Source organism: Pseudomonas sp. PVC-3-1, assembly GCF_057444315.1.
In genome coordinates, this window is sequence record NZ_CM172023.1 from 168343 (window position 1) to 280568 (window position 112226).

Sequence of the window (112226 nt, forward strand, 5' to 3'; positions counted from 1 at the left end):
AGCTGGCCGAGATCGGCGATCAATCCGACCTTGCCGAAGCCCGCGGCGAAGCGCGCCGTGCCGCCACACACCAGGCTGTCGCAGGCCAGCGCCACCGATAGCCCGGCGCCCACCGCCCAGCCTTCGATGGCAGCGATGATCGGCTTGCCCATGCGCAGCATCTGGCGGATCAGGTCGGCGTTCTTCTGCATGCGTACGCGACCGGCGTTCAGATCGGTGACGTGCATGTCACTGAGGTCGCCGCCGGCACTGAAGACTTCCGCCGAACCGGTGAGCACCACACTGCGCACGGCGGGATCGGCGTCCGCCTCACGCAGTGCGTCGAGCAACTCGGCGCGCAATGCGGGGGACAGCGCATTGCGCCGCGCCGGATTGTTGAAGCGCAGCAAACGCACCGAGCCATGGCTTTCCTGCAGCAGCATCTCGCTCATCACGCCACCTCCGCATGCAGCAGGGCGATGTAGCGCGCCCGGTGGAAGGCCAGCGAACCCAGGCTGTTGAGCAGCACCATGGCGCGGCGCAGGAACAGGCCGATGTCCGCTTCGTCGGTGTAGCCGATGCCGCCGTGCAACTGGATCGCCTGGCGGGTCACCAGCATGGCCGCTTCGGCGGCACGCACCTTGGCGGTGGACACCAGTCGCTGTACCTGTGCGGCCGGCGCGCCGGCGTCCAGGGCGGTGGCCGCTTCGCCGACGATGGCGCGGGCCAGTTCGATCTGCAGCTTCAGGTCGACCATGCGGTGCTGCAGCGACTGGAAGCTGCCAATCTCGCGGCCGAACTGGCGGCGCACGCCGAGGTAGTCGCGAGTCTGTTCGAAGGCCGCATCCATCAGCCCCACCAGGTAGGCGGCGCAGGCCAGTGCCGACTCATCGAGCGCTGCGGGCGCAGCTTCGACGAGTTGCGCCGGCGTACCATCGAAGCGCAGGCGCGCCAGGTGGCCGCCGTCCTGCGTCGGTTCCTGATGAATACTCAGTCCCTCGGCATTGCGCTGCACCAGTGCAAGGCCGACGTTGCAGGCGACCAGCCAGGCATCGGCCGCAGCGCCCAAGGCCACATGGGCGATCTCGCCGCGCAACTGGCCATCGCGCAGCACCGGCAAGGCGGCACCTGCCTCGTAGCCGATTCCAGCGGGCAGGATCAAGCGCTCGCCGGCCAGCAGGGCGTCGCGCTCGTCAGCCGGCAGCAAGGGAGCGACCAGGCTCGCCTCGATCAGCGGCTCGGGCAGCAGGCCGCGCCCGAGTTCTTCCAGCAGCGCGGTGTACTCGGCCATGCCCAGGCCGCTGCCGCCCAGCTCTTCAGCGAGGCGCAGACCCGGCCAGCCCATGGCGCAGACTTCGCCCCAGGCGTCACGGTCAACGCTCGCCTGCTGGAAGCGCAGGCGGCGCACCCGGCCCAGGTCGCCGCCGCGCGGGACCAGGGAGGCGGCACTGTCTCGGATCAGCCGCAGGCGCTCTTCGCGCTCCTCGGCCATCGCGGTGTGGTCGGTCATTTCGTCATTCCCGTGTCGGTTGAACAGCTCCGGCCGCCGCGGGCCGGTACTTGAAACTGCCGGTGGCGCTGGCGATCAACTCGCCGGCCTCGTCGTAGATATCCGCCGCGCAGAAGCACAGGGTGCGGGTGCGCTTGAGTACCCGGCCGACAGCGTTGATCTCGCCGCGCGTGCTGCCCATGAAGTGCGTGGCCATGTCGATGGTGACCATCGAGCAGCCCGGCATCTGCGCGCGGATTGCCCCGGCCATGGCGGCATCGAGCACGCTCATCAGCACGCCGCCGTGGAAGCTGTCGATGTAGTTCATCAGCTCCGGGCGGTGGCGCAGGCGGACCCGCACCACCTCGCCATCGACCCAGCGCTCCAGGCCGAGGAACTCCTGGAAGGTGTATCGATCGCGCGGGAACATGTCCGGCCCGGGCGCATTGGCAGCGCGGGTGAGATCGGTCATCGCAGGCTTTCCTCCGTGACGGGTTGGCCCAGCGGGCGGGCAGTGCTGTGGGCCGGTGTACGCGCGGGAGAGCTGGCCTGCGTCGAACGCGCTTCGCGGTTCGGGTCATACAGCCGGTTGGGGATCATCAGCGCGGGGATCAGGCCGGTGATGACATAGGTGATGCCCATCACCAGGAAGCCCGCGCCGATGGACACGTGGGAGGCCAGCAGGCCAATGGCCGCCGGGGCCACTGCCGCGCCGATGCGGCCGAGGTTGTAGGAAGTGCCCACGGCAGCGCCGCGCACCTGGGTGGAGAAGCTCTCGGTCATGTAGGTGGCCAGCACGCCCACCGGTACGCCGTAGATGAAACCGAACAGCGCGAGAATCCAGACGATGTTGTCAGGCGTGTGCCAGAACACGATCACCGGCATGAAGATGGCAGTGCCGATGGCGCCGGCAGCGAAGGTGGCGCGGCGGCCGAAGCGGTCCGAGGCGATCCCGGCGAGCACCTTGCCGAGGATCATCGCGGTGTAGGTGCCGACCATGTAGCCGGTCATGGATTTGAAGTTCATACCCAGCTCGCTTTCCAGGTACGAGGGCATCCAGTTGTTGGTGCCGTAGTAGCCGAACAGCAGGAAGCACGAGGTGAGGCTCCACAGCAGGAACATGCGTCGGGTGGACGGATCGACCAGCAGTTGGCGCATGCCGCCGCTGGCAACCGCTTGCTGGCGCCCGCTGCTGGCCTGCTGCACGCGTTGTGCACGAGCCGCCAGCCACGACGGCGACTCCGGCACCCAGGGCCGCAGCGCGAGGCAGATCAGCGCCGCACCGATTGCGGTGAAGAACAGTGCACGCCAGCCGTAGTCGGGGATGATCTGCCCGGCGAGGACGGTCGCCACCAGGTAGCCGACGGTCCAGCCGGCCTGCATGGTCGCCAGGATGGTGGTGCGGTACTTCGCGGTGACGAACTCGGACATCAGGATGTTGCAGGCCACGAACAGCGAGCCCAGGCCCAGCGAGGAGACGAAGCGGATCAGCGCGAAGGCCCAGTAGTTGTGCGCCAGGCCCAGCAATGCGGTGCCGACGGAGAACACCAGGATGGTCCAGGTCACCACGCGCACCCGACCGAAGCGGTCGCACGCCCAGCCGCCATAGATGCCGCCGATGGCCATGCCGGCCAGGGTGATGCTGCCCAGCGAACCCGCCTCGAAGTTGGACAGGCCGAATTCGGCCTTGAGGCTGTTAAGGCTGTAGGCGAGGAACATCAGGTCTGCGCCGTCGGCAAGCAGACCCAGGAAGCAGAAGAGGAAGGCGATCACCAGAGTCCGCCGCGGAATCGCGGCGCTCTGGGCCAAGCTGTCGGGTGCGTTCATTGTTGTTGTTCTCGCAGGTTGGTTGAGGTCGTCGTCGCGCTATGCCCGCCCGGCGTGTTCTCCCATCTCCGGGGTGAGGCGCACGCGGCCGTTGTCCAGCACCACCACGTCGCGTTCGACGACGCGGGTGCGGAAGGAGCCGTCATTCCAGATTTCGGTACGCAGGGTTTCGCCGGGGAACACCGGTGCGGAGAAGCGCACCTGCAGGTGCGCGAAGCGCTCCGCGCGGTAGTCGGCGAAGCCGCGCAGCAGTGCGTGGAAAGCCACGCCGAGGGTGCACAGGCCATGCAGGATCGGCCTGGGGAAACCACCGCGGGCGGCCGCCGCCGGGCTGGCGTGGATCGGGTTGTCGTCGCCGTTGAGGCGGTAATGCAGCGCCTGTTCGGGGCGTGTCGGAAGGTCGATGACCAGGTCCGGCGCCTGCTCGGGCAAGCGGTGCGGCTGGCTCAGCGACTGGCTGTCGCCGCCAAAACCGCCGTCACCGCGCAGGAAGGTGGTGCCACGGGCAATAGCCAGCACCTCACCGCTCTGCGCATCGCTGACGACCTTCTCGCTGTAGAGCAGCGCGCCCTTGCCGGCGCCCTTGTCCACAAGCCCCGTGACACGGGTGCGGCCAATCACTTCACCTTCCACCGGCAGCGGCTTGCGCCATTCGATGCTCTGCTCGCCGTGGACCAGGCGCAGTGCATCGACGCCGGTATCCGGGTTACCCAGCCAGAAGCCGGGGTGGCCGAGCACCACGGCCATGCAGGGCAGCGCCTGGAGGTCGCGATTGGCGTCGACGAAGGTCAGCTGGTGCTCGTCCATCGGGTCCGCGCCGAGCCCCACGGACAGCGCATAGAAAGCACTGTCGTGGCGGCTGAAACGCTGCCGCACCTCAGGGATCGGGTAGTTCAGCAGGTGCTCAGGATTCAGCGCCATGGGCCACCTCCTTCACTTCCAGTACCGCATCGGCGGCCCAGGCGCCCTGCCCTTCGGGCATGGCAAAGACCGGGTTGAGGTCCACCGAACGCAGGCGCGGACCAGCCTCGGCAGCGAACTGCGAGAGCTGCGCGAGCACCCGCGACAGCGCCTTGATGTCGGTCACCGGGCGACCGCGGGCACCCTGCAGCAGCGGCGCGCCCTTGATACTGCGGATCATCTGCTCGGCCTCGTCGACGCCGAACGGGCAGCGGCGGAACACCACGTCCTTGAGCACCTCGACGAAGATGCCGCCGAGGCCGAATACCGCCACCGGACCGAACTGCGGGTCGCGCTGGATGCCCATGAAGCACTCGACGCCGCCCTGCAGCTGACGAGCCACCAGCACGCCATCGAGGCGAGCGTTCGGTGCATGCTCGGCGGCGCGTTCGAGCAGCAGTGCATAGCCCTCGCGCACGGCCTGGGCGCTGTTCACATTGAGCAGCACACCGCCGATTTCCGATTTGTGCAGGATGTCCGCCGAGGCGATTTTCAGCACCACCGGGAAGCCGATCTGCTCGGCGAATGCGGCGGCTTCCGCAGCACTTTTCAGCACCCGTTCGGGCGCCGATTCGATGCCCGCGCGGGCCAGCAGTTGCTTGGCTTCGGCCTCACCGGGCGTGCTGGCCGGCAGCTCCACGCCACCGGGCGCGGGAATGCTGCGCAGCGGTCGGGCGAAGGCCTCGCCCAACTGCCCCATGGCCTGGATGGCGCGCACGGCGCGGGTCGGGTCCTCGAACAGGGCGAAGCCGGCCTTCTGGTACGGCGCCAGCTCCTCGCCCTCGCCCATCACCGAGACCACGAACAGGCGATCCGGGTGGTCGGCCTTGATCCGCGCGAACTGCTCGGCCAGACGCGGCCCGATGGAGGCGGCGGTACCGGCCTGGGTGAAGAAGGCGATCAGCGAGCGGTAGCCACCGTCCACCACCATGGATTCGGTGAAGTCGTGCACCAGGCTCAGGTCGTTGAGCGCCTGGGCGGTGCAGTCCACCGGGTTGAGCGGTGAGGCATAGTGCAGACGCTGTTTCAGGCGCGCCTGGGCCGCTTCCGGCATCGGTGGCATGGGCAGGCCGAAATCCTCGGCGGCGTCGCTGACGATGATCCCGGCGCCACCGCTGACGGTGATCATCCCCAGGCTGTTGTTCACCGGGTAGATGCGCTGCGTGGCGAGGTAGGCGATGTCCACCAGTTCCTCGGTGGTGCGCGCACGAACCACTGCGTAGTCGGCCAACACCGCATCGAGCACCTTGTCGTCGCCAGCCAGGGAGGCGGTGTGGGACATGGCCGCGCGGCCGCCCAGCTCGCTGCGCCCGACCTTGTGCAGGATCACCGGCTTGCCGGCGCGATGGGCCGCTTCGAGGGCGGCGAGGAAGCTGTCGACGTTGCGGATGGATTCGGCGTAGGCCATCACTACGTCGACCTCCGGCGATTCCACCAGCCAGCCGATGGCATCGCCCAGGGTGACGTCGGCCTCGTTGCCGGTGGCGACGCAGATCGGCGTACCCAGCCCGCGCTGCCGCGACAGGCCCAGCAGGTGCGCGCCGTAGGCGCCGGACTGGGTGGCGATGCCGACCCGACCGGCCAGCGGAATACCGCGCTCCAGGCTGGTGGAGAAGAAGGCGTAGTAGCCCAGGTTGGCGTTGAACACGCCCAGCGCATTCGGCCCCAGCAGGCGCATGTTGGCCGCGCGGGCGGCTTCGACGATGGCGTTCTGCATGGCCACGCCTTCCTCACCGACTTCGCTGAAGCCGGAGGAAAACACGATGGCGCTGCGCGCGCCCTTGCGCCCCAGTGCCTGGACGGTCTCCAGCACCTGCGGCGCGGGCACCGCGATGATCGCCACGTCCGGCGCCTCGGGCAGCGCGTCGACGCTGGCATAGGCCGGCAGGCCCTGGATCTCGGTGCGATTGGGGTTGACCGGCAGGATGCGGCCGGTGAAGCCATTGCGCAGCATGTAGGCAATGGGGCGGCCACCAATGCGGTGCGGGTCGCTGGAGGCGCCAACCACGGCGACCGAGCGCGGCTGGATCAGCGGGGTAAGGCTGGCGAAGGCTGTGTGTTGCAAGTGACTCACTGACATGACGTTCCACCTGAACAGATAACGGGTGCCGGACGAGGCCATCCCGGCGCGAGGGCGAGCGCGTCCACGGCGGGCCGCCCGCTTATCGCAGGTAGCCACCGGGAGGGCGTCTTGCCCGAATTTCAGAGCACGTTCTGGGTGCCGAGCAGCGCGGTGACCTGGCTGGACAGCGTGCCGCCGTTGCCATGCAGCAGCGCCACGTCGGCTTTCTTCAACTGGCGCTCACCGGCCTGGCGACGCAACTGGGTGACCGCCTCGATGATCAGGAACATGCCGTACATGCCCGGATGCACACAGGACAGCCCGCCACCATTGGTGTTCACCGCCAGCTCCCCGCCAGGAGCGATGCGCCCACCCTGGACGAAGCGGCCGCCTTCACCTTTCGGGCAGAAGCCGAGGTCTTCGAGGAACAGGATGGTATTGATGGTGAAGGCGTCATAGACCATGACCAGGTCGATGTCCGAGTGCTTCACACCGGCCATCTGCATGGCGCGCGGGCCGCTCTCGGAAGCAGCGGTGACGGTGAGGTCGGGCATGGCGACGATGGAACGGTGCCACTGCGCGCCGGCCGCGCCGAGGAAGTAGATCGGAGCCCTGGGGAGGTCCCGTGCACGGTCGGCGCGCACCATTACGCAGGCGCCGCCGCCATCGGTGACCAGGCAGCAATCGGCCTTGCTCAGCGGATCGCTGACCATCCGCGCGGCGAGCACCTGATCGATGCTCAGCGGACCACGGGCGAAAGCCTCGGGATTGAGGTTGGCCCAGCCACGGGCGGCCACGGCCACTTCGGCCAGGTGCTCGCGGGTGGTGCCGTATTGATGCATGTGCCGGCTGGCGGCCAGCGCATAGGCGGTGATCGGGTGGCGCGGCTGGTAGGGTGTTTCGTGCCACTGCGGCTCGCTCATCGATACCAGCTTGCCGCCGGCGGTGCGCTGGTTGGAGCCGTAGCAGATCAGCGCCGCGTCACACAGCCCGGCCTCCAGGGCCAGGGTCGCCTGCAGCAGGTGCAACTCGAAGCTGGAGCCGCCGACGTTGGTGCCATCGACGAATTTCGGTTTGATGCCAAGGTATTCACAGACCGAGAGGGTCGGGAAGGCGTGGGAGCTGGTGGCGGAGAACACCGCGTCGATGTCCGAGAGCACAAGCCCCGCATCGGCGATGGCCTTCATCGAGGCCTGGCCGAGCAGTTCCATGGCGCTGTAGCCGTGGGCTTCGCCGATACCGGCGCTGCCGATGCCAACGATTGCGGTCTTGCCGCGCAGGACCTGGCTCATGGCTGCACCTCCGCCAGGGGCTCGAAGACGACGACAGCGCCGCTCTCCTGCTGGGCGATGCGCGCCTTCACGCGGGTGCCGATGGGCAGGCTGAGGTGTCCTTCGATTCGGGACATCATGCGCACGCCTTCATCCAGGTCGATCAGGGCGACGTTGTAGTCACCACTGCGGGCGCGATTGACGGTCAGGGCATAAAGGGTACCCAGGCCACTGGCGGGGACCCATTCCAGGTCCGTTTCGCCGCTGCCGGGCACCTGAGTGCGGGGGTAGAACACGTGCCGGCCGGTGGAGGCGCTGCGCTGCAACATGAAGCGACCCTGGGCGAGGAAGGCGAGGTACTGCGCCTCCGGCCCTGGCATGTTGCGGTCGGGGAAATCCACCATTGAGGTTTCTCCTTTGTTCTTGTTCTGCCTTTGTTGCAAAGTGCGTTACCGCCCATGCCAAGCCAGCTTCACGGAAGCCGTTGCAGGCGTCGCAGGGTCAGAATACATTCACAATACTGAATGTCAATCAGAATACAGAATATGACCACTGAAAAAACCGTCGAAGAAGCCAGCAGCAAACGCACCGGCGGCGCCAAGGATGTCGGCGCCGTGGTGAATGCCATCCAGATCCTGCGCCACCTGGCCAATGCCGAAGGCCCCGAGGGTGCTACCGCCATCGCCCGCGCCACCGGCATCAGCCCGAGCACCACCTTCAACATCCTGCGCACACTGAGTAACGAGGCGCTGACCTCGTTCGACAACGAAACCAAGACCTATCGCCTGGGCCTGGGCCTGTCGGAATTGGCGGTAAGCTTCATCGGCCGCAGCTACGCCGACCTGATCCAGCCGGAACTGGAGCGCCTGAGCACCAGCCACAACATCCTGATCACCCTGTGGCAGGTCACCGACGATGCGCACATCCGCGTGATCGCCGTCTCCGCCCCGACCGTGGCGCACGTCAACGTCGCCGTCGGCTCGCGCCTGCCGGAACTGGTGGGCGCCGCCGGACGCTGTATCGCCGGCCTGCGCAATCTTCCCGAGGATGAACTGCGCCGCCGCCTGACTCGGGTGCGCTGGGAAGCCCCACCCAGCTTCGAGGAGTACCAGCGCGACGCTCGCGACACACTGGAGCAGGGCTGGGCCATCGACCAGGACCACCTGTACCGCGGCGTCAGCATGGTCGCCAGCGCGATCACCGATCACGACCGGCAGCCACGCTTCGTGATCTCCGGCATCGGCATCAGCGCCCAGCACGACCGCGAGAAACTGGAGCAGATCGGCGCCAGCCTGCACGAGACAGCCCGCTTCATCAGTCGCTCGCTATTCCCGCAGAGTGGCCCAGCGGAATAAGTCGATAGATATTCACCATATGAAATGGCATTCACAAATATGGATGCCATTTCAACGCAACCAGCGGATCTGGCGCGAAACCGCACCGCGAGCCGCCGCGCGCCAGCACACCCGTCGCTACATCGCCGATGCGACTGATGGCATCGATATTCGCCGCCAGGGGCCCACAGCCGCGATTATCGCCGGTATCATGGCAGGTCTTGATGGAGTCCTGGCAGTGACCATCCCGCGGAGAACACCGTTCCCGCCGCCCGCCCGAATCCCCGCGCGATCCGGGCAGCCCGCCGCCAGAGCCCGCCAAACCCTCTGCCCGGATGTTCGCCAGCCCCGCATGGCTCGCGACCGCCGCAGGTAATCCCATTGAATGAGGCAACCATGGAACAGAAAGACATCGATTGGGGCACGCTCGGATTCGATTACATCAAGACCGACTTTCGCTACATCTCCCACTGGCGCGATGGTCTGTGGGACGACGGCAAGCTGACCGAAGACAACACCCTGCACATCAGTGAAGGCTCCTCCGCCCTGCACTACGGCCAGCAGTGCTTCGAAGGCCTGAAGGCCTACCGCTGCAAGGATGGCTCGATCAACCTGTTCCGCCCGGACCAGAACGCCGCACGCATGGCCCGCAGCTGCGCCCGCGTACTGATGCCGCAAGTGTCCGAAGCGCAATTCATCGAGGCCTGCAAACAGGTCGTGCGCGCCAACGAGCGCTTCATTCCCCCTTACGGTTCCGGCGGTGCGCTGTACCTGCGCCCGTTCGTGATCGGTGTTGGCGACAACATCGGCGTGCGCCCGGCTCCGGAATTCATCTTCTCGGTGTTCTGCATCCCGGTCGGCGCCTACTTCAAGGGCGGCATGAAGCCCCATGACTTCGTGATCTCCACCTACGACCGCGCCGCCCCCAACGGCACCGGCGCCGCCAAGGTCGGCGGCAACTACGCCGCCAGTCTGATGCCCGGCGCCCAGGCCAAGAAAGACGGTTTCGCCGACTGCATCTACCTCGATCCGGCCACCCACAGCCGCATCGAGGAAGTGGGCTCGGCCAACTTCTTCGCCATCACCCACGACAATGAGTTCGTCACCCCGCGCTCCAGCTCGGTACTGCCGGGCATCACCCGTCTGTCGCTGATGCAACTGGCCGAACAGCGCCTGGGCCTGAAAGTGGTCGAAGGCGACGTGCAGATCGACGACCTGGCCCGCTTCAAGGAAGCCGGCGCCTGCGGTACCGCGGCGGTGATCACCCCGATCGGCGGCATCCAGTACAAGGACAACCTGCATGTGTTCTTCAGCCGCGAAGACGTCGGCCCGGTGACCCGTCGCCTCTACGAAGAGCTGACCGGCATCCAGAAGGGCGACGTGGAAGGCCCGAAAGGCTGGGTCGTGAAGGTCTGAGCCTGACAGCTCGCAGAAACAGAAACGCCGCGATACCGAAAGGGATCGCGGCGTTTTTCATTGGATTGTCAGAGGGCCCGTCATTGCGTAGGAGCGGACTCTGTCCGCGATGCTATCCTGCGCGATGCGAACCTATCGCGGACGAAGTCCGCTCCTACGCATAGTCCAGCCTCAGGCGTGGCTCGGCAGCGCCGGCTGGCACAGCAGCCAGTCGTGCAGCAACGCTTGCAGTTCCTCGAACTTCACCGGCTTGGCCATGTAGTCACTCATGCCGGCAGCCAGACAGCGCTCGCGGTCGCCGCTATGACTGTGGGCGGTGATCGCCAGCACCGGCAGGTCGGCGCAACGCGGCAGCGTACGGATCGCCCGACACGTGGCGAAGCCGTCCATCACCGGCATCTGGCAATCCAGCAGCACGGTGTCGATAGCCTCCCGACGCAGCAGCTCGATAGCTTCGGCGCCGTTGTCGGCGGTGCGCACGCGGTAACCGAGCTTGAGCAGCATGCCGCGGATCACCAACTGGTTGATGGCGTTGTCTTCCACCACCAGCACGGTGCACTGGTCCGGGCTACGCAGCACCTGGCCACCCGCGCGGCGCGGCGGCGGAGCGATGCTTTGCACCGGCTGACCAACCTGCAGCTCCAGGGCGAAGCGGCTGCCCTGCCCCGGCATGGAGTCGTGGGCCAGCGTGCCACCCAGCAGCGCGACCAATTTGCGACACAGCGCCAGGCCGATGCCCAGGCCACCGTACTCGCGGGTCAGCGACCCGTCGAGCTGGAAGAAGCGCTGGTACAGCGCGCCATCCGGCGGGGTGGAGAAGCCAATGCCGCTGTCCTGGACCTCGATGCGCAGCGCCAGCCCCTCAGTGTTGGGCACACCGCCAACCCGCAGGTGCACGCCACCCTGGTGGGTGAACTTGATGGCATTGTCGATCAGGTAGCCCAGCGCCTGGGTCAGCTTGCCGGCGTCACCCTCGAGGGTGTCGGGCAGGCTCTCGTCCAGTTGCAGGACGAAGCGCAGTCCGCGCTCTTCGGCACGCGGTGCGTACTGCGCACGCAAGCCGTCGCACAGGCCGCGCAGGCTGAACGGCTCGCGGCGCGGGTATAGCTTGCCGGCCTGCAGCTCGATCAGCGCAAGGATATCGTTGACCATGCGCATCATGTCGCGCGCCGATCCGGTGGCGGTCTTGTGGTACTGGGTCAGCTCGATGTCCATGGGCACCGTCTGCATCAGCTCCAGTGAACCGATCACCCCACTCATGGGCGTACGCAGCTCATGGGTGACGGTGGCGAGGAACTCATCCTTCAGACGGTTGCTGCTGGCCAGCTCAAGGTTCAGCTGCTCCAGCTTGCGGCTGGTTTCCTGGAGGATGCGCGTGCGCTCCTCCTTCATGGCGTTGATGCGGTCCGCCAGCGCCAGGGACAGCAGGCCGACCTCCAGCGCCGAACCGATCTGACTGGCGTACATGGTGAGGAACACGTTGGGCAGGAAGCCCAGCACCATCAGCGTGTTGATCACCCCGCCGAGCAGGAAGGCGCTCCAGGCGAAGATGAAGTAGCGCGCCACGCGCATGCCGCGCAGCCAGGCGAGGATGCCGGCGGTGAAGATCACCACGGTAAAGGCCAAGGCCAGGTAGGTGGCCAGGCGCAGGGCGATGGCGTAACTGACGGTCAGCGCCAGCACCATCACCAGCGCACCAACGCCCATCAATACGCGCAGGATGCGATCGATCCACAGGCTGTGCTCGCGGGTGTGCAGGAAGCTGCGAGCGAACTGGCAGCCGAACAGCCCGGCCGAACCGATCAGGAAGGGCGTGGAGGCATTGGCCCACCAGGGGTTGTTCGGCCAGAAATACTCGATGCCGGCGCCGTTGACCGAGATCTGGTAGAAGCCGAACGAGGCTATATAAAGGATGTAATACAGGTAGCTGGTGTCGCGCACGCTGAGGAAGATGAACAGGTTGTAGATCAGCATCACCAGCAGCACACCGTAGATGATGCCCAACACGTAGATACGCTGCGGCTGTTCCTCCAGGTAGGCCTTGGGCGACCAGAGCGTCAGCGGCGCCTGGATCGAGCCCTGGCTTTCCAGCCGCAGGTAGACGCGCAGCGGTTTGCCGGGCTCCAGCTTCAGATCGAACAGGTAGTTGTTCTGACGGATCGGCCGGCTGTCGAACGGCAGCGTATCGCCAGTGCGCTGGGCGAGCTTGAAGCCGCCCTGGCCGTCGGGGAGATAGAGGTCGAGCTTGTCCAGCGGCGGGTAGGCCAACTCCAGCAGCCAATTGGCAGGATCTTTCGAGGCTTGCGGCTGGTAGTCCAGGTCCAGGCGCAGCCAGAACACCGAACGCGAATAGCCGGCGTTGAGCACGTCGCGCTCATGGTGGCGGAAGCTGGCGGCCAGCGCCGGCGAGCTGATCTCGGCGATATCGGCCGTGCCGCGGACGTCCTCGAAGACATCCATCGCCCGCCCCAGGGGCAGTTGCCCGACGTGCTCGTCGAAGCTGATGGCGCTCGCCACTGGCGAGAGGATGAGAAGGATCAGGAAGATCAGCCAGTGCCGCATGGTGCCCCGCAGTGCCACCGACAGCCGCGCCGGAGATCCCCATCTCCCGCTTTGGCGCGCCGTGGAGGCGTTGTGTTGGAATCGGCGAACTCTAGCACAGGCCTTGTGCCCCGTGGCATTCGACCATCCGGGCAGGGCGCGGCCGGGTGACGCGCATTGGACCGTTCGGTCAGCTCAGCGGCGCATTTTGGTGATAAGCTCCCGCGCCATGAAAACACCTGCCTCCCGTCCCGTAGTGCTCTGCCTGTCCGGCCACGACCCCAGTGGCGGCGCCGGTCTGCAGGCCGATATCGAAGCCCTGATCGCCCAAGGCTGCCACGCGGCGCCCACCGTCACCGCGCTGACCGTTCAGGATACCGTCAACGTTTCCGACTTCCGCGTGCTCGACCGCGAGTGGGTGCTGGCACAGGCCAACGCCGTGATCGCCGACCTGCCGGTGGCCGCGGTCAAGCTGGGCATGCTCGGCTCGGTGCAGATGGTCGACACGGTCGTCGAGATCATGCAGTCCCTGCCGGGCATCCCGCTGGTCTGCGATCCGGTGCTGCGCGCCGGCGGCGGAGGTTCGCTGGGCAAGGACGACGTCGGCTACGCCATGCGCGAGCGCCTGCTGCCGATCGCCGCAGTCGCCACGCCCAACCTGCCCGAAGCGCGCATCCTCGCCGAACTGCCCGAGGGCACCGCCGACGAGTGCGCCGACAAGCTGCTGCCTTATATCCAGACCCTGCTGATCACCGGCGGCCATGGCGACGAATCCGAGGTGCACAATCGCCTGTACACCCGCGACGGCCAACGCCACACCTTCACCTGCCAGCGCCTGCCCGGCAGCTACCACGGCTCGGGCTGCACCCTGGCGAGTACCCTCGCCGGCCGCCTGGCCCTGGGTGAGGAACTGGTCAGCGCGGTGCGCAGCGCCCTGGACTACACCTGGCGCACCCTGCGTGACGCGGAAGCGCCCGGCCACGGCCAGTACGTGCCGCGCCGCCTGCCGCTGGACTATTGCAACTGATTCACTGATCAACCGTACGAAGATCGAGGCACCGATGAAACTGCGCGGACTCTACGCCATCACCGACAGCCAGCTGCTCGACGGCGGCCGCCTGCTGCCCTACGTCGAAGCCGCCCTCAAGGGCGGCGCCAAGCTGCTGCAGTACCGCGACAAGTCCGACGACGCCTCGCGCCGCTTGCGCGAAGCCGAGGCACTGCGCGATCTCTGCGCGCGCTACGGCGCCACGCTACTGATCAATGACGACGCCGAGCTGGCCGCGCGCCTGGGCGTCAGCGTGCACCTGGGGCAGACCGACGGCTCGCTGGCCGCGGCCCGCGCCCTCCTTGGCCGCAATGCCGTCATCGGCGGCACCTGCCACGCCAGCCTCGACCTGGCCGAGAAAGCCATCGCCGAAGGCGCCAGCTACGTCGCCTTCGGTCGCTTCTTCGCCTCCCAGACCAAACCCGGCGCCTCCGCCGCCAGCCTCGAACTGCTGGAACAGGCCAAGGCGCGCTTCAACGTGCCGCTGGTGGCCATCGGCGGCGTGACCCTGGATAACGCGCCCGAGCTGATCGCCCGCGGCGCCGACATGATCGCCGTGATCCACGCACTGTTCGCCGCCGACTCCCCGGCCGAAGTCGAACAACGCGCGCGCGCCTTCAGTCAACTCTTCGAAACCCGCTGAGCGCCCACGCGCCCGGCCCTTCACAGCTTCGCGAGGTACACCATGTCCCGTTCCGAAACGCTTTTCGCCAATGCCCAGAAACACATCCCCGGTGGCGTGAACTCGCCGGTGCGCGCGTTCAAGAGCGTCGGCGGCACCCCGCTGTTCTTCAAGCATGCCGAAGGCGCCTACGTAGTGGACGAAGATGACAAGCGCTACGTCGACTATGTCGGCTCCTGGGGCCCGATGATCCTCGGCCACAGCCATCCGGACGTCCTCGACGCCGTACGCAAGCAGCTCGACCACGGCCTGTCCTACGGCGCACCGACCGCGCTGGAAGTGGAAATGGCCGACCTGGTCTGCTCCCTGGTTCCATCCATGGACATGGTGCGCATGGTCAGCTCCGGCACCGAAGCCACCATGAGCGCCATCCGCCTGGCCCGTGGCTACACCGGCCGCGACAGCATCATCAAGTTCGAAGGCTGCTACCACGGCCACTCCGACAGCCTGCTGGTGAAAGCCGGCTCCGGCGCCCTGACCTTCGGCGTCCCGAACTCCCCGGGCGTGCCGGCGGCCTTCGCCAAGCACACCCTGACCCTGCCGTTCAACAACATCGCCGCAGTCGAGAAGACCCTGGGCGAAGTCGGCAAGGAAGTGGCGTGCATCATCGTCGAGCCGGTCGCCGGCAACATGAACTGCGTGCCGCCGGCGCCGGGCTTCCTGGAAGGCTTGCGCCGCCTGTGCGACCAGCACGGCGTGGTGCTGATCTTCGACGAAGTGATGACCGGTTTCCGCGTCGCCCTCGGCGGCGCCCAGGCGCACTACGGCATTACCCCGGACCTTTCCACCTTCGGCAAGATCATCGGCGGCGGCATGCCGGTGGGCGCCTTCGGCGGCAAGCGCGAGATCATGGAGCAGATTTCTCCGCTCGGCCCGGTCTACCAGGCCGGCACCCTGTCGGGTAACCCGCTGGCCATGGCCGCCGGCCTGACCACCCTGCGCCTGATCAGCCGCCCCGGCTTCCACGACGAGTTGACCACCTACACCACCCGCATGCTGCAAGGCCTGCAGGAGCGAGCCGACGCCGCCGGCATCCCCTTCGTGACCACCCAGGCGGGTGCCGCGATGTTCGGCCTGTACTTCACCGGCGCCGATGACATCGTGACCTTCGACGACGTGATGACCAGCGATGCGGAACGCTTCAAGCGCTTCTTCCACCTGATGCTCGACGCCGGCATCTACCTGGCTCCGAGCGCCTTCGAGGCCGGTTTCACCTCCATCGCCCACGGCGAAACCGAGCTGAAACTGACCCTGGACGCCGCCGAGCGCGCCTTCGCCGCTCTCAAGTAACACCCTTCGCGAAGGCGCCCATCCGGGCGCCTTCCGCTCTGCCCCGAGGCTCTCGGGGCTTTATAACCGCGTTACACCCCCCCCCGCCGTACCAGTCGTTTCCAGCAAAAAAACAGAAAAGAAGGTAAAGACTTTGTAAGGAAGCGCCCGCTTATTTCATAATGTGAAGGCTGGCGCATTTCGCTGGCCGGGTTTTACCCGCCCCGATCCTGGAGGCCGTTTCTCCCCATGTACCGTTCCGGTCGCACCCTGCTGGGTTGCCTGTTGCTCGCACTGCCCCTGTTCACTCAGGCGGGCGGCAACTCGCTGCTGATTCCAGCCACCGGACGCTGCACCCTGAACACCGTGCCCGAGCAGCTGCAACAGGCCCTGGCCAGCTGCCAGCAGGCCGCCAACGCCGGCGATGCCCAGGCACAGTTCGAATTGGGGGAATTCTTCTACACCGGCGAACGCGCCCCGCGCGATTTCCAGGCCGCCCTGCACTGGTACGAGAAGGCTTCGCTGCAAGGCCACGCCGACGCACAACTGCGCCTGGGCACCATGTTCTTCCGCGGTGAAGGCGTGAAGGCCAACAACGTGCAGGCCTACATCGTGCTGAAGATGGCCGCGGTCAACGGCGCCGAAGACGCCATGGACAGCGCCGACCTGGTCGCCGAGCAGATGAACAAGGACGAGCTGGACATCGCCACCAAGGTGCTCGGGCAGATCTTCCGCAACTACCTGATCGAACTGCAGACCGCCGGCAATTCGCCGTTCTCGCCGCTACCCTGAGCCGCACGCCAGGCCCCCATGCCCTGTAGGAGCGAGCGTGCTCGCGAACAGGGCTATACGGCTGACTTCGGTGCTGAACGGTTCGCGAGCAAGCTCGCTCCTACAAACTTCAGCTGTCCTTAAACGTCAGCTGTCCTTGCCGGGCATCGGCATGGGGAACGGCATCACGTTGCCGGTGATCTTGGCCTCGCTGATCTTCGCAGTGCCCAGGCGCTCCACCTCATCGATGCGGATGATCGAATGCAGCGGCACGAAGCTGCGGATGACGCCATCGAACTGCGCCTTGAGCTTCTCCTCGCTGGGGTCGACCACTACCTGGGTGCGCTCGCCGAAGACGAACTCCTCGATCTCCAGGAAGCCCCACAGATCGCTCTGGTAGATCTGTTTGGCGTACATCTCGTACACCTGGCCCTGGTTGAGGAAGACCACCTTGTAGATCGGGTTCTCGCGCTTGCTCATGAACGAAGGATGACAGCTTTGCAAAAAGGGCACGAAGCATAGCACAGACAGCCGCCCCTCAAGCCCGCCGCTGGTAGATGCCCGTCTCGGGGCTTATAATGCGCGGTCATTTTTTAACCAGCCCAAGACAGATTCCATGGCCAAGAAGCTTTTCATCCAGACCCACGGTTGCCAGATGAACGAGTACGACAGCTCGCGCATGGCCGATCTGCTGGGTGAACACCAGGCCATGGAGATCACCGAGAAGGCCGAAGAAGCCGACGTCATCCTGCTCAATACCTGCTCGATCCGCGAGAAGGCTCAGGAGAAGGTGTTCTCCGAGCTGGGCGCCTGGCGCACGCTGAAGCAGCAGAACCCCAATCTGGTGATCGGCGTCGGCGGCTGCGTAGCCAGCCAGGAAGGCGCGGCGATCCGCGAGCGCGCGCCTTACGTCGACGTGGTGTTCGGCCCGCAGACCCTGCACCGCCTGCCGGAAATGATCGACGCCGCTCGCGCCACCCGCAAACCGCAGGTGGACGTGTCCTTCCCGGAAATCGAGAAGTTCGACCGCCTCCCTGAGCCCCGCGTCGACGGTCCCACCGCTTTCGTCTCGGTGATGGAAGGCTGCAGCAAGTACTGCACCTTCTGCGTGGTGCCCTACACCCGCGGCGAGGAAGTCAGCCGCCCGTTCGACGACGTGCTCGCCGAGGTGATCCATCTGGCCGAGAACGGCGTGAAGGAAGTCACCCTGCTGGGCCAGAACGTCAACGGCTACCGCGGCCCGACCCATGACGGGCGCATCGCCGACTTCGCCGAGCTGATCCGCGTGGTCGCCGAGGTCGATGGCATCGAGCGCATCCGCTACACCACCTCGCACCCACTGGAATTCTCCGACTCGCTGATCGCCGCCCACGCCGAAGTGCCGCAGTTGGTGAAGTTCGTCCACCTGCCGGTGCAGGCCGGCTCCGATCGCATCCTCGCGGCGATGAAGCGCAACCACACGGCGCTGGAATTCAAGTCGCGCATCCGCAAGCTGAAGGCTGCGGTGCCGGACATTTGCATCAGCTCGGACTTCATCATCGGTTTCCCCGGCGAAACCGAAAAAGACTTCGAGCAGACCATGAGGCTGGTGGAAGACGTCGGCTTCGACTTCTCCTTCTCCTTCATTTACAGCTCGCGCCCGGGCACCCCGGCCGCCGACCTGGTCGACGACACCCCGGACGAAGTGAAGAAGCAGCGCCTGCTGATCCTCAACAGCCGCCTCAACCAGCAGGGCTTCGAGATCAGCCGACGGATGGTTGGCACCATCCAGCGCATCCTCGTCACCGACTACGCCAAGCGCGACCCGGGCCAGTTGCAGGGGCGCACCGAGAACAACCGCGTGGTCAACTTCCGCTGCGACAATCCGCGCCTGATCGGCCAGTTCGTCGACGTGGAAATCTACGAGGCGCTGCCCAACTCCCTGCGCGCGACCCTCGTGGAAGCACGCCACTGACGACCGACCGCCGAACGACCGAACTTTCGTACTCGGTCGCGCGGGGTTATTCTTCGACCATCTCCCTTTGAAGCACGGCGACTTAGACAACACCTTGAACGCCCCCCTGGATATTCATCGTTTCATGCTCGAGCCCTTCGAGGCCCGCAGCTTCGCCAACCTGTGCGGCCAGTTCGACGAACACCTGCACCAGATCGAGAAGCGCCTCGGCATCGAGATCCGCAACCGCGGCAACCAGTTCGAACTGGTCGGTGACCCCGAGCGCACCCAAGCGGCCGAAAACCTCCTGCAGCGCCTCTACCGCGAAGTGCAGAACGGCACCGAGATGACGCCCGACCTGGTTCACCTGTTCCTGCAGGAGTCCGGCCTGGAAGAGCTCGCCGTCGAGCCCGTCGCCCCACTGGTCACGCTCAAGACCCGCCAGGCGCACATCCGCCCGCGCGGCGCGAACCAGCAGCGCTACGTAAAAGCCATCCTCGACCACGACATCAACTTCGGCATCGGCCCGGCCGGCACCGGCAAGACCTACCTCGCCGTGGCCTGCGCCGTGGACGCCCTGGAGCGCGAACAGATCCGCCGCATCCTGCTGGTGCGCCCGGCGGTCGAAGCCGGCGAGAAGCTCGGCTTCCTGCCCGGCGACCTGTCGCAGAAGATCGACCCCTACCTGCGCCCGCTGTACGACGCGCTGTACGAGATGCTCGGCTTCGAGACCGTGGCCAAGCTGATCGAACGCCAGGTGATCGAGGTCGCGCCGCTGGCCTATATGCGCGGCCGTACGCTGAGCAACAGCTTCATCATCCTCGACGAAAGCCAGAACACGACGATGGAACAGATGAAGATGTTCCTCACCCGGATCGGCTTCGGCTCCACCGCGGTGATCACCGGCGACGTCACCCAGGTCGACCTGCCCAAAGGCACTCGCTCGGGCCTCAAGCACGTGATGGAAGTGCTGCGCGACGTCCCCGGCATCAGCTTCACCCACTTCAAGTCCAAGGACGTGGTGCGCCACCCGCTGGTGCAGCGCATCGTCGATGCCTACGACGCCTACGAGAACCGTCTGACCGGTGTAGAAGGCCAGGGCAACAAGCATGCTTGAACTGGACCTGCAGATCGCATCCGAAGCGGCCGGCCTGCCGAGCGAAGCTGACTTCAGAATCTGGTGCGAACTGGCCTTGCGCCAGCGCCAGAATGATTCTGAACTCACCATCCGCCTGGTGGACGAACCCGAAGGGCGCGAACTGAACAAGACCTGGCGACACAAGGACTACGCCACCAACGTACTGTCCTTCCCCGCCGATGTTCCCGACGAGTTGCTGGACATCCCGCTGCTCGGCGACCTGGTGATCTGCGCCCCGGTAGTCACCCGCGAGGCCGCCGAACAGGGCAAGTCCGCGCAGGCCCACTGGGCCCACCTCGTCATCCATGGCTGCCTCCACCTGCTCGGCTACGATCACATCGAAGACGAAGAAGCCGAGGAAATGGAAGCACTGGAACGGGAATTGCTGGCCGAACTGGGTCACCCGGACCCGTACGCGGCCGATGAAGAATAAAAGCCACCGAGCAAGGAAAAGATGAGCGAAGACCGATCGAGCAATGGGCACAAGTCGTGGTTGGACAAGATCACCCAGGCTTTTGCCCATGAGCCGAGAAACCGCCAGGAGCTGCTTGAGCTGCTGCGCGAAGCCCACGACAACAAGCTGCTGGACAGCGAAGCGCTGTCCATTGTCGAGGGGGCGATCCAGGTCGCCGACCTGCAGGTACGCGACATCATGGTGCCGCGCTCGCAGATGATCAGCATCAAGGCCACCCAGACGCCGCGCGAATTCCTGCCGGCGATTATCGAGGCAGCACACTCGCGTTACCCGGTTGTGGGCGAGAGCCTCGACGACGTCATGGGCGTCCTGCTAGCCAAGGACCTGCTGCCGCTGATCCTTCACGACAACACGCATTCGTTCAACATCAAGGACCTGCTGCGGCCGGCCACCTTCGTGCCGGAGTCCAAGCGCCTGAACGTGTTGCTGCGCGAGTTCCGCGCCAACCACAACCACATGGCCATCGTCATCGACGAGTACGGCGGCGTAGCCGGGCTGGTGACCATCGAGGACGTGCTCGAACAGATCGTCGGCGACATCGAGGACGAGCACGATGTCGAGGAAGACAGCTACATCAAGCCGTTGCCCAGCGGTGACTTCATCGTCAAGGCGCTGACCCCGGTGGAAGCCTTCAACGATTTCTTCGGCGCGGAATTCTCCGACGAAGAATTCGACACCATCGGCGGCGTGGTGATGAGCGCCTTCGGCCACCTGCCCAAGCGCAACGAAACCACCGAACTGGGCGGCTTCCGTTTCCGCGTGCTCAACGCGGACAGCCGTCGCCTGCATCTGCTGCGCCTCACCCCGCTGCATGACTGAGCGTAGGGCGTACAACCGTTCGCGGTTGTACGCCGATGCTCGCGGATGCCAAGGCCGAACCCGCTGCGCGGGGCAAACAGCTGTAGGAGCGAACTTGCTCGCGAACATGTCCCGCAGCGGGGCTGGTTCGCGAGCAAGCTCGCCCCTACAAATAACTCCGACCTTTCCTGCAACACCCTGCCGCAGTCAGCTCATGGCTTTTGGCTTTCATCCCCATAGCCTACCGTTCGTCTCTCCATTACTCTTGCGCATCGCTTAACCGCAACAAGGATTCCCGATGCGCTGGATCACCCGCCCCGGCCTGCCAGGCCACCTGCTCGCCCTGGCCGCTGGCGCGCTCACCCCGCTGACCCTGGCTCCGTTCGGCTACTGGCCGCTGGCAGTGCTTTCGCTGGCCCTGTTCTACCTGGGCCTGCGCGGCACCCCCGCGGGCTCGGCGCTCTGGCGCGGCTGGTGGTACGGCTTCGGCGCCTTCATCGCCGGCACCAGCTGGATCTACTTCAGCATCCACAACTTCGGCGGCGCCTCGGGGCCGCTGGCAGGCTTCCTGGTCGGCGGCTTCAGTGCTGGCGTGGCCTTCTTCTTCGCCCTGCCTGCCTGGGTCTGGGCGAAATTCTTCCGCCGCAACAATGCTCCGATCAGCGACGCACTGGCCTTCGCCGCGCTGTGGGTGGTGCTGGAGCTGTTCCGCAGCTGGTTCCTCACTGGCTTCCCCTGGCTCTATGCCGGCTACAGCCAGCTGGAAGGCCCGCTGGCTGGCCTCGCCCCGCTGGGCGGCGTATGGCTGGTGTCGTTCGGCATCGCCCTCACCGCCGCGCTGATCATCAACATCCCGGCCCTGACCCAGCGCCCGACGCGCCTGGTCACCGGCCTGATCCTGCTGATCGCGCCCTGGGCCGTGGGCCTGGGCTACAAGGGCCACGCCTGGACCACCCCGGCGGGTGCCCCGCTGAAGGTCGCCGCGCTGCAGGGCAACATCGCCCAGGAAATGAAGTGGGACCCGAAGGCCATCACTCACCAGCTGGAGCTGTACCGCGACCTGACCGCCGAGCAGAACGGCGTCGACCTGATCGTCTGGCCGGAAACCGCCGTGCCGGTGCTCAAGGACCAGGCCACCGGCTATCTGGAGATGATCAACGGCGTCGCCACCGCCAAGAAAGCCGCGCTCATCACTGGCGTGCCGGTGCGCGAGAAGACGGCCGAGGGCATCCGTTACTACAACGGCATCACCGTGGTCGGCGAAGGCAGCGGCAATTACCTCAAGCAGAAGCTGGTGCCGTTCGGCGAGTACGTGCCGCTGCAGGACCTGCTGCGTGGCCTGATCGCCTTCTTCGACCTGCCCATGTCCGACTTCGCCCGCGGCCCGGCCGACCAGCCGCTGCTCAAGGCCAAGGGCTACTCCGTGGCCCCGTACATCTGCTACGAAGTGGTCTACCCGGAATTCGCCGCCGAGCTCGCGGCGCAAAGCCAGTTGCTGCTGACCATCAGCAACGACGCCTGGTTCGGCACCTCCATCGGCCCGCTGCAGCACCTGCAGATGGCGCAGATGCGTGCCCTGGAAGCCGGCCGCTGGATGGTGCGCGGCACCAACAACGGCGTCACCGCGCTGATCGACCCGTTCGGCAAGCTGGCGGTGCAGATCCCGCAGTTCCAGCAAGGCGTGCTGCGCGGCGAAGTGGTGCCGATGCAAGGCTTGACCCCCTACCTGCAATGGCGCGTCTGGCCGCTGGCGATTCTCAGCGCTGTGCTGCTGGTCTGGGCGCTGGTGCGCCGCCGTACGCACCCGGAAGAGCGTCGACTGTTCGGTTGATACCGACGAAAAGGGCCTCATTGCGAGGCCCTTTTTCATTCTGGGAGCCGGGTTCGCGAGCAAGCTCGCTCCTACAGGCGCGAATCAGTCCTTGTAGGAGCGGGCTTGCTCGCGAACCGCATCATGCCGGTACCATCAATAGAACAACCGATACCCCACCAGCCCGATCGCCTCGTTCAGCAGTTGCCCGCTCTGCCAGATCGCCCGGCTTTCCGGCAGCCAGCCGCCACCGGGCACGGCATCGTCCATACCGATATAGCCCGAAGGTGCCGGCACGACTTCCAGCCCGGCCTTCTCAAAGCTCCAGATCGAACGCGGCATGTGAATGGCACTCGTGACCAGCACCACTCGCTTGATACCCGCCTCGCGCAGCATCTCGGCGCTGAATTGCGCATTCTCCCAGGTCGTCCTGCTGCGGCCCTCCTCCCAGCGCACCGGCACGCCGTAATCGTCCAAGAGGCTCTGCGCCATGATCCGCGCTTCGGAGGGCGGCGTGCCGTAATGCAGGCCGCCGGAAGTCAGCACCGGCAGGCCGCTGGCCTTGGCCAGGCGCGCCGCATAGCGAATGCGCTCGCGCGCCATCAGACCGGGCTGATCCTCTTCCCAGGCACGATCCCCGCGCACCCGCCCGGCGCCCAGCACCACGATGGCGTCACCGCGCTGCGCCAGTCCCGCCCATTCCGCCTGCTTGAGCGGCTCCTGCTGCTCCAGTTGGCGCGCGCCCCACTCCACCGTCGCCGGCAGGCTCATCACCAGCAGGCCGAGGAAGCCGGAAAAGAAGCAGAACACCGACAAACGCGGATAGCGCCGACGCAGTACGAACCCCAGGAGCAGCAACAGAAGCAGCAGCCCCGGCGGCATGAATATCTGTTTGAGGATGAAGCGGATAGGCATTGGCGACTCCTTGTCGAGGCGCCAAGCCTAACGGAAAGGGGAAATATCAGCGTGCTTTCGCGTTGCGGAACAGCTGCGAACCGCAGGACGTGCAAGGCAGCACGCCCTGGTTACGACTCCAGGCCACGGGAGAGCCGCACAGAGCGCACTGCAACTGCTGTGGGCGCGCCACCAGACGCGGACGGCTGGGCGGCGTGGGTGGCCGCACATGACGTGGCACGCGGGCTGGCGCGCGCTCCAACAGTGCAAGCTCCTCCGCCGCGGCATGCCAGCCGCGCAGCCAGTTCACATCCTGGTCCAGATACGCCCTGATCAACTCCATTTCGGCACTGCTCAAACCGCGCAACTCCAGTTCCACGGGGCATTCGTCACGTAGTCGCTCTGCGGTGTCGGCCTCATCCAGGGCCAGCGCGAGCCGTTGCAACAACCGTTCATACAGACCGGAACCCGAAGCACTTGCGCGATGCAGCTCAGCCATCAGTCACCTCAAGACAGGCGGAAACCTCCCGCCCTCAGGCAAAGCTTAGCGGCCCACCCCACGCCACACCGAGCGTGCGACAAACGGCGCGGGCTACCGGCTCGGGTGGGGGTCATGTATGCTACGAGGCTTTCTGTAGCCGCCCGGCCCGTGTCTTCTCAGGGGCCGCTAGAGCGGAGGGCCACTCGACCTCCCCGGCTGCACAATTCTTTTCCGTACAGGTTCAAATCGCGCCATGCACGAGCAATATCAGCCCCTCGAGATCGAATCCCAGGCCCAGAACTTCTGGAATGAACACAACTCCTTCCGCGTCGACGAAGTCGCCGGCAAGGAGAAGTTCTATTGCCTGTCGATGTTCCCGTATCCGAGCGGCAAGCTACACATGGGGCACGTGCGCAACTACACCATCGGTGACGTGATCAGCCGCTACCACCGCATGCAGGGCAAGAACGTCCTGCAGCCGATGGGCTGGGACGCGTTCGGCATGCCGGCGGAAAACGCCGCAATGAAGAACAACGTCGCGCCGGCGGCCTGGACCTACGACAACATCGCCTACATGAAGTCCCAGCTCAACAGCCTGGGCCTGGCGATCGACTGGTCCCGCGAAGTCACCACCTGCAAGCCGGACTACTACCGCTGGGAACAGTGGCTGTTCACCCGCCTGTTCGAGAAAGGCGTGATCTACCGCAAGAACGGTACCGTGAACTGGGACCCGGCAGACCAGACCGTACTGGCCAACGAGCAGGTCATCGACGGCCGTGGCTGGCGTTCGGGCGCGCTGATCGAGAAGCGCGAAATCCCGATGTACTACTTCAAGATCACCGCCTACGCCGAAGAGCTGCTGTCCAGCCTCGACGACCTGCCGGGCTGGCCGGAACAGGTCAAGACCATGCAGCGCAACTGGATCGGCAAGTCCCGCGGCATGGAGATCGCCTTCCCCTATGACCAGGCTTCCATCGGCGATGCCGGACAACTGAAGGTCTTCACCACCCGTCCGGACACCCTGATGGGCGCCACCTACGTCGCCGTGGCCGCCGAGCACCCGCTGGCCACCCTGGCCGCCGAGCGCGATCCGTCGCTGCAGGCCTTCATCGAAGAGTGCAAGCGCGGCGGCGTCGCCGAAGCCGACATCGCCACCCAGGAGAAGAAAGGCGTCGCCACTTCCCTGTTCGTCGAACACCCGCTGACCGGCGACAAGCTGCCGGTGTGGATCGCCAACTACGTCCTGATGACCTACGGCGAAGGCGCCGTGATGGCCGTGCCGGGTCACGACGAGCGCGACTTCGAGTTCTCCAACAAGTACGGCCTGCCCATCGTCCAGGTCATTGCCAAGGTAGAAGGCGACAACGACTTCGAAGCCGGCACCTGGAAAGAGTGGTACGGCCTGAAGGACGAGAGCGTCATCACCGTCAATTCCGGCAAGTACGATGGCCTGGGCTACCAGGCTGCGTTCGACGCCATCGGTGCCGACCTCGCCGCCAGGAATCTCGGCCAGCAGCGCACCCAGTTCCGCCTGCGCGACTGGGGCATCAGCCGCCAGCGCTACTGGGGCTGCCCGATCCCGATCATCCATTGCGACAGCTGTGGCGACGTGCCGGTGCCGGCCGAGCAACTGCCGGTGGTCCTGCCCGAAGACGTGGTGCCGGACGGCGCCGGTTCGCCGCTGGCCAAACTGCCGTCGTTCTACGAGTGCAGCTGCCCGAAATGCGGCCAGCCGGCCAAGCGCGAAACCGACACCATGGACACCTTCGTCGAGTCGTCCTGGTACTTCGCCCGTTATGCCTGCCCGCAGTTCGAAGACGGCATGCTGGACAAGAAGGCCGCCAACTACTGGCTGCCGGTCGACCAGTACATCGGCGGCATCGAGCACGCCATTCTCCACCTGCTCTACGCGCGCTTCTTCCACAAGCTGATGCGCGACGAAGGCCTGATCGACTCCGATGAGCCGTTCAAGAACCTGCTGACCCAGGGCATGGTCGTCGCCGAGACCTACTACCGCGTCGCCGCCAACGGTGGCAAGGAATGGTTCAACCCCGCGGACGTGGAAGTCGAGCGTGATGCCAAGGCCAAGGTCATCGGCGCACGCCTGAAGACCGACGGCTTGCCGGTGGAAATCGGCGGCACCGAGAAGATGTCCAAGTCCAAGAACAACGGCGTAGACCCGCAGGCCATGATCGACGCCTACGGCGCCGATACCTGCCGCCTGTTCATGATGTTCGCCTCGCCGCCGGACATGAGCTGCGAGTGGTCCGACTCCGGCATCGAAGGCGCCAACCGCTTCCTGCGCCGCGTCTGGCGTCTGGCCCAGGCCCACGTCAATGCAGGCCCTGCCGGCACCGTGGACAAGTCCGCGCTGGATGACGCGCAGAAGGCCATTCACCGCGCCATCCACCTGGCCATCCGCCAGGCCAGCCAGGACGTAGGCCAGCACCACAAGTTCAACACCGCCATCGCCGCCGTGATGACCCTGATGAACGTGCTGGAGAAAGCCCCGACTGAATCCGCCACCGACCGCACCCTGCTGCAGGAAGGCCTGGAAACCGTCACCCTGCTGCTCGCCCCGATCACTCCGCACATCTGCCACGTGATCTGGCAGGAGCTGGGCAAGGACGGCGCCGTCATCGACGCCAGCTGGCCGCAGGTCGACGAAGCCGCCCTGGTGCAGGACAGCCTGCAACTGGTGGTACAGGTCAACGGCAAGCTGCGCGGTCACATCGAAATGCCCGCCACTGCCAGCCGCGAAGAAGTCGAAGCGGCTGCCCGTGGAAATGAAAACGTCCTGCGCTTCACCGATGGCCTGACCATTCGCAAGGTCATCGTGGTGCCGGGCAAGCTGGTCAACATCGTCGCCAACTGATCCAACGCTGGAAATAAAGCAAACGCCCGTGGCACCTTCGTGCCACGGACCAACAGGAATGAGGGAAGCTTGATGAAACGTATCCTGACCAGCCTCGCGCTGATCGGCCTGGCCAGCGTTCTGACCGCGTGCGGTTTCCACCTGCGCGGCATGGGCGATACGAACTTTGCGCTCAAGGAGATCGATCTGAGCGCACGCAATGCCTACGGCGACACCGTCAAGCAACTCCAGCAGGTGCTCGAAGGCAGTGGAGTCAAGGTCGTATCCCGTGCTCCCTACCACCTCATCCTCGCCCGCGAGGACGTGACCAGCCGTACCGTCAGCTACACCAGCTCTGCGCGCAGTGCGGAGAACCAGCTGACCAACACCCTGGATTACGAAATCCGCGGTAGCGATAACCTGTTGCTGCTCAATGGCCAGGTCCAGGTGCGCAAGGTTTACGTGCAGGACGAGAACAACCTGATCGGTTCCGACCAGGAAGCCACGCAGATCCGCAACGAAATGCGCCGCGACCTGGTCCAGCAGATGTCCATGCGCCTGCAGATGATCACCCCGGCCCAGCTGGAAGACCTGCAAGCCAAGGCAGAAGCCAAGGCCAAGGCCGAAGCTGATGCGATGAAGGCCGCGGACGAGGCCCGCAAGGCCGAGCCGCAGCAGTCGCCGATCGAATTCCCGAAAGCGCAGTAAGAGACAGGGGCCGGCCAAACCGGCCCCTGCTTCATCATGAAGCTAAATCCCGGACAACTCGCCAAGCACCTGCAAGGCAAGCTCGCGCCCGTCTATGTGGTCAGCGGCGACGAACCGCTACTCTGCCAGGAAGCGTGCGACGCCATCCGTGCCGCCTGCCGCCAGCAAGACTTCGGCGAGCGCCAGGTATTCAACGCCGAGGCCAACTTCGACTGGGGCCAACTGCTGGAAGCCGGCGCCAGCCTCTCGCTGTTTGCCGAGAAGCGCCTGATCGAGCTGCGCCTGCCCTCCGGCAAGCCCGGTGATAAAGGCGCGGCGATCCTCCAGGAATACCTGCAGCGCCCGCCGGAAGACACCGTCCTGCTGGTCAGCCTGCCCAAGCTCGATGGCAGCACACAGAAGACCAAATGGGCCAAGGCCCTGATCGACGGTGATGTCGCCCAGTTCATCCAGATCTGGCCCATCGATGTTCACCAGTTGCCGCAATGGATTCGCCAGCGCCTTTCCCAGGCCGGCCTCGCCGCCAGCCAGGAAGCAGTGGATCTGATCGCCGCCCGCGTCGAAGGGAACCTGCTGGCCGCCGCCCAGGAAATCGAAAAGCTCAAGTTGCTCGCCGATGGCCAGCAGATCGACGCCGATACCGTTCAGGCGGCGGTGGCTGACAGCGCCCGCTTCGATGTCTTCGGCCTGATCGATGCTGCCCTGAACGGCGAAGCCGCCCATTGCCTGCGCATGCTCGAGGGCCTGCGCGGCGAAGGCGTAGAGCCGCCGGTGATCCTCTGGGCCCTGGCCCGGGAAATCCGTGTACTTGCCAGCCTCGCCCAGCAGTTCAGCCAGGGTGTTCCACTGGACAAGGCATTCAGCCAGGCCCGCCCGCCCATTTGGGATAAGCGCCGCCCGCTGATGAGCAAGGCACTGCAGCGCCACACTGCGCAGCGCTGGAACCAGATGCTGCAGGACGCCCAACTGATCGACGCGCAAATCAAGGGCCAGGCCCCCGGTAACGTCTGGAACAGCCTCGCTCGCCTCGCCTTGCTGGTTGCCGGCCAGCGGATCAGTCTGCCTTCGGCCTGATTTCGGTTTCCACCGTGTCGCTGTGAGGCCAACCGGTGAGTCATCGCGGACGGGGTCCGCTCCTACGCAACGATCAAGCCGGCGCTCACACCAACAAGCCTCGCTCCGTCCTCGAACCTCGGGTAGGAGCGGACTCCGTCCGCGATGCTCCCCACCCAGTCAGGCCTTCGCCCTAACACACCAGACTCGGAACCTGCACCCGTCGGAGCGAGCTTGCTCGCGAACCTGCACAGCGCCCGGAGCTTCAGGACCGCGCCGGCACTGCCCGGCGCGCCTGCCCCTCCGCCCGATCCAAGGCCACACCGCGGGTATCGCGACCGGTACTGATCAGCAGGCAGATGAGCACCGCCACCACGCCGGCGACCATGGCCATCGCCGTGCCATAGCTGTAGCTCTTGGCTATCTCCGCCTGTAGCGGTGCATTCACTGACGCGACCAGGTTGCCCAGCTGGTAGACAAATCCCGGCAATACCGCCCGCGTACCCACCGGCGCCAGTTCATTGAGGTACGCCGGAATCACACCCCAGGCGCCCTGCACCATGAACTGCATGAGGAAGGCCCCTATGCCCAGCGCCACCGCACCATGACTGAAGGCCCACAACGGCAGCACCGGTAGCGCCAGCAACGAACCGCAGATGATCGCCCTCTTCCGCCCGATGCGCTCGGAAAGGCTACCGAACAGAATCCCGCCCAGGATCGCCGCGATGTTGTAGGCCACTGCGATCAGGCTGACCGTGTGCGTATCGAACCCCTGCTGCACCTTGAGGAAGGTCGGGTACAGGTCCTGCGTGCCATGGCTGAAGAAGTTGAAGCAGGCCATCAGCAACACCGCATACAGGCACAGCTTCCACTGGCTGCGCAGCACCGGCCACAACGGCGTCGATTCCTTGCGCTCACGCGCCGCCTGCCAGATCGGCGACTCCGGCACCTTGAACCAGATGAACACCACCAGCACTACCGGCAGGCATCCGACGATGAACATCCCGCGCCAGCCCAGCACCTCGAAGAACAGGCCGTAGATGATCGACGCGATCAGGTAGCCCGCCGGATAGCCGGCCTGGAACAACCCCGACACCATGCCCCGCGAGCGCTCGGGAATGGTCTCCATCGCCAGCGACGAAGCCACGCCCCAGATGCCGCCCATGGCCACGCCGTACACCACCCGCAGGATCAGGAAGGTCGTCAGGTTCGGCGAAAAAGCCGAGGCGAGTTCGAGCAACGAGTAGATCAGGATATTGATCATCAACACCGGTCGCCGCCCGTAGCGTTCGGCCGCGCGCCCGAACAGCAACGCGCCGATGGGCCGCACCGCCAGGGTCAGCAGGATCGCCAGCGACACCTGCGGCAGGTCGACGTGGAAGGTCTGGGCGATATCGGTGAGGACGAAGACCAGCAGGAAGAAATCGAAGGCATCCAGCGTCCAGGCGAGCACCGAGGCGATCACCACATTGCGCTGGGTAGGGGACCATTGCTGCATGACACATCTCCAGCCATGGCGTCGCCGTCCCTGCTCACCGAGGCAATAGTTAGTCAGCTACCAAACTAACCGAGCCCGAAAGCAAGCCACAGTGGCGCACCTGAAAAGATCTGTTACAGAAATAGCGACAATCCGCCGCAGGCCGGGTTCGATGAATCCCTGGCGCAGTTACTCCAGGCAGCCAAGCATCAACACGCACCGCACGGCCAGCCAATGCAGCGCCCACATCAGCGGGAGGAAGTGCCTGAATAGATGCCGGGTCGCGGAGTTGAGCGTGACAAACGGAATATGGCGAGCGCGCACGAAGGTTCTCAAGGCTGAGAGAAGTCAGGAGAATTCATTGCTCCGAAGACTCAAACTCGCACGCTTCGCCTCGTAACGTGGCCTCTGCTACCCAGCGCCCTATTCTCCATCGCGTAGGAGCCACTGTTTTTTTCTGGGGGAGTCCGTACCCATTCATCCCCCTCACCCCAGCCCTCTCTCTCAGGGAGAGGGCTGGGGGGAGGGCCAACCGAGCGCAGAACTTTCACGTAGGAGCGGACTTTGTCCGCGATGACTAACCGGCGCTATGCGGGTCCATCGCGGCCGGAGTCCGCTCCTACACCACCGGCACAGTGTGGGAGCAGGCCTGTTCGCGAACCACACGCCCCGGACGCACGAGCCAAATCACTCCCACTCCCGCACCTGGCGAACTTCCACGCAGCCCAGCCGCCCCGGCGGGATCTTCGCGGCAATCCGCTCGGCTTCCTCGAGGCTTTGCGCCTCAATCAGGTAGAAGCCGCCCAACTGTTCCCGCGTCTCAGCAAAAGGACCGTCGGTCACCGCGAGCTTTTCGCCTTGCCCACGTAACGTCCGCCCGGTTGACGTCGGCAGCAACGCGTTGGCCGCGATGTAATTGCCGCTGCGCCGCAACTGCTCGCTATAGGTCATACACTCATCGACGATGCCTCGCAGCTCGGCCTCTGGCAGCTCTGCCGCCTTGCGCTCATCGAAATAAATCATGCAGAGAAACTTCATCGCCCTTTTCCTCGTTCTTGTCCGCAATGTCAGAAAGGTCCGTCGTCCAGCGTAGCCCTGAACGACAGCCACCGACCTTGGCCCGCCCGCCGGTTGATCAGCGGCATGGACAAGCGTCCCAGTTAGGCGGAAGATGCGCGCGCCGGCACAGGGCCGGCCCCACGAGGCAAGCCAGACGAGGAAAGACAGATGGCGAAGAAATCCAAACGGCCAAACAAGGCCAAGTCACTGGTCGCACAACCACTGTTCCGCAGCCGCCAGGAACAGCCGCTCAAAGGCAAAGGCAGCTACCGCCGCGAAGCCTCCCGAAATTGGGAGGCTTCTTCGCTTCTGGCGGCCTGAAACGTCAGAAAACCTGAACCACCCCCGCCCTTTCGCTTTCAACCGGACAGCCAAGCCCTGGAGGTCCCACCATGAAAGCCCCCCTGATCGTTGCCATCCTCGCCCTCCCCTTCAGCCTCTCAGCCCATGCGTTCTGCTCCGACCAGGAAGCCGAAGCCAAGGGCAAGCAAGTCGCCGCCAAAGTCACCGAAGTGACTCGCAGCGATCCCCAGCGCGCACAGAAGCTCAATGAAAAGCTCGCGGAAATGAAAAAGTCCCGCTCCAGCGAACAGCGTCCCGACGACTGCGCCGCCTACGACGACATGCTCAAGGAGCTCGACCAGAGCGCACCAAAGGTCGACCAGGAAACCGGCGGCGAATCCAGGCAATAACCGACGTTATCCTGTGCACAGGCACTCCCAGGCGCGCCGTTCGACGGGGATCCATCCGCAGCGGGAATTTTCCCGCATCCACGCCATCGAATCTGCACACCCGGCGCTTCTGCCCATCGCAGACGCGTCACGGAGGCCATGCTAAGGTGGCCCCTCACCTGCCAGTACTTGAGGAGAGCAATGCGCACGCCTGTTTCATCTGTTGTCGGCCAACGCTGCCTGCTCGCCGTCACCCTCTCCGTGATCTCCTTCGGTCTGCTGACCTCCTGCACAGAGCCGCCCCCCAAAGGCGCGACCGTCGCTCAGGTACAGCCGACACAAAGCTTCGAACAATGGCGTGACGGCTTCCGCGCGCAGGCGCTGGCCGCAGGCATCAGCGCACAAACCTTCGACGCCGCGTTCGAAGGCATCGAGCCGGATGACTCAGTTGTCACCGCCGACCGTAGCCAGCCCGAATTCACTCGCCCCGTGTGGCAGTATCTGGAGAGCGCCGTTTCCGCCGCGCGAGTGCATAACGGCCAGGCCCGCTCGCTGGAAAACGCCGAGGTGCTGCAACGTATCGAGACCACCTACGGCGTCGACCGCGCAACGGTGGTAGCGATCTGGGGCATGGAAAGCAACTTCGGCCAGCAGATGGGTAGCAAGAACGTCATACGCTCACTCGCCACCTTGGCCTATGAGGGACGTCGTCCTGACTTCGGCCGGGATCAACTGATTGCCGCCCTGCAGATCCTGCAGCATGGCGATGTGCCGGCGCGCAACATGATCGGCTCCTGGGCAGGCGCCATGGGGCAGACCCAGTTCATTCCCACCACCTACAACCGGTATGCGGTGGATTTTGATGGCGACGGTCGCCGTGATATCTGGGGCTCATCAGAAGACGCCCTGGCCTCGACGGCCAATTACCTGCACGTGTCGGGCTGGCAGCCCGGTCGCACCTGGGGATTCGAGGTCCGGCTACCCGAAGGTTTCGACTACGCTCAAGCCGACATGAGCATCCGCAAACCCATCGCGCAATGGCGACGCCTGGGGGTACAGCCCGTGAACGGCAATCTCCCCATCGACCCAGCAGGCGACGCCTCGCTGCTGATTCCGGCAGGTTATCGCGGCCCTGCATTCCTGGTGACGGATAACTTCCGAGCCATCCTCACCTACAACAACTCCACCTCTTATGCCCTGGCAGTCGGCCTCTTGGCCGACAGTTTCAAGGGCGGTGGCCAGTTAATCGGGCAATGGCCGGTGGATGAGCGCCCGCTCAGCCGGAGCGAACGTATCGAACTCCAGCAGAAACTGATGGAACACGGGTACGCCCTAGGCACCCTGGACGGCATCATCGGTGCCAACACGCGGCAAGCGATTCGCGCCTATCAGGCAGCCATCCATTGGCCTGCCGACGGTTATCCGACCCAGGCACTGCTGGAGCGTCTGCGCAATTGAAAAGCGCAAAAAAAGGGCCCTTGAAAGGGCCCTTTTTCACCTGGCTTATCGACGCGCACCAATAGGTCAATTGTACGTGAGGTACAGGTAGGTAAATGTCGAGAGATCTCCGCCAGTCACCGGCAGCGCCTTGGCATAGTACTTGGCCACATAGGTGAACGTCTGGCTGGTGGTGGTGAAGCTGACGCCCGGATCGGTCGCCAGGTTGACGGCAGTAGTGCCATCACTCTTGAACAACTGAATCTGCGCGCTGGTGCCGCTCGTATTGGTGTTCTTCAGCGTACCGGCAGCCGCATCGACATTCACGGCCGCGTCCCACTTCATCGTGGTGGTGGCCGTCGGGCAGTTGGTCAATACGATATTGAACGACTTCTGGTTCTTGCTCAGCGCGCCCGTCGCCGCAAAATCACTGCTCATGACCGAGCTCAGCGGTACGTTGATCTGAGTCGGGGCACTTCCGGTGCCTGCAATAGTGCAAGTTCCGTCGATAACCTTACCAGTAATATTGATTTGCGCATCCGGTGTTGCCGCGTATACGTTAGCGGCGCAGCAAAGCACCCCAGCAGTAGCAAGAATTTTATTCATATCAACCTCACCTTTCTTGAATTCTTCGTATTAAAGATAAAGCATCGTCAACTGGACAAGTCCGACCACTTTCCCAGGTGTTACTTGCGCCGCAGTGCCAGTTCTGTAATAAGCCACATTCAGGTTGATCGGCAACATGGAGTTCCCACTGGTCGGACTGTAGCCCGCCAACGTATAGCTGGAGTCTGCAAACTTAATCGGGTTGGTGCCGGTACTATCGGTGATCCGAATCCCCACCCCACCAGCCATTCCTGAACCGGATTGGTTGTTGAAAGTACCGTTTGTAGAACTGATGATGTTCGCGCCAATGGGGTCCAGTTCGTAGCGAATAACATTCATGCCCGATGGGCAATTCTTGACCTGGATCTGTAGCGGCTTCTTCTTCACCTCGGTCGTCGAGGCGTAGTCCCACACATACGAGTCGGCCAATTGCAGATCCACAGAGTCCACTTGGCACATCAGTACGTTGAACTGTACCGATGATGTCAGAAATTGTTTGGGGCCGCCTTGAGTTCCATAGCCACCATTGATATAGGTGAGCGCGCGAGTCAATTCCCCCCCGCCAAAATTCCCGCAGTAATCTGCCCATACTGAACGAGACGAATTTGAGCCTGCCCGCCATTTGTAACCGACCCATTCGCGTTACAACTTCTATACATGTAGGTTGTACTACCTATCAAAGGGAACCAACCGCTCCATCCACAACCATTTGCATAAACATTATACTTTAATATAAACCCAACACCGTCCTTATCAGTCTTAAAAACCTTGTATGTAGTCCCCCCATCCACATAGGTCGTACCTGTGTCTGTCGGCTGATAGAATGCCACACCGGTTGGAGTAGAACTCGAAACATTGCAACTCCACCAATTAGTAGATGATGGTCCTGCAACCCAACCTGTGAGGGCCGTCACTTGTGTACTATCACGAGGCACGGAGATTACCGGTGGGAAATTGAACGTATCCGCTGCTGGATTACCACTACAGGTTGCCGCAGCCATTGCTTTGCCCGACATGAGAACTACAATCGAACAGACAAGGACTACCAACAGCAGCGTATCGCTGAACCACCACTTCTTCCCATATAGCTCATGCAAACCCATTAAACACCCACTTCCGAATTAATAATTCAGACAATTACGATCAGTAATTAGCGCCCGGCAACTTTAGGTGCATCCAGAATCGCCTGGCAGGTCGAACTCACCTTCATGAAGGGGAGCTTTTCATCGCTCTGAGCTGGCAGCGAGTAATCGATCTGGCAACGTTGCCCCGAGCCATCCCCCCACTTGACGAACAATTGGCCCTTCGGCTCCAGACCCCGCAGGAATATCCTGCCGCCTTGACCCACCATGGAAAGATTGTTGCCTTTCGCATCCAATACTTCGGCGCCCATGGGAATGGCCTCCCCACTATCGCGCACCACCTGCATGAGGACGGGCGCACCGGTGATAGTGGAATACTTCAACATGACCACCGAGCCATAGCGCGGAGCTGTCTGTTGAGAGGTAACTTCCAGTTCGACATCCTTGGAAGTCCCTTTCGGATCCAGGTCAATGTCGTTACGCCGGTACGGTGTCAGCCCGCCTACGACGGCATACCCGTTGCTGGCAACCTTGGCGCCGACGTTGGTGCTGATGGATGCGCCTTCGGCACCTTTGGCCTCGACGACCGCCATGGTTTCGCTCTGGTTCTGCGAGAAGTTGATGCCGCCGGGATGCGCGACCACCGACCCGCGAGCGCCCAAGCCAACTTGCTTGTATCCGTCCCCCGTACTGAAGTTGGCGTTGTAAATGGCTTCCGGCGCGCTGTAGGAAAGGTTTGCGCCACTGTTGTAGGTACGGTCACCGTCATACTTGTTACCGGACCCATAAATACCGTAGGCAATCTGGTTGTCGTCACCTGCCGAGCCATTCAGGCTGGTCTGGATGCTGTTGTTCTTGCCGTCGGTAAAGTTGACGTTACTGGTCAACGACATTGGGTGACGGTTACCCAACCCAATGGGAACGGTCACACTGAGCATATAGGTATTGTCGTATTCGCCGTCCTGGTTGCTGGTACGCGAGGCCGACAGCGACATCGACCCCCAATTGAAGCCGGTATTGACGCCGCCCTGGAAGCTGGTGTCACTGCTGCCCTTGTTCCAGTAATTCTGCTTCGAACCACTGAAGTACAAGGAACTGCGATCCGTGAGCGGCTGGTTGATACCCAGCTGATAACGGTTGCGCTGGCGATACAGGTTGTAGTTGTTCGCGCGATCGGTACCCCAAGCCTGGGCAAAATCCTGGAAGCTCAGGTAGTTCTCGCTGTTGAATCGATAGGCCGCGATGGTGAAGTTGGTATTCGTCGGCTCGAGCAGCTTGCTGTAGGTCACGCGGTAGCTCTGGCCGCTCATGTCCTTTTTCAGGCCGTACTGGCTATCGTTCAGATCTTTGGCCTTGGACTGGGTCACGTCGGCCGCCAGGGCACCTACCGATGTGCTCAACGCCAAGCCGCCCTGCGCGGCCGCGTAATCCTCAGCGATAATGCCGCCCGTATAGGCAGTCAGGTAGTTGTTGATGCCGTACTGGTAGGTGCCTTGGGCGAAGTTGGGTTCACGATCGAGGTTGTCGTCCCGGTACTTGCCTGCCGTCACGCTGTAACGGGAAATGCCCGGACGCACCAGTTGGTTGATCGAGGCGAACGGGACCAGGAACGACTTCACCCGGCCATCCGCTTCGGTGATCTCCACTGTCAGGTCACCCGAGTAACCCGTGTTGTAGAGGTCGTTGATCTCGAACGGACCGGGTGCGACGCTGGTTTCGTAAATGACATTGTCGCCCTGCTTCACCCGCACCCGCGCGTTGGTGTCCGCCACCCCGCGGATATTGGGCGCGAAGCCCCGCTGCGAATCGGGCAGCATGCGGTCGTCACTGGCCAGTTGCACGCCGGTATACGGCACGGAATCGAACACCGCACTGTCGGTGTAGTACTGGCCGGCGGTGAATTGCGACTTCAGGCTGGTGACATCGCGCTGTGCGTAGGTGCTGATGGAGTTGTAGTTGCTGGTGGACTTGCTGTTGTCCGTCTCATTGCGGCTGTAGCTGCCGTTGTAACGCAACCGCCATTCGCCCAGGTTTGCGCCAGCGTTGATGCCCGCGTAATAGTTCGTGGAGTCAGTGCCGTGGCTATCACTCTTGTAGACGTTGGTGTCATACATGAGGAAGCCGGCAGTCACGCCGCTGTCCCACTCCGACGGGTCGACATAACCATGCACCTGCCGGCCCAGGTACAGTTGCGGCACGGAGATGCTGGCGGATAGCTCGGAGAGGTCGATATCCAGCTTGCCAGAGGGCACTACCGCGTTGAAATCCACGCAGTCGCCGGTAATCAGCTTCTGCTTTTCCGGCGGCAGCTTGCTGACATCGACACCCAGCTCCGCGAATTGGGAGCTTTTGATGCAGTAGGTGGACACAGCACTCTTGCCACTGCCCTCCGATACCGCCCTGATGGGCATTCGGCCAACCCACGACTGATTGACGTACACGTCGAGGCGATACACGCCCGGCTCGATGGGGGTTCCGTTTTCGAAACGCGATACATCCACGCTCGGCACGCTGCCGCCGTGATCGAAGAAGCTGGGGTTGAACTCAGCGACCTCCAGCGAATTGGAATTTCTCTTTCCCGATGGCTCGTCATCCGCCAGGACGGATGGCGCGCCGAACGTAAGCAAGACCCCGTACAGCAGGCAGCATCCCATGACGACGGGAAGCCAAGTCGAACCCATGGCGACGGCGGACGCCAACGGGGTGCGTTGCTGGGTGAAGGTGCCTTGCATGATGTCCATAATCGTTTTCTCTGTTGATCCGTCTTCTTGCGGACGAGCTGATCCACACCCTGACTAGAGCGGGTGTGCCGGGTGGAAACGTATTTGGTTCTCTTACGGCACCAGCCCCGGCGCTTACCGTGGGCTGGCGAAATCAAATGCTCAGAGCTTGGCTTCAAGCTTTTGTGGAGAGCCCCAGTCGTTTACCCACTGGTAGTCGACCTGGGTTCCAGGACCAGGGGCTGCGCTCAGGTCGTGGAGCGGAAATACTTCGCTGGCTCCAGGGGCGACCATCTTCACGTCTTCCGGCTTGACTTGATAAGCCTTGCCATTGGTCTGGACGGTGATGGTGGAGAGCGAGACGTGGAAGGCACCACCGTTCGTAGCCTTCACACCGTAACCGGCGCCGCTCTGCACAACCGACCACTTCAGCCCTTGAGCAGACTCGGCGGGAGAGCCCGGCAAATCATCAGGGCGGTAGAAAATCTTGAGGCGCGAACGCACTGCCACCTGGAGGAAGTTGGCTTCCTTGTTCTTGGGCATGGGCGGCACGTCGAGTACGTTCAGCCAGAACACAGACTCCTGTTTCTTGGAGGCTGCCTCGTCACCGGTGTAAACCAGACGCAATGCCTGGCCCTTTTTCGGTTCCACTCGGGTAATGGGAGGAGTGATCAGGAATGGGCCATCGGCCTTGTCGGGCGTCAATTTGGAATCGCCCCTGTCGACCCAGGCCTGAACCAGCGAAGGCTCTTCCGCGTTGTTGGTCATCTTGACCGTCACTTCTCTGTCCTTGGCGGGATAAACGACGCGGGATCCGGTGATGACGATGCCAGCACTGGCCATGCTGGACCACAGGACAGCTGCACTCATGCAGCCGGCGAACCACAGAGATTTGGAAGAGAGCTTGACCATCACACACCAACCTTAGAGAAGGAACGTCGGGAGCAAAGCGCTCCCGACGGGTATTGCAGCCACCCGATGCGGCGCAATGGCCGCACGACCTTAGTAGGTCAGGGTGATGTAGCCGTAGGTGTTGACCAGGCCCGAAGTGGCCGGCAGCACGTTGGCGTAGTACTGGCCGTAGTAGCTCACGGTGGCGCTGTTGGCAGCGTCCAGAGTCACGGCGTAGCCAGCGTCGTTGTTCAGGTCGATCACCTGCTGGTTCTGGTTCAGGACCTGGACCTGGACGTTGGAGCCGCCAGCGATCAGGTTCTTCAGGTTGCCGGAGGTCAGGTCAACGTTCGGCAGCGGCTCCCAACGCAGGGTCGGCGCGGCGGTGCAGTCGGTCAGGGAGAGGTCGAACTTCTTCGCACCGGAGACGCGGGAGTTGGCGCTGAAGGAAGTCGCACCAACCTTCGGCAGGCTGACAGCGACGTCGACCATCGGGTCGGAACCGTTGATCTTGCAGGTCTGGTCAACCACTTCACCGTCGAAGGTGACTTTGACGTCAGCAGCGTATGCGCTGATGGAGGCAGCGGAGACCAGGGCAGCTACGAGCAGCTTTTTCATTTGAATTTCTCAGCAGTGTTCTGGGAGGGTGGGGAACACCTTCCAGGGATCGAGCCACATCGTTGTTCCCCCGTGGCACATGTCGCCCCCCAGCGTGGGAGAACGACGCTGGCCATTCTCCGGACTGACAAACGCGGGCGCTGTCGGGGGCGTCTCTCGCGGCCGTCAGAAACTTCTTGTTCGAAATCCATCGAGGCCTTTCCCAGGCCTTTCGCGGCATTTTCGTAACCATTGCCGGACTGGCCCGTGCAGCAGATGCCGTGCAGCGTCCCGGGGAGGCTGCAAGCCGCAGAGGTGCAACACTGGAGAAACAAAAAAGGCCGCCTCCCTGGCGGGAGGCGGCCTCATGTGGAGCGAGGGGGCGATCAGCCGATCTTGTGGCCGTGTGCCTGCTGGTCAGCGTGGTAGGAAGATCGCACCAGCGGGCCGGAAGCGACGTTCTTGAAGCCCATCTTCGCGCCTTCCTCGGCAAACCAGGCGAAGGTGTCCGGGTGGACGAAGCGCTGTACCGGCAGGTGGTTGCGCGAAGGCTGCAGGTACTGGCCGAGGGTCAGCATGTCGATGTCGTGCTCGCGCATGCGATGCATGACTTCGATGACTTCCTCGTCGGTCTCGCCCAGGCCGAGCATCAGGCCGGACTTGGTCGGCACGTGCGGCACCATCTGCTTGAACTTCTGCAGCAGGTCGAGCGACCACTCGAAGTCGGAACCCGGACGAGACGACTTGTACAGCCGCGGGACGGTTTCCAGGTTGTGGTTGAACACGTCCGGCGGCTCGTTGGCGGTGATTTCCAGGGCGATGTCCATACGGCCGCGGTAGTCCGGGACCAGGGTTTCCAGCTGCACGCCGGGGGACAGCTTGCGGATTTCGCGCAGGCAATCGGCGAAGTGCTGGGCACCGCCGTCACGCAGGTCGTCGCGGTCTACCGAGGTGATCACCACGTACTTCAGGCGCAGGTCGGCGATGGCGATGGCGAGGTTGGTCGGCTCATCGACATCCAGCGGCTTCGGACGGCCATGGCCGACGTCGCAGAACGGGCAGCGACGGGTGCAGATGTCACCCATGATCATGAAGGTCGCGGTGCCGCCAGAGAAGCACTCGCCCAGGTTCGGGCAGGAGGCCTCCTCACAGACGCTGTGCAGCTTGTGCTTGCGCAGCAGTTGCTTGATGCGGTCGACCTCGGGGGAAACGGGGATGCGCACGCGAATCCAGTCGGGCTTCTTCGGCAGTTCGTCGGTGGGGATGATCTTCACCGGAATGCGCGCGACCTTTTCTGCGCCGCGCAGCTTGACGCCGACTTCCACCTTGCCCGGCTTGGTGGCCGGGGCGGCCTGGCCGGAATTCTCCACAACAGTGCTCATCTAGGTTAGATCCCGCCCGTTAGGGTCTTCTGTGCCGCGTAGCCAAGGCGTTCGACGAGTTCGCCACGTAGGCGCTCGCGCACATCGGCCAATGCGATGGGGCCGGCCAGCTGACTCAGCTGGGTCATGGCCATGCCTGCGTATCCGCAGGGATTGATGCGTCGAAAGGGTTCCAGGTCCATGTCCACGTTGAGGGCCAGGCCATGGAAGGAGCGGCCATTGCGGATGCGCAGGCCGAGGGATGCGATCTTCGCGCCGTCCACATAGACGCCCGGAGCGTCGGGTTTGGACACAGCGGTGACGCCGTAGCTGTCCAGCAGACCGATGAGGCTCTGCTCGATGCGCGAGACGAGGTCACGCACGCCGATACCGGAGCGGCGCACGTCGAGCATCAGGTAGGCCACCAACTGGCCGGGGCCGTGGTAGGTCACCTGGCCGCCGCGATCTACCTGGACCACCGGGATGTCGCCGGGGAACAGCACGTGCTCGGCCTTGCCCGCCTGGCCCTGGGTGAATACCCGCTCGTGCTCGAGCAGCCAGACTTCATCGGGCGTGACGGCTTCGCGCTCGGCGGTGAAGCGCTGCATGGCGTGCCAGGTCGGCTCGTAAGGAAGGATACCCAGCTCACGAAAGCCCAGCGTTTCGCCCATCAGAGCACCATGTGGACGCGGCCGGTGGCGCGCAGGTCTTTATGGATGTTCTGCAGTTGGTCGACGCCAGTGGCGGTGATCAGCACCTGCACGGACAGGAAGCGGCCGTTGCGGCTGTCACGGGTGACCAGGGTAGTGATGTCGAGATCCGGCGCGTGGCGCTGGATGACTTCGATGACCAGATCGGGGAAGCCTTCGCCGGCGTCGCCGATAACCTTGATCGGATAGCGTTCGCAGGGGAACTCGATCTTCGGCGCGGGTTGCTCAGTCGTATCGACGGTATCAGGGGTATCAGTCATGGCAATCGCGGGCGGGTGGCCCGCCTCCGCATGAGCGTCCTGGATGGGGGCGCTCCGGGTGGATCGGACGACGGCTGCCGGACCACAGGGGGACCGGGCAGTCGCAGGCGGGCATTTTACCCGAGTTTGCGACTGCGCGGGCGGGTCAATCCCGGCCTTGTATACAAAAGTGCAAGGCCGGGACGAGCGGTCAGTTGAACAGACCGTAGAAGAACATGCGCAGGCTGTCCCAGATGCGACGGAAGAAACCACCCTCTTCCACGGCATTCAGGGCCACCAGGTCGGAGGTGCGGACAACTTTGTCACCCAGCTTGACCTCGACCTTGCCGATGACCTGGCCCTGCTGGATCGGCGCCACCAGGTTGGGCTCGACGACCATGTTGGCCTGCAGCTGCTTGAGCTGACCGCGCGGTACGGTCATGGTCAGGTCTTCGGACAGGCCGGCTTTGACTTCGTGATCGGAGCCTTTCCAGACCATGGCCTTGGTCAGCTCGGCGCCCTTCTTGTAGAAGGTCTGCGATTCGAAGAAGCGGAAGCCATAGGTCAGCAGCTTCTGGGTCTCGGCAGCGCGAGCCTGTTCGCTGTTGGTGCCGAACACGACGGCGATCATGCGCTGACCGTCGCGCACGGCGGAGGCCACCAGGCAGTAGCCGGCTTCGTCGGTGTGGCCGGTCTTCAAGCCGTCGACGGTCTTGTCGCGCCACAGCAGCAGGTTGCGGTTGGGCTGCTTGATGTTGTTCCAGAAGAACTCTTTCTGGGCGTAGATGGCGTAGTGGGTCGGCTCGCCGTAGATGATGGCGCGGGCCAGGACGGCCATGTCCTTGGCGGACGAGTAGTGGTCCGGGTTGGGCAGGCCAGTGGCATCCATGAAGTGGGAGTTGGTCATGCCCAGCTTCTGCGCGGTGGTGTTCATCATGTCGGCGAAGGCGTCTTCGCTGCCGGCGATGTGCTCGGCCAAGGCGACCGAGGCGTCGTTGCCGGACTGGATGATGATGCCGTGCAGCAGATCGCTCACCGAGACCTGGGAGCCGACCTTGATGAACATGCGCGAGCCGCCGGTACGCCAGGCGTGTTCGCTGACGGTGACCAGGTCGGATTCGGCGATGCGGCCGCCTTCGATTTCCTTGGTGGCGATGTAGGCGGTCATCAGCTTGGTCAGGCTGGCGGGCGGCAGGCGCTCGTCACCGGCGTTCTCGACCAGGATGTTGCCGCTGGCGCCGTCCATCAGCACCCAGGCCTTGGCCGCGAGCTGCGGGGCGGCGGGAACGACTTCTGCTGCCCAGCTGGCCACGGGGGCGCTGAACAGCACGAGCAAGGACAGGCGTTTGGCGAAGTTGAAGATGTTCATCCGTCTCTCTGGGGTTCACTAATGGTCAAACAATCCCCCGCGGGGGAACTCGTGAGGCGGCCTCTAACGTGCCGCTATCGCACGTGCGGTGGAATCTCAGTCCAGGCGCACGAGCTTGGGTTGGCCAAGGTTGGCCACGCGGATGCTGTCCTGCATCCTGCTTGCTTCATCCTGCGTTCCGATCGGCCCCAGGCGCACCCGGTACAAGGTCTGCTGGTTGACCACGACCGAGCTGATAAAGGATTTCGCCCCCGTCAGGCCGCCGACCTTCTCCTTGAGAAGCTCCGCAGCGTCCGGGTTGGCGAAGGCACCCACCTGGAGATACAGGCCATCGGCTGGTAATGAAGCGTTTTTTTTTGAGTCGATCTGGACCGGCGCCACAGGCGCGGCGTGCTGCGCCGGTGGCGGGGTATAGGTTTCGATGGGCTGCGCCATGGCGACCGCTTGCGGCTGCGCGGAGGCAGGCTGCGAGGCCATCTTCGGCAGGGCCATGATCATCGGCGGCTGCTTGCCCTGGGAGGCCCACCAGCGGTCAGGGTCGATGCCTTCGACCTTGACGTGGGCGGTGCCGGTCTCGGCATAGCCAAGCTTCTTGGCGGCGGCGAAGGACAGGTCGATCACCCGGTCGGAATAGAATGGGCCGCGGTCGTTGACGCGGACGATGACGCTCTTGCCGTTGTCCAGGTTGGTCACGCGGACGTAGCTGGGCAGCGGCAGGGTCTTGTGCGCGGCGGTCATGCCGTACAGGTCGTATTGCTCGCCGTTGGCGGTGGCCTGGCCATGGAACTTGGTGCCATACCAGGACGCCGTGCCGGTCACGCTGTAGGCACTGGCGTTATTGAGCGGGTAGTAGGTCTTGCCCAGCACGGTGTAGGGGTTGTTCTTGAACGGCCCGTTGTGCGGCATCGGCACGGCATCGGGGATGCGCGAGACATCGACATCCCACCAGGGCGCCCCGTCGCGGTGCGGACGGTTGTAGTCGTAGGGGCCGGAAATACCGCTGCTCACCTGCGGCTGCGGTTGCGGCGCGCGGTTACCGGTGCAACTGGCGAGGAACACGGTGCTCAGGCCAACGCAGGCGGCCAGCGACCAGAGGCCGGGACTTGCGATTCGCTTGCTCAATGGACACCTCGTGCCTTGGCGATCTCGCCGGCCAGCTGATGGACCGCCATGGCGTACATGGCGCTGCGGTTGTAACGGGTGATCACGTAGAAGTTCGGCAGGCCGACCCAGTATTCGGTGCCCTGCGCGCCTTCCAGGCGCATGGCGGTCACCATCAGGTCGTCGCGGATCACGTCATGGGTTCGCCAGCCCTGGGAGCGTAGCTGACCGAGGTTCATCTGCGGTTCCAGGCCCTGGGTGAGCGCGTCTTCGGCGGTGGAGGTACCGATTTCCGCCTGCGACACCACCGGCTCGCCGGTATGCCAGCCGTGCTGCTTGAAGTAGTTGGCGACGCTGCCGATGGCATCGGTGGGGTCGCTCCAGATATTGATGTGGCCGTCGCCGTCGAAGTCCACGGCATAGGCGCGGAAGCTGCTCGGCATGAACTGTGGCAGGCCCATGGCGCCGGCGTAGGAGCCGTTCAGGGTGAGCGGGTCGACCTGCTGTTCGCGGGCCAGCAGCAGGAACTGCTTGAGCTCCTTGCGGAAGAATTCAGCACGCGGCGGGTAATCGAAGCCCAGGGTGGACAGCGCGTCCATCACCCTGAAGTTGCCGGTGTTGCGACCGAAGAAGGTTTCGACGCCGATGATGGCGACGATGTACTGGGCCGGCACGCCGTATTCCTGCTCGGCGCGGGCCAGTGCCTCGGCATTCTGGTTCCAGAAGTCCACGCCGCGGTTGATGCGCGCGTCGGTGACGAAGATCGGGCGGTATTCCTTCCAGGTCTTCACTCGCTCGGCCGGGCGGGAGATGGCGTCGAGGATGGACTGCTTGCGCTCCACGTCGTGGAAGACGCCCATGAGCTGCTCGCCGGCGAAGCCGTAGTCACGGGTCATCTCGCTGACGAACTCGGCGACCTGGGGTGAACCATCGTAGTCGCCCGCGTGGGCTGCGCCGGACATGCCGATCGCCCCCGCGATTCCGACCCAATGCACCCCCCTGGCAGCCCAGGCGCGCAGTACTTGCATTCCTTTCTTCACTCTTGTCATCAAACCTGGGCGATCCACTTCCGGTGGGTGTGAATCGACATCAAAACGCCGAACCCTGACATCAGGGTCACCAGCGAAGTTCCGCCATAACTAATGAAGGGCAGCGGTACCCCCACCACTGGCAACAATCCGCTGACCATACCAATGTTGACGAAGACATACACGAAGAAGGTCATGGTGATACTGCCGGCGAGCAACTTGCCGAACAGCGTCTGCGCCTGCGCCGTGATCACCAGCCCCCGGTAGATCACCAGCAGGTACAGCACCAGCAGGAGGCACACCCCGACCAGTCCGAACTCTTCGCCGAGCACAGCAATGATAAAGTCCGTGTGGCTTTCGGGCAAAAAATCCAGATGGGACTGCGTCCCCAGCAGCCAGCCCTTGCCGAACACACCGCCCGAACCGATGGCCGCTTTTGACTGGATGATGTTCCAGCCGGTACCCAGCGGATCGCTCTCCGGGTCGAGGAAGGTCAGCACGCGCTGCTTCTGGTAGTCGTGCATGACGAAGTACCACATGCCCACCGCGACCGGCACTGCGGCCGATACCGCCATGATGATCCAGCGCCAGCGCAGGCCACCGACGAACAGCACGAAGGAGCCGGACGCCAGCACCAGCATGGCGGTGCCCAGGTCCGGCTGCTTGAGGATCAGTACGAACGGCACCACGATCAGCGCAAGCCCCACCACGCTGTGCTTGAAGCCAGGCGGCAGGGCGCGCTTGGACAGGTACCAGGCGATGGTCATGGGCATCAGCAGCTTCATGAATTCCGCCGGCTGGAAGCGGATCACGCCGGGAATGTTGATCCAGCGGGTAGCGCCCATGGCGTTGTGGCCCATCACGTCCACGACCACCAGCAAGGCCACGCCGATCAGGTAGCCCAGCGGCACCCAGCGGGCGAGGAAACGCGGCTCGATCTGCGCCAGTACGAACATCGCCCCCAGGCCCAGGCCGAACGACGACGCCTGCTTGATCAGCAGATCCCAGCTCTTGCCGCTGGCGGAATACAGGACGAACAGGCCGACCGAGCCGAGGGTTACCAGCAGCAGAAGCAGCAGGCCGTCGATATGCAGGCGCTGCAGCAGGCTGGAGCGCCGCTTCATGACATCTTCGCTGGACAGCGTGCGGTCGAAATTACTGTTCATGGTCATGGTTTGGGCGCCTCCGCCGTGGCCTGCGGTGCGTATTCGGGTTTGAGCTTGCCGGTCTCATCGAGCAGCCAGGCGTCGGTCACCGCCTTGAGCACCGGCGCGGCGACGCCGGAGCCGGACTCGCCGTTCTCCACCATTACCGCCACGGCGATCTGCGGGTTGTCCGCAGGAGCGAAGCCAACGAACAGGGCGTGGTCGCGGTGACGCTCGAGCAGCTTGGAACGGTTGTACTTCTCGCCCTGCTTGATCGCTACCACCTGCGCAGTACCCGACTTGCCGGCGATGCGGTAGACCGACGTGGCGCCGACCTTGTGGGCGGTCCCGCGGGCACCGTGGACCACCTGCTGCATGCCGTAGTCAACCAGGTTCCAGTTGTTCGGGTCCTTGAGCTGGATATCCGGCATCGGGTCCTCGTCCACCGGAGGCTTACCGTCGATGGTCTTGGCCAGGTGCGGGCGAATCCACTTGCCCTTGTTGGCCAGCAGCGCGGTCATCTGCGCCAGTTGCAGCGGCGTGGACTGCATATAGCCCTGGCCGATGCCGAGAATCAGGGTTTCGCCGGGGAACCAGGCCTGCCGGCGCAGGGCGCGCTTCCACTGGCGCGACGGCATCAGGCCGTCGGCTTCACCATACATGTCCAGGGCGACGCGCTGGCCGAAGCCGAACTTGCTCATGTAATCGTGCAGGCGATCGATACCCAGCTTGTGGGCAAGATCGTAGAAGTAGGTGTCGTTGGAACGCATGATCGCGGTTTCCAGGGTTACCCAGCCGTCGCCCATGCGGTTCCAGTTGCGGTACTTGTGGTCGTAGTTCGGCAATTGGTAGTAGCCGGGGTCGAACACGCGACTCGCCGGAGTCACCACGCCAGCATCGAGGCCGGCGATAGCCACTGCGGGTTTCACCGTCGAGCCCGGCGGGTACAGGCCGCGCAGTACGCGGTTGTACAGCGGGCGGTCTTCGGAATCGCGCAGCGCTGCGTAATCCTTGAAGCTGATGCCGGTGACGAACAGGTTGGGGTCGTAGGCTGGCTGGCTGACCATCGCCAGTACTTCGCCAGTAGACGGCTGGATCGCCACGATGGCGCCGCGCCGGCCAGCCAGCGCGGCCTCGGCGGCAGCCTGCAACTTGCTGTCGATGCTCAGTACGATATCGCGCCCAGACACCGGTTCGGTGCGCTTGAGCACGCGCAACACGCGGCCACGGGCGTTGGTCTCGACTTCCTCGTAACCCACCGTGCCGTGCAGCGCATCCTCGTAGAATTTCTCCACGCCGGTCTTGCCGATGTGGTGGGTGCCGGAATAGGCCACCGGGTCGAGCTTCTTCAGCTCCGCCTCGTTGATCCGCCCGACATAGCCGACCGAGTGGGCAAAGTGCTCACCCAACGGGTAATGGCGGACGAACTGCGCGGCCACGTCGACGCCGTTCAGGCGGTACTGGTTCACCGCGATACGGGCAATCTGCTCCTCGGACAGCTCGAACATGATCGGTACCGGCTCGAACGGCCGGCGCCCCTGCTTCATGCGCTTCTCGAAGATGGCCTTGTCTTCCTCGGTGAGGCCGAGGATGTCCACCAGGGTCTTGAGCGTGTCCTGCAGGTTCTCGGTGCGCTCGCGGGTGATGGTCAGGCTGAAACTGGGACGGTTGTCGGCGATGATCACCCCGTTGCGGTCGAAGATCAGCCCGCGATTGGGCGGAATCGGCTGCACGTGGACGCGGTTGTTCTCCGACAGCGTCGAGTGGTAGTCGTACTGCGTCACCTGCAGGTGATACATGCGCGCCACCAGCACCAGGGCGAGCAGGAAGATCGCCACGCCGCCAACGATGACGCGGGCGCGGACCAGTCGGGCGTCCTTCTCGTGGTCCTTGAGCTGTATCGGCTGCGGCATCGAAAACGGCTACGACTACTTGTGGTAGGGGTGCCCGGACAGAACCGTCCAGGCGCGGTAGATCTGCTCGCCGACCAGGATCCGCACCAGCGGGTGCGGCAGGGTCAGCGGCGACAGCGACCAGCGCTGCTCACTGCGCGCGCAGACCTCCGGCGCCAGGCCTTCCGGCCCGCCGACCATGAGGTTGACGGTGCGCGCGTCCAGGCGCCAGCGGTCGAGTTCCTGCGCCAACTGGGGGGTGCTCCAGGGCTTGCCTTCGACTTCCAGGGTGACGATGCGTTCCCCAGGCTGGACCTTGCTCAGCATGGCCTCGCCTTCCTGGCGGATCAGCCGCGCCACGTCGGCATTCTTGCCGCGCGTGTTCAGCGGGATTTCCACCAGTTCCAGGGACAGCTCCGAGGGCAGGCGCTTGACGTACTCCGCCCAGCCCTCTTCCACCCAGCGCGGCATGCGCGAGCCGACCGCGATCAGACGCAGACGCACGACAGGCTTACTCGGCGCTGTGGGACGCGCGGCTCTGCTCGGCGCCCTGCCACAGACGCTCCAGGTCGTAGAACTGGCGGGTGGCCGGCTGCATGACGTGGACCACGACGTTGGCGAGGTCGATCAGGACCCACTCGCCGCCTTCCTGGCCTTCGCTGCCGATCGGGCGAACGCCCTGTTCCTTGACCTTTTCCAGCACGTTGTCGGCCAGCGACTTGACCTGACGGCTGGAGGCGCCGGTGGCGATGACCATGACGTCGGTGATGCTGGTTTTCTCGCGCACGTCGATGACGGTGATGTCCTGCGCCTTGAGATCTTCCAGGGCGGCGATGGTCAGTTCGACCAGTTGTTCGGTTTGCATGTATGACTCTCTAGCTTGATCAGTGGGGCGCCTGGTACAGGCCGTGCGCCTCGATATAGTTCAATACCGCATCCGGCACCAGGTAGCGCACCGAGCGCCCCTGCGACAGGAGTTGGCGGATCTGGGTGGCGGATACTGCAAGCGGCGTCTGCCAGACGAAGGTGATCTGCCCGGCGGGGCCGGTCATTGCCTTCGGGTCGGCAACACTGCGCGCCGCCAGCAGGTCGCGCAGGTCTTCCGGCGGCTCGCTGTCGGCATCCGGGCGCTGCAGCACGACGATATGACAGTGCTCCAGCAACTCTTCCCAGCGATGCCAGGTCGGCAGGCCGCAGAATGCGTCCCAGCCGACCAGCAGGAACAACTGGTCCTGCTCATCCAGCTCCCCACGCAGCGACTCCAGGGTGTCGATGGTGTAGGAGGGTTTGTCACGTTTCAGCTCGCGGTCGTCGACCACCAGCGGGTCGACGCCGGCTACTGCCAGCTCGACCATCGCCAGCCGCTGCTCCGGTTTCACCTGGGGGGTGTCGCGGTGCGGCGGACGGAAATTGGGGATCAGGCGCAACTCGTCGAACTCGAACTGTTCGGCCATCTCCAGCGCGCTGCGCAGGTGACCGATGTGCACCGGGTCGAAGGTGCCACCGAACAGACCGACCCGCCGGGAAAGCGCCTTGTTCATCAGGTCCGCACGTGTCCGTCACCGAACACCACGTATTTCTCGCTGGTCAGGCCTTCCAGGCCGACCGGGCCGCGGGCGTGCAGCTTGTCGGTGGAAATGCCGATCTCAGCGCCCAGGCCGTACTCGAAACCATCGGCGAAGCGAGTCGAGGCGTTGACCATGACCGAGGCCGAGTCCACTTCGGTGAGGAAGCGGCGGGCATCGGTGAAGTTCTCGGTGATGATTGCGTCGGTGTGCTGCGAGCCGTAGGTATTGATGTGCTCGATGGCCGAGTCGAGGCCATCGACGATGCGGATCGACAGGATCGGCGCGTTGTACTCGGTGCGCCAGTCTTCCTCGGTGGCTTCGAGCACATCGGCGCCCAGCAGCGCACGGGTGGCGGCGTCGCCACGCAGTTCCACGCCCTTGTCACGGTAGATGGCAGCCAGCGGCGGCAGCACGCGGTCGGCGATGCCGGCGTGCACCAGCAGCGTCTCCATGGTGTTGCACGGTGCGTAGCGCTGGGTCTTGGCGTTGTCGGCAACGCGGATCGCCTTGTCCAGATCGGCGGCGACGTCGATGTAGACATGGCAGATACCGTCCAGGTGCTTGATCACCGGCACCTTGGCATCGCGGCTGATACGCTCGATCAGGCCCTTGCCGCCGCGCGGAACGATGACGTCCACGTACTCGGGCATGGTGATCAGCGCACCGACAGCGGCACGGTCGGTGGTTTCCACGACCTGCACGACGCTGGCGGGCAGGCCGGCGTCGGCCAGGCCCTTCTGGATGCACGCGGCAATCGCCTGGTTGGAGTGGATCGCCTCGGACCCACCACGCAGGATGGTGGCGTTGCCCGACTTCAGGCACAGGCTGGCGGCGTCAATGGTCACGTTCGGACGGGATTCATAGATGATCCCCACCACGCCCAGCGGCACACGCATCTTGCCCAGCTGGATGCCGGACGGCACGTAGCGCATGTCGCGGATCTCGCCGATCGGGTCCGGCAGCGTGGCGACCTGGCGCAGGCCTTCGATCATGTCGTCGATGCGCGCCGGGGTCAGGGCCAGGCGGTCGAGCATGGCTGGCTCCAGACCGTTGGCACGGCCATTGGCCAGATCCTGTTCGTTGGCTTCGGTCAGCTGGGCGCGGGCGGCGTCCAGGGCATCGGCTGCGGCCAGCAGGGCTTTGTTCTTCTGCGCGGTCGTGGCGCGCGCGACAACGCGCGACGCTTCACGGGCGGCGCGGCCCAGGCGGCTCATATAGTCGAGAACGGACTCGGTCATGATCTAACGCGTCTGCGTGAGGGAAATGATCGAGTATAGCTGGAGCATACCCTTAACGACCAGACGCAGCAGCCAGCCGGCACAGCATAAGCCAGAGCACCTAACCGTCTCCGATTCCAGTGCTCCAGGCGGAGCCGTCGGGCAAGTCCCATCGTCCCGACAAAACTTCAGCAAATATTAAGCGTCATTGGTAATCGAAAGTGTATACCATCGCACCATTTACCGTACCAGGAGCGGGCCTGGCGGCAAGACTGTAATATCTAAGAGCATATTCATAGTTCTGTGTTGTATTCGCCTGAATGCTGCCAAGCGCATTTCTGACCTGTAGCGGAACCGGTGTATTGGCACCTTGACTAACAAGTTGAACGCCAATCCCCTGTGCAGCATCGACTCCTGACTGAACGCCAACAACCCCCTGCGCGGCGGAACTAACAGGAACACCAACCCCATCAAAAGTCACGCCAACCACAGCCGGACTGTCACAGTTCAGCTTGATGGTAAAAGGCACTGGCTTTCCTACCGTCCCCACCCCTACCAAAGTGGAGGCCTGCACAACTCCCAGATCGATAGTCAGGGGAGAAACCGTACTACATGTAATTGAACGAACAGAAACATCGCCGACAAATCCGATATAATTACTAGAACCGCCCAAACCTACTGCCGATTGGTACACTCCGAAACCAAAGCGAGTTTGTGTCTCACTTAAGGCCCCACCCGTTATCTGACCTATTTTGACAAACTCGATTGAAACCGTAACAGAATAAGACAGATCGCTATTCAGGGTCCCCAGCAATGCACTGCGCGTATCACAATGGATTCCCGCGGCATTTTGCATGGGCTGGCCGCTGGAATTACGCAATCGAATACCAAGACCAGCCACCCCTGTTGAATAAACTCCAGGGAGAACTTCCGTGCCAGACCCGTAGTAGCAGGACACTATAGGAGCTCCGGCATATATACTTTGGTTACCATCCGGATTCTGGCAAAGCCCACTAAATGTAAACATCCGCACTGTACCTGGGACAGTACTCCCGTCCGCCAATCCGAATGGAACGGCAATATTATTAGCGGCCTGCAGATAAGGCATGGATGGCATCGAGGTACAACTTGCGGCCTGAGCGGTGCAGGAAAGGCCCAGTACAATCATAGAAAAAATCGCAACCAGAACTTTTCCCACCAGGCAAGAGCAACACATTTTTTTACCCATAGATAACTCCAGCAACCTGAGCCAGGCGAGAAATAGAGCGCTCAGCACTCTCACAGGAAAAGATCGAATAAAAATGTTTAATTAATTTACTTACGAAAAACAAACACGCAAGCCAGATCCCCCCTCAGTCTCTGTAAGATTTCTCCCGAATCGCCGGAGACAGCCAAATACAGCGAACTTGTTTATTTGCATTACCGTCTCCCCCTGAGCAAGAAAGCCCCCAGCGACAAGGCCATTTCCCCGACTCCTTTGCTGGCTTGGCTGGAACCGCTGCGTACACCCGGCGCGCCTCTCCACCGCCCGAAGGTTGGGTAACCAAATTCGTATCGGCTGGTTACTTTGCAAGCATGGCTAATTGCCCCCGCCGTGCTCGCATGCCAGGGAATCAGGCCAGGGAAGAACAACAAGAGGCGGCCCACCGCCGGAGAACTGCCATGCGCTATCGCACCGATTACAGCGCCCAGTCCCTGACCGCCGCCCCGGCGGTGCTGGAACTGGACGGTTGGCAACTGCACTACCAGGCCTTCTCCTCCCGGGAAGATGACACTCGCCCGCCAGTCCTGCTGTTGGGTGGCGCATTCCAGAGCTTCCGCTCCTTTGCCAGCGAGGTCTCGGAGCTGCTCGCCGGGCACCCGGTGATCCTGCTCGACCTGCCCAGCCAGGGCGGCAACCTGCAACTGGCGCCGCAGCTGAGCCTGGAGGACCTGGCTGACCTGATCGCCGCCTTCGCCGAAACGCTGCAGTTGCCACCGCTGATGCCGATCGGGCTGTCCTACGGCTCGGCGCTGGCCGCGCTGTTCGCCGCTCGTCACCCGGCGCGCTGCGGCCGTCTGCTGCTGGCCGGCATCACCGCCTTCGGCCGTCCCGGCGCCCGCGCGCTACTGGTGGAAGCCCTGGCGCGCCTGGAACTGGGCGAGCAGACGCCCTTCGCCCACGGCGTGCTGACCGGCCTGATCAACCCGCTGCGGCTGGCCGACACCGGTGTCTCCCCGGTATTCCGCAAAGCCCTGCTACGCCAATTGCAGCGCCTGACCCCGGCGGAGATCGAACGCTATCGGCAGAACAGCCAGCGCCTGCTGGCCTTCGGCGGCTTCGACCGCCACCCACAATGCCCAACCCTGGTGCTGGCTGGCGAGTACGACCACTTCACCCAGCCCTGGGAACACGCCGAGTTCGCCCATGCCTGCGCGGACGCCGAATTCGCGCTGATCCACAACGCCGACCATCTGGCCCAGTTCGAGCGCCGCGACGCTTGTGCGCGGCTGTACAACCCCTTCCTGCGTGGCGAACCGCTGCCGCGCAGCGCGGCTGGCAGCACTCGCTTCCAGCGCCAGCAACTGCTGCATCTGGAGCGCCGCTTCGAGCCGCGCCTGGCGCCGGCCGACACTCGCGCCGTGCTATGCAATGGCGAAGGCGGCGAGTGGCGTTGCGAATTGGCGGAGCTGGGGTATTTCGGTGGCCTGATTCGCGTCGAGTTGCCGATGGATCGCCCCGCGCGCGGCTGGAAGTTGACCGCCGCCGGACTGCCGGAGCTGGATATCCTGCCGCTGCGCTACAGCGGCGACGGCCTGGCATTCATCTTCGCCCACGGCGACCCACAGGCCAGCGCCGCGCTGGCAGCGATGGTAGTGCCGATGCAGCAGGGGGCGTGTGCGGCTTGATGGTTTGAATGTAGCGATTTCGGAGGTCGGGCTCTTCCCTCTCCCTGAAGGGAGAGGAGACTGGAACGGCATCATGCGAAACGTCAGATGCGCAGGCCTGCACGGAATGACTCCCTCTCCCCCTGGGAGAGGGCTGGGGGGAGAGGGAAGCGCGGGCACAAGCGCCCCGCATTGATAGTGTTCGCGAGCAAGCTCGCTCCTACAAAGAGCAGCTGCAGCGCACCCGGACGGCTGTAGGAGCGAGCTTGCTCGCGAACCGCCCAGCCCAGGCGCTAGACCCGTGCCTCGATCACCCGCACCAGACTCGGCATCCGCCCCTTCGGCAGCCCCAGTCCCACGCCATCCACCTGCGGATCGAGCACGCCCACCCGGCCGAACCCGCAACCGATGAACGCCTCCTCGATCTCCGTCGCACTGCGGTAATGCAGCGGATAACCGCCCCGCGTCAGCCGGCCGATCAGTCCTACGCCCCAGCGGATCTGCCGGTAGCGCGGGTGCTCGCGCAGGTCGGGATACAGCTCGGTCAGGTAGGTCGCCTCGGGGAACACCCGCAGCGCCGAGGACAGGCGACGCCAGAACCCCTCGATCACCGGCCGCTGGAAATAATTCACCAGCCCTTCGGTGATCACCGCCACAGGGCGGTCCGGGTCCAGTTCGGACAGCAGCGCGGCGAGGCACTGCTCGCCCTGCTCGGCGAGGATGTCCACAGCCCGCACGCGGTGCTTGCCGTCCAGCCAGCCCTGCTCCTGCAGCAACGCGGACTTGCGTGCTGCCATGGGCGGCAGGTCGGCTTCCAGGTAGGTCAAGTGCGGATAGCGCTCGCGAAAGCGCCGCCCGCGAGGCGAGAGCCCGCAGGCGATCTCCACCACCTGGCTGACCCCGCGCGACTCGATAGCCTGGGTCAGGCGGGCATCGATCAGCAGGTGACGTTGTAACAGGAAGTCTTCGATATTCAGCCCGAAACCGATCCGCGCGCCCCAGTTGATCGGCGCCACGCAGCCGTGCACCCAGCGGCCGAACGCCGTGGCAAAGGCCGGGTCGGCCAGTTGGTGGCGATACCAGACGTAACCGGTGTAGTGAGCACTGGGGGTGATGTGGGCGCTGTCGGCCCGGATCCGTTCAGCCATGCTTAAGAATCTTGTTGTTATGATTCCCCAGCCTAAGACCGGCCCGAGAACCGCGACAATCCAATGCCCGCCGAACCCAACCTAAGTTTGCCCTGGCCCGGGGCCAATCCCCTGCCGGACGCCTTCTTCAACCGCGACGCCCTGACCGTCGCCCGCGAGCTGCTGGGCAAGGTGATCCGCCACCGGGTCGGTGATCTGTGGCTGTCCGCGCGGATCATCGAGACCGAGGCCTATTACCTGGCCGAGAAAGGCAGCCACGCGTCGCTGGGCTACACCGAAAAGCGCAAGGCGCTGTTTCTCGATGGCGGGCACATCTACATGTATTACGCCCGCGGCGGCGATTCGCTGAACTTCAGCGCCGGCGGCGCAGGCAATGCGGTGCTGATCAAGTCCGGCCACCCCTGGATGGACCGCATCTCCGGTGACGCCTCCCTGGCCTGCATGCGCCAGCTCAACCCCGCCGCCAACGGCAGTGAGCGAGCGCTGGGAAAACTGTGTTCCGGCCAGACCCTGCTCTGCCGTTCGATGGGCCTGAAGGTCCCGGACTGGGACGCCCAGCGCTTCGACCCGCAGCGCCTGTTCGTCGACGATCTCGACGAGACACCCTCGCAAGTTATCCAGGCCGCGCGCCTGGGCATTCCCCACGGCCGCGACGAGCACCTGCAGTACCGTTTCGTCGATGCCGCCTTCGCTCCCTTCTGCACGCGCAACCCACTGCGCCGCGGACAGGTCGAAGGCCATGACTACCACCTGCTCGGAACCCAGGACGCCACCTTCCGATGATCGACCTCGCCGCCTTCAACACCTGGATGGCCACCCATCCGCAATGGCTCGCCCTTGTTCTGTTCCTGGTCGCCTTCCTCGAATGCGCGGCCATCATCGGCATCATCCTGCCCGGCGTGGTGATGCTCTTCGCCATTGCCGTACTGGCCGGCAGCGGCGCGCTGGGGCTGGGGGAAACCCTGGCATTGGCGTTCTTCGGCGGCCTGCTCGGTGACTTGTCGTCCTACTGGATCGGTCGCCACTTCCATCAGGACATCCGCCGCCTGCCGGTGCTGCGCCACCATCCGGAATGGATTGCCAGCGCGGAAGGCTTCTTCCACCGCTATGGCGTGGCGAGCCTGCTGGTGGGTCGCTTCATCGGCGCGCTGCGGCCTTTCCTGCCGATGGTTGCCGGCATGCTGGACATGCCCTTCGGCCGCTTCGTCATCGTCTCCATCATCGCTGCCGCCGGCTGGTCCATCGCCTACCTGGTGCCCGGCTGGGCCACCGGCGCGGCCATGCGCCTGCCGCTGCCCGAAGGCTTCTGGCCGGAAGCCGGGGTGGTTGCCGCGTGCATCGCGGTGGTATTCGCCCTGGTGATCCACGCCGAGCTGCGCAAGGAGCGCAACGCACCGCTGATAGGCGCCGTCGGTTGCTTCGCCCTGCTGTTCGCCCTGCTGATCGGCTGGCCGCATCTGGACGCCCTGGACAAGGGCCTGATGGCGCTGGTGCAGGAGCACCGCCACGCCTGGCTGGACCACGTGATGGTCGCCGTCACCCGTGTGGGCGACTTCCGCACCCAGTTCATCGCCGGCGCGCTGCTGGCCGTACTGCTGGCCGCCCTGCGGCTGTGGCGCCACGCTTTCTTCGCCGCCGGCACCATGGTGGGCACCGCGCTGCTCAATACCACGCTCAAACATCTCTTCGGCCGCGCCCGACCGGAAGTGATCGCCGACCCGCTATCGGCCTTCAGCATGCCCAGCGGGCACAGTTCGGCGTCCTTCGCGTTCTTCCTGGTACTGGGCGTGCTGGCCAGCCGGGAGAAATCGCCGCGCGTGCGCCTGACCTGGATGCTGCTGGCGGTGATCCCCGCCGCCAGCATCGCGATGTCCCGCGTTTACCTGGGCGCCCACTGGCCCAGCGACATCATCGCCGGCGCCCTGCTTGGCGCCGCGGTCTGCGCCGCCAGCCTGTGGATAAGCCAGCGCCGCATCGAATTGCCAGCACTGGCGCCCCGCATCTGGTGGAGCCTGCTGCCGACCGCCCTGGTGCTGCTGGCAGTGGCCAGCGCCTGGGGGCTCTCGGCGGCGATCCACCGCTACGCACCGCTCTGACCCGACCTCAGGCCCAGGGGCGCTCGCGCATCAGTTCGGCGCAGCGCAACTGGACGAATTCCCGCAACTGGGTCACCGCCCGGCTCAGCTGGGCGCGGTGGGTACAGAACAGATTCATCGGCGTGGCTTCGCCCAGATAGTCCGCCAGTGCCACTTCCAGCCGGCCGGCGCGCACGTCCGCCGCTACGTCCAGCCAGGACTTGTACACCAGCCCCTGCCCTGCCACGGCCCAGCGTCGCACCACATCGGCGTCATCGCAGAGGCGGTCGCCGCGCACCGTCACCTCATGCTGCTTGCGGCTGTCGCTGAAGCGCCAGCGCTCATGGGCGCGCCCACCCAGCATGTACAGCAGGCAGTTGTGCCGCTGCAGCTCGTCCGGATGCGTCGGCTTGCCGTGGCGGGAGAAATACTCCGGCGCGGCGCATAACACCCGCCGGTTATCGGGGGCCAACGGCAGCGCCACCAGATTCGAGTCGCCCGGCAAGCCCAGGCGGAAGGCCACATCCACTGGCTGCCGGTAGAGATCGGCCTGACGGTCGCTGATCAGCAGGCGCAGGTTCATCCGCGGGTGCAAGGCCTGGAACTCATCGAGCCAGGGCAGTAACACGTTGCGGCCGAAATCCGAGGGTGCCGACACCTGGAAATTTCCGGCGATCTCACTCTTGCCTCCGGCCAGCAGCTGGCGGCCGTCGTCCAGGCTCTGCAACGCCGCGCGGGCGTGGGCCAGGTACAGCTCGCCCTCGGCGGTCAGGCGCAGGCTGCGGGTGGAGCGGGCGAACAGGCGCACATCCAGTTCGCTTTCCAGGCGCTTGAGCGCGGCACTGGCCACGGCCGGCGACAACTCCAGCTTACGGGCCGCGGCGGAGAGACTGCCGCGCTCGGCGGTGCGGACGAATATCTGCAGGTCGTCGAAACGCAGCATTTTCAAAAATCCTTTGAAAGAGACTCTCTACTTACGCGGTTTTTCTCGCTGACGAAAGAGAGCAGCATGCCCTCACCTTCCCCGCCCAACTGGAGACACCCGGATGAGCCTGACCCTGATCGCCATCATTCGCGCCAAACCCGGCCGCGCCGACAGCCTGCAGGAGCGCCTGCACGGCATGCTCGAACCGTCCCGTGCCGAAGCCGGCTGCCTGCAGTACGACCTGCACCGCGACATCAAGGACGCCGAGCTGATCTACATGATCGAGCAATGGCGCGACGCGGAAGCCCTGGCCGAGCACGAGGCGAGCCCGCACTTCCAGGCCTTCGTCAAGGCCGCCGAACCCGATCTGGCGGAACTCGATATCCGCCTGATGAACCGCATCGACTGACCGCTCAGAGCGCATAGGAATTCCCATGAAAGCCATCGGCTACACCCAGAGCCTGCCCAGCAGCGACGCCAATTCCCTGCTCGACATCCAGCTACCCGAGCCCACGCCCGGCCCGCGCGACCTGCTGGTGGAAGTGCGAGCCATCTCCGTCAACCCGGTGGACACCAAGGTGCGCCAGCGCGCCCAGCCCGCCCCAGGCCAGCACAAGGTGCTCGGCTGGGACGCCAGCGGCGTGGTCCGCGCGGTGGGCAGCGAGGTCAGCCTGTTCAAGCCGGGCGACAAGGTCTGGTATGCCGGCGACCTGACCCGCCCCGGCAGTAACGCCGAGCTGCAATTGGTGGACGAGCGCATCGTCGGCCCGATGCCGCAGAGCCTGGACTTCGCCCACGCCGCCGCGCTGCCGCTGACCACCATCACCGCCTGGGAGTTGCTGTTCGATCGCCTGCAGGTGGCCGAGGGCAGCGCCAGCAAGGGCCAGAGCCTGCTGATCGTCGGCGCGGCCGGCGGCGTTGGCTCGATCCTTACCCAGCTGGCGCGCCAGCTCACCGGCATGACCGTGATCGGCACCGCTTCGCGCCCGGAAACCCAGGAATGGGTGCGCAACCTCGGCGCGCATCACGTGATCGATCACCGCAAGCCGCTGAGCGAAGAGCTCAAGCGCATCGGTGTCGGCGAAGTCACCCACGTGGCCAGCCTCAACCAGACCGAGCAGCATCTGCCCGAAATTGTCGCGAGCCTGCGCCCGCAGGGCCGCCTTGCGCTGATCGACGATCCGGAAAACCTCGACGTGCGCCTGCTCAAGCAGAAGAGCCTGTCGCTGCACTGGGAGTTCATGTACACCCGCTCGATGTTCCAGACCGACGACATGATCGAGCAGCACAAGCTGCTGCAACGCGTGGCCGGCCTGATCGACAGCGGCGTGCTGAAGACCACCCTGGGCGAGCACTTCGGCAAGATCGACGCGGCCAACCTGCGCCGCGCCCATGCGCTGCTGGAAAGCAACACGGCCAAGGGCAAGATCGTGCTGGAAGGCTTCTGACCTCTGGCACCGATGGACTGTAGGGCGGGGTTATCCGCCCTACAGTCTGCTCCTCGCCTCCAGGCACAGAGGTTCGCGAGCAAGCTCGCTCCTACAAAGAGCGCACCGGCGCTTCCGGCAACCTGTAGGAGCGAGCTTGCTCGCGAACCCGTGCGGGTCAGTCGGCGACCTTTGCTCCAGCGAGCAACCGGCAGAGTTTCTCGGTGGCTTCGAGCATCGCAAAGCTGGGCTTCTCCAGGTTGCGATCCGGCACCACCCAGAGCTGCCTGAGCCGCGTGGCGGCAAGCTGCTGCATGCCATTCCAACCGCGCAACTGGTCCTCGCTGGCCGCCAGGATCACCTGCGGGTCACGCGCCAGCACCGCCTCCTGGCCGACCTGCGGCGCCGGCAGATCGAGATCGGCGAACAGGTTGCGACCACCACAGACTTCCAGCGCCTCGCTGATGATCTGCCGACCTCCCACGGTATAGAGCGGGCGATCCCACACCTGGTAGAACACCTTGAGCGGCTGCTCACGGTGGTACTGCGCCCGCAACTGGGCCATGCGCGTATCGAAGGCTTCCGCCAGTTCACGCCCCTTCTCCACCCGTCCCAGGCGCTCGCCGAGTTCGCGGAACTGCCGGGAGATATCTTGCAGACGGTGCGGATCGGCCACGTAGACCGGAATGCCCACGGACTTCAGGCGCTGCAACTGCGCGTCAGGCACGGCGCCAGGCCAGACCAGCAGCAGGTCGGGCTGCAGGGCAAGAATCTGTTCGAGATTGACCTGGCCGTACCGGCCGACGGACGGCAAGCTTTTCAGCGATTCAGGACGCGGCCCGCCATCGAGCAGGCCGGCCAGCCGGTCGGCGGCGCCCAGTTCGAGGACCATGTCGGTGAGCGAAGGGGCCAGGCTGACCACCCGCTCCGCTGCCGCAATGGGGAAACCGGCGAGCAACAGGAGCAGGCAGACGACGCGGCGCATCAGGCCAGTTGGCGCGGCAGGCGGTACAGCCAGAGGATGACCAGGCTGGAGAAGCCCAGCAGCAGGACCGGCACACCATGCAGGTCGACCAGCACCGCCAGGGCACCGATCCAGGCCGGAATGCTGCCCACCAGTGCACCACGGCGCTGCGCGGCGCCCAGTGCCTGCCAGGCCGAAGGCTCGTCCGCGCCATCGCGAGCCTTGCCGGTAGCGATCAGCGCGTGCTTGTAGCGACGGAACAACGGCAGGGTGAGGAACATCGACAGCAGGCCGACGACGAACACCGGCGTGGCCAGCGTGTCCGAGAACGGCGCATCACCCACCAGCGCCAGCATCAGGTGCTGCGGTGCCAGCGCGAGCGCCAGCAGCAGCCACCAGAGCAGATTCAACCGGCGCCGGGCAGCGGCGCGGTTCACGAAGCGGATGCCTCGGCCTCGGCTTCGCCCTGATGCATGTTGCCCAGCATGTGGCCCAGCTTGCCTGCCTTGGTCTGCAGGTAACGCTTGTTGTGCGGGTTCAGGCCCTTCTGCAGCGGCACGCGCTCGGCGACGGTCAGGCCGTAGCCTTCCAGCGCCTTCACCTTGCGCGGGTTGTTGGTCATCAGCTTCAGCGAGCAGACGCCCAGGTGCTTGAGCATCGGCAGGCACATGGCATAGTCACGCTGGTCAGCGCCAAAGCCCAGTGCCAGGTTGGCTTCCACGGTATCGGCACCTTCGTCCTGCAGGGCGTAGGCGCGGATCTTGTTGAGCAGGCCGATGCCACGGCCTTCCTGACGCAAGTACAGCAGGACGCCGCGGCCTTCCTTGGCGATGGCCGACAGTGCGCCCTCGAGTTGGAAACCGCAGTCGCAGCGCAGGCTGAACAGCGCATCGCCGGTAAGGCATTCGGAATGCAGACGCCCCAGCACCGGCAGGCCGTCATCGAGCTTGCCCATGGTCAGGGCGACGTGTTCCTTGCCGGTTTCCTCATCGAGGAAGCCGTGCATGGTGAATTCGCCAAAGGGGGTGGGCAGCTTGGAGGCGGCGACGAAAACGACAGACACCGGAAACTCCTGAAAGATTTATCTAAGGAAGGAGGACCGGCATTGTAGCAGCAGCGCCGGCCGCACCGTCATTGCGAATTCTGCAAGATAAGCATCGACGCTTTTGATAGAAGCCGCGATGGGAAAGGCGGAATCAGTGCTTTGCCTGGATGTACATCACGCCCTGATCTTCCCGCCAGCCCACGCGATTGAGGTAGCTCATGCCCAGCAGGATGTCGGTGGGGAAGTCGCCTTCGAGTACCGCGGCTTCCACTCCCAGCACCTCGACGCCACCGAGCTTCACACTGTTGAGCGTTACCCGCCAGCCCTTGACGGTGCCGCTGGCGGTGGAGGCCATCATCGGTGTGCCGTTGGCGCGGTAATCGAGCCCCAGGCGCCGGGCCTGGCCCTCGTTCATGGCCACCGACGTGGCGCCGGTGTCCACCAGGAACTGCGCATTCTGGTTGTTGATGGTGCCGGCCACCCAGTAATGGCCGCCGGTGCCACGGGCAATGCTGGTCTCGGCACGGGCCGTTGGCGCTGCGTAGCCGGCGTCGTTGTATTCGCGGGACAACTCGTACGTCTGCTCGACTCCACCAACGCGCAGCACCGCCTTGTGGCTGTCGGCGCTGACTACCTGCACGCCTTCGGGCCCGGTCTGGCCGACCTTGAGCAGCTTGCGCTGGCCATCGATGTTGAGCACCGCGGCGCCGGGGAACAGCCCTACCACCCGCACCTGGGGCGCCGCCGTGGCAGCGAAGGCACAGAGTGACAGGCAGATCAGGGCGGACAGGCGCGGCATGAAGATCACTCCTTGGGCGGCAGCAGCGGTTTCAGCGGGGCGTAGGGCCATTGCCAGCGGGCGAAGATGCGCTCCAGTTCGCCGCTGCGGTAGAGCGCCTGCATGCGCGAATCATAGAGCTTGGCCAGCGCGCGCCCACGGTCATTGTTGGCGAAGCCAAGATACAGCGGAATCGAGCCGATATCGGTGATGTGGTAGACGCTGGCGTCGACGCCCCTGGCGTCGATCATCTCTTCCAATTCGGGGCGGGCGTCGATGAAGTAGTCGATGCGATGGCCATCGAGCATCGGCAGCGCCGAGCTGCGCCGCTGCAGTTCGTTGCGCTGCTTGAGGTGATCCAGGTAGCGGTCAAAGGCGTAGCCGCGCATCCACGCCAGGCGGTAGCGATCCAGCGTGGCGAGGGTCGGTTGGGGAGACGTCGTCAGGCCCAGCGCGCCGATGGGGTCGACGTCATAGGGCCAGTGCGGATAGATGATGTGGTCGATTTCGTTACGGTAGGAGCCGACCCAGGCGTCCGCCTCGCCGCGCTGTACCAGCCCGACCGAGCGCACGTAAGGCTCGCTGCGCAGGCTCAGGCGTACGCCTTCGGGTTCGTAGAGCGCCCGCAGGAGGTCCCAGGCCAGGCCACGGCCATCGGCCTGGGTGTAGTTGACCCAGACCTCGCTGACCACGCGGATCTCCCCCGGCAACCCGGCGGGCTTTTCCGCAGGGGCTTCAGCGGCCCAGGCCGACAGCGAGCACAGGCACAGGAGCAGGCACAGCAGTCGGCGCATCGATCTTCCTCAGATCAGCCAGTGGGCCCAACCCCATGTCAGGCCTTGCATCACCAGCCAGGCGAACACGCCGGCCAGCACATCGTCCAGCATGATGCCGACGCCGCCGTGGACGTTGCGGTCGATCCAGCTGATCGGCCAGGGCTTGGCAATGTCGACGATGCGGAACACCACGAAACCGACCAGCAACCACCACCAACCTTCCGGCACCAGCCAGAGGGTGATCCACATGCCGACCATCTCGTCCCAGACGATGCCTTCATGATCGTGCACGCGCAGATCGTCGGCGACTTTGCCGCACAGCCAGAAGCCGAACAGCATGGTGACGCCCAGCATCAGCCAGTAGCCCCAGTCCGGCAGCATCTGCCAGAGTGGTATGAAGGGTAGCGCAACCAGCGAACCCCAGGTGCCCGGCGCCTTGGGCAGGGTGCCCGAGCCGAAGCCGAAAGCCAGGAAGTGCCAGGGATTGCTCCACACCGAATGAGGAACGGGTTGGGCCGGGGCCTGGTTGGGGTGTTCTGTCACGGTCACTCCATGAAATGCAGGTAGCCGCCCTGACGCGGCGTGATATCGGCGCCAGCGCCATCGAGCACGCGCACGCCCGAACCGGCTTCCACCCTACCGACCACGCGCAGGGCCGGCCAGTTCGCCGAAAGTGCCGGCAAATGTTCCGCGGGCAGAGTAAAGGCAAGCACGTAGTCGTCACCGGCGCCGAGCTTGAGCTGTTGCGCGCGTTCGGCGCCCAGCAGGGCTTCCAGCGCGGGGCTTTCCGGCAGTTTGTCAGCCTCGACGATCAGCGCCACGCCCGAGGCGCGGGCAATGTGCCCGCAGTCGGCGAGCAGTCCGTCGGAAATATCCAGCGCCGCCGTAGCCTTGCCGCGCAGCGCCTGGCCGAAGGCCAGCTGCGGCTGCGGCGACCAATAGCGCGCCAGCAGCGGCTCGGCGATGGCCGGTTCGGCGGTCATCTCGCCCAGCACCAGCGGCAGCGCCCCGCCCGCCTCGCCCAACGGACCACCGACGCACAGCAGGTCGCCCGGCCGCGCACCGGCGCGGGTCAGCGCCTGCCCGGCGGGCACGCCGCCGAACACGGTGACGGTCATCGCTAGTGGACCACGAGTGGTATCGCCGCCGATCAGCGCCAGCGCGCATTCCTGCGCCTTCTGATTCAAGCCACGGGCGAAACCTTCCAGCCAGGCCGGATCGGCCTCGGGCAGGGTCAGTGCAAGGGTGAAGCCGATGGGCGATGCGCCCATGGCCGCCAGGTCGCTGGCAGACACCGCCAGGGCACGCTGGCCAAGCAGGAAGGGATCGCAGACGGTGGGGAAATGCACACCGACAACGAGCGTGTCGGTGGAAATCGCCAGCTGTTCGCCGGCCTTGGGTGCGAGGAGCGCGCAGTCGTCGCCAATCCCCAATGCCACTGCCTCGCCGCCGGCCGCACAGGCGGCCGAGGCGAAGTAGCGACGGATCAGTTCGAACTCACCCATGCCTCAGAACCTGTTCAGGATCTGTAGCGAGAGGCCGTCAGCGGGACGAAAAGCAGCGCAGGAACCGGAGTTTATGAGCCATAAATGAGGATTCCGAGCAGCGCATGCGTTCCGATCACGGTCTCGCAGTAAGATCATGGACAGGTTCTCAGCGCTTGGCGCCCCGGAGTTCGGCGGCGCGCAGGCGCGGAGCGAGCTTGTCCAGCACGCCGTTGACGAACTTGTGTCCGTCGGTGGCGCCGAAGGTCTTGGCCAGCTCGATACCTTCGTTGATGACGACCTTGTAGGGCACGTCCAGGCGGTTGCGCAGCTCGTAGGTGGCCAGGCGCAGGATCGCCAGCTCAACCGGATCGACTTCTTCCAGGGCGCGGTCCAGGCAGGGAGTGAACTCCTCGTCCAGATCGGTCTTCAGGCGCGGCACGCCGTGCAGGATCTCGTGGAAGTAGGCGCCGTCGACATCGCTGAAATCGTTCTCGGTGCGGAAGGACGCCTCGATCTCGTTGAGCGGCTGGCCAGCCATCTGCCAGGAATACAGGGCCTGCACCGCGAGGCTGCGGGCCTTGCGACGCATGGCGATCTTGTTCGGCTTGGCGGGCTTGGCCGGGTTGTTGCCGTCCTGGGTGCTCACTTGGCCTCCAGCTGCGACAGCAGGCTCACCATTTCCAGGGCGGACAGGGCAGCTTCGGCGCCTTTGTTGCCGGCCTTGGTGCCGGAGCGCTCGATGGCTTGTTCGATGGAGTCGACAGTCAGCACGCCAAAGGCGACCGGCACGCCGAACTGCAGGGAAACCTGCGCCAGACCTTTGGTGCACTCACCGGCAACGTATTCGAAGTGCGGGGTGCCGCCACGGATCACCGCGCCGAGGGCGATGATGGCGTCGAACTCGCCGCGCTGGGCGACTTTCTGCGCTACCAGCGGGATTTCGAAGGCGCCCGGAGCGCGGATCACGGTGATGTCGCTCTGGGCGACGCCATGGCGTACCAGCGCGTCGATGGCGCCTTCCACCAGGCTTTCCACCACGAAGCTGTTGAAGCGGCCAACCACCAGGGCGAAGCGGCCTTTGGGGGCGATGAAGGTACCTTCGATGGTCTTCAGGGTCATGGGCAAGTCTCACTGTTAAAGAGCCGGAGCGTCCGCGTGACGCTCCGCAAATAGGGTAGAAGAACGGCACCGCCGTGCCAGGGCACGGCGGCGAGGTTCATTCAGCGGGCAGGTATTCTACTACTTCGAGGTCGAAACCGGATATCGCATTGAAGCGCATCGGTGCCGACATCAGGCGCATCTTGCGCACGCCCAGGTCGCGCAGGATCTGCGAACCGGCACCCACGGTGCTGTAGGTGGTGGTCGGTTTCTGCACCGGCGCCGGGGTATTGGTGATTTCGCGGACATGCGCCAGCAGGTCCTCGCCGCCGACCTGGTGGCCCAGCAGCAGGACCACGCCGGTGCCAGCCTCGGCCACTTTGGCCATGGCGGCACGCAGGCTCCAGCGGCCCGCCTGGTTGACCATCAGCAGGTCGCGCAGCGGATCGGGATTGTGCACGCGCACCAGGGTCGGCTCTTCCGGGCAGACCTTGCCCAGGGTCAGCGCCAGGTGCACGTCGCCTTCCACGGAGTCACGGTAGGTGATGAGGTTGAACTGGCCCAGTTCGGTGTCCAGCGGCTGCTCGGCGAGGCGCTCGACGGTGCGCTCGTGGATCAGGCGGTAGTGGATCAGGTCGGCGATGGTGCCGATCTTGATGTTGTGCTGTTTGGCGAACTCTTCCAGTTCCGGGCGACGGGCCATGGTGCCGTCGTCGTTCATGATCTCGCAGATCACCCCGGACGGCTCGAAACCGGCCATGCGCGCGAGGTCGCAGGCCGCCTCGGTGTGGCCGGCGCGAGCCAGCACGCCGCCGGGCTGCGACATCAGCGGGAAGATGTGGCCGGGGCTGACGATATCGGCGGCAACGGCGTTCTTCGCGGCGGCGGCCTGTACGGTGCGGGCACGGTCAGCGGCGGAGATGCCGGTGGTGACGCCCTCGGCGGCCTCGATGGAGACGGTGAACTTGGTGCCGAAGCCGGAACCATTGCGCTGCACCATCAGCGGGATGCCGAGGCGCTCGCAGCGCTCGCGGGTCATCGGCATGCAGATCAGGCCGCGAGCGAAGCGGGCCATGAAGTTGATGTCTTCGGTGCGGACACACTCGGAGGCGATGATCAGATCGCCTTCGTTCTCGCGGTCCTCGTCATCCATCAGGATGACCATCTTGCCCTGACGCATGTCGTCGAGCAGTTCTTCAATGCTGTTGAGTGCCATACGGGGACGAGCCTTATCAGTGTTTCAGGAAGCCGTTGTCGGCCAGGAATGCTTCGGTGATGCCGCCAGCGCCGGCAGCGGGTTCCGCCGCCTTGTCACCGAGCAGCAGACGCTCCAGATAGCGCGCCAGCAGGTCGACTTCGAGGTTGACCAGGCGACCGCCGCGGTAGTCGGCCATGATGGTCTCCTGCACGGTGTGCGGGACGATGGTCAGCTCGAACTCGGCGCCATTGACCGCGTTCACCGTCAGGCTGGTGCCATCGACGGTGATCGAGCCCTTGAGCGCGATGTACTTGGCCAGCTCGCGCGGTGCGCGCACGGTGAACTGGATGGCGCGGGCGTTTTCCTCGCGCTTGACGATCTCGCCGACGCCGTCGACGTGGCCGCTGACCAGATGGCCGCCCAGGCGGGTGGTCGGGGTCAGGGCCTTTTCCAGGTTCACCCGGCTGCCGATTTTGAGTTGCGCGAAGGCGGTGCGCGCCAGGGTTTCGCGGCTGACGTCGGCCCAGAAGCCGTCGCCGGGCAGTTCCACCGCCGTCAGGCAGATGCCGTTGACCGCGATGCTGTCGCCGAGCTTGACGTCGGCGAGGTCGAGCTTGCCGGTCTTCACGTACAGGCGCACGTCACCGCCCTTGGGGGTGATGGCCGCGATGGTGCCGATGGATTCGATTATGCCGGTGAACATGAGGCCTCCCGCACGGCAAAGGCCGCTGGCCGGCAAGGCCGCGTAGCCAACAGGGAAAGATGATGCATGTGGCGAACTCCTGTTTTGGTTAAAAAACAGGGCATATCGATCGAAGGGACTTCTCGGGCGCGCGCAGGCACGCCCCGATGGCTCATCCCGTTCTCTCTTCATCCGGACTATGACCGTCGGCCCCGGAATCACACCGGGTCTGCTGACCCTGGCCATCCGGCGAACCGGTCTGGACAGGCGCTCGCGGGCTAGACGCATTGCGCGTCATTACCGCCGGTGGGGACTTTCACCCCGCCCTGAGAACGTCAATCGCGGTCGTTACAGCGTCGACCGCGTGTGGCGTTTTACCACAGGCCGGCGCAAGTCGGAAGCTTCCTATGGATCGCTCCGCACCCGCCGACAGGCCGATGACGACAGCGCCGGCGCGCCATCACAGTGGTCTGGCGGTGACCAGCCAGTCGTCACCCACGGCGCGGATGTCGACGATCTTCAGCTCGCGGGACTCGCTCATGCGCTCCAGCGGTAGCTCCAGCAATGGCCGCGCGGAGGAACCGAGCAGCTTGGGCGCCATGAAGATGCTGTATTCGTCCACCAGGCCGAGACGGGCGAAGGCGCCGGCCAGGCGTGGCCCGGCCTCCACCAGCACCTCGTTGACGCCACGGCGGCCGAGTTCACTGAGCAGTGCCAGCAGGTCGACCTGACCATCGAGGCCGGCAAGGTTCAGCAGTTCGTGGCCGACCACCGCGTAGTTCGGGTCGTCCTGGGTGCTCACCACCAGCGCCGGGCCGGCCTGGAAGAAGGTGGCGGTCAGCGGCACGCGCAGGCGCCCGTCGATCAGCACGCGCAGCGGCTGGCGCTGCGCGGCCAGCTCGGTCTGCTCGGCGTCCAGGCCCAACTCGTCCGGGCGCACGGTCAGGCGGGCGTCGTCGGTCAGCACGGTATCAGCGCCGGACAACACCACGCTGGACTGCGCGCGCAGGCGCTGAACGGCGCGGCGCGCGGCCGGGCCGGTGATCCACTGGCTTTCGCCGCTGGCCATGGCGGTGCGACCGTCCAGGCTCATCGCCAGCTTCACGCGGACGAACGGCAGACCGGTTTCCATGCGTTTGAGGAAGCCGACATTGAGGGCTCTGGCCTCGCTCTCCAACACGCCGGAGCGCACTTCGATGCCAGCTTCGGCGATGCGTTTCATGCCACTACCGGCGACCTGCGGGTTCGGGTCCTGCATGGCCGCAACCACGCGGGCGAGGCCGGCACCGATCAGCGCGTCGGCGCAGGGCGGCGTGCGGCCGAAGTGACTGCAGGGTTCCAGGGTGACGTAGGCGGTGGCGCCACGGGCCTTGTCGCCGGCCTGGCGCAGGGCGTGGACTTCGGCGTGGGGTTCGCCCGCGCGCACGTGCCAGCCTTCGCCGACCACCTCGCCATCACGGACGATGACGCAGCCGACGCGGGGATTAGGGTGGGTCGTGTACCAGCCCTTGCGCGCCAGTTCGATGGCGCGGGCCATCCAGACCTCATCCAGGCCTTTCACGGGATCCATGGCACTCATTCCTTCGACGGCTCGCGGGCCAGGCGCTCGATTTCCTCGCGGAACTCGTTGAGATCCTGGAAGCGGCGGTACACCGAGGCGAAGCGGATGTAGGCGACCTCATCGAGCTTCTGCAGCTCGGCCATCACCAGTTCGCCCAGCACCCGCGACTTGATCTCGCGCTCGCCGGTGGCGCGCAGCTTGTGCTTGATGTGCGCCATCGCCTCTTCCAGCCGCTCGATGCTCACCGGGCGCTTCTCCAGCGCGCGCTGCATGCCGGCGCGCAGCTTGTCCTCGTCGAAAGGCTGGCGGCTGCCGTCCTGCTTGATCAGGCGCGGCATGACCAGTTCGGCGGTCTCGAAGGTGGTGAAACGCTCACCGCAGGCCAGGCACTCGCGGCGCCGGCGGACCTGGTCGCCCTCAGCGACCAGGCGCGAATCGATGACTTTGGTGTCGTGGGCGCCGCAGAAAGGACAGTGCATGGCGTGTCTTGGGCAGTCTTGTCGGAGGAATAGGTAAGGGCCTCATGGTAGCGCATCGACTGGCCGAATAAACCCCGCTCCCACGAGACAGGCCGCAGGCATTAGGCTATACAGGCGCCGCCTGGAATCTGCCGCGATGGAGCCCGCCATGTTCGCCCGCCTGCTGTGCCTGTCCCTCACCGTCCTGCTGGCCGCCTGCGCCAGCGAGAAGCCCGCGCCGGCCGCCCAACCGGTCGCCGTCACGAAGAAATCGAGTTCCCTGCTGGACGAGCCCGTGCCAGCCAACATGCGTGCCCTCAGCGGCCAGCTCAGCAGCGCCCAGGGCTTCCTGCCGGCCGGCAGCGAAGTGGAGCTGGCACTGCTGGTGATCGATCAGCGCGACCGCCCGCAGCAGTTGCTCTCCAGCGAGAAGATGATCGCCACCGGCCAGGCCTTGCCGTTCCGCGTGGTGTTCAACCCGCAGTCCTTCCCGGCCGGCGCCCGCGTCGAACTGCACGGCCGCGTCTCGCAGTCCGGCCAGCTGGCCTGGCGCCTGCCGCCGGTGCGCATCACCCAGCCGGAAACCCGTGCCCTGGGCGAGTTGCGCCTGGAGCGCGCGCCGTGACGCCGCCGCTTTCCCTGCAGCAGGCGCTGGGCGAACTGCTCGGCGACGCGCGCCTGTCCGCTGAAACACTGCCCGGCACTGACATCCGCCTCTGGCTGATCGACGCGCAGAACATGGACCGCGAATTCAGCCCCGACGAAACCCGGCGCATCCTCGAAGAGCCGCCCTACTGGTGCTTCTGCTGGGCCAGCGGCCTGGTGCTGGCCCACTGGCTGGCCGAGAAGCCCGAATGGGTGCGCGGCAAGCGAGTGCTGGACTTCGGCGCGGGCTCGGGGATTGCCGCCATCGCTGCGGCCAAGGCCGGCGCCGCCGAAGTGGTGGCCTGCGACCTCGACCCGCTGGCGCTCGACGCCTGCCGCGCCAACGCCGAGCTGAATGGCGTGGAGCTGAGTTATTCGGCGGACTTCTTCCAGGAGGAAGACCGCTTTGATCTGATCATCGTCGCCGACGTGCTCTACGACCGCGCCAACCTGCCGCTGCTGGACGAATTCCTCAGCCGCGGCCGTGAGGCCCTGGTGGCCGACTCGCGGGTGCGCGACTTCAGCCATCCGCTGTACCAGCGCCTGGGGATTCTCGACGGTTGCACCTGGCCGGACCTGGCCGAGCCGGCCGAATTCCGCCACGTCAGCCTGTATCACGCCGCACGCGCATAACGCCGGCGCGGAGGGTCGAACGATCGCGGACAAAGTCCGCTCCTACGCGCGTCCTTGCGCCGCGCTCACCGGTTACGTAGGAGCGGACTCCGTCCGCGATGGCATTCCGACAACACCACAGGCCGGGCTGGGTTGTTTCCGTTCCAGAACGCCCCCACTTATAGTGGCAATCACCTTCATCGCCCCACTCGATTCGAGATTTCCCATGAGCGATACGCCCTACATCTTCGACGCCAGCATCGCCAACTTCGATCAGGTCGTCATCGAGAACTCCTTCCACAAGCCGGTCCTGGTGGACTTCTGGGCCGACTGGTGCGCCCCGTGCAAGGCACTGATGCCGCTGCTGGCACAGATCACCGAGTCCTACCAGGGCGAGCTGCTGCTGGCCAAGGTCAACTGCGACGTCGAACAGGACATCGTGATGCGTTTCGGCATCCGCAGCCTGCCCACCGTGGTGCTGTTCAAGGACGGCCAGCCGGTGGACGGCTTCGCCGGCGCGCAGCCCGAATCGGCGATCCGCCAGATGCTCGAACAACACGTGCAACCGCCCGCCCCGGCCGCCGGCAATCCGCTGGAGCTGGCGCAGGCCGCCTTCAACGAAGGCCGCTTCGCCGACGCCGAGGCGCAACTGAAAGTGCTGCTGGGCGAGGACAACACCAACGCTGCCGCGCTCATCCTCTACGCCCGCTGCCTTGCCGAACGCGGCGAGCTGGGTGAAGCCGAGACGGTGCTCGACGCCGTGAAGGGCGACGACCACAAGCAGGCACTGGCCGCTGCCAAGGCCCAGCTGACCTTCCTGCGCCAGGCTGCCGACCTGCCCGATGCCGCCACGCTGAAAACCCGCCTGGCCGCCGACGCCAACGACGACGAGGCCACCTACCAACTGGCCGTCCAGCAACTGGCCCGCCAGCAGTACGAGGCCGCGCTGGACGCCCTGCTCAGGCTGTTCGTGCGCAACCGCAGCTACGGCGAGGACCTGCCGCGCAAGACGCTGGTCCAGGTGTTCGACCTGCTGGGCAACGACCACCCGCTGGTGATCGCCTACCGCCGCAAATTGGCGAACGTACTGTACTGACGAAAAGGGCGCCGCGAGGCGCCCTTGTCTGTATGTAGGAGCGAGGGGGACGCCCAGTTCTTGCTCGCGAACCGAACCCGCTGCGGGGCTGTTCGCGAGCAAGCTCGCTCCCACAGTTAACCTGTTACACCTCTGCCCAAGTGAAGAACTGCACGCCATCGCGCACCTCGATCTTCACCTTGGGGCTGTGCCGCAGGCGCACCAGCAGGCCCTTCGCGGCTCCGGCGCTACCGGCGAGCGCCGCCAGTTCGTCCAGCAGTTGAGGTCCTTCACTGCTGCCACTGCGCCGCAACAGGTCCTGCGCCGCCAGCCACAGCTGGTCCACCGGCGCTCCCGCAGGTGCAGGCGCAGCAGCGGCCACTGGCGCCACGGCGGCGGCCGGCAGGTTCTGCGCCAGCCGCACCCAATCGGCGTCATCCATTTCCACGCTCAGGTCCACCGGCCAGTCGCCGATGGTGCCCTTGATTCTCAGCATCGCCTTCTCCTCGCGCTGTTTCGCGCATGCTCCCACGGCATCGGCGCTACGCCAAACCCACGCTAAGCTGGCCTTAATTTTTCATCTGTTATAACGTAACAAAATCATTCATCAGACCGGAGTCTCCCATGCGCCCCCTGCTCCTCGCTGTCGCCCTGCTGCCCCTAGCCGCCCAAGCCCACGACGAACATGAACATGGCAGCCTCGGCAAGCACGAGCATGGCGTCGCCCAGCTCAACGTCGCCCTCGACGGCAAGACCCTGGAACTGGAGATGGACAGCCCGGCGATGAACTTCGTCGGCTTCGAGCACGCCGCCGCCAGCGACGCCGACAAGGCCACGGTCGCCGCGGTGCAGGCCCAGCTCAAGCAGCCGCTGCAACTGCTCGGCCTGCCCGCCTCAGCCAAGTGCAGTGTGCAGTCGGTAGAGCTCTCCAGCCCGCTGTTCGGCGATGCGCCCAAGGCCGACGACGATCATGACCACGAACACGCCGATGGCGACCACGACGAGCACGAGGGCCACCATCACGCCGACATCGACGCCCACTACCAACTGACCTGTGCCCAGCCGCAGGACCTGGCCACTCTCGATTTTGCGCCGCTGTTCAAGCGATTCCCGGCGACCCAGAAGATTCAGGTACAACTGATCGGCCCGAGCGGCCAGCAAGGTGCAGAATTGACCGCCGCCAACCCGATCCTGAACTTCTGATCACGACGCGCTGAAATGACCGCACTGCTCGAACTCGACAACCTCGGTTTCGCCTGGCCCGGCCAGGCGGAGCTGCTGGACATCCCCGCCTTCTCGCTGGCCTGCGGCGAAACCCTGTTCCTCAAGGGCCCGTCCGGCAGCGGCAAGACCACCCTGCTCGGCCTGCTCGGCGGCGTACAGCGCCCGCAGCGCGGCAGCGTGAAGCTGCTGGGCGAAGATATCGGCCAGATGAAGTCGGCGCGCCGCGATCACTTTCGCGTCGACCACACCGGCTACATCTTCCAGCAGTTCAACCTGCTGCCATTCCTCTCGGTGCGGGAGAACGTCGAGCTGCCCTGTCATTTCTCCCACAGCCGCGCCGAGCGGGCGACCCTGCGCCACGGCAGCGTGGCCAAGGCGGCGCAAACGCTGCTCAAGCACCTGGGCCTGGGCGACCCCGAACTGATCGAGCGCCGCGCCGACAGCCTGTCGATCGGCCAGCAGCAGCGTGTCGCCGCTGCCCGCGCGCTGATCGGCCAGCCGGAGCTGGTGATCGCCGACGAGCCCACTTCGGCGCTCGACGCCGATGCCCGCGCAGCCTTCCTCCAGTTGCTGTTCGCCGAATGCCACGAGGCTGGTGCCAGCCTGCTGTTCGTCAGCCACGACCAGAGCCTGGCAGCGCTGTTCGACCGCAGCGTTTCCCTCGCCGACCTCAACCGCGCCGCCCGCGCTCCGGGAATCTGAGCATGTACCTGTTGCGTCTGGCGCTCGCCAGCCTGTCCAACCGCCGCTTCACCGCGCTGCTGACCATCTTCGCCATCGCCCTCTCCGCTTGCCTGCTGCTGGCGGTGGAGCGCGTACGCACCGAGGCCAAGGCCAGTTTCGCCAGCACCATTTCCGGCACCGACCTGATCGTCGGCGCCCGCTCCGGTTCGGTGAACCTGCTGCTCTACTCGGTGTTCCGCATCGGCAACGCCACCAACAACATCCGCTGGGAAAGCTACGAGACGGTGACCCACAGCCCGCTGGTGAAGTGGGCGATCCCGATTTCCCTGGGCGATTCGCACCGCGGCTACCGTGTCATGGGTACCGACACCGGCTACTTCGAGCACTACCGGTTCGGCCGCGGGCAGACGCTGGAACTCGCCGAGGGCCGACCGTTCGGCCAGGACCTGTTCGACGTGGTACTCGGCGCGGAAGTCGCCCAGGCGCTGCACTACAAGCTTGGCGACAAGATTGTCCTGGCCCACGGCGTCAGCACCATCAGCCTGGTGCAGCACGACGACAAGCCGTTCACCGTGGTCGGCATCCTCAAGCGCACCGGCACGCCGGTGGACCGCACCCTGCACATCTCACTGCAGGGCATGGAGGCACTGCACGTCGACTGGAAGAACGGTGTCCCGGCTCGCGGCGCCGACCGCGTCAGCGAAGACCAGGCGCGCACCATGGACCTGCAGCCCAAGGCCATCACCGCCTTCCTGCTGGGCCTGAAGAGCAAGGTGGCGACCTTCACCCTGCAGCGGCAGATCAACGAATACGACGGCGAGCCGCTGATGGCGATCCTGCCGGGGGTGGCGCTGCAGGAGCTGTGGGGGCTGATGGGCACGGCGGAAAAGGCGCTGTTCGTGGTCTCGCTGTTCGTCGTACTGACCGGCCTGATCGGCATGCTCACGGCGATCCTCACCAGCCTCAACGAACGCCGCCGCGAGATGGCCATCCTGCGCTCAGTGGGTGCGCGCCCCTGGCACATCTTCAGCCTGCTGGTGGCGGAAGCCTTCGCCCTGGCGCTGGCCGGCGTGGCGCTGGGCGTGGGGCTGCTCTACGCGGGCATCGCCGGCAGCCAGGGCTATGTACAGGCGAACTACGGTATCTTCCTGCCACTGGCGCTGCCCACCGCCTATGAATGGTCGCTGCTGGGCGGCATACTCCTGGCCGCGCTGCTGATCGGCTGTGTGCCGGCGTGGCGTGCCTATCGGCAATCGCTGGCTGATGGCCTGTCGATCCGCCTCTGAGCCATCCCGTGCAAACCATCCCCGTACAGAGAAGCCCCATGCGCCGCCTGCTGTTCCTGCTGCTGCTCGCCATCAGCGCCACCGTCTGGGCGGCGCCGCGCGAGTTGACCTGGCCCGAGCTGATCCCCGAGGGCGCACCGCCGCCCCCGCCGCCGGTTCCGCTGCACGATATGTCCAAGCTTTCCGATGTACTCAATTCGGAGAGTGGCCCGGCGGTGAAGCAGCAGATACCCAACGCACCCGTGGTACAGCAACTGGATGGCCAGGAAGTGAAGATGCCGGGCTACATCGTGCCGCTGGAGGTGGAGGAAGACGGCCAGACCGTTCGCGACTTCCTGCTGGTGCCCTATTACGGCGCCTGCATCCATGTACCGGCGCCACCGTCCAACCAGATCGTCTATGTTCGAGGCGGCAAGGGCGTAAAAGTCGACGAGCTTTACCAACCCTTCTGGATCATCGGCAAGATGAGCGTGAAGGCGATGGAAAGCGACCTCGCCGAGGCCGGCTACCAGATGCAGGCCAGCAGCATCGAACCCTACGAGTACACCGGCCAGTAAGGTGCGGCGCTTCGCCGCATGCCTTGACCCTCTACGGTCTGGGGTCTTTATTGAGCCAAGTCAAAAGTGCGCTTTTAGCGCTGTCTACTATTCTGGGCACCAACACTTATACCAAAGAGATATTGGAGCTCATCATGCGTAAGTCCTGGCTCACCACCTCGCTTCTCTCACTTGCCGTCGCAGCGCCGATCGCAGCCCAGGCCGCCGACATTCGCGGCCACCAGGCTGGCGATTTCCTGGTCCGCGGCGGTTTCGCCACCGTGGCGCCCAATGACAGCAGCTCCGACATCAAACTCGATGGCGGCAAGGTCAGCGGCACCAAGGCTACCGTCGACAGCGACACCCAGCTGGGCCTGACTTTCGCCTACCTGCTCACCGACAAGATCGGTATCGAGCTGGTCGCCGCCACCCCGTTCAACCACCAGGTTGACGTGAAGGGCCTGAACCGCGCCACCGGCCTGACCGGCCTGGACGGCAAACTGGCCGACATCAAGCAGCTGCCGCCGACCGTGCTGCTGCAGTACTACCCCATGGGTGGTACCAACTCTGCCTTCCAGCCTTACGGCGGCCTGGGCATCAACTACACCACCTTCTTCGACGAAGACCTGGCCAGCAACCGCAAGGACCAGGGCTTCAGCAACCTGAAGCTGCAGGATTCCTGGGGCCTGGCCGCCGAACTGGGCATGGACTACATGCTCAACGAGCATGCCTTCGTCAACGCCGCGGTCTGGTACATGGACATCGACACCAAGGCCAGCGTCGACGGTCCGTCCGCACTGGGCGTGCAGAAAACCAAGGTCGATGTTGATGTCGACCCCTGGGTTTACATGGTCGGTTTCGGCTACCGTTTCTGACGGAGCAAACATGAAAAAGGCGCCCAAGGGCGCCTTTTTCACTTTCAGGGAACCGGTATGTACCTCGAACTCAAAGCACTGCACGTCAGCCTGGCGATCATCAGCACCCTGCTCTTTCTCCTGCGCCTGGGCCTGAGCTGGTGGGGCAAGCACCCCTCAGGCTGGCAGCGCGGGCTGCCCCATCTGATCGACACCCTGCTGCTGCTCAGCGCCCTGGGCCTGGTGCACCTGGCGATGCCCTGGCCGCTGCCGGTATGGCTGCAGGTGAAGATCGGCCTGCTGGTGCTCTACATCGTGCTGGCGGCCTTCGCCCTGCGCAGCGCCACGAAGCCGGCGAAGGCCGTGCTCAGCGTGCTGGCTCTGGGTTCGCTCGCCGGAGTCTTCTTCCTGGCGGTCAACAAACCCTGGTGGTGATCAGCTGGGCCAGGCCTTCGGCCAGCGGCGTCGGCTCATCCAGGCGATAACGTGCCAGCAGGCGGCGGTTATCCGCGCGGGAGTGGCGGATGTCACCGTGGCGCGCTGGCTGGTAGGTGATCTCCGGCAGCCCGCCAGTGAGCTTGCCGATCTCGGCCAGCAACTGGTTGAGGCTGGTGGACTGGTCGAGGCCGACGTTGATTGCCGACTCGGCCACGTCGGTGGCCAGCAGCGCGGTCATCAGCAGTTTCACCAGGTCACCGACATAGATGAAGTCGCGAGTCTGCTCGCCATCGCCGAACACGGTAATGGGCAGCCCCTGCTCGGCGCGCCGGGCGAAAATGCTGATCACCCCGGAATAGGGCGAGGAAGGGTCCTGGCGCGGGCCATAGACGTTGAAGAAGCGGAAGATCGCCGGCTCCAGCGCGTGCTCGCGGCGATAGAAATCCAGGTAGTACTCGCTGGCCAGCTTGTCCGAGGCATAGGGCGTCAGCGGCGCCTTGACCACATCCTCGTCGATGGCGGTGCCTTCGCCATTCTGCCCGTAGACCGCCGCGCTGGAAGCGAACAGCACCCGGTGGATGCCTTCCTGGCGCATGGCCTCGCACAGGTTCAGGGTACCGATGAAGTTGGCGCGGTGGGTCCCGACCGGGTCTTCCACCGAAGCCTGCACCGAGGCGATGGCCGCCAGGTGCACGACGCCCTGGCAACCGCTCACCGCGCCACGCAGCGCGGCTTCGTCAGCGACGTCGCCGACGATCAGCTCGACGCGGCTGTCGAGGTTCTCGCGCTTGCCGGTGGACAGGTCGTCCAGCACACGCACGGCAAAGCCCTGCGCCAGCAGCGCGTCCGCCAGATGGGAACCGATGAACCCCGCGCCGCCGGTGATGAGAATGGGTTGCGCGGAGGGAATGAGACGATCAGACATGGCGGTAGTAACGGTCCAGCAGGGCGGGCAGGCCGGCACGCCAGGCGCGCGGCTTGATACCGAAGGTATGGAGGATCTTCTTGCAGGCGAGCACCGCGTGCTGCGGTTCATCGCCGGCATCCGGGCGCGCGGCGTGGGCCTGCGGACTCGGTTCCTGGACGGCCAGGGTATGGAAGGCGCGAGCCTCGCCGAGCACCACCTGGCCCAGGGACAGGGTGGTGGTGGCTTCCAGGCCGCCGTAGTGGTAGGTGCCCCACAGCGGCGACTGGCAGTCGAGTTGCTTGAGTACCGAGAGGATTACCCGGGCGGCGTCGTCGACCGGGGTCGGGTTGCCACGACGGTCGTCGGCGAGGAACAGCACCTGCTCCTTCTCGGCTCGCTCGAGGAAGCGCCCGAGCACGCCGTCGGCGCTGTCGTCCAGCAACCAGCCGAAGCGCAACAGCACGTGGCGCGGGCAGGTCGCCCGCACCCACTGCTCCATGCGCCAGAGCGCCTGGCCGCGCGGGCCCAGCGGCAGCGGCTCGTCCTTCTCGCTGTAGGCGGTGGCGCGGGCGCCATCGAACACGCGGTAGCTGGAGGGCTGGATCAGCAGTATCTCGTGGTGCTGGCAGAGTTCGGACAGGCGCTCCACCGCGCGTTCCTGGCTGGCCAGGCGGGCGTCATCGACGCCTTCGGCCTGGAACCAGTCGTAGTAATAGGCGAGGTTGATCACCGCGTCGGGGCGGGTCTCGTCCAACAGGACGGTGAGGCTGGAAGCGTCCCAGCCCTGTTCGGGCGGCCGGGGGGCGAGGAAGCCGATGTCTTCCTCGGCACCAAGGCGGATCAGCGCCTGTCCAAGGGCATTACCGCCACCCAACAGCATCAGGCGCATGCGCATATTATGGGGGTCACTCGAATCCGTGGGTTACCCCGGTGCGCGCGGCGCCGGGGATGATGCCCGCATTTTTCCTGCCCCCCGGCACAGCGTCAAGCTTGGCCGACCCGCTGCAGCCTTGGCCGTGCGCGATAGCGACGCCCTAGGAGCGTCGCCGGAACAACGGGCGCGGCTCGATGACCGAGCGCCCATAGAGCACGCTGAGCCCCGCGAGCCCCTTCAGGGCGTCCTCCACGGACTTGTCCTCGCGCACGGCGAAGGCATCGAAACCGCACTGGCGCAGGTGCGCCAGCTGGTCGCGCAGCACGTCGCCCACCGCGCGCAGCTCGCCGCGCCAGCCCAGGCGACTGCGCAGCAGGTAGGCCAGGCTGTAGCCGCGCCCGTCGCGGAAGCTGGGGAAATCGATGGCGATCAGCGCCAGCTCCTTCAGATGCCAGATCAGGTCCTCGGGATCGTCCTCCGGCGCCAGCCACACCCCGTGAGGCTGTAGGAGCGAGCTTGCTCGCGAACCGCTCAACGCGGTTGCTTCCTGGGGATTCTGTTCGCGAGCAAGCTCGCTCCTACAGGCGCCCCGCTCCAGCCAGGCCTTGAGCGGCAGGATGATTCTGCCCTCGGGCAACTCCTCCGGCACTTCGCGCAGCAAGGTCCAGGGATCATTCGGCGCCAGCTCGGCCACACCGTCACGCAAGCGAATCAGATTCTTCATGCCGGCACCTCCGCCTGGCGATAGACCCGCGCCTTGAACGGCTCCAGGCCGATACGTTCGACCGTCTCGACGAAGCGCTCGCCGGCGCCACGCTGCTCCACGTAGGTCTGTACCAGCGACTCGATCACGTCCGGCACCTCGGCGGCGCTGAACGACGGGCCGATCACCTTGCCCAGCGCGCTTTTCACGCCCTGCGCGCCACCGAGGGTGATCTGGTACCACTCGCTGCCGTTCTTATCGACACCGAGGATGCCGATGTTGCCGATATGGTGGTGGCCGCAGGCGTTCATGCAGCCGGAGATGTTCAGGCTGAGGTCGCCCAGGTCGTGCAGGTAGTCCAGGTCCTCGAAGCGTTGCTGGATGCCCTGGGCGATGGGGATCGACTTGGCGTTGGCCAGCGCGCAGAAATCGCCGCCGGGGCAGGCGATGATGTCGGTCAGCAGGCCCTGGTTCGGCGTGCCCAGGCCTGCCGCGCAGGCTTCCTGCCAGAGCGCGTGGAGATCGGCCTTGCGTACGTCCGGCAGCACCAGGTTCTGTTCGTGGGCGACGCGGATTTCGCCGAAGCCGAAGCGCTCGGCCCAGTCGGCCACCTGCTCCATCTGCTCGGCCGTCGCATCCCCCGGCGGCGCCTCGGCTCCCGGCTTGGTGGAGAGCACCACGCTGGCATAGCCCTGTACGCGGTGCGGGCGCACGTTGCGCGACACCCAGCGGGCGAATGCCGCGTCGTTGGCCAACGCCGTGCCGTAAGCGAGATCGTCAGAAGGTGCGTAGACCGGCGGATCGAATGCCGCCGCCACACGCTCGTATTCATCGAGTGTGAGTTGCGCCTCGCCATCGCGCAGATGCTGCCACTCCTCCTCGACCTCGCGGGAGAACGCCTCGATACCCAGCGCCTTCACCAGGATCTTGATCCGCGCCTTGTACTTGTTGTCGCGCCGCCCGTGGCGGTTGTACACGCGCAGGATGGCCTCGACGTAGGACAGCAGGTGCCACCACGGCAGGTCGTCGCGGATCACCTGGCCGAGCATCGGCGTGCGCCCCAGCCCGCCGCCGACCAGCACCTTCAGCCGCAGTTCGCCATCTTCGGCGCATCGCAGGTAGAGGCCGATGTCGTGCATCATCACCGCCGCGCGGTCTTCCTCGGCGGCGCAGAGGGCGATCTTGAACTTGCGCGGCAGGAAGAGGAATTCGGGGTTCACCGTCGACCACTGGCGGAGGATTTCCGCCAGCGGGCGCGGGTCGAGGAACTCGTCGGCGGCAACTCCGGCAAAAGCCTCGGTGGTGATGTTGCGCACACAGTTGCCGGAGGTCTGGATGGCATGCATCTCGACATCGGCGAGACGCTCGAGAATGTCCGGCACGCGCGCCAACTCCACCCAGTTGAACTGGATATTCTGCCGCGTGGTGAAGTGGCCATAGCCGCGGTCGTGCTCACGGGCAATCCACGCCAGCGTGCGCATCTGCTCGCTGGACAGGGTGCCGTAGGGAATCGCCACCCGCAGCATGTAGGCGTGCTTCTGCAGGTACAGGCCGTTCTGCAGGCGCAGCGGGAGGAATTCCTCTTCGCTCAGCTCATCGCTCAGGCGCCGCTGCACCTGGTCACGGAACTGCGCCACCCGTTCGCGCACCAGGGCGCGGTCGTAATCATCGTATCGGTACATCGCCAGGCCACCTTCGGGTCGTTGCGTGGCGGCCTGCTTCTGTCGTCGGGCGCGCCACGTTGCGGTTGACCGAATAGTGGCCGGCGCCTGCTGTGCAAAACAGCGGCAGATCGCGCGGGAAAAACCGGATCAGATGCGCCCCGCGCCTGTCCCGACGGGCCTGCGACCGGTTGCCGCAACAGGCCCGATCAGCCGTCCCATCGTGCAGTACGCCAGGCCCGTGGTGCTGCGGCGCGGAGCGATTTTCGCCATCTGATATGGTTTTTTCCGGCGAACCTGAATCTGTTTCGGGTGCAGACCGATTCGTACAGTCGCGGCGCCTCTTCTGCCTGATGGGCCACGACAATGAGCGAAAGAATCCCCGCGAAGGTCATCGAGATCGACGCACCGCAACGCTTCACCCCGCCGCCAAAACCGCTGTCGGCAGTCACCCCGACGGTCTACACCAAGCGCTTCGCCGGGCGTTTCCGCGATCTCCGCCGTCTCGGTGGTGCGCTGCTGTTCCTGCTGTTCTTCGGCACCTTGTGGCTACAGTGGAACGGCCGCCAGGCGGTGCTCTGGGACCTGCCCGAGCGCAAGTTCTACATCTTTGGCGCGACCTTCTGGCCGCAGGATTTCATCCTGCTTTCGGCGATCCTGATCATCGCCGCCTTCGGCCTGTTCTTCATCACGGTGTTCGCCGGCCGCGTCTGGTGCGGCTATACCTGCCCGCAGAGCGTGTGGACCTGGATCTTCATGTGGGCCGAGCAGGTCACCGAGGGTGACCGCAACCAGCGCATCAAGCGAGACCAGGGCCCGGTGAGTGCCGAAAAAGTCCTGCGCAAGAGCGCCAAGCACGGACTGTGGCTGCTGATCAGTCTGGTCACGGCGATCACCTTCATCGGCTATTTCACCCCAGTGCGGCCGCTGGTGATGGACCTGCTCACCTTCAAGCTCGACCTGGAAAGCACCTTCTGGGTCGCCTTCTTCGCTGCCGCCACCTACGCCAACGCCGGCTGGCTGCGCGAGCAGGTGTGCATCCACATGTGCCCGTACTCGCGCTTCCAGAGCGTGATGTTCGACAAGGACACCCTGATCATTTCCTACGACGCGGCGCGCGGTGAATCCCGCGGCGCGCGCAAGAAGGACGCCGATCCCAAGGCTCTGGGCCTGGGCGACTGCATCGACTGCCACCAGTGCGTGCAGGTCTGCCCCACTGGCATCGACATCCGCGACGGCCTGCAGATCGCCTGCATCGGCTGCGCCGCCTGCATCGACGCCTGCGACTCGGTGATGGACAAGATGGGCTACAACCGCGGCCTGGTGCGCTACACCTCCGAACGCGCGCTGGAAGGCGGCAAGACCCACCTGCTGCGCCCGCGCCTGATCGGCTACGCGGCGGTGCTGCTGGCGATGATCGGCGCCTTCGTCTGGGCGCTGGAAGCCCGCCCGCTGATCAACCTCGACGTCGCCCGCGACCGTGGCCTGTTCCGCGAGAACGCTGCCGGCGAGATCGAGAACATCTACAACCTCAAGCTGATCAACAAGACCCAGCAGCCGCAGCATTACCAGCTGACCCTCGCCGATGGCGCTGGCTACCGCCTGCAGGGCGTGCCCGAGCTGATGCTGCAACCGGGCGAGATCCGCGACTTCGCCGTCTCGGTGGCCAGTGAGGCGCAGAGCAGCGCCGGGGGTTCGGTGCCGCTGCACTTCCGCGTCAGCGACGGTAACGAAGCCATCGACGCCGCCAGCACCTTCGTCTCGCCGAGGCGCTGAGCATGGCCAGGGAGCTTGGCGTGACCTCGGCGCAGCGCCTAGAGTGGGCGGATTCTTCCGCCCCTCAGGCCACCGTGCAGGACAAGATGAAGCGCTACGAGAAGTTCGCCGACGAGATTGCCGGCCTGATCCGCAGCGGCGTGCTCGCCCCCGGTCAGAAGGTCCCCTCGGTGCGCCACGCCAGCCGCACCTACGGGGTCAGTGCTTCGACAGTGTTCCAGGCCTATTACCTGCTGGAAGATCGCGGGCTGATCGTCGCCCGCGCGCGCTCGGGCTACTTCGTCCGCGAGCATGTGCAGCGCGCCCTGGCCGAACCGGAGATCGCCCGCCACGACGCGCAGACCACCGAAGTGGACGTCAGCGAGCTGGTGTTCTCGGTGCTCAGTTCGATCAAGGACCCGGACACCGTGCCCTTCGGCTCGGCCTTCCCGGCGCCGGAGCTCTTCCCCCTGCCGCGCCTGGCGCGTTCCATGGCCCACGCCGTGCGTGACATGGACCCGCGCTCGGTAGTCGCCGACCTCGCTCCCGGCAGCCACGCGCTGCGCCGGCAGATCGCCCTGCGCTACATGGTCGGCGGCATGCCGCTGCCGGTGGAAGAACTGGTGGTCACCAATGGCGCCCTGGAAGCGCTCAACCTGTGCCTGCAGGTAGTCACCCAGCCGGGCGACCTGGTCGCCATCGAAGCGCCGGCCTTCTACGCCAGCCTGCAGGTACTGGAGCGCTTGAAGCTCAAGGCCGTGGAAATCCCCGTGCACCCGCGCGAAGGCATCGACCTCGACGTACTCGCCGACAGCCTGGCGCGTCTACCGATCAAGGCCTGCTGGTTCATGAGCAACTTCCAGAACCCGCTGGGCGCCAGTATGAGCGAGGACAAGAAGCGTGCCCTCGCCGCCCTGCTGGCCAAGCACCAGGTGCCGCTGATCGAGGACGACGTCTACGCCGAACTGTACTTCGCTGCCCAGGCGCCGAAGCCGGTGAAGGCGTTCGACAGCGAAGGGCTGGTGATGCACTGCAGCTCCTTCTCCAAGAGCCTGGCGCCAGGCTACCGGGTCGGCTGGGTGGCCGGCGGGCGCTACGCCGAGCAGATCGAGCGGCTCAAGCTGATGACCAGCCTGTCAGCCTCCGTGCCGGCCCAGGCAGCCATTGCCGACTACCTGCAGCACGGCGGCTACGACCGCCATCTGCGCAAGTTGCGTCACGCGCTGGAAAGCCAGCAGCACGCGATGCTCGCCGCCGTGGCCCGGCACTTCCCCGCCGCCACGCGCGTCACCCGGCCCAGCGGCGGCTACTTCCTCTGGCTGGAACTGCCCGAGCACATCGACGCGCTCAAGCTGTTCCAGCTCGCCCACGCCCAAGGTATCAGCCTCGCCCCTGGGCCGATCTTTTCCGCGACGCGGCGTTTCGGCCACTGTCTGCGCCTGAACTACGGCCATCCCTGGACGACAGCCAGCGAGCAGGCGATGGAGACCCTAGGGCGGATCATTCACTCGCTGCAGGGCTGAAGGCTTCTGCTGTCAGACTGATCCGCACATTCGGAAACGATCTGTACCTGTGCGGCGCTTTGTCGCAGGCATTACCCTGACAGGCAGGAAACCCGGACGAGGGAAGCTGCCATGGAAGCGGAAGGCCTGATGATCCTGCTCACAGTGAGCGCCGCGCTCGGCGTGCACCTGTGGGTGCGCTGGTACCTGCGTCGCGGCATGGCGCCGCGCTCAGACGAGTGGCTCGCCTGAGCTGCTTTTTTGTAGGAGCGAGCTTGCTCGCGAAACGCCCAGCATCGATGCCGCCGGAAACCCTGTTCGCGAGCAAGCTCGCTCCTACGAAGAGCATCAACTGCATCGCGCTCGGCGCGTACTCGCGGATGCACGGGAATCAGTGGCTGCCCTGAAACACTGGGCGCAGCCGGCGGTGATTGCTATACAGGCAAGGCCGACTGATCACTTTCCACGGATGGCCCGATGAACCTCTGGCAACGCGACCTTAGCCACTCCCCCTACGCCGAGCCGGTGCGCGCCGAGCAGTTCGACGTGCTGCGGCGCAACTCGCCCTTCTCCATCATCGCCGCCTACCTGGTCGCCGGACTCACCACCTGGGTGCTCAACGGCGCGCTGCCGCTGGAATCGCTGCTGGCCTGGTTCGCCGCGCAGACCCTGCTGGGCGGTGCCCGCCTGTGGCTGCTGCGGCGCTACGACCAACTGCGCGACAGCGGCGCCGGCCCCCGGCGCAGCTGGCTGGTCCTGGTGATGATCACCACCGGCCTCTCGGGCCTGCTCTGGGGCCTGCCCGCCGCCTACTGGATGACCGTGCTGCCTCCCTCGATGCAGATGTACGTGGTGGTCGTTCTGCTGGGCTTGGGCACCGGTGTGATGAATGCCTACAGCATCGTCCTGCCGCTGTTCTACCTGTTCATCGTGCCGGCCTTCACCCTGCCCTTCGCCAGCCTGCTGGTGCTGCTGCCGGACGTCCTGAGCAAGACCCTTGGCGCGGCGGCACTGGTCTACGCCTTCACCATCTGCGCCTTCGCCTATCGCTTCCACGCGACCTTGGTGGACTCGCTGCTGCTGCGTTTCGAGAACATCGAACTGCTGCAGAGACTGAGCATCGAGAAGGAAGCTGCCGAACGCAGCGACCAGGCCAAGACCCGATTCCTCGCCAGCGCCAGCCACGACCTGCGCCAGCCCACCTACGCGCTCGGCCTGTACCTGGGCGCCCTGCAGAAGCAGGCGCTGGACGATGCCAGCCGCAACCTTGTCGAGCACATCTCCCGCGCCCTGGCGGCGCAGGGTTCGCTGTTCGATGCGCTGCTGAATATCTCGCGGCTGGATGCCGGCATCGTCCAACCCAACCTGCAGGCCTTCTCCCTCGCCGAGTTGATCGAGCGCATCGCCGGAGACTGCCGTGTACAGGCGACCGACAAGGGCCTGAGCCTGCGCGTACGGTCCGGCGCGCCTTTCGTGAAGTCCGACCCGGCGCTGATCGAACGCATCCTGCGAAATCTGGTGGAGAACGCCATCCGCTACACCGAGCAGGGCGGCGTGCTGATCGGCTGGCGCCGCCGCGGCCGTCAGGTACGCGTGGAGGTCTGGGATAGCGGCCCGGGAATTCCCGAGCGCGAACAGCAGAAGGTGTTCTGGGAGTTCCACCAGTTGGACAACCCCGAGCGCGATCGCAGCAAGGGCCTCGGCCTCGGGCTGGCCATCGTCCAGCGCACCGCGCGGCTGCTCGACCATCCGCTGGCGCTGCATTCGCGCGAAGGGCACGGCAGCGCCTTCATGATCAGCCTGCCGCGCGCCACCGCCGTGCAGCCGCGCCAACCGGAAATCCTGCCGCTGCGCACGGTGGCGGGCAGCGACAAGCTGATCTACCTGATCGAAGACGATGCGGAAAACCGCGAAGGGCTGCGCCTGCTGTTCCAGAGCTGGGAATACCGGCACGTTATCGTTGCCGATGTCGCCGATCTGCTGGCCGACGCGACGACCGCCGCGCACAAGCCAGACCTGATCATCAGCGACTACCGCCTGCGCGACCACCAGACCGGCATCGACGCCATCACCCGCCTGCACGAGCATTACGATGACGACTGGATAGCCGCCGTGCTGGTCACCGGCGACACCGACCCGCAGTTGCTCGCCCAGGCCTCCGCCCATGGCTGGCCGCTGCTGCACAAGCCGCTGGCCGCGGAGCAGTTGAAGGCGATGATCGACGAGCAGCTTAGCGAACTCGAAGCGCTGGACGATTGAACCCAAGGGTACCTGTAGGAGCGAGCTTGCTCGCTCCTACGAAATGCAACGCGCCGACTTGTGCGTGGCCTGGTGTCGAATGGCGAGCCTGGCCCCGCGTTGGAGCGGACTTCGTCCGCGATGGGTTGGCCGGGCTCCCTGGCGCGCCGGAGCAACGTCAGCGCGATCGCGGACAGAGTCCGCTCCTATGCTAGGCCTCGCCCAGCAGTAACCTCTGGAAAAGCATCACGGCCGATACAGATGCGCGTGCCCCGCGCTGTACAGCGACGAATCGGCAAATCCCTCCGCCCCCAGCACCTTGCCCACCAGGATCAGCGCCGTGCGCCGGAAGCCCTTGGCTTCGGCCTTGGCCAGGATGTCGCCGAGGGTGCCGGTGACCTGGTCCTGATCCGGCCAGCTGGCGCGGTGGATCACCGCGATCGGGCAATCGGCGCCGTAGTGCGGCAGCAGTTCGGCGACGATGTTCGGCAACTGTCCCACGCCGAGATGAATCGCCAGGGTCGCACGGTGCTGCGCCAGCTCGGCAAGGGATTCACCTTCGGGCATGCGCGTCTTGTGGGCGTAACGGGTAAGGATCAGCGTCTGCGAGATATCCGGCAGGGTCAGCTCGCAACCCAGGATCGCCGCGCAGGCAGAGGTGGCGGTTACGCCAGGAACGATCTCATAGGGAATGCCCAGCGCACGCAGGTGGCGAATCTGCTCACCGATGGCGCCGTACAGCGACGGGTCGCCGGAGTGCACTCGGGCAACATCCTTGCCTTCGCCATGGGCCTGGGCCAGCAGTGCGACGATCTCGTCCAGGTGCAGTTCGGCGGTATTCACCACGCGTTCGGCGCTGTGCCCTTCCAGCACCGCCGGCGGTACCAGCGAGCCTGCGTAGAGGATCACCGGACAGGAACGGATCAGCCGCTGGCCCTTGACCGTGATGAGTTCAGGGTCGCCGGGGCCGGCACCGATGAAATGGACCGTCATGGCTGCTCCTGTATGAGTTCGACGGGGATGAAAGCCAGCGCGCAGGTGGCTTGATCGCTGCGCCGTTTGCCCACCAGCAGGCGTGCCGGCGCACCGCTTTGCGCCTCGGCCTGTAGCAATGCCGCCGCCTCGGCTACGCTGGCGCTCCCGGTGGCGGCGCGCACGGTTTCGGAGGGCTCGCCCAGGCGCTTCTCGCATGTCGCGAGCTGTTGCGGCGTGAACAGTGCCAGCGGCAGGTCGAGCGCGGTGGCCAGCGCGACAAGCCCGTCTTCGTCGGCCTTCAGCGTGGCGCTGGCCAGCGCGGTGAGGTTCGACTCGTCGAGTCCGACTTCCGCCAGCGTTTCGCGCAGCAACTCGCGCAGTTCATCGAGCGAGCAGCCACGGCGGCAACCCAGGCCGGCAACCAGCGTCATTCTCTATCTCCAGAAAACAAAACCCCGCAGGCGGCCGAGCCGGCTGCGGGGGTCGAGCATAACGCGTGGATCAGGCCGACGGCGCGAAGCGACGGAACAGCCAGGCCGCGACCAGGCCCAGGGCTGCCCAGAACACCGCGTTGGTGACCAGCGAGGCGACGATGAACTCATGGGCGAGGCTTTCCGGCGCGAGGCTGGAATGCACTTCCGGCTGCGGCGCGCCGATCACATGCGGTACCACCAGCAGTGCGGCACCGACGATCTTCAGTGCCCAGTTGCGGCCGAACACCAGCAGCGCGAGGCCGGCGGCGGTGGCGGCGGCCGTGCCGATCCACCAGGTCTGCCGCAGGTTCAGGTCGGCGGCGGCGGTGCCGGGGACTTCCGGCGGCAGGCCCAGAGATGGAGCCAGGGTGAACACGGCGAAACCGGCCAGGCCCCAGAGCAGGCCTTCGGAGGTCTTGCCCGGCTCGCGCAGGGTGAACAGGCCGGCCAGCATCAGGGCGAAGCCCACCGCGACCACCAGGTTGCCGCCGGTGGTGGAGAGGATGCGCTGCCAGCCGTCTTCCGGTTCCCAGGCTTGCGCGTCATGGTGGTGGCCAGCGGCAGCACCCTCGGCATGCTCATGAGCGTGCTCCTCGACCAGCGCGGCGGCCGGCTCGGATTTCTCATAGGTTTCCGCCTTGAGGATCAGCGGGGATACCCACAGCAACTGGACCACGGTGAGTACCAGCGCCGCGATCAGACCGGCGAAACCGGCGGTCTGGGCGATACGTTTGATCATTGCAATTCTCCAGGCGAGACGAGGCCTCGAACGCTGCGAACGCGCGACCGGGAGTGCCTCGAATTCGCTGCGCTTACGCGCAGGCGGTGCACATCAGTGGCAGGGGAAACCAGCGCTGTGGCGGGTGTCGTGCGCGGCGTTGTGCACCGCTTCCAGATGCGAGAAGCCGGCGAAATACACCAGCAGCGCGCCCAGCAGGCTGGCGCCAACGGCCAGGCTGATGCGCTTGGAAAGGGGGATGGAAGTGCTCGACGCGTGCGTCAGGGTGCTGCTGGACATGAACGTTCCCTCTGAAGATCAAAGTAAGAGAACGCAGAGGTTGAACGCATTCGAACGCGCCGGAAGGACGCGCCACGGCCTGCGCCCGCCCACCGCGGGTTTGCCAAAAAACGAAAGCTCCAGGCCGGTCTCCGGGCTTGCGACGTTGGCTCGTGGCCAAGCGGGTCAGTCTTCCCATGCGTGCGCACAGTGACTACTGATGACCCTACGATCGCCTACCGTTGCGGGGGCAGCGCCGGACTGGTCCTTGCGGACGCACCGGCTTCCCGTTTCACCTCGCGCGCGGCGCGAGACACCTGAAACCGCGCTAGCTGACCACGGCAGCCGGCAGGCGTCAACCGATCCCCGGCGATTGACCGCCCCGTCTACGCTGCGTAGCCTTCCTCCCTTCGAGGTTCTCCGGCGCTGGCCGGAGCTAAGAGGGAACGTGGAAATCTTCGGATGCGCCACGGCTGCCCCCGCAACTGTGAACAGCCTGTCTCTTCATGCGCCACTGCCGATTCGGGCGGGAAGGCGAAGAGATAACCAAGGGCTGTGAGCCAGGAGACCTGCCTCGTCACCGGTTTTCGATCTGCTGCGCGTCGGCCATGCTGCGTTGGAGGATCGCCGTGGACTGCTCATTGACTACAGTCAACTCTGCATCCCCGGCGATCCTCCGCCTAGCCTGGCTCTAGCTCGCGAGATCCGGAACCGGTTCGTTATCAACAGACAACCGGGCGGGGTGATCCGGTGGCGACCTTCGTTGCGCGGCGAACCCGCGCGCGCGCCCTTCATCCGCCTTCCAACTTCCGCTTGCGAGGCGCGCATGAAAACCCTGGCCAAACTCCCCGTCACCATCGTCACCGGCTTCCTCGGTGCCGGTAAGACCACCCTGCTCCGCCACATGCTCGACAATGCCGAAGGCCGCCGCATCGCGGTGATCGTCAACGAATTCGGCGAGCTGGGCATCGACGGCGAAATCCTCAAGCAGTGCTCCATTGGCTGCAGCGAAGAAGAAGCGGTCGGCCGCGTCTTCGAACTGGCCAACGGCTGCCTGTGCTGCACCGTGCAGGAAGAATTCTTCCCGGTGATGCGCGAGCTGGTGGCGCGCCGCGGCGACCTCGACCAGATACTCATCGAAACTTCCGGCCTGGCCCTGCCCAAGCCGCTGGTGCAGGCCTTCCAATGGCCGGAAATCCGCAACGCCTGCACCGTGGATGCGGTGATCACCGTGGTCGACAGCCCGGCCGTGGCCGCCGGCACCTTCGCCGCCCACCCCGAGCAGGTGGACGAGCAGCGCAAGCAGGACCCGAACCTGGATCACGAATCGCCGCTGCACGAACTCTTCGAAGACCAGCTCGCCAGCGCCGACCTGGTGGTACTGAACAAGGCCGACCTGCTCGACGCCGACGCGCTGGCCCGCGTACGCGCCGAAGTCGCGGAAGAACTGCCGCCGGCGGTGAAGATCGTCGAAGCCAATTCCGGCCAGCTGCCGCTCTCCGTGCTGCTGGGTCTGAATGCCGAAGCCGAGCTGCACATCGACAGCCGCCCGACGCATCACGACCACGAGGGCCATGAAGATCATGACCACGACGAGTTCGACTCCTTCCATGTCGACCTCCCGGAAGTGGAAGAGCGCGCCCTGCTGGATGCCCTGAACGCGCTGGTCGAGCGCCACGCCGTGCTGCGCATCAAGGGCTTCGTCGCCATCCCCGGCAAACCCATGCGCCTGCTGGTGCAAGGTGTCGGCAAGCGCTTTGACAAGCACTTCGACCGCGCCTGGCGCAGCGATGAAACCCGCGGCACGCGCCTGGTGGTGATCGGCCAGGAACTGGACCAGGCCGCCATCGCCAACGAGCTGCGTACCGCCCTCTCCTGATCGTGTAGGAGCGAGCTTGCTCGCGAACCAACCTCGCAGCGGGGCAATGTTCGCGAGCAAGCTCGCTCCTACGAAGAGCCACCATCGAGCAAACCCATGCACCTGCTGCGCACCCAACCCGGCGGCTTCGTCCCCGACGACGGCATCGCCGACCTGGCCCAGACGCCCGCCGACCTGGTGATTCTTTGCAGCGGCGACTCGCACCTGGCGCTGCTCGCCGAGGCCGCCCGCGAACTGCCGGAGGATTACCCGAGCCTGCGCCTGGCCAACCCCATGCAGTTGCAGAACCACGCCTCGGTGGACCTCTACGTCGACGAGGTGCTGCAACATGCCAAGGTCATCCTGATTTCCGTGCACGGTGGTGTCGGTTACTGGCGCTACGGCATGGAGCAGTTGGTGGCGCTGGCCGAGCGCGGCGTCACGCTGATCGCGGTACCCGGCGACGACAAACCCGACCCCGAACTGGCCGCGCTGTGCAGCGTTGCGTCGCACGACGCAGAGCGCCTCTGGCAGTACCTGCGCCAGGGCGGCATGGACAACGCCCGGCAATTCTTCGCCTGCCTCGCCAACCGTCACCTGCAACGCGATTACGCCTGGAGCGAGCCACAAACCCTGCCGCGCGTGTCGGTCTATCACCCGCAAGTGGGCAGTTGCGACCTCGCCCGCTGGCAGGCCGACTGGCATCCCGAGTCCCCGGTGGCCGCCTTGCTGTTCTATCGCACGCACCTGCAAGCGGCGAACACCGGCTTTATCGACACCTTCTGCGAACGCCTGCAGGCCCAGGGCATCAACCCGCTGCCCATCGCCGTGGCCAGCCTCAAGGAAGCCGCGTGCCTGGCGACGGTAGAAGGCCTGCTCGATAGCGCCGACGCCGAGTTGATCATCAACACCACCGGCTTCGCCCAGTCGAACCCGGAAGCGCCACAGGAACGCCCTTTCAGACGCGACGTGCCGGTGCTGCAGGCCATCTGCTCGCTGGATAACCTCGATCTCTGGCGCGCCAACCCGCAGGGCCTCGGCCCGCGCGACCTGGCCATGCACATCGCGCTGCCGGAGCTGGACGGCCGCCTCATCACCCGGCCGATCAGCTTCAAGGGCCTGGCCTGGCGCAGCGAGCGCAGCCAGAGCGACGTGGTCTGCTACCTGCCGCACCTGCCAGGCATGGACTTCGTCGCCGAGCTGGCGCGGCGCTGGATGCTGCTGGCGCGCAAGGCCAATGCCGACAAGCGCGTGGCGCTGATCCTGGCCAACTATCCAACCCGCGATGGCCGCATCGGCAACGGCGTCGGCCTCGACACGCCGGCCGCCGCATTGAACATCCTGAGCGCGCTGGAGGCTCAGGGTTATCCGGTCGCCGGTTTGCCCGATTCCGGCACGGCGCTGATCCAGCAACTGCTCGGCGGCGTCAGCAACGACCTCGACAGCCTCGACCTGCGCCCCTGCGCGCAGAGCCTGGCGCTGGACGACTACCTCGCCTGCTTCGCGCGCCTGCCCGCGGCCAACCAGCAAGCCGTGCGCGAGCGCTGGGGCGAGCCGCAACAGGACCCGATGTTCCGCAGCGGCCGGATGATGGTCGCTGGCCTGCGCTTCGGCCTGGGCTTTGTCGGCATCCAGCCGGCGCGCGGCTACCAGCTCGACGCGGCGGCGATCTACCACGACCCGTCACTGGTGCCGCCCCACGGCTACCTCGCCTTCTACTTCTGGCTGCGCGAAGTGTTCGGCGCCGATGCTGTGATCCACGTCGGCAAGCACGGCAACCTGGAATGGCTGCCGGGCAAGGGCGTCGGGCTCTCGGAAGAGTGCTGGCCGGACGCGATCCTCGGTCCGCTCCCCAACCTCTACCCCTTCATCGTCAACGATCCCGGCGAAGGCGCACAGGCCAAGCGCCGCGCGCAAGCCGTGATCATCGACCACCTGATGCCGCCGCTGACCCGCGCGGAAAACTACGGCCCGCTGCGTGACCTTGAACGGCTGGCCGACGAGTACTACGACGCCTCCCTGCTCGACCCGCGCCGCGCCAGCGAGCTGCGTGGCGACATCCTCACGCTGGTGCGCGAGACCGCGCTGGACCGCGAGCTGGGCCTGCAACTGAGCGACGACCCGGAAAGCTGGCTGCCGCAGTTGGACGCCTACCTCTGCGACCTCAAGGAATCGCAGATTCGCGACGGTCTGCATGTGTTCGGCGAATCGCCCGTGGGCGAGTTGCGCCGCGACACGCTGCTGTCGCTGGTGCGCATTCCGCGCGGCGACGGACGCGGCGGCAACGCCAGCCTGTTGCGCGCACTGAGCGAGGATTTGCAGCTGGGTCGCGACCCGCTGGACGAAGCTTTCGCCGAGCCGTGGGAAGGTCCGCGCCCTGACTTGTTGACCGCCGTCAGCGACGAAACCTGGCGCAGCAACGGTGACACCCGCGAGCGCCTGGAGCTGTTCGCCCTGCGCCTGATCGACGGCTCGGTCAGCGCGCCCGGCAGCGCCAGCGCGGCGGTCCTCGCGCAGTTGCAGCAGCAGATCGCACCGACCCTGGACGCCTGCGGCGCCAGCGAAATCGGCCACCTGCTCGCCGGCCTCGACGGCCGCTTCGTGCCGCCCGGCCCCAGCGGCGCACCCAGTCGCGGGCGGGTCGATGTGCTGCCCACCGGGCGCAACTTCTTCACCGTGGACGTGCGCAACCTGCCCACGCCCACCGCCTTCCGCCTGGGCTTCCAGTCCGCCAGTCGCCTGCTCGAACGCCACCTGCAGGACCATGGCGACCACCTGCGCCAGCTCGGCCTGTCGGTGTGGGGCACGGCAACCATGCGTACCGGCGGCGACGACATCGCCCAGGCCCTCGCGCTGCTCGGCGTGCGTCCGGTGTGGCAGGCCGGCAGCCAGCGCGTGGAGGATTTCGAGATCCTGCCGATCAGCCTGCTCGACCGCCCGCGCGTCGACGTGACGCTACGGGTCTCGGGCTTCTTCCGCGATGCCTTCGCCAACCTGATCCGCCTGTTCGACGCCGCCGTGCAGGCCGTCGCTGCGCTGGACGAGCCGGATGATCTGAACCCGCTGGCGGCTCGCGTGCGAGCTGATCAATCTCGCCTGCTAAGCGAAGGTCTGGATTTCGACGAAGCTCGCCGACAGGCCGGCTGGCGCATCTTCGGCGCACAGCCCGGCGCATACGGTGCCGGCGTGCAGGGCGTAATCGAATCGCGCCAGTGGGACAGTCGCGCCGACCTCGCCGAGGCCTACCTGAACTGGGGCGGCTACGCCTACGGTGCCGGCGACGACGGCACACCGGCGCGCGAGCGCTTCGCCCAGCGCCTGTCCGGCCTGCAGGCGGTGCTGCACAACCAGGACAACCGCGAGCACGACATCCTCGACTCCAACGACTACTACCAGTTCCAGGGCGGCATGCTCGCCGCCGCCGAGGTCATCCAGGGCCAGGCACTGGCCAGCTACCACGGCGACCACAGCCAGCCGGACAACCCGCGCATCCGCACCCTGAAGGAAGAACTCGGCCGCGTGGTGCGCGCGCGCGCGGTGAACCCGAAATGGGTCGCCGGCATGAAGCGCCACGGCTACAAGGGTGCCTTCGAACTGGCCGCGACGGTGGACTACCTGTTCGCCTTCGACGCCACCAGCGAGCTGGTCGACGACCACCAGTACCGCCTGCTGGCCGACGCCTACCTGCTGGACGACGACACCCGCGAATTCATCCGCCAGCACAACCCCGAAGCCCTGCGCGACATTGCCGAACGCCTGGTGGAAGCGCAGCAGCGCGGGTTGTGGGAAGAGCCAGGGGAATACCGCGAGATGCTGGAGAACCTGCTGGTGGATAGCGAGGAGCAGTGAGGAATTTCCAGCTTTTGTAGGAGCGGACTCCGTCCGCGATGGTATCCGGCGTGCTGCAGACCTATCGCGGACAAAGTCCGCTCCTACACAACAGCGCGGCATGGCGCACTGTTGTGTAGGAGCGAGCTTGCTCGCGAACCCGCCCAGACTCTGAGCTGCCGGGAAACTCGTTCGCGAGCAAGCTCGCTCCTACGAAAAGCATTCGAGCGTAGGGCGCACAACCGTTCGCGGTTGTACGCCGCACCATCGACATCAACCGCGACGCAGGCGCTCTGCGGCATTCAGCAGCAACGCCTCGGTGCCGCTCCAGCCCAGGCAGCCGTCGGTGATCGATACACCGTAGCGCAGTTCACCGGACAGCGGCTGGCAGCCGTCGAACAGGTGACTCTCCAGCATCACGCCGCGCAGCGAGGCGTCGCCGGCCAGGCGCTGGTCGAGCACGCTGTCCAGTACCGCCGGCTGGCGCAGTGGGTCCTTGCCGCTGTTGGCGTGGCTGCAATCCACCATGATGCTCGCCTCGAGGCCGAGCTTCTCCAGCCCCTGGCGAATCTGCTGCACGCTGGCCGCATCGAAGTTCGGCCCGGCGTGGCCGCCGCGCAGCACCAGATGGGTATCCGGGTTGCCCTGGGTCTGTACCAGCGAAGGCCGGCCCAGCGCATCGATGCCGAAGTGCTGGTGCGGGTGCGCGGCCGAACGCATGGCATCGGTGGCGATGCCAATGCTGCCGTCGGTGCCGTTCTTGAAGCCCACCGGCAGATCGAGACCACTGACCATCTCGCGGTGCACCTGGGATTCGCTGGTGCGCGCGCCGATGGCGGCCCAGCCCAGCAGGTCGTCGAAGTAGCCGGCCACCAGCGGTTGCAGCAGTTCGGTGGCGATCGGCAGGCCGCGTTCGAGCATGCCCAGCATCAGCCGGCGCGACAGTTCCAGGCCGCCGGCCATGTCGCCGCTGCCGTCCAGTTGCGGGTCGTAGACCAGGCCTTTCCAGCCGATGGTGGTGCGCGGCTTTTCGACGTAGGCGCGCATCACCAGCAGCAGCTGGTCGCTCACCTGCGGCTCCAGTTCGGCGAGGCGGTCGGCGTATTCGAGGGCGGAAACAGGGTCGTGCAGCGAGCAGGGGCCGATAACGACCAGCAGGCGCGGGTCGCGGCCATCGAGCACGGCGCGGATCGCCTCGCGGCCTTCGCGGACGCGGTGGGCCATGGCGGCGGACAGCGGCAGGCGCTGGCGCAGTTCGGCGGGGCTCGGCAGCGGCTGTTCGCGGCGGCGGGCGGAGGGCAGCGGGAGGTCGAGGACTTCGGCGGTGGCTGCGTGTGCTTGGCGGATCAGGGTGGAGGTGGAAGCGTTCATCTGACTGGCATCCTTGGCCGGCGCGGTGGTCTCTCCGCGCTCGGCGCTCTATCTAAGTGTTCGTGGCAAGGTTCGTTGGGTGGCACGCAGCGCGCTGCTAAATCGCCAGTCGGAGTTGCGGTAGTAACGGTAATAAGTGGTGTTCATGTGTCGATCCTCTCTCCGGGCGTTTTGGCCCGATTCAATTCGTTTGCAATGCGTTGGCCTTGTGGGCCGGAAAAACAAAAACCCCGGTCGGGTTGCCGACCGGGGTTTTGGGAAACTGTCTGGTTGGCGACCCTGCTTGCTAGGGCGCCTGTGGGGTATCAGGCGCGCCTTTGGCTAAACCAATACCCATAGAAGAAATAACCGGCAGCAGCGGCCAGAACCTGCGCGCAAGCAACCACGGAGCCAATGGCACCGAGGCGGGCGAGGGACTGGATGGACAAGCTGGACGGCATGATGTTCTCCGTGGAAGTGGAGCCAAGTTACTGCATCGCGACGTGCCGATCAATGACTTGGCTCTATCGTTCTGATGGACATTGGTCGCACCTCCTACGCTCGGTTCGCTACCATGCACGGACGAAATCCGCAGGAAATCCCCATGAGCGCCCTTCCCCATTTCCCACTGGCAGCCGTCGTCGGCGCCGATGAGCTGAAGCTGGCCCTGTGCCTGGCAGCCATCGATCCGGCCATCGGCGGCGTGCTGATCGAAGGGCCGCGCGGCATGGCCAAGTCCACCCTGGCGCGCGGCGTCGCCGACCTGCTGGATGGCGGGCGCTTCGTCACCCTGCCGCTGGGCGCCAGCGAGGAACGCATCGTCGGCACCCTCGACCTGGACGCGGCACTGGGTGAAGGCCGCGCGCAGTTCTCCCCCGGCGTGCTGGCCAACGCCCACGGCGGCGTGCTCTATGTGGATGAGGTGAACCTGCTGCCCGACCACCTCGTCGACCTGCTGCTCGACGTGGCTGCCAGCGGGGTCAACCTGATCGAACGCGACGGCCTGTCCCACAGCCACCCGGCGCGCTTCGTACTGATCGGCACGATGAACCCCGAGGAAGGCGAACTGCGCCCGCAACTGCTGGATCGCTTCGGCCTCAAGGTGCAACTGGCAGGTGCGCCCGCGCCGACCGAGCGCGCCGAAATCGTCCGCCGGCGGCTGGCCTTCGACGCCGATCCGCAGGCTTTCGTCATAAAGTGGCAAGGCGCGCAACAAGCGCTGCAACAACGCTGCAGCGACGCTCGCCGGCAACTCGCGGCGATTGCGCTGGATGACAGCGCCTTGAACGACATCGCCGAGCGCTGCCATGCCGCCGGTGTCGACGGCCTGCGCGCCGATCTGGTCTGGTTGCGCACCGCCCGCGCTCATGCGGCGTGGCGCGGGGCTGACGCCATCGAGGCGGAGGACATCGATGCGGTGGAACACTTCGCCCTCGCCCACCGCCGTCGCCATGCGCCGTCACCATCGGCAACGCCTCCGCAGTCCGCCTCCAGCCAATCGCAAGCGCCGTCCAACCCATCCAACGGCGAGGGCCAATGGGGCGAACTACCCGCGCAGCGCATCGCCATGGGCGAACGCCGGCAACTGACGGGCTGGCCAAAAAAGTCCTGAGCATCCGCCCGCACCCGGCCCCAGGCGCGGATGCCCACCCCCGACCCGGCCAGCTCGCCGGCGGCCGCAGCGGCGCCCGCCAACAGGGTACGCACGGCCGTATCGATTGGCCTGCCACGCTGCGCAATGGCCGCCCGCAAGACCGCGCAGACCTGGTGCTGCGCGCCCGCAGCCGCAAGCCCGGCGAGCTCTGGCTGGTGATAGTCGACGCCTCCGCCAGCACCCGTCGCCACGGCGCCCTCGCACAAGCCAAGGGCCTGCTCGCCGACACCTTCGAACAGGCCTATCGCCAACGCGCACGCCTCGCCGTGCTGCACGCCACCGGCGCACAAGCGCGCTGGTTGTGGCAGGGCCAGAAGGCCTCTGCGCAACTCCAGGACTGGCTGGAAGCGCTCGGTGCCGGCGGCGGCACTCCGCTGATCGAGGCACTTGAGCGAGCTCGGGAATGGCTGGACAAGCGCCAGCGACAGAAGCCAGGCGAGCACCAACGCCTGCTGATACTGACCGACGGCCGCCTGCGTGACTGGCCGGCGTTGCAGCCGATGGACTGCCCGACTGTGCTGGTGGATATCGAAGGTGGCGCGGTACGGCTTGGCCGCGCACAAAAACTGGCCGGCGAGCTGGGCGCAGAGTATCGGCGGATCGCTGAAATTTCCGGTTCCTATCGCTAAGAGCCCCTCACCCTTTTCCAGAGGAAGAGGGAACAGTCCTGCGCGCTCTGATCGACCAACGTTCGCCGGTTAGCGCCGATACATTGCCCACTCCGAACGGCCTCCTCTCCCTCTGGGAGAGGGCTGGGGAGAGGGCAATCTCGCAGCATCGCGATATTCGCCCTCAAGGCTCCCCATTGCGCCCATGCTGCAGGAACCCCGGTCGCTCGCTCAGCCGCTCGTAGTAGGCCGCCACAGCCGGTAGATCGGGGCGCTGCATGGGCGTCAGGTACCAGCGGTTCACCGACAGACCGAGCACAACATCGGCGAGACTGAAGCAGGCACCGGTGACGAAGGCGCCGGTGCGCTCCAATTGCCGGTCCAGCAGGGCCATGCAGTGATTCCACTGCGCCTCGCTCAGGGCGATGGCGGATTCGTCAGTGTGGCTGGGACTGTTGCGCACCCTGGCCATGAACACGTAGCGCCAGGCGCTGTTCAGTTCGGTGGCCTGCCAGCCCATCCACTGCTCCACCAGCGCGCGCTCGCGCACCGAGGTGGGCAGCAGTTCATCGAGCGGATACTGCGTGGCGAGGTAGCTGCAGATGGCATTGGACTCCCAGAGCACGAAGTCGCCGTCGACGAGCACCGGCACCATGGCGTTGGGGTTGAGTGCAATGAATTCCGCCGAGGCAGTCGAACGGAAACCCGTGCCCCAGTCTTCCCGTTCGTAGGACAGGTTCAGTTCGGCGCAGGTCCAGAGCACCTTGCGCACGTTGATCGATGAAGCGCGGCCGAGGATTCGCAGCATGGTGTCACTCCCTGTGATAACCGGGGCCCAGCATAGAGCCAGGTGCGTTGGCGGAGAAGAGACGTTACAGCCCCGTAGGAGCGAGCTTGCTCGCGAACCACTACGAAGCTGTGAACTCCCCGGAACAGGTCGCCCCACAGAGCCTTTGTCGTAGCTCAGTGGCATAAGCGCTGACGGCTCGGAGTAGGCCGATGGGTTTGCGAGCAAGCTCGCTCCTATAAAAGTCGGCCCGCCAAGGCAGCCCACAGCGACTCGACGCTGTCGAACTCCCGGTCCACTTTCGGCAGCGCCGGCCGCGCCAGGATCAGCACCGGCACACCACACTCGCGGGCGATTTGCAGCTTTGGCTCGGTGGCCTGGCTACCACTGTTCTTGCTGACCAGCACGTCGGTGCCCAGGCGGGTAAATAGCTCGCGCTCGCCCTCCAGGGTGAACGGCCCGCGCGCGCCGAGCACCTCGGCACGCGCGTTGCCAGGCAGGCTTTGCAGGCAGCGCACGGTCCAGTGCTGGTGGGCGGGAATCTCGTCCAGGTGCTCCAGCGGCTCGCGGCCCAGAGTGAACAGCGGACGGTGAAACGCCTTCAGTGCCTCGATCAGCGCCCCCCAATCGGCGACCTGCCGCCAATCGTCGCCCTCGCCCGCCTCCCAGCCGGGGCGGCGCAGCGCCCAGCACGGCACGCCGGCCAGTTGCGCAGCGCGGGCGGCGTTGGCGCTGATCTGCGCGGCGTAGGGATGGGTCGCGTCGAGCAACAGGTCGAAACCGCGTTCGCGGATGTAGTCCGCAAGGCCTTCGGCGCCGCCGTAACCACCGACGCGCACCTCGCAGGCCAGATCGTCCGGCACCTTGCCCAGGCCGGCGAGGCTGTAGAGATGCTGCGGCCCCAGGCGCCGCGCGATAGCCAGCGCTTCGCCGATACCGCCCAGTAGCAGGACTCGCTTCATCGAACCTCCAGCGCTTCGCCCACCAGGTTGCCCTGGCGGTCGATGGCGAAGACTTCCAGTTGTACTTCGGCGGGCACGATGCGCCGGGCGAAGGCCAGTGCGCGGGCGCAGACGGCGTCACCCAGAGCGATGCCCTCGGCGCGACAGAGCGCCAGCGCCTGCTGGCTGGTGTTGGCGTCGCGCATGCGTTGCTGCAGGTCCGCCGAGGCGCCGATGTCCGCCGCCCACTCGGCGAGCTGCGGCAGGTCGATGCTGGAGTGACGACTGTGCAAATCCATGTGGCCGGCGGCGAGCTTGCTGATCTTGCCGAAGCCGCCGCAGACGCTGAAACGCTCCACCGGCACCTTGCGCAGGTGCTTGAGCGCTGCACCGGCGAAGTCACCCATCTCGATCAGCGCGGTGTCGTCGAAACCGTAGCGACGGCGCATGGCGTCCTCGCTGGCGTTGCCGGTGCAGGCGGCGAGATGGCGGAAACCGTTGGCGCGGGCGACGTCGATGCCCTGCTGGATCGACGCGATATAGGCCGAGCAGGAGAACGGCCGGACGATGCCGGTAGTGCCGAGGATCGACAGGCCGCCGAGAATGCCCAGGCGCGGGTTCATGGTCTTGAGCGCCAGCTCGGCGCCGCCCTCGATATGGATGGTGACGTCGAAGCCACCGGCATAGCCGCACTCGGCCGCCAGCGCAGCGAGGTTACCCTGCATCATCTGCCGTGGAACGGGATTGATTGCCGGCTCGCCCACCGCGAGCACCAGCCCCGGCTTGGTGACGGTGCCGACGCCTTCTCCAGCGTAAAAACGCACGCCCGGCTCATTGCTCAAGGCGACGCGCGCAAAGACCAGCGCACCGTGGGTCACGTCCGGGTCGTCGCCGGCATCCTTCAGCGTACCGGCTTCGGCGCCGCCAACCGTGAGGCGGCAGAACTCCAGGCGCAGGGTCGCGCTGCGCTCTTTGGGCAGGCTGATCTGTGCGGCGTCCAGCGCTTCACCGGTCAGTAGCAGGCGCGCCGCCGCCAGGCTGGTGGCGGTGGCGCAACTGCCCGTGGTGTAGCCGCTGCGCAGCGGGCGAGGTTCTTCGGGCGTCTCGTCACGCATGGTCATTCAGCCTGGGGCTTGTGCACTTCCAGCAAGGTGATCGGCAACGCCGCGCGCCAGGTATCGAAACCGCCGAGCGGCTGGGCCTGGGACACCGACAGGCGAGTCAGCTCGCCGCCAAGGCGGGCGCGCCAGCTCAGCAGCATGGACTCGCTCTGCAGGGTGACGGCGTTGGCCACTAGTCGGCCGCCAGGCTTGAGTTGCTCCCAGCACTGCTCGAAGACACCGGGCAGGGTTACACCACCGCCGATGAAGATCGCATCCGGGCGCTCCAGTCCCTGCAATGCCTCCGGCGCAGCGCCGCAGACCAGTTGCAGCGCCGGCACACCGAGGGCGTCGCGGTTGAAACGGATATGTTCCTGGCGCCCGTCGTTGGCTTCGATGGCCAGCGTGCGACAGCTCGGATGTGCGCGCATCCACTCGATGCCAATGGAGCCGCAGCCGGCGCCGACATCCCAGAGGAGCTCGCCGGGCTTCGGTGCCAACCGTGCCAGGGTCACGGCGCGGACGTCGCGCTTGGTCAGTTGGCCGTCATGGCGGTAGGCGTCGTCCGGCAGGCCGATGGTCAGGGGCAGACGAACCGCGTCGACGCCGGCTACGCACTGCACAGCCACCAGGTTCAGTGCAGCCATCTCGCTCTGCGACCAGTCGCTGGCAAGCCCGTCGATACGCCGCTCCGCCTCACCGCCCAGGTGTTCCAGCACGCTGAGGCGACTCGCGCCGAATCCTCGTTCGCGCAGCAATGCGGCGATCGCCGCCGGGCTGCTGCCGTCGTTACTGAGGATCAGCAGCCTGGCGCCGTCGTGGATCTGCGCGTTGAGTGCGGCCAATGGGCGTGCCACCAGCGACAGCAGCGCGCAATCCTGCAACGCCCAGCCCAGGCGCGCCGCTGCGAGGGAGGCAGAGGACGGCGCGGAAAGCACGAGCATTTCCTCGGACGGAATCTGACGGGCCAGGCTAGCGCCGACGCCGAACCACATCGGGTCACCGCTGGCCAGCACGCAGGTCGGCTCACCGCGCCGGCGCATCACCGGTTCCAGGCTGAACGGGCTCGGCCAGGCCTGGCGATGAGCGCGCAGACAATGCGGCAGCAGCTCCAGCTGGCGTGGCGCGCCGATCACTTCGCTGGCGGCGAGCAGGGCGCGGCGCGCGGCCTTGCCGAGGCCGGCATAACCGTCCTCGCCGATGCCAACGATGGTCAGCCAGGGCGTCATGAAATTTCCTCGAAGGTGCGACGATCGATCCGACGGGCAGGCTTTTCCTGCCTTCGGGCAAAGCAGGCATAATACCCGCTTCGTCGGTGCTCGTAGGACGCTTCGCAATTGAACAGCGAAGCATCCGAGAGCCGAAGAGGGAACACGGTTGAACCGTGGCTGCCCCCGCAACTGTAAGCAGCGAGTCCGCGCAATCCGACAGCATGAAGCGCATTTTCATGCGGTCGATCAGGCCACTGGGCAACCGGGAAGGCCGCGCTGGATGAGGACCTGCCAGCCAGGAGACCTGCCGACGAAACCAGTCGCGCGTGCAGACATCGAGCGGGGTGTATCGGTGTCGTGAAGTCCCCTATGGGGGATTCGCAGGTCACCGCGACCCAGCCCTGGTGACCTCAGTGCCCGAATTCTCAGCTCCGCCCGTCCGTCCGCATGCCTGCCCCGGCCTGCTGCGCATCGTGGCCTCCCGCGATGGCGGCATCTGCCGCATCAAGCTGCCCTGTGGGCAACTCGACGCCAGCGCCGCGCGAGCCATCGCCCTGGCCGCCGAGCGCCATGCCGATGGCGTGCTGGAAGCGACCAATCGCGCCAACCTGCAGATTCGCGGCATACGCACCGGCACCGAACAGGCGCTGAGCAGGGAACTGCTCGCCGCCGGTCTCGGCCCGCGCGAACTGGCGGCGGACGATGTGCGCAACCTGCTGGTCAGCCCGGCGCTGGGCCTCGACGCCGCCACGACTTTCGATGCAGCTCCCCTGGCCGGCCAACTGCTCGATCTGCTGGAGCGCACACCGCGCTTCCACGGCCTGTCGCCCAAGTTCGGCATCCAGCTGGACGGCGGCGAAGCGCTGGCGATGCTGGAGCATCCCAACGATCTCTGGCTGTCGGCCATGTCCGGCGACGCGACGCCGCTGTTCGCCTTCGGCCTGGCCGGTTGTCCGCCGCAGCACGAAACGGTTGCCCCAGCCCTCGCCGCCGTGACAGCCGAGCAGGTACCGCTGCTGGTGGAAAGCCTGCTGCACCTGTTCCTCGATCTTGCCGGCGACGGCCAGACGCGCATGCGCCACCTGCGCGAGATGCTCCGCGATGAAGTGCTGCTGGAGCGCCTGCAGCAACGCCTGCCCTTCCAGTTGCACCTCGGGCCGGCTGTGGATAACTGGCGACGTCCTGCACCGCGGGCTTTCGGCCATCTCGGGATTCAGCCGCAGCGCCAGCCGGACCGCGCCATGGTCGGTGCGGGATTCATCCTCGGACGCCTCGACAGCACCCTACTGTTCGGCCTTGCCGATCTCGCCGAGCGATTCAGCGCCGGACAACTGCGTCTGACGCCGTGGCAAAGCCTGATCCTCCCCGATGTATCCCTGACCGACGCTCCCGTCGTACTCGCCGCGCTGGCCAACCTCGGCCTGGTGATCGATGCCGGTCAACCGCTCTCGCGCCTCGTCGCGTGCAGCGGCTCCAGCGGTTGCGCGCGCGGGCTGGCCGACACCAAGGCCGACGCCCTGCGCCTGGCCGAGCGCCTGCGTCACGCACCGCCGGCCGGCGTGCACCTGTGCGGCTGCCCGCGCTCCTGCGCCGCCGCCCACGTCGCCCCCTACACCCTGCTGGCCGTCGCCGACGGCCGCTATGACCTGTTCCGTCGCGCCGACGGCGTGGCCGGCTTTGGCCAGCCGCTGGCGCGCAACCTTCCCCTCGATGCCGCGGGCGACCTGCTCGCCGCACCCGGAGTTTCCACCGATGCTTGATTACATCCGCGACGGCCAGGCGATCTACCGCCAATCCTTCGCCACCATTCGCGCCGAGGCCGATCTCACCGGCATCCCCGCCGACCTGGAAAAGCTCGCCGTGCGGGTGATCCACGCCTGCGGCATGGTCGACGTCGTGCAGGACCTGCGTTTCTCCGCCGGCGCCGGGGCCATCGGCCGTGCGGCCCTGGCCGCTGGCGCGCCGATTCTCTGCGATGCGCGGATGGTCGCCGAGGGCATCACCCGCGCACGCCTGCCGGCACACAACGAGGTGATCTGCACCCTCAATGATCCGGACGTCCCGGAGCTCGCCCGCGAGCTGGGCAACACCCGCTCGGCGGTGGCGCTGGAGCACTGGCGCGAACACCTGGAAGGCAGCGTGGTGGTGATCGGCAATGCGCCGACTGCCCTCTTCTACCTGCTGGAAATGCTCGATGCCGGCGCACCGAAACCGGCGCTGATCCTTGGCTTCCCGGTGGGCTTCGTCGGCGCCATGGAATCCAAGGACGCCCTCGCCGCCGACAGCCGTGGCGTGCCCTACGTAATCGTGCGCGGACGCCGTGGCGGCAGCGCGATGGCCGCTGCGGCGGTGAACGCCCTGGCCACGGAGGTGGAGTGATGACCGGCCGCCTCATCGGCCTGGGCGTCGGCCCGGGCGACCCGGAACTGCTGACCCTCAAGGCCCTGCGCCTGCTGCGCGCCTCCCCGGTGATCGGCTACTTCGTGGCCAAGGCCAAGCACCACGCAGGCCAGGGCGGCAATGCCTTCGCCATCATCGAGCAGCACCTGCTCGATGAGCAGCAACGCCTGCCGCTGGTCTACCCGGTGACCACCGAGAAACTGGAGCCGCCGCTGACCTACGAAGGCGTGATCAGCGACTTCTATGACACCGCTGCCGAGCAGGTGGCGATGCACCTGGACGCCGGTCGCGACGTGGCAGTGATCTGCGAGGGCGACCCGTTCTTCTACGGCTCCTACATGTACCTGCACGACCGTCTTTCGCAGCGGTATGACACCGAAGTCGTACCCGGCGTCTGCTCAATGCTCGGCAGCGCAGCGGTGCTCGGCGTGCCGCTGGTGTATCGCAACCAGAGCCTGTCGGTACTCTCCGGCGTGCTGCCGGAAGACGAACTCAAGCGCCGCCTGGCCGACGCCGATGCGGCAGTGGTGATGAAGCTCGGCCGCAACTTCGACAAGGTCCGCCGCGTGCTCCGCGAGCTGGGCCGTGACGGCAGCGCCCACTACGTCGAACGCGCCACCATGCGCGAGCAGCGCATCGTGGCGTTGGACGACGTCGACCCGATGGCTTCGCCGTACTTCTCGATGATCGTCATTCCCGGCCAGCGGTGGAACGGCTGATGCGCCCTGCCATTGTCATCCTCGGCCAGGGCGCGCTGGCCACCGCGCGACGCCTGCAGGACGTTTATCCACAGGCACGCGTATTGGGTCTGAAAGACCGCGTCGAAGGCGCCGATGAGTCCTACGCTAATTTCGGCGATACCCTGCGCCAGCTCTACCGCGACGACACCTCGATTATCGCCCTGTGCGCCGCCGGCATCGTCATCCGCACCCTCGCACCCCTGCTCAGCGAGAAGGGCGCGGAGCCGCCGGTGCTGGCCGTGGCCGAAGACGGCAGCGCCGTGGTGCCGCTACTCGGCGGACTCGGCGGGGTGAACCGCATGGCCCGCGAGATGGGCGCCGCGCTGGATGTGGCGCCCGCCATCACCACCAGCGGCGAGTTGCGTTTCGGCGCCTGCCTGCTCGACCCGCCGCCGGGCTATGCGCTGGCGGACATCGAACAGGGCAAGCGCTTCGTCTCCGACCTGCTGGGCGGCGATACTCTGCGCATCGAGGGCGATGCGCCCTGGCTGGACGAGCTGGACCTGCCGCTGGCTGACGACGCCGCGCATACCCTGCGTATCGATGCCCGCGCCGAGGGCATCGCGCAGAACGAGCTGCGCATCCATCCGCGCATCGTCCTCGCCCACGTCACGCTGGTGGACTCGCAACTGCCCGAGCGCATCCGCCAGGGCCTGGCACAGGCCGGCCTGGCCGAAGCGTCGCTGGCCGCCGTGGTCGCGCCACGCTGCCGCATGGCCGATCCGGCGCTGGCCATTGCTGCCGCAGAGCTGAATGTTCCGCTGCGCTTCGTCGAGCAGGACGCGACGCTGCCGCCGGAAGTGCTGCACGGCGACTCCTTCCATCTGCACCGCGCCGCCACCCCGCTAGAAGCCCAGCGCATCGGCCAGCCGCGTGGGCGGCTCAGCGTCATCGGCCTGGGCCCCGGCGCCAGCGACTTCATGATCCCGGCAGTGCGCCGCGCGCTGGACGAAGCCCAGGACCTGCTCGGCTACGAAACCTACGTGAAGATGGCCGAGCCGCTGCGCGACGACCAGGTGCGCTACTGCACCGACAATCGCGAGGAAATGCAGCGCGCCCGCCACGCCCTCGAACTGGCTGCCAGTGGTCGGCGGGTGGTGGTGATTTCCTCCGGCGATCCCGGCGTGTTCGCCATGGCCGCTGCGGTGATGGAGGCCCTGCACGAAAGCAGCGATCCGCACTGGCATGGCGTGGAGCTCGAGGTACTACCGGGGGTGTCCGCTGCGCTGGCCGCTGCGGCCAAGGCCGGGGCACCGCTGGGACATGACTTCTGTCTGATTTCCCTGTCGGACAACCTCAAGCCCTGGGAAACCATCGAGACGCGCCTCGACCATGCTGGCGCCGCCGACCTGGCCATGGCCTTCTACAACCCGATCTCCATGGCGCGGCCATGGCAACTGGGCCGGGCACTGGAAATCGTCCGTCGCCACCGCACACCGGAAACCCTGGTGGTGCTCGGCCGCGACATCGGTCGCCCGGCGGAAGCACTGCGCGTCGTCACCCTGGGCGAACTGGTACCGGAGATGGTCGACATGCGCACCCTGGTGATCATCGGCTCGTCCCTGACCCGGCGCTTCCCCCGTGCCGGTGGTGGCGACTGGGTCTACACGCCGCGCTGGTACCGCTGAGGAAAGGCACGAGGCCTATTTGTAGGAGCGAGCTTGCTCGCGAACAGATTTCCCGGCAGCTCCGGTGCCGAGCAGTTCGCGAGCAAGCTCGCTCCTACAGGAAACACCGGAGCCTCAGACATATCTTGCAAATGGCCATCGCCTTGTTGAAAATGCGATAAATTATCATTTGCAACCTTCGCGCGCCCATGTCCTCGACCTTCGACGTCCAGTCGCTCTACAGTGACCATCACGGCTGGCTGCACAACTGGCTTCGCGGCCGGCTGGGCAATGCCGCCGATGCCGCCGACCTGGCCCAGGACACCTTCCTGCGCGTACTGCTCAGACCCGAGCGCAGCGAACTGCACACACCGCGCGCATTCCTGCGCACCGTTGCCCGCGGCCTGGTCATCGATCACTGGCGACGCCAGGAGCTGGAGCGCGCCTACCTCGACTCCATCGCCCATCTGCCGGAAGGGCAAGTGCCCTCAGCGGAAGACCGGCACAACATCCTGCAACTGCTGGAAAACATCGCCCGCCTGCTCGACGGCCTCAAGCCGAAGGTACGCAGCGCCTTCCTGCTGGCCCAGTGCGAAGGCATGCCCCACGCGCGAATCGCGGAGGAATTGGGCGTCTCGGTACGCTCGGTGGAGCGCTACATCGCCGAAGCGTTGTTCCACTGCTACCAGCTACGGTACGCCGAGTGAGCGGCGCCAGTGCCACGCCCGACCCACGGGTGGTGAAACAGGCCATCCAGTGGACCCTGCGCCTGAACGGCACTGCCGACCCCGAACTGCTCAGCGCCTGCGAGCACTGGCGCCAGGCCAGCCCGGAGCACGAAACCGCCTGGCTGCGGGTGCAGGCGCTGAACAGCGAACTGGCCAGCGGTTACCAGGCTGTGCCCGGCGCCCGCGTGGCACTGGAGACGCTGGAGAACACCAGCCAGCGCCTGCAACGGCGCCAGGCGCTCAAGCTGCTCTCGACCTTTGCCATCGGCGCCTCCGCGCTATGGCTGGCCCGCGATGTCACGCCCTGGCAGCGCTGGATGGCGGACTTCAGCACGGGGATCGGCGAGCGCCAACGTTTCACCCTGGCGGACGGCAGCATCCTGCAACTGAACACCGACAGCGCAGTGAACGTGCGCTTCGATGCGCGCCAGCGCCTGCTGATCCTGGAGCGCGGCGAAATCCTCCTGAGCACGGCGCAGGACGCCGCGCGGCCGTTGCGGGTGCGCAATTGCGATGGTCTGTTCGAGGCCCTGGGCACCCGCTTCGTGTTACGCCAGGACGAACACTCCACGCGCCTGAGCGTCGAGGACGGCTCGGTGGCGATCGCCCCGCGCGTACGCGGCCGGACCACCGCCATCGCAGAAGCCGGACAGACCTACCAGATCAACGGCGACAGCGCGCTGCTGGCCCAGAACGGCGATATGGACAGCGCCGCCTGGGCTGACGGACTGATCGTTACTCGTGACATGCGCCTGGCGGACTTCCTCGCCGAGATCGGTCGCTACCGCCATGGTCATCTGCACTGCGACGAGAGCGTGGCCGACCTGCGGCTCTCCGGCGTGTTCCGCCTGGACGATACCAATCAGCTACTGGCCCTGCTGCCGCGTACGCTGTCGGTGCGGATAGAGAAGCGCACGGACTGGTGGGTGACGGTCAGCGCACGCGGCTGAGCATCTTGGGTAGGGGCGGACTTCGTCCGCGATAGGTCCGCATTGCGCTGGAGGCCATCGGGGACAGAGTCCGCTCCTACACATGCTTTTCAAATAACATTTCCTCGCAATCGAGAATTATTTTTGTCGGGTTTCGCCACCTCGGCCGGCAAGGAGGAATAACCCGATCATTTCCCCGCTAACGGAAGCCCCAGCATGCCAGCCGCCCTCCTCCCGATGCCCGCCCCCGCCCTGCCCCGCGCCAGCCGGCTGGCCCATGCCGTGCGCGGCGCCCTGCTCTGTGCGAGCCTGGGCGCCAGCCTGCCGCTGAGCGCCGTCGCCGCAGACGCCGCGGCCATGACCAGCAGCCGCGCCTACGCGATTCCGGCTGGGCCGCTGGGCGAGGTGCTGAACAGTTTCGCTCGTGAGGCGGGGATCACCCTGTCGGCTACCCCGGAGCAGACCCGCGGCCTGAACTCGGCCGGACTGAATGGCACCTACTCGGTAGACCAGGGCCTGGGCCGTCTGCTGGTGGACACCCCGCTGGAAGCGGTGGACCAGGGCAACGGCAACTACGTGCTGCGCCCGGCCGCACCGACCGACGTGCTGGCCATGCCCTCCAGCGACGTGTTCGCCCTGGGCAACGCGCTGGGCGAGGAAGACGGCTACCTGGCGACCCACAGCCAGATCGCCACCAAGACCTCCAAGTCCCTGCTGGAAACCAGCCAGAGCGTCTCGGTCATCACTCGCGAGCAGATCGACGACACCGCCTCCAAGACCGTGCAGCAGGCCATGCGCTACACCCCCGGCATCTTCACCGGCCAGGTCGGCGCCTCGAACCGCTACGACTATGTGGTGATGCGCGGCTTCGCCGACAACAGCGTGGACAACATCTACCTCGACGGCCTGAAGGCCATGGGCGACAGCGGCACCTTCAGCTCGATGCAGATCGACCCGTACTTCCTCGAGCGCATCGACGTGCTCAAGGGTCCCTCCTCGGTGCTCTACGGCCGCAGCCTGCCCGGCGGCCTGGTGGCGCTGACCAGCAAGAAGCCGCTGTACGAGGACTACCACCAGATCACCGGTACCGTCGGCAACATGGGCCAGAAGGAAATGGGCTTCGACTTCAGCGGACCGCTGGATGAGGAAAAGCGCATCGCCTATCGACTGGTCGGCCTGGGCAAGGGCTCGGATACCCAGTTCGACCACGTCAAGGAAGAGCGCTACGCCATTGCCCCAACCCTGGCCATCGACTTCACCGACGACACCACGCTGACCCTGCAGGGTTACCTGCAGCACGACCCGAACGGCGGCTACCACGGCGGTGTACCGGCGGATGGCGCGCTGTTCCATCACAACGGCCAGAAGATTTCCCGCGAGTTCTTCGACGGCGAGCCGAGCCAGGATGACTTCGACCGCACCCAGCGCATGTTCGGCTACCAACTGGAGCACCGTTTCGACGACGTGTGGAGCGCGCGGCAGAACTTCCGCTATCTGGATTCGGACGTCGACCTCTCGCAGGTCTACGCCTACGGCTGGACCGCACCCGACCAGAACACCTTGAATCGCTATTACTCAGGCGCCAGCGAGCACCTGCAGGCGTACATCATCGATAACATGGCCCAGGCCGAATTCAACACCGGCACCGCCAAGCACACCCTGCTGATGGGCCTGGACTACCAGAAGCGCCGCACCACCGTGGACTGGCGCTCCGGCTCGGTAGCGCCACTGGACGCCTTCGATCCGCACTACGGCAACGACGCCATCAGCTACTACCCGGACGACAACCACACCCGTCGCCTGGAACAGACCGGCGTCTACCTGCAGGACCTGATCGACATCGACAACTGGCGCTTCTCCCTGGGCATGCGCGAGGACTGGGTGACGGTCGAGGACAAGAATCGAAGTAGCGGCAGCAAGGCCGACGACGACTGGAAGAAATTCACCGGGCGCCTCGGTGCGCTGTACCTGTTCGACAACGGCATCGCGCCGTACATCAGCTACTCCGAGTCGTTCAACCCCAACGCCTACTCCGACCAGTCCGGCACGCCGCTGGAGCCGACCGAGGGCAAGCAATGGGAAGCCGGCCTGAAGTTCCAGCCCGAAGGCAGCCGCAGCCTGTACACCGCATCGATCTTCCACATCACCCAGGAGAACGTCGCCTCGAAGGAGCCGCAGGACAACTTCTACACCTCTGTGGGTGAAGTGCGCTCCCAGGGCTTGGAGCTGGAAGCCCACACCCAGGTCACCGACAACCTCAAGGTGCTCGGCAGCTACACCTACACCGACATCACCTACACCAAGTCGCTGGACGGCAACCAGGGCCACACCCCGAACCAGGCGCCCAAGCACATGGCGTCGCTGTGGGCGGACTACGGCTTCAATGCCGGCCCGCTGGACGGCCTGACACTCGGTGGCGGCGCTCGCTATGTCGGCGAGACCTGGGCAGACAAGGAGAACACCCTGCGCGTACCGGACTACACCCTGGTGGATGCGCGCATCAGCTACGACCTGTCGCGCGTCGGTCTGAAGGGCCTGGATGTCAGCCTCAACGCCAACAATCTGCTGGACAAGGACTACGTGGCATCCTGCTACAGCCTGGATTTCTGCTACTTCGGCGAGAAGCGCAACGTTACCGCAACGGTGAACTACCAGTTCTGATTGCATGCCGCCCGGGTCGCCGGGCGGCATTCTTGTAGGAGCGAGCTTGCTCGCGAACGCATCACGCCATGCCGATACGGCTCGCGAGCAAGCTCGCTCCTACAGAAAAAAGAGCCCCGTGGCGCGGCCGTCGGCCCGGGGCCTTCATACCTTAGAACTCTGCCGCGTGGCGGTAACGCGCTTCCAGCTCCAGGGAAACCCGGTAGGCCTGCGCCTCGCCTTCGGTGTGGAAGATGCCGACCAATTGCCCCTCCTGGTACACATCCCAGCAACGCCCGCCGTGGGCGCGGAACTCGCGGGATTTATGGTCGTCGTCACGCTCGGTCACTGTAATGCTCATGTCTTTCTTCTCCGGTTTTGCCGTACATCAAGGCAGCTCCAGAATCATTCAGTTAGCTAGCTAATTAAATAGCTGCCGTCGAGAAAGACTTTTACGAACATTTGCCAAAACGAGCGTCCCACAAACGCAAAAGCGCAGCTCGAAGGCTGCGCTTTTGGGGGACGAACCGCTGGGTTTAGAACGGGATATCGTCGTCGAAGCTGTCGTAGTCCGGAGCCGGTTGCGGCGCGGGCTGGGACTGCTGCTGCGGCGCAGGGCGCTGGGCCTGCTGCGGACGCTGCTGTTGCGGCTCGCGGGGAGCGCGCGGAGCGTCATCGCCACCGGCGCCCGGACGGCCACCCAGCAGCTGCATGTTGCCGTTGATGTCGACCACGATCTCGGTGGTGTACTTGTCCTGACCGTCCTGGCCTTGCCACTTGCGAGTACGCAGGCTGCCTTCGACGTAGATCTGCGAGCCCTTGCGCACGTACTCGGCGACGATCTCAGCCAGACGACCGAAGAACACCACGCGGTGCCACTCGGTACGCTCCTGCTGCTGGCCGGTCTGCTTGTCCTTCCAGCTCTCGCTGGTGGCCAGGGTGACGTTGGTCAC

At 65.5% G+C, this 112226-nt stretch carries 108 protein-coding genes and 4 riboswitches (2 of these 112 only partly in view); of the genes, 45 read left to right on the forward strand and 63 right to left on the reverse strand.

Going from position 1 to position 112226, the window contains the following annotated elements; genetic code table 11:
- The 8 genes from AC2T4A_RS00820 to AC2T4A_RS00855 all read right to left on the reverse strand — a co-directional run.
- Positions 1 to 422 carry the 5' portion of an enoyl-CoA hydratase/isomerase family protein gene (locus AC2T4A_RS00820; protein ID WP_416746463.1) on the reverse strand. The gene continues 334 nt to the left of window position 1, outside the view, so 422 of the gene's 756 nt are visible here — the first part of the coding sequence; the start codon lies at positions 420 to 422; the stop codon falls past the left edge of the window.
- Between the two features lie 8 nt (positions 423 to 430).
- The gene (locus AC2T4A_RS00825; protein ID WP_486742550.1) at positions 431 to 1489 is read right to left on the reverse strand and encodes an acyl-CoA dehydrogenase family protein; all 1059 of its coding nucleotides are present in this window, start codon (positions 1487 to 1489) and stop codon (positions 431 to 433) included.
- Positions 1490 to 1493: 4 nt separating this feature from the next.
- Positions 1494 to 1898 (reverse strand): PaaI family thioesterase, encoded by a 405-nt coding sequence (locus AC2T4A_RS00830; protein WP_416746465.1) that lies wholly within the window; start codon positions 1896 to 1898, stop codon positions 1494 to 1496.
- A 38-nt stretch (positions 1899 to 1936) separates the two neighbouring features.
- Positions 1937 to 3295, reverse strand: a complete 1359-nt coding sequence (locus AC2T4A_RS00835) for an MFS transporter (RefSeq protein WP_486742551.1) — start codon at positions 3293 to 3295, stop codon at positions 1937 to 1939.
- Positions 3296 to 3334: 39 nt separating this feature from the next.
- A complete protein-coding gene (locus AC2T4A_RS00840) occupies positions 3335 to 4216 on the reverse strand; it encodes a MaoC/PaaZ C-terminal domain-containing protein (protein ID WP_478378512.1) in 882 nt (293 codons plus the stop codon).
- The gene (locus tag AC2T4A_RS00845; RefSeq protein WP_486742552.1) at positions 4200 to 6335 is read right to left on the reverse strand and encodes an acetate--CoA ligase family protein; all 2136 of its coding nucleotides are present in this window, start codon (positions 6333 to 6335) and stop codon (positions 4200 to 4202) included. Before AC2T4A_RS00845 ends, AC2T4A_RS00840 begins: the two co-directional genes overlap by 17 nt.
- Positions 6336 to 6457: 122 nt before the next feature.
- Positions 6458 to 7609: a thiolase gene (locus AC2T4A_RS00850; protein WP_486742553.1), complete on the reverse strand. Its 1152-nt coding sequence runs from the start codon at positions 7607 to 7609 to the stop codon at positions 6458 to 6460.
- Positions 7606 to 7992 carry a Zn-ribbon domain-containing OB-fold protein gene (locus AC2T4A_RS00855; RefSeq protein ID WP_416746222.1) on the reverse strand — a complete coding sequence of 129 codons (387 nt, stop codon included), beginning with the start codon at positions 7990 to 7992 and terminating at the stop codon, positions 7606 to 7608. Before AC2T4A_RS00855 ends, AC2T4A_RS00850 begins: the two co-directional genes overlap by 4 nt.
- A 141-nt stretch (positions 7993 to 8133) precedes the next feature.
- Here AC2T4A_RS00855 and AC2T4A_RS00860 point away from each other — a divergent pair, with 141 nt between their 5' ends.
- Both AC2T4A_RS00860 and AC2T4A_RS00865 read left to right on the forward strand, forming a co-directional pair.
- A complete protein-coding gene (locus AC2T4A_RS00860) occupies positions 8134 to 8943 on the forward strand; it encodes an IclR family transcriptional regulator (protein ID WP_416746224.1) in 810 nt (269 codons plus the stop codon).
- A gap of 375 nt (positions 8944 to 9318) precedes the next feature.
- The gene (locus tag AC2T4A_RS00865) at positions 9319 to 10338 is read left to right on the forward strand and encodes a branched-chain amino acid aminotransferase (protein WP_416746226.1); all 1020 of its coding nucleotides are present in this window, start codon (positions 9319 to 9321) and stop codon (positions 10336 to 10338) included.
- A 171-nt stretch (positions 10339 to 10509) separates the two neighbouring features.
- Here the strand turns inward: AC2T4A_RS00865 and AC2T4A_RS00870 are convergent, their stop codons facing one another.
- Complete coding sequence (locus tag AC2T4A_RS00870) at positions 10510 to 12900, reverse strand: hybrid sensor histidine kinase/response regulator (RefSeq protein WP_416746228.1); 2391 nt, start codon at positions 12898 to 12900, stop codon at positions 10510 to 10512.
- Between the two features lie 208 nt (positions 12901 to 13108).
- Here AC2T4A_RS00870 and AC2T4A_RS00875 point away from each other — a divergent pair, with 208 nt between their 5' ends.
- From AC2T4A_RS00875 to AC2T4A_RS00890, 4 genes are all read left to right on the forward strand, one after another.
- Positions 13109 to 13906 (forward strand): hydroxymethylpyrimidine/phosphomethylpyrimidine kinase, encoded by a 798-nt coding sequence (locus tag AC2T4A_RS00875; RefSeq protein WP_045215075.1) that lies wholly within the window; start codon positions 13109 to 13111, stop codon positions 13904 to 13906.
- Positions 13907 to 13940: 34 nt separating this feature from the next.
- Positions 13941 to 14570, forward strand: a complete 630-nt coding sequence (gene thiE / locus AC2T4A_RS00880) for a thiamine phosphate synthase (protein ID WP_416746230.1) — start codon at positions 13941 to 13943, stop codon at positions 14568 to 14570.
- Positions 14571 to 14612: 42 nt separating this feature from the next.
- Positions 14613 to 15899 carry a glutamate-1-semialdehyde 2,1-aminomutase gene (gene hemL / locus AC2T4A_RS00885; protein WP_486742554.1) on the forward strand — a complete coding sequence of 429 codons (1287 nt, stop codon included), beginning with the start codon at positions 14613 to 14615 and terminating at the stop codon, positions 15897 to 15899.
- Positions 15900 to 16127: 228 nt separating this feature from the next.
- The gene (locus AC2T4A_RS00890) at positions 16128 to 16670 is read left to right on the forward strand and encodes a tetratricopeptide repeat protein (protein ID WP_017521798.1); all 543 of its coding nucleotides are present in this window, start codon (positions 16128 to 16130) and stop codon (positions 16668 to 16670) included.
- Positions 16671 to 16796: 126 nt separating this feature from the next.
- Here AC2T4A_RS00890 and AC2T4A_RS00895 read toward each other — a convergent pair whose 3' ends face one another.
- On the reverse strand, positions 16797 to 17129 hold the full coding sequence (locus tag AC2T4A_RS00895; protein ID WP_045215085.1) for a DUF1820 family protein: 333 nt from the start codon (positions 17127 to 17129) through the stop codon (positions 16797 to 16799).
- Positions 17130 to 17265: 136 nt separating this feature from the next.
- On the opposite strand from AC2T4A_RS00895, the gene miaB reads away from it, so the two are divergent.
- The 5 genes from miaB to lnt all read left to right on the forward strand — a co-directional run bounded on the left by miaB (position 17266) and on the right by lnt (position 22824).
- The gene (miaB, locus tag AC2T4A_RS00900; protein ID WP_478378507.1) at positions 17266 to 18603 is read left to right on the forward strand and encodes a tRNA (N6-isopentenyl adenosine(37)-C2)-methylthiotransferase MiaB; all 1338 of its coding nucleotides are present in this window, start codon (positions 17266 to 17268) and stop codon (positions 18601 to 18603) included.
- A 94-nt stretch (positions 18604 to 18697) separates the two neighbouring features.
- Entirely contained in the window at positions 18698 to 19699 is a 1002-nt protein-coding gene (locus AC2T4A_RS00905; RefSeq protein WP_138520117.1) for a PhoH family protein, read from the forward strand.
- Positions 19692 to 20153, forward strand: coding sequence for an rRNA maturation RNase YbeY (gene ybeY / locus AC2T4A_RS00910; protein WP_478378505.1), 462 nt, complete (start codon positions 19692 to 19694; stop codon positions 20151 to 20153). Before AC2T4A_RS00905 ends, ybeY begins: the two co-directional genes overlap by 8 nt.
- A gap of 21 nt (positions 20154 to 20174) precedes the next feature.
- Positions 20175 to 21014, forward strand: a complete 840-nt coding sequence (locus AC2T4A_RS00915) for a CorC family transporter (protein ID WP_416746239.1) — start codon at positions 20175 to 20177, stop codon at positions 21012 to 21014.
- A gap of 277 nt (positions 21015 to 21291) precedes the next feature.
- Positions 21292 to 22824, forward strand: coding sequence for an apolipoprotein N-acyltransferase (lnt, locus tag AC2T4A_RS00920; protein WP_478378504.1), 1533 nt, complete (start codon positions 21292 to 21294; stop codon positions 22822 to 22824).
- 135 nt (positions 22825 to 22959) lie between these two features.
- Here the strand turns inward: lnt and AC2T4A_RS00925 are convergent, their stop codons facing one another.
- Positions 22960 to 23718, reverse strand: coding sequence for a YdcF family protein (locus AC2T4A_RS00925; protein ID WP_416746243.1), 759 nt, complete (start codon positions 23716 to 23718; stop codon positions 22960 to 22962).
- 46 nt (positions 23719 to 23764) lie between these two features.
- Entirely contained in the window at positions 23765 to 24196 is a 432-nt protein-coding gene (locus AC2T4A_RS00930) for a hypothetical protein (protein WP_416746245.1), read from the reverse strand.
- Positions 24197 to 24431: 235 nt separating this feature from the next.
- Between AC2T4A_RS00930 and leuS the strand changes: the two genes are divergently transcribed.
- The 3 genes from leuS to holA all read left to right on the forward strand — a co-directional run bounded on the left by leuS (position 24432) and on the right by holA (position 28814).
- The gene (gene leuS / locus AC2T4A_RS00935) at positions 24432 to 27053 is read left to right on the forward strand and encodes a leucine--tRNA ligase (RefSeq protein ID WP_486742555.1); all 2622 of its coding nucleotides are present in this window, start codon (positions 24432 to 24434) and stop codon (positions 27051 to 27053) included.
- A 72-nt stretch (positions 27054 to 27125) separates the two neighbouring features.
- Complete coding sequence (locus AC2T4A_RS00940; RefSeq protein ID WP_416746249.1) at positions 27126 to 27740, forward strand: LPS-assembly lipoprotein LptE; 615 nt, start codon at positions 27126 to 27128, stop codon at positions 27738 to 27740.
- 36 nt (positions 27741 to 27776) lie between these two features.
- A complete protein-coding gene (holA, locus tag AC2T4A_RS00945) occupies positions 27777 to 28814 on the forward strand; it encodes a DNA polymerase III subunit delta (protein ID WP_416746251.1) in 1038 nt (345 codons plus the stop codon).
- A 244-nt stretch (positions 28815 to 29058) separates the two neighbouring features.
- Here holA and AC2T4A_RS00950 read toward each other — a convergent pair whose 3' ends face one another.
- Positions 29059 to 30291 carry an MFS transporter gene (locus tag AC2T4A_RS00950; RefSeq protein ID WP_486742556.1) on the reverse strand — a complete coding sequence of 411 codons (1233 nt, stop codon included), beginning with the start codon at positions 30289 to 30291 and terminating at the stop codon, positions 29059 to 29061.
- Positions 30292 to 30957: 666 nt separating this feature from the next.
- Positions 30958 to 31308, reverse strand: a complete 351-nt coding sequence (locus AC2T4A_RS00955) for a YciI family protein (protein ID WP_416746255.1) — start codon at positions 31306 to 31308, stop codon at positions 30958 to 30960.
- Positions 31309 to 31497: 189 nt separating this feature from the next.
- On the opposite strand from AC2T4A_RS00955, the gene arfA reads away from it, so the two are divergent.
- The 3 genes from arfA (at position 31498) to AC2T4A_RS00970 (ending at position 33458) form a co-directional block, all read left to right on the forward strand.
- Positions 31498 to 31650 carry an alternative ribosome rescue factor ArfA gene (arfA, locus tag AC2T4A_RS00960; protein WP_045215115.1) on the forward strand — a complete coding sequence of 51 codons (153 nt, stop codon included), beginning with the start codon at positions 31498 to 31500 and terminating at the stop codon, positions 31648 to 31650.
- Positions 31651 to 31721: 71 nt separating this feature from the next.
- Positions 31722 to 32021 (forward strand): hypothetical protein, encoded by a 300-nt coding sequence (locus AC2T4A_RS00965; protein ID WP_478378500.1) that lies wholly within the window; start codon positions 31722 to 31724, stop codon positions 32019 to 32021.
- 180 nt (positions 32022 to 32201) lie between these two features.
- Positions 32202 to 33458, forward strand: coding sequence for a lytic murein transglycosylase (locus tag AC2T4A_RS00970; protein WP_486742557.1), 1257 nt, complete (start codon positions 32202 to 32204; stop codon positions 33456 to 33458).
- A 66-nt stretch (positions 33459 to 33524) separates the two neighbouring features.
- Here the strand turns inward: AC2T4A_RS00970 and AC2T4A_RS00975 are convergent, their stop codons facing one another.
- From AC2T4A_RS00975 to AC2T4A_RS01060, 18 genes are all read right to left on the reverse strand, one after another.
- On the reverse strand, positions 33525 to 34043 hold the full coding sequence (locus tag AC2T4A_RS00975; RefSeq protein ID WP_478378498.1) for a fimbrial protein: 519 nt from the start codon (positions 34041 to 34043) through the stop codon (positions 33525 to 33527).
- A gap of 30 nt (positions 34044 to 34073) precedes the next feature.
- On the reverse strand, positions 34074 to 34595 hold the full coding sequence (locus tag AC2T4A_RS00980) for a fimbrial protein (RefSeq protein ID WP_486742558.1): 522 nt from the start codon (positions 34593 to 34595) through the stop codon (positions 34074 to 34076).
- 598 nt (positions 34596 to 35193) lie between these two features.
- Positions 35194 to 37866 (reverse strand): fimbria/pilus outer membrane usher protein, encoded by a 2673-nt coding sequence (locus AC2T4A_RS00985; protein WP_478378496.1) that lies wholly within the window; start codon positions 37864 to 37866, stop codon positions 35194 to 35196.
- A gap of 141 nt (positions 37867 to 38007) precedes the next feature.
- Positions 38008 to 38757 (reverse strand): fimbrial biogenesis chaperone, encoded by a 750-nt coding sequence (locus AC2T4A_RS00990; RefSeq protein ID WP_486742559.1) that lies wholly within the window; start codon positions 38755 to 38757, stop codon positions 38008 to 38010.
- A 90-nt stretch (positions 38758 to 38847) separates the two neighbouring features.
- Complete coding sequence (locus AC2T4A_RS00995; RefSeq protein WP_486742560.1) at positions 38848 to 39354, reverse strand: fimbrial protein; 507 nt, start codon at positions 39352 to 39354, stop codon at positions 38848 to 38850.
- Positions 39355 to 39719: 365 nt separating this feature from the next.
- Positions 39720 to 40715 carry a lipoyl synthase gene (lipA, locus tag AC2T4A_RS01000; RefSeq protein WP_416746271.1) on the reverse strand — a complete coding sequence of 332 codons (996 nt, stop codon included), beginning with the start codon at positions 40713 to 40715 and terminating at the stop codon, positions 39720 to 39722.
- 5 nt (positions 40716 to 40720) lie between these two features.
- Positions 40721 to 41365 (reverse strand): lipoyl(octanoyl) transferase LipB, encoded by a 645-nt coding sequence (gene lipB / locus AC2T4A_RS01005; protein ID WP_325436598.1) that lies wholly within the window; start codon positions 41363 to 41365, stop codon positions 40721 to 40723.
- Positions 41365 to 41664, reverse strand: coding sequence for a DUF493 domain-containing protein (locus tag AC2T4A_RS01010; RefSeq protein ID WP_416746274.1), 300 nt, complete (start codon positions 41662 to 41664; stop codon positions 41365 to 41367). The genes lipB and AC2T4A_RS01010 overlap by 1 nt, the downstream gene beginning before the upstream one ends.
- 190 nt (positions 41665 to 41854) lie before the next feature.
- On the reverse strand, positions 41855 to 43012 hold the full coding sequence (locus tag AC2T4A_RS01015) for a D-alanyl-D-alanine carboxypeptidase family protein (protein ID WP_416746276.1): 1158 nt from the start codon (positions 43010 to 43012) through the stop codon (positions 41855 to 41857).
- Between the two features lie 96 nt (positions 43013 to 43108).
- The gene (locus AC2T4A_RS01020; RefSeq protein ID WP_486742561.1) at positions 43109 to 44134 is read right to left on the reverse strand and encodes a septal ring lytic transglycosylase RlpA family protein; all 1026 of its coding nucleotides are present in this window, start codon (positions 44132 to 44134) and stop codon (positions 43109 to 43111) included.
- Complete coding sequence (gene mltB / locus AC2T4A_RS01025; protein ID WP_416746280.1) at positions 44131 to 45153, reverse strand: lytic murein transglycosylase B; 1023 nt, start codon at positions 45151 to 45153, stop codon at positions 44131 to 44133. The genes AC2T4A_RS01020 and mltB overlap by 4 nt, the downstream gene beginning before the upstream one ends.
- A gap of 8 nt (positions 45154 to 45161) precedes the next feature.
- Positions 45162 to 46265: a rod shape-determining protein RodA gene (gene rodA, locus AC2T4A_RS01030; RefSeq protein WP_416746467.1), complete on the reverse strand. Its 1104-nt coding sequence runs from the start codon at positions 46263 to 46265 to the stop codon at positions 45162 to 45164.
- Between the two features lie 44 nt (positions 46266 to 46309).
- On the reverse strand, positions 46310 to 48199 hold the full coding sequence (gene mrdA / locus AC2T4A_RS01035) for a penicillin-binding protein 2 (RefSeq protein WP_486742562.1): 1890 nt from the start codon (positions 48197 to 48199) through the stop codon (positions 46310 to 46312).
- Between the two features lie 15 nt (positions 48200 to 48214).
- Positions 48215 to 48682 carry a 23S rRNA (pseudouridine(1915)-N(3))-methyltransferase RlmH gene (gene rlmH, locus AC2T4A_RS01040; RefSeq protein WP_015475414.1) on the reverse strand — a complete coding sequence of 156 codons (468 nt, stop codon included), beginning with the start codon at positions 48680 to 48682 and terminating at the stop codon, positions 48215 to 48217.
- 7 nt (positions 48683 to 48689) lie between these two features.
- Complete coding sequence (gene rsfS / locus AC2T4A_RS01045) at positions 48690 to 49043, reverse strand: ribosome silencing factor (protein ID WP_024763994.1); 354 nt, start codon at positions 49041 to 49043, stop codon at positions 48690 to 48692.
- Positions 49044 to 49062: 19 nt separating this feature from the next.
- The gene (gene nadD, locus AC2T4A_RS01050) at positions 49063 to 49719 is read right to left on the reverse strand and encodes a nicotinate-nucleotide adenylyltransferase (RefSeq protein WP_416746285.1); all 657 of its coding nucleotides are present in this window, start codon (positions 49717 to 49719) and stop codon (positions 49063 to 49065) included.
- Positions 49719 to 50984, reverse strand: a complete 1266-nt coding sequence (locus AC2T4A_RS01055; protein WP_478378491.1) for a glutamate-5-semialdehyde dehydrogenase — start codon at positions 50982 to 50984, stop codon at positions 49719 to 49721. Before AC2T4A_RS01055 ends, nadD begins: the two co-directional genes overlap by 1 nt.
- A gap of 184 nt (positions 50985 to 51168) precedes the next feature.
- Positions 51169 to 52191 carry a fimbrial protein gene (locus tag AC2T4A_RS01060; RefSeq protein ID WP_486742563.1) on the reverse strand — a complete coding sequence of 341 codons (1023 nt, stop codon included), beginning with the start codon at positions 52189 to 52191 and terminating at the stop codon, positions 51169 to 51171.
- A gap of 434 nt (positions 52192 to 52625) precedes the next feature.
- Here AC2T4A_RS01060 and AC2T4A_RS01065 point away from each other — a divergent pair, with 434 nt between their 5' ends.
- Positions 52626 to 53852 carry an alpha/beta fold hydrolase gene (locus tag AC2T4A_RS01065; RefSeq protein WP_416746291.1) on the forward strand — a complete coding sequence of 409 codons (1227 nt, stop codon included), beginning with the start codon at positions 52626 to 52628 and terminating at the stop codon, positions 53850 to 53852.
- Between the two features lie 272 nt (positions 53853 to 54124).
- Here AC2T4A_RS01065 and AC2T4A_RS01070 read toward each other — a convergent pair whose 3' ends face one another.
- Positions 54125 to 54979, reverse strand: a complete 855-nt coding sequence (locus tag AC2T4A_RS01070) for a class I SAM-dependent methyltransferase (RefSeq protein ID WP_416746292.1) — start codon at positions 54977 to 54979, stop codon at positions 54125 to 54127.
- Positions 54980 to 55042: 63 nt separating this feature from the next.
- On the opposite strand from AC2T4A_RS01070, the gene AC2T4A_RS01075 reads away from it, so the two are divergent.
- Positions 55043 to 55762 (forward strand): DNA-3-methyladenine glycosylase, encoded by a 720-nt coding sequence (locus AC2T4A_RS01075; RefSeq protein ID WP_486742564.1) that lies wholly within the window; start codon positions 55043 to 55045, stop codon positions 55760 to 55762.
- Positions 55759 to 57075: a bifunctional DedA family/phosphatase PAP2 family protein gene (locus AC2T4A_RS01080; RefSeq protein ID WP_486742565.1), complete on the forward strand. Its 1317-nt coding sequence runs from the start codon at positions 55759 to 55761 to the stop codon at positions 57073 to 57075. The genes AC2T4A_RS01075 and AC2T4A_RS01080 overlap by 4 nt, the downstream gene beginning before the upstream one ends.
- Before the next feature lie 7 nt (positions 57076 to 57082).
- Here the strand turns inward: AC2T4A_RS01080 and AC2T4A_RS01085 are convergent, their stop codons facing one another.
- Complete coding sequence (locus AC2T4A_RS01085) at positions 57083 to 57997, reverse strand: LysR family transcriptional regulator (protein ID WP_486742567.1); 915 nt, start codon at positions 57995 to 57997, stop codon at positions 57083 to 57085.
- Positions 57998 to 58100: 103 nt separating this feature from the next.
- On the opposite strand from AC2T4A_RS01085, the gene AC2T4A_RS01090 reads away from it, so the two are divergent.
- Both AC2T4A_RS01090 and AC2T4A_RS01095 read left to right on the forward strand, forming a co-directional pair.
- On the forward strand, positions 58101 to 58388 hold the full coding sequence (locus AC2T4A_RS01090) for a putative quinol monooxygenase (RefSeq protein WP_416746301.1): 288 nt from the start codon (positions 58101 to 58103) through the stop codon (positions 58386 to 58388).
- Between the two features lie 25 nt (positions 58389 to 58413).
- Positions 58414 to 59427 (forward strand): zinc-binding alcohol dehydrogenase family protein, encoded by a 1014-nt coding sequence (locus AC2T4A_RS01095; RefSeq protein ID WP_416746303.1) that lies wholly within the window; start codon positions 58414 to 58416, stop codon positions 59425 to 59427.
- 157 nt (positions 59428 to 59584) lie between these two features.
- On the opposite strand, the gene AC2T4A_RS01100 is transcribed toward AC2T4A_RS01095, so the two are convergent.
- The 13 genes from AC2T4A_RS01100 to nrdR all read right to left on the reverse strand — a co-directional run bounded on the left by AC2T4A_RS01100 (position 59585) and on the right by nrdR (position 69474).
- Complete coding sequence (locus tag AC2T4A_RS01100; protein ID WP_486742568.1) at positions 59585 to 60391, reverse strand: cobalamin-binding protein; 807 nt, start codon at positions 60389 to 60391, stop codon at positions 59585 to 59587.
- Entirely contained in the window at positions 60391 to 60807 is a 417-nt protein-coding gene (locus AC2T4A_RS01105) for an MFS transporter (RefSeq protein ID WP_486742569.1), read from the reverse strand. The genes AC2T4A_RS01100 and AC2T4A_RS01105 overlap by 1 nt, the downstream gene beginning before the upstream one ends.
- Positions 60804 to 61433 carry a GTP cyclohydrolase II gene (ribA, locus tag AC2T4A_RS01110; RefSeq protein WP_416746309.1) on the reverse strand — a complete coding sequence of 210 codons (630 nt, stop codon included), beginning with the start codon at positions 61431 to 61433 and terminating at the stop codon, positions 60804 to 60806. The genes AC2T4A_RS01105 and ribA overlap by 4 nt, the downstream gene beginning before the upstream one ends.
- Before the next feature lie 133 nt (positions 61434 to 61566).
- Positions 61567 to 62214, reverse strand: a complete 648-nt coding sequence (locus AC2T4A_RS01115; RefSeq protein ID WP_486742570.1) for a retropepsin-like aspartic protease family protein — start codon at positions 62212 to 62214, stop codon at positions 61567 to 61569.
- 5 nt (positions 62215 to 62219) lie between these two features.
- Positions 62220 to 62987 carry a substrate-binding periplasmic protein gene (locus tag AC2T4A_RS01120; protein ID WP_416746313.1) on the reverse strand — a complete coding sequence of 256 codons (768 nt, stop codon included), beginning with the start codon at positions 62985 to 62987 and terminating at the stop codon, positions 62220 to 62222.
- Between the two features lie 9 nt (positions 62988 to 62996).
- Positions 62997 to 63512, reverse strand: a complete 516-nt coding sequence (locus AC2T4A_RS01125; protein WP_192434968.1) for a phosphatidylglycerophosphatase A family protein — start codon at positions 63510 to 63512, stop codon at positions 62997 to 62999.
- 2 nt (positions 63513 to 63514) lie between these two features.
- A complete protein-coding gene (gene thiL / locus AC2T4A_RS01130) occupies positions 63515 to 64474 on the reverse strand; it encodes a thiamine-phosphate kinase (RefSeq protein ID WP_486742571.1) in 960 nt (319 codons plus the stop codon).
- 148 nt (positions 64475 to 64622) lie between these two features.
- Positions 64623 to 65102, reverse strand: a complete 480-nt coding sequence (gene nusB, locus AC2T4A_RS01135; RefSeq protein ID WP_416746317.1) for a transcription antitermination factor NusB — start codon at positions 65100 to 65102, stop codon at positions 64623 to 64625.
- A complete protein-coding gene (gene ribH / locus AC2T4A_RS01140; protein ID WP_015475395.1) occupies positions 65099 to 65575 on the reverse strand; it encodes a 6,7-dimethyl-8-ribityllumazine synthase in 477 nt (158 codons plus the stop codon). Before ribH ends, nusB begins: the two co-directional genes overlap by 4 nt.
- Positions 65576 to 65672: 97 nt before the next feature.
- Positions 65673 to 66770: a bifunctional 3,4-dihydroxy-2-butanone-4-phosphate synthase/GTP cyclohydrolase II gene (gene ribBA, locus AC2T4A_RS01145; protein WP_416746319.1), complete on the reverse strand. Its 1098-nt coding sequence runs from the start codon at positions 66768 to 66770 to the stop codon at positions 65673 to 65675.
- Positions 66771 to 66786: 16 nt separating this feature from the next.
- The gene (locus tag AC2T4A_RS01150; protein ID WP_416746321.1) at positions 66787 to 67455 is read right to left on the reverse strand and encodes a riboflavin synthase; all 669 of its coding nucleotides are present in this window, start codon (positions 67453 to 67455) and stop codon (positions 66787 to 66789) included.
- Between the two features lie 154 nt (positions 67456 to 67609).
- A riboswitch (FMN riboswitch) is annotated at positions 67610 to 67772 on the reverse strand.
- Between the two features lie 122 nt (positions 67773 to 67894).
- Positions 67895 to 69004 (reverse strand): bifunctional diaminohydroxyphosphoribosylaminopyrimidine deaminase/5-amino-6-(5-phosphoribosylamino)uracil reductase RibD, encoded by a 1110-nt coding sequence (ribD, locus tag AC2T4A_RS01155; RefSeq protein ID WP_486742572.1) that lies wholly within the window; start codon positions 69002 to 69004, stop codon positions 67895 to 67897.
- A 5-nt stretch (positions 69005 to 69009) separates the two neighbouring features.
- On the reverse strand, positions 69010 to 69474 hold the full coding sequence (gene nrdR, locus AC2T4A_RS01160; RefSeq protein WP_017521848.1) for a transcriptional regulator NrdR: 465 nt from the start codon (positions 69472 to 69474) through the stop codon (positions 69010 to 69012).
- A 136-nt stretch (positions 69475 to 69610) separates the two neighbouring features.
- Here nrdR and AC2T4A_RS01165 point away from each other — a divergent pair, with 136 nt between their 5' ends.
- From AC2T4A_RS01165 to trxA, 3 genes are all read left to right on the forward strand, one after another.
- Positions 69611 to 70078 carry a YbaY family lipoprotein gene (locus tag AC2T4A_RS01165; RefSeq protein ID WP_416746325.1) on the forward strand — a complete coding sequence of 156 codons (468 nt, stop codon included), beginning with the start codon at positions 69611 to 69613 and terminating at the stop codon, positions 70076 to 70078.
- The gene (locus AC2T4A_RS01170; protein ID WP_486742573.1) at positions 70075 to 70731 is read left to right on the forward strand and encodes a class I SAM-dependent methyltransferase; all 657 of its coding nucleotides are present in this window, start codon (positions 70075 to 70077) and stop codon (positions 70729 to 70731) included. Before AC2T4A_RS01165 ends, AC2T4A_RS01170 begins: the two co-directional genes overlap by 4 nt.
- 205 nt (positions 70732 to 70936) lie before the next feature.
- The gene (gene trxA / locus AC2T4A_RS01175; protein ID WP_478378478.1) at positions 70937 to 71806 is read left to right on the forward strand and encodes a thioredoxin; all 870 of its coding nucleotides are present in this window, start codon (positions 70937 to 70939) and stop codon (positions 71804 to 71806) included.
- 124 nt (positions 71807 to 71930) lie between these two features.
- Here the strand turns inward: trxA and AC2T4A_RS01180 are convergent, their stop codons facing one another.
- A complete protein-coding gene (locus AC2T4A_RS01180; protein WP_486742574.1) occupies positions 71931 to 72281 on the reverse strand; it encodes a hypothetical protein in 351 nt (116 codons plus the stop codon).
- A 128-nt stretch (positions 72282 to 72409) separates the two neighbouring features.
- Here AC2T4A_RS01180 and AC2T4A_RS01185 point away from each other — a divergent pair, with 128 nt between their 5' ends.
- The 6 genes from AC2T4A_RS01185 (at position 72410) to AC2T4A_RS01210 (ending at position 76804) form a co-directional block, all read left to right on the forward strand.
- Complete coding sequence (locus AC2T4A_RS01185; protein WP_486742575.1) at positions 72410 to 72988, forward strand: DUF2796 domain-containing protein; 579 nt, start codon at positions 72410 to 72412, stop codon at positions 72986 to 72988.
- A 15-nt stretch (positions 72989 to 73003) separates the two neighbouring features.
- Positions 73004 to 73711, forward strand: coding sequence for an ABC transporter ATP-binding protein (locus AC2T4A_RS01190; RefSeq protein ID WP_486742577.1), 708 nt, complete (start codon positions 73004 to 73006; stop codon positions 73709 to 73711).
- 2 nt (positions 73712 to 73713) lie between these two features.
- Positions 73714 to 74979 (forward strand): ABC transporter permease, encoded by a 1266-nt coding sequence (locus tag AC2T4A_RS01195; protein WP_416746337.1) that lies wholly within the window; start codon positions 73714 to 73716, stop codon positions 74977 to 74979.
- A gap of 38 nt (positions 74980 to 75017) precedes the next feature.
- A complete protein-coding gene (locus tag AC2T4A_RS01200) occupies positions 75018 to 75536 on the forward strand; it encodes a DUF3299 domain-containing protein (protein WP_478378473.1) in 519 nt (172 codons plus the stop codon).
- A 134-nt stretch (positions 75537 to 75670) separates the two neighbouring features.
- Positions 75671 to 76390: an OmpW family outer membrane protein gene (locus AC2T4A_RS01205; RefSeq protein WP_478378472.1), complete on the forward strand. Its 720-nt coding sequence runs from the start codon at positions 75671 to 75673 to the stop codon at positions 76388 to 76390.
- Positions 76391 to 76447: 57 nt separating this feature from the next.
- Positions 76448 to 76804: a SirB2 family protein gene (locus AC2T4A_RS01210; RefSeq protein WP_486742578.1), complete on the forward strand. Its 357-nt coding sequence runs from the start codon at positions 76448 to 76450 to the stop codon at positions 76802 to 76804.
- On the opposite strand, the gene AC2T4A_RS01215 is transcribed toward AC2T4A_RS01210, so the two are convergent.
- The 4 genes from AC2T4A_RS01215 to AC2T4A_RS01230 form a co-directional block, all read right to left on the reverse strand.
- The gene (locus AC2T4A_RS01215) at positions 76785 to 77732 is read right to left on the reverse strand and encodes an NAD-dependent epimerase/dehydratase family protein (protein ID WP_478378470.1); all 948 of its coding nucleotides are present in this window, start codon (positions 77730 to 77732) and stop codon (positions 76785 to 76787) included. The genes AC2T4A_RS01210 and AC2T4A_RS01215 overlap by 20 nt on opposite strands.
- The gene (locus tag AC2T4A_RS01220) at positions 77725 to 78609 is read right to left on the reverse strand and encodes a sugar nucleotide-binding protein (protein WP_416746347.1); all 885 of its coding nucleotides are present in this window, start codon (positions 78607 to 78609) and stop codon (positions 77725 to 77727) included. The genes AC2T4A_RS01215 and AC2T4A_RS01220 overlap by 8 nt, the downstream gene beginning before the upstream one ends.
- A gap of 139 nt (positions 78610 to 78748) precedes the next feature.
- A complete protein-coding gene (locus AC2T4A_RS01225; RefSeq protein ID WP_486742579.1) occupies positions 78749 to 79312 on the reverse strand; it encodes a DUF934 domain-containing protein in 564 nt (187 codons plus the stop codon).
- Entirely contained in the window at positions 79309 to 80973 is a 1665-nt protein-coding gene (locus AC2T4A_RS01230) for a nitrite/sulfite reductase (RefSeq protein WP_486742580.1), read from the reverse strand. Before AC2T4A_RS01230 ends, AC2T4A_RS01225 begins: the two co-directional genes overlap by 4 nt.
- A gap of 345 nt (positions 80974 to 81318) precedes the next feature.
- On the opposite strand from AC2T4A_RS01230, the gene ccoG reads away from it, so the two are divergent.
- From ccoG to AC2T4A_RS01245, 3 genes are all read left to right on the forward strand, one after another.
- Positions 81319 to 82728, forward strand: coding sequence for a cytochrome c oxidase accessory protein CcoG (ccoG, locus tag AC2T4A_RS01235; RefSeq protein WP_486742582.1), 1410 nt, complete (start codon positions 81319 to 81321; stop codon positions 82726 to 82728).
- An 86-nt stretch (positions 82729 to 82814) separates the two neighbouring features.
- Positions 82815 to 84230: a GntR family transcriptional regulator MpaR gene (gene mapR, locus AC2T4A_RS01240; RefSeq protein WP_416746469.1), complete on the forward strand. Its 1416-nt coding sequence runs from the start codon at positions 82815 to 82817 to the stop codon at positions 84228 to 84230.
- Between the two features lie 456 nt (positions 84231 to 84686).
- On the forward strand, positions 84687 to 86468 hold the full coding sequence (locus AC2T4A_RS01245) for an ATP-binding response regulator (protein ID WP_416746355.1): 1782 nt from the start codon (positions 84687 to 84689) through the stop codon (positions 86466 to 86468).
- A gap of 225 nt (positions 86469 to 86693) precedes the next feature.
- Here AC2T4A_RS01245 and cobM read toward each other — a convergent pair whose 3' ends face one another.
- From cobM to AC2T4A_RS01265, 4 genes are all read right to left on the reverse strand, one after another.
- Positions 86694 to 87440, reverse strand: a complete 747-nt coding sequence (gene cobM, locus AC2T4A_RS01250) for a precorrin-4 C(11)-methyltransferase (RefSeq protein ID WP_478378466.1) — start codon at positions 87438 to 87440, stop codon at positions 86694 to 86696.
- Positions 87437 to 87853: a cobalamin biosynthesis protein gene (locus AC2T4A_RS01255; RefSeq protein WP_416746358.1), complete on the reverse strand. Its 417-nt coding sequence runs from the start codon at positions 87851 to 87853 to the stop codon at positions 87437 to 87439. Before AC2T4A_RS01255 ends, cobM begins: the two co-directional genes overlap by 4 nt.
- Before the next feature lie 70 nt (positions 87854 to 87923).
- Positions 87924 to 88634 (reverse strand): CbtA family protein, encoded by a 711-nt coding sequence (locus AC2T4A_RS01260; RefSeq protein ID WP_416746360.1) that lies wholly within the window; start codon positions 88632 to 88634, stop codon positions 87924 to 87926.
- 93 nt (positions 88635 to 88727) lie between these two features.
- Entirely contained in the window at positions 88728 to 88913 is a 186-nt protein-coding gene (locus AC2T4A_RS01265) for a CbtB domain-containing protein (RefSeq protein WP_017521869.1), read from the reverse strand.
- A 105-nt stretch (positions 88914 to 89018) separates the two neighbouring features.
- A riboswitch (cobalamin riboswitch) is annotated at positions 89019 to 89228 on the reverse strand.
- A gap of 60 nt (positions 89229 to 89288) precedes the next feature.
- A riboswitch (cobalamin riboswitch) is annotated at positions 89289 to 89483 on the forward strand.
- Between the two features lie 235 nt (positions 89484 to 89718).
- Between AC2T4A_RS01265 and cobW the strand changes: the two genes are divergently transcribed.
- Both cobW and cobN read left to right on the forward strand, forming a co-directional pair.
- Positions 89719 to 90771, forward strand: coding sequence for a cobalamin biosynthesis protein CobW (gene cobW, locus AC2T4A_RS01270; protein ID WP_478378464.1), 1053 nt, complete (start codon positions 89719 to 89721; stop codon positions 90769 to 90771).
- Positions 90772 to 90867: 96 nt separating this feature from the next.
- Positions 90868 to 94599 carry a cobaltochelatase subunit CobN gene (gene cobN / locus AC2T4A_RS01275; RefSeq protein WP_486742583.1) on the forward strand — a complete coding sequence of 1244 codons (3732 nt, stop codon included), beginning with the start codon at positions 90868 to 90870 and terminating at the stop codon, positions 94597 to 94599.
- A gap of 252 nt (positions 94600 to 94851) precedes the next feature.
- Here the strand turns inward: cobN and AC2T4A_RS01280 are convergent, their stop codons facing one another.
- The gene (locus AC2T4A_RS01280) at positions 94852 to 95949 is read right to left on the reverse strand and encodes a 3-deoxy-7-phosphoheptulonate synthase (RefSeq protein WP_486742584.1); all 1098 of its coding nucleotides are present in this window, start codon (positions 95947 to 95949) and stop codon (positions 94852 to 94854) included.
- A 583-nt stretch (positions 95950 to 96532) separates the two neighbouring features.
- Here AC2T4A_RS01280 and AC2T4A_RS01285 point away from each other — a divergent pair.
- Together AC2T4A_RS01285 and AC2T4A_RS01290 are read left to right on the forward strand one after the other, a co-directional pair.
- Positions 96533 to 97540 carry a magnesium chelatase ATPase subunit I gene (locus AC2T4A_RS01285; RefSeq protein ID WP_486742585.1) on the forward strand — a complete coding sequence of 336 codons (1008 nt, stop codon included), beginning with the start codon at positions 96533 to 96535 and terminating at the stop codon, positions 97538 to 97540.
- A complete protein-coding gene (locus tag AC2T4A_RS01290; protein ID WP_486742586.1) occupies positions 97465 to 98211 on the forward strand; it encodes a vWA domain-containing protein in 747 nt (248 codons plus the stop codon). Before AC2T4A_RS01285 ends, AC2T4A_RS01290 begins: the two co-directional genes overlap by 76 nt.
- Positions 98212 to 98374: 163 nt before the next feature.
- Here AC2T4A_RS01290 and AC2T4A_RS01295 read toward each other — a convergent pair whose 3' ends face one another.
- From AC2T4A_RS01295 to cbiE, 4 genes are all read right to left on the reverse strand, one after another.
- Complete coding sequence (locus AC2T4A_RS01295; RefSeq protein ID WP_416746374.1) at positions 98375 to 98998, reverse strand: glutathione S-transferase family protein; 624 nt, start codon at positions 98996 to 98998, stop codon at positions 98375 to 98377.
- A 215-nt stretch (positions 98999 to 99213) separates the two neighbouring features.
- A complete protein-coding gene (locus AC2T4A_RS01300; RefSeq protein WP_486742587.1) occupies positions 99214 to 99939 on the reverse strand; it encodes a cobalt-precorrin-6A reductase in 726 nt (241 codons plus the stop codon).
- Positions 99936 to 101033, reverse strand: coding sequence for a cobalt-precorrin-5B (C(1))-methyltransferase (locus AC2T4A_RS01305; RefSeq protein WP_486742588.1), 1098 nt, complete (start codon positions 101031 to 101033; stop codon positions 99936 to 99938). The genes AC2T4A_RS01300 and AC2T4A_RS01305 overlap by 4 nt, the downstream gene beginning before the upstream one ends.
- A 2-nt stretch (positions 101034 to 101035) precedes the next feature.
- Positions 101036 to 102247 carry a precorrin-6y C5,15-methyltransferase (decarboxylating) subunit CbiE gene (gene cbiE / locus AC2T4A_RS01310; protein WP_416746380.1) on the reverse strand — a complete coding sequence of 404 codons (1212 nt, stop codon included), beginning with the start codon at positions 102245 to 102247 and terminating at the stop codon, positions 101036 to 101038.
- A gap of 67 nt (positions 102248 to 102314) precedes the next feature.
- Positions 102315 to 102555: riboswitch (cobalamin riboswitch) on the forward strand.
- A gap of 78 nt (positions 102556 to 102633) precedes the next feature.
- Between cbiE and cobG the strand changes: the two genes are divergently transcribed.
- From cobG to AC2T4A_RS01345, 7 genes are all read left to right on the forward strand, one after another.
- Complete coding sequence (cobG, locus tag AC2T4A_RS01315) at positions 102634 to 103989, forward strand: precorrin-3B synthase (protein WP_486742589.1); 1356 nt, start codon at positions 102634 to 102636, stop codon at positions 103987 to 103989.
- Positions 103982 to 104608, forward strand: coding sequence for a precorrin-8X methylmutase (locus AC2T4A_RS01320; protein WP_045215268.1), 627 nt, complete (start codon positions 103982 to 103984; stop codon positions 104606 to 104608). Before cobG ends, AC2T4A_RS01320 begins: the two co-directional genes overlap by 8 nt.
- Positions 104608 to 105348, forward strand: a complete 741-nt coding sequence (locus tag AC2T4A_RS01325) for a precorrin-2 C(20)-methyltransferase (protein WP_486742590.1) — start codon at positions 104608 to 104610, stop codon at positions 105346 to 105348. The genes AC2T4A_RS01320 and AC2T4A_RS01325 overlap by 1 nt, the downstream gene beginning before the upstream one ends.
- On the forward strand, positions 105348 to 106997 hold the full coding sequence (gene cobJ, locus AC2T4A_RS01330) for a precorrin-3B C(17)-methyltransferase (RefSeq protein WP_486742591.1): 1650 nt from the start codon (positions 105348 to 105350) through the stop codon (positions 106995 to 106997). The genes AC2T4A_RS01325 and cobJ overlap by 1 nt, the downstream gene beginning before the upstream one ends.
- A gap of 188 nt (positions 106998 to 107185) precedes the next feature.
- The gene (locus AC2T4A_RS01335; protein ID WP_486742592.1) at positions 107186 to 107683 is read left to right on the forward strand and encodes a sigma-70 family RNA polymerase sigma factor; all 498 of its coding nucleotides are present in this window, start codon (positions 107186 to 107188) and stop codon (positions 107681 to 107683) included.
- Positions 107680 to 108654: a FecR domain-containing protein gene (locus tag AC2T4A_RS01340; protein ID WP_486742593.1), complete on the forward strand. Its 975-nt coding sequence runs from the start codon at positions 107680 to 107682 to the stop codon at positions 108652 to 108654. The genes AC2T4A_RS01335 and AC2T4A_RS01340 overlap by 4 nt, the downstream gene beginning before the upstream one ends.
- Positions 108655 to 108849: 195 nt before the next feature.
- Positions 108850 to 111294 carry a TonB-dependent siderophore receptor gene (locus tag AC2T4A_RS01345; protein WP_486742594.1) on the forward strand — a complete coding sequence of 815 codons (2445 nt, stop codon included), beginning with the start codon at positions 108850 to 108852 and terminating at the stop codon, positions 111292 to 111294.
- 151 nt (positions 111295 to 111445) lie between these two features.
- On the opposite strand, the gene AC2T4A_RS01350 is transcribed toward AC2T4A_RS01345, so the two are convergent.
- The gene (locus tag AC2T4A_RS01350) at positions 111446 to 111634 is read right to left on the reverse strand and encodes a hypothetical protein (RefSeq protein WP_205338869.1); all 189 of its coding nucleotides are present in this window, start codon (positions 111632 to 111634) and stop codon (positions 111446 to 111448) included.
- Between the two features lie 175 nt (positions 111635 to 111809).
- A protein-coding gene (ssb, locus tag AC2T4A_RS01355; RefSeq protein WP_081517086.1) for a single-stranded DNA-binding protein crosses the window boundary here: on the reverse strand, positions 111810 to 112226 show its 3' portion. It continues 84 nt past the right edge of the window; only the last 417 of its 501 coding nucleotides appear in the window; its start codon lies beyond the right edge, outside the window; it ends in the stop codon at positions 111810 to 111812.

Coding starts and splice junctions, on each gene's coding strand:
- ribH (WP_015475395.1), bottom strand. CDS start 65,575: ATGACCCTGAAGACCATCGAAGGTACCTTCATCGCCCCCAAAGGCCGC.
- rsfS (WP_024763994.1), bottom strand. CDS start 49,043: ATGCAAACCGAACAACTGGTCGAACTGACCATCGCCGCCCTGGAAGAT.
- AC2T4A_RS00875 (WP_045215075.1), top strand. CDS start 13,109: ATGAAAACACCTGCCTCCCGTCCCGTAGTGCTCTGCCTGTCCGGCCAC.
- thiL (WP_486742571.1), bottom strand. CDS start 64,474: ATGGGTGAGTTCGAACTGATCCGTCGCTACTTCGCCTCGGCCGCCTGT.
- leuS (WP_486742555.1), top strand. CDS start 24,432: ATGCACGAGCAATATCAGCCCCTCGAGATCGAATCCCAGGCCCAGAAC.
- lipA (WP_416746271.1), bottom strand. CDS start 40,715: ATGAGCACTGTTGTGGAGAATTCCGGCCAGGCCGCCCCGGCCACCAAG.
- AC2T4A_RS01325 (WP_486742590.1), top strand. CDS start 104,608: ATGACCGGCCGCCTCATCGGCCTGGGCGTCGGCCCGGGCGACCCGGAA.
- rodA (WP_416746467.1), bottom strand. CDS start 46,265: ATGAAGCGGCGCTCCAGCCTGCTGCAGCGCCTGCATATCGACGGCCTG.
- AC2T4A_RS01010 (WP_416746274.1), bottom strand. CDS start 41,664: ATGACTGATACCCCTGATACCGTCGATACGACTGAGCAACCCGCGCCG.
- lnt (WP_478378504.1), top strand. CDS start 21,292: ATGCGCTGGATCACCCGCCCCGGCCTGCCAGGCCACCTGCTCGCCCTG.
- AC2T4A_RS00890 (WP_017521798.1), top strand. CDS start 16,128: ATGTACCGTTCCGGTCGCACCCTGCTGGGTTGCCTGTTGCTCGCACTG.
- AC2T4A_RS00930 (WP_416746245.1), bottom strand. CDS start 24,196: ATGGCTGAGCTGCATCGCGCAAGTGCTTCGGGTTCCGGTCTGTATGAA.
- AC2T4A_RS00925 (WP_416746243.1), bottom strand. CDS start 23,718: ATGCCTATCCGCTTCATCCTCAAACAGATATTCATGCCGCCGGGGCTG.
- mrdA (WP_486742562.1), bottom strand. CDS start 48,199: ATGCCGCAGCCGATACAGCTCAAGGACCACGAGAAGGACGCCCGACTG.
- AC2T4A_RS00855 (WP_416746222.1), bottom strand. CDS start 7,992: ATGGTGGATTTCCCCGACCGCAACATGCCAGGGCCGGAGGCGCAGTAC.
- AC2T4A_RS01255 (WP_416746358.1), bottom strand. CDS start 87,853: ATGACGCTGGTTGCCGGCCTGGGTTGCCGCCGTGGCTGCTCGCTCGAT.
- AC2T4A_RS01075 (WP_486742564.1), top strand. CDS start 55,043: ATGCCCGCCGAACCCAACCTAAGTTTGCCCTGGCCCGGGGCCAATCCC.
- AC2T4A_RS00850 (WP_486742553.1), bottom strand. CDS start 7,609: ATGAGCCAGGTCCTGCGCGGCAAGACCGCAATCGTTGGCATCGGCAGC.
- cobM (WP_478378466.1), bottom strand. CDS start 87,440: ATGACGGTCCATTTCATCGGTGCCGGCCCCGGCGACCCTGAACTCATC.
- AC2T4A_RS00940 (WP_416746249.1), top strand. CDS start 27,126: ATGAAACGTATCCTGACCAGCCTCGCGCTGATCGGCCTGGCCAGCGTT.
- AC2T4A_RS00950 (WP_486742556.1), bottom strand. CDS start 30,291: ATGCAGCAATGGTCCCCTACCCAGCGCAATGTGGTGATCGCCTCGGTG.
- AC2T4A_RS00825 (WP_486742550.1), bottom strand. CDS start 1,489: ATGACCGACCACACCGCGATGGCCGAGGAGCGCGAAGAGCGCCTGCGG.
- AC2T4A_RS01195 (WP_416746337.1), top strand. CDS start 73,714: ATGTACCTGTTGCGTCTGGCGCTCGCCAGCCTGTCCAACCGCCGCTTC.
- AC2T4A_RS01345 (WP_486742594.1), top strand. CDS start 108,850: ATGCCAGCCGCCCTCCTCCCGATGCCCGCCCCCGCCCTGCCCCGCGCC.
- AC2T4A_RS01280 (WP_486742584.1), bottom strand. CDS start 95,949: ATGAACGCTTCCACCTCCACCCTGATCCGCCAAGCACACGCAGCCACC.
- AC2T4A_RS01305 (WP_486742588.1), bottom strand. CDS start 101,033: ATGCGTGACGAGACGCCCGAAGAACCTCGCCCGCTGCGCAGCGGCTAC.
- AC2T4A_RS01260 (WP_416746360.1), bottom strand. CDS start 88,634: ATGATCAAACGTATCGCCCAGACCGCCGGTTTCGCCGGTCTGATCGCG.
- AC2T4A_RS01070 (WP_416746292.1), bottom strand. CDS start 54,979: ATGGCTGAACGGATCCGGGCCGACAGCGCCCACATCACCCCCAGTGCT.
- AC2T4A_RS01245 (WP_416746355.1), top strand. CDS start 84,687: ATGAACCTCTGGCAACGCGACCTTAGCCACTCCCCCTACGCCGAGCCG.
- AC2T4A_RS01150 (WP_416746321.1), bottom strand. CDS start 67,455: ATGTTCACCGGCATAATCGAATCCATCGGCACCATCGCGGCCATCACC.
- cobN (WP_486742583.1), top strand. CDS start 90,868: ATGCACCTGCTGCGCACCCAACCCGGCGGCTTCGTCCCCGACGACGGC.
- AC2T4A_RS00870 (WP_416746228.1), bottom strand. CDS start 12,900: ATGCGGCACTGGCTGATCTTCCTGATCCTTCTCATCCTCTCGCCAGTG.
- AC2T4A_RS00985 (WP_478378496.1), bottom strand. CDS start 37,866: ATGGACATCATGCAAGGCACCTTCACCCAGCAACGCACCCCGTTGGCG.
- AC2T4A_RS00835 (WP_486742551.1), bottom strand. CDS start 3,295: ATGAACGCACCCGACAGCTTGGCCCAGAGCGCCGCGATTCCGCGGCGG.
- hemL (WP_486742554.1), top strand. CDS start 14,613: ATGTCCCGTTCCGAAACGCTTTTCGCCAATGCCCAGAAACACATCCCC.
- trxA (WP_478378478.1), top strand. CDS start 70,937: ATGAGCGATACGCCCTACATCTTCGACGCCAGCATCGCCAACTTCGAT.
- AC2T4A_RS00955 (WP_416746255.1), bottom strand. CDS start 31,308: ATGAAGTTTCTCTGCATGATTTATTTCGATGAGCGCAAGGCGGCAGAG.
- AC2T4A_RS00970 (WP_486742557.1), top strand. CDS start 32,202: ATGCGCACGCCTGTTTCATCTGTTGTCGGCCAACGCTGCCTGCTCGCC.
- ribD (WP_486742572.1), bottom strand. CDS start 69,004: ATGGATCCCGTGAAAGGCCTGGATGAGGTCTGGATGGCCCGCGCCATC.
- AC2T4A_RS01060 (WP_486742563.1), bottom strand. CDS start 52,191: ATGGGTAAAAAAATGTGTTGCTCTTGCCTGGTGGGAAAAGTTCTGGTT.
- AC2T4A_RS01015 (WP_416746276.1), bottom strand. CDS start 43,012: ATGAACATCTTCAACTTCGCCAAACGCCTGTCCTTGCTCGTGCTGTTC.
- AC2T4A_RS00845 (WP_486742552.1), bottom strand. CDS start 6,335: ATGTCAGTGAGTCACTTGCAACACACAGCCTTCGCCAGCCTTACCCCG.
- AC2T4A_RS01095 (WP_416746303.1), top strand. CDS start 58,414: ATGAAAGCCATCGGCTACACCCAGAGCCTGCCCAGCAGCGACGCCAAT.
- AC2T4A_RS01350 (WP_205338869.1), bottom strand. CDS start 111,634: ATGAGCATTACAGTGACCGAGCGTGACGACGACCATAAATCCCGCGAG.
- holA (WP_416746251.1), top strand. CDS start 27,777: ATGAAGCTAAATCCCGGACAACTCGCCAAGCACCTGCAAGGCAAGCTC.
- AC2T4A_RS00830 (WP_416746465.1), bottom strand. CDS start 1,898: ATGTTCCCGCGCGATCGATACACCTTCCAGGAGTTCCTCGGCCTGGAG.
- thiE (WP_416746230.1), top strand. CDS start 13,941: ATGAAACTGCGCGGACTCTACGCCATCACCGACAGCCAGCTGCTCGAC.
- AC2T4A_RS01215 (WP_478378470.1), bottom strand. CDS start 77,732: ATGTCTGATCGTCTCATTCCCTCCGCGCAACCCATTCTCATCACCGGC.
- AC2T4A_RS01065 (WP_416746291.1), top strand. CDS start 52,626: ATGCGCTATCGCACCGATTACAGCGCCCAGTCCCTGACCGCCGCCCCG.
- ybeY (WP_478378505.1), top strand. CDS start 19,692: ATGCTTGAACTGGACCTGCAGATCGCATCCGAAGCGGCCGGCCTGCCG.
- AC2T4A_RS01200 (WP_478378473.1), top strand. CDS start 75,018: ATGCGCCGCCTGCTGTTCCTGCTGCTGCTCGCCATCAGCGCCACCGTC.
- cobW (WP_478378464.1), top strand. CDS start 89,719: ATGAAAACCCTGGCCAAACTCCCCGTCACCATCGTCACCGGCTTCCTC.
- AC2T4A_RS00860 (WP_416746224.1), top strand. CDS start 8,134: ATGACCACTGAAAAAACCGTCGAAGAAGCCAGCAGCAAACGCACCGGC.
- AC2T4A_RS01165 (WP_416746325.1), top strand. CDS start 69,611: ATGGAGCCCGCCATGTTCGCCCGCCTGCTGTGCCTGTCCCTCACCGTC.
- AC2T4A_RS01120 (WP_416746313.1), bottom strand. CDS start 62,987: ATGCGCCGACTGCTGTGCCTGCTCCTGTGCCTGTGCTCGCTGTCGGCC.
- AC2T4A_RS01295 (WP_416746374.1), bottom strand. CDS start 98,998: ATGCTGCGAATCCTCGGCCGCGCTTCATCGATCAACGTGCGCAAGGTG.
- arfA (WP_045215115.1), top strand. CDS start 31,498: ATGGCGAAGAAATCCAAACGGCCAAACAAGGCCAAGTCACTGGTCGCA.
- AC2T4A_RS01185 (WP_486742575.1), top strand. CDS start 72,410: ATGCGCCCCCTGCTCCTCGCTGTCGCCCTGCTGCCCCTAGCCGCCCAA.
- AC2T4A_RS01090 (WP_416746301.1), top strand. CDS start 58,101: ATGAGCCTGACCCTGATCGCCATCATTCGCGCCAAACCCGGCCGCGCC.
- nadD (WP_416746285.1), bottom strand. CDS start 49,719: ATGAACAAGGCGCTTTCCCGGCGGGTCGGTCTGTTCGGTGGCACCTTC.
- AC2T4A_RS01180 (WP_486742574.1), bottom strand. CDS start 72,281: ATGCTGAGAATCAAGGGCACCATCGGCGACTGGCCGGTGGACCTGAGC.
- AC2T4A_RS01085 (WP_486742567.1), bottom strand. CDS start 57,997: ATGCTGCGTTTCGACGACCTGCAGATATTCGTCCGCACCGCCGAGCGC.
- nrdR (WP_017521848.1), bottom strand. CDS start 69,474: ATGCACTGTCCTTTCTGCGGCGCCCACGACACCAAAGTCATCGATTCG.
- AC2T4A_RS01225 (WP_486742579.1), bottom strand. CDS start 79,312: ATGAAGAATCTGATTCGCTTGCGTGACGGTGTGGCCGAGCTGGCGCCG.
- AC2T4A_RS01300 (WP_486742587.1), bottom strand. CDS start 99,939: ATGAAGCGAGTCCTGCTACTGGGCGGTATCGGCGAAGCGCTGGCTATC.
- AC2T4A_RS00865 (WP_416746226.1), top strand. CDS start 9,319: ATGGAACAGAAAGACATCGATTGGGGCACGCTCGGATTCGATTACATC.
- AC2T4A_RS00915 (WP_416746239.1), top strand. CDS start 20,175: ATGAGCGAAGACCGATCGAGCAATGGGCACAAGTCGTGGTTGGACAAG.
- AC2T4A_RS01220 (WP_416746347.1), bottom strand. CDS start 78,609: ATGCGCATGCGCCTGATGCTGTTGGGTGGCGGTAATGCCCTTGGACAG.
- AC2T4A_RS00965 (WP_478378500.1), top strand. CDS start 31,722: ATGAAAGCCCCCCTGATCGTTGCCATCCTCGCCCTCCCCTTCAGCCTC.
- cobJ (WP_486742591.1), top strand. CDS start 105,348: ATGCGCCCTGCCATTGTCATCCTCGGCCAGGGCGCGCTGGCCACCGCG.
- AC2T4A_RS01265 (WP_017521869.1), bottom strand. CDS start 88,913: ATGTCCAGCAGCACCCTGACGCACGCGTCGAGCACTTCCATCCCCCTT.
- AC2T4A_RS00995 (WP_486742560.1), bottom strand. CDS start 39,354: ATGAAAAAGCTGCTCGTAGCTGCCCTGGTCTCCGCTGCCTCCATCAGC.
- lipB (WP_325436598.1), bottom strand. CDS start 41,365: ATGGGCGAAACGCTGGGCTTTCGTGAGCTGGGTATCCTTCCTTACGAG.
- AC2T4A_RS01115 (WP_486742570.1), bottom strand. CDS start 62,214: ATGCCGCGCCTGTCCGCCCTGATCTGCCTGTCACTCTGTGCCTTCGCT.
- AC2T4A_RS01320 (WP_045215268.1), top strand. CDS start 103,982: ATGCTTGATTACATCCGCGACGGCCAGGCGATCTACCGCCAATCCTTC.
- miaB (WP_478378507.1), top strand. CDS start 17,266: ATGGCCAAGAAGCTTTTCATCCAGACCCACGGTTGCCAGATGAACGAG.
- ribBA (WP_416746319.1), bottom strand. CDS start 66,770: ATGGCACTCAACAGCATTGAAGAACTGCTCGACGACATGCGTCAGGGC.
- mapR (WP_416746469.1), top strand. CDS start 82,815: ATGAAGCGCTACGAGAAGTTCGCCGACGAGATTGCCGGCCTGATCCGC.
- AC2T4A_RS01290 (WP_486742586.1), top strand. CDS start 97,465: ATGGGGCGAACTACCCGCGCAGCGCATCGCCATGGGCGAACGCCGGCA.
- AC2T4A_RS00840 (WP_478378512.1), bottom strand. CDS start 4,216: ATGGCGCTGAATCCTGAGCACCTGCTGAACTACCCGATCCCTGAGGTG.
- AC2T4A_RS01210 (WP_486742578.1), top strand. CDS start 76,448: ATGTACCTCGAACTCAAAGCACTGCACGTCAGCCTGGCGATCATCAGC.
- AC2T4A_RS01335 (WP_486742592.1), top strand. CDS start 107,186: ATGTCCTCGACCTTCGACGTCCAGTCGCTCTACAGTGACCATCACGGC.
- AC2T4A_RS00895 (WP_045215085.1), bottom strand. CDS start 17,129: ATGAGCAAGCGCGAGAACCCGATCTACAAGGTGGTCTTCCTCAACCAG.
- AC2T4A_RS01055 (WP_478378491.1), bottom strand. CDS start 50,984: ATGACCGAGTCCGTTCTCGACTATATGAGCCGCCTGGGCCGCGCCGCC.
- AC2T4A_RS01285 (WP_486742585.1), top strand. CDS start 96,533: ATGAGCGCCCTTCCCCATTTCCCACTGGCAGCCGTCGTCGGCGCCGAT.
- AC2T4A_RS01205 (WP_478378472.1), top strand. CDS start 75,671: ATGCGTAAGTCCTGGCTCACCACCTCGCTTCTCTCACTTGCCGTCGCA.
- AC2T4A_RS00975 (WP_478378498.1), bottom strand. CDS start 34,043: ATGAATAAAATTCTTGCTACTGCTGGGGTGCTTTGCTGCGCCGCTAAC.
- cbiE (WP_416746380.1), bottom strand. CDS start 102,247: ATGACGCCCTGGCTGACCATCGTTGGCATCGGCGAGGACGGTTATGCC.
- AC2T4A_RS00990 (WP_486742559.1), bottom strand. CDS start 38,757: ATGGTCAAGCTCTCTTCCAAATCTCTGTGGTTCGCCGGCTGCATGAGT.
- ccoG (WP_486742582.1), top strand. CDS start 81,319: ATGAGCGAAAGAATCCCCGCGAAGGTCATCGAGATCGACGCACCGCAA.
- AC2T4A_RS01080 (WP_486742565.1), top strand. CDS start 55,759: ATGATCGACCTCGCCGCCTTCAACACCTGGATGGCCACCCATCCGCAA.
- AC2T4A_RS01230 (WP_486742580.1), bottom strand. CDS start 80,973: ATGTACCGATACGATGATTACGACCGCGCCCTGGTGCGCGAACGGGTG.
- AC2T4A_RS01100 (WP_486742568.1), bottom strand. CDS start 60,391: ATGCGCCGCGTCGTCTGCCTGCTCCTGTTGCTCGCCGGTTTCCCCATT.
- AC2T4A_RS01190 (WP_486742577.1), top strand. CDS start 73,004: ATGACCGCACTGCTCGAACTCGACAACCTCGGTTTCGCCTGGCCCGGC.